This is a genomic window from Sulfitobacter sp. AS92 (genome assembly GCF_038900015.1).
Lineage (GTDB): Bacteria > Pseudomonadota > Alphaproteobacteria > Rhodobacterales > Rhodobacteraceae > Sulfitobacter.
The window spans coordinates 171,499-282,299 of sequence record NZ_JBBMQL010000001.1; the positions used below are offsets into that span (position 1 = coordinate 171,499).

General features: G+C 59.1%; 113 protein-coding genes (2 of these 113 only partly in view). 65 read left to right on the top strand and 48 right to left on the bottom strand.

The window, feature by feature from the left end; translation table 11 throughout:
• On the top strand, positions 1–248 hold the end of the coding sequence (locus WNY61_RS00815) for a formate/nitrite transporter family protein (RefSeq protein ID WP_342849553.1). Its footprint begins 598 nt before the window's first position; only the last 248 of its 846 coding nucleotides appear in the window; the start codon falls outside the window, past its left edge; its stop codon occupies positions 246–248.
• A gap of 48 nt (positions 249–296) precedes the next feature.
• Positions 297–1,226 (top strand): YihY/virulence factor BrkB family protein, encoded by a 930-nt coding sequence (locus WNY61_RS00820; RefSeq protein WP_342849554.1) that lies wholly within the window; start codon positions 297–299, stop codon positions 1,224–1,226.
• Positions 1,227–1,229: 3 nt separating this feature from the next.
• Here the strand turns inward: WNY61_RS00820 and WNY61_RS00825 are convergent, their stop codons facing one another.
• Positions 1,230–1,958, bottom strand: a complete 729-nt coding sequence (locus WNY61_RS00825) for a Crp/Fnr family transcriptional regulator (protein ID WP_342849555.1) — start codon at positions 1,956–1,958, stop codon at positions 1,230–1,232.
• A gap of 89 nt (positions 1,959–2,047) precedes the next feature.
• Here WNY61_RS00825 and WNY61_RS00830 point away from each other — a divergent pair, with 89 nt between their 5' ends.
• Positions 2,048–2,419, top strand: a complete 372-nt coding sequence (locus tag WNY61_RS00830; RefSeq protein WP_342849556.1) for a hypothetical protein — start codon at positions 2,048–2,050, stop codon at positions 2,417–2,419.
• Here the strand turns inward: WNY61_RS00830 and WNY61_RS00835 are convergent.
• The 3 genes from WNY61_RS00835 to WNY61_RS00845 form a co-directional block, all read right to left on the bottom strand.
• Positions 2,370–2,720 (bottom strand): phage holin family protein, encoded by a 351-nt coding sequence (locus WNY61_RS00835; RefSeq protein ID WP_342849557.1) that lies wholly within the window; start codon positions 2,718–2,720, stop codon positions 2,370–2,372. The two genes, WNY61_RS00830 and WNY61_RS00835, sit on opposite strands and share 50 nt — an antisense overlap.
• A 1-nt stretch (position 2,721) precedes the next feature.
• Positions 2,722–3,027, bottom strand: coding sequence for a DUF883 family protein (locus WNY61_RS00840; RefSeq protein WP_040700402.1), 306 nt, complete (start codon positions 3,025–3,027; stop codon positions 2,722–2,724).
• Between the two features lie 105 nt (positions 3,028–3,132).
• The gene (locus tag WNY61_RS00845) at positions 3,133–3,942 is read right to left on the bottom strand and encodes a response regulator (RefSeq protein WP_342849559.1); all 810 of its coding nucleotides are present in this window, start codon (positions 3,940–3,942) and stop codon (positions 3,133–3,135) included.
• 94 nt (positions 3,943–4,036) lie between these two features.
• On the opposite strand from WNY61_RS00845, the gene WNY61_RS00850 reads away from it, so the two are divergent.
• From WNY61_RS00850 to WNY61_RS00865, 4 genes are all read left to right on the top strand, one after another.
• Complete coding sequence (locus tag WNY61_RS00850; RefSeq protein ID WP_007118479.1) at positions 4,037–4,207, top strand: NepR family anti-sigma factor; 171 nt, start codon at positions 4,037–4,039, stop codon at positions 4,205–4,207.
• Positions 4,207–4,764 carry an RNA polymerase sigma factor gene (locus tag WNY61_RS00855; RefSeq protein ID WP_342849560.1) on the top strand — a complete coding sequence of 186 codons (558 nt, stop codon included), beginning with the start codon at positions 4,207–4,209 and terminating at the stop codon, positions 4,762–4,764. The genes WNY61_RS00850 and WNY61_RS00855 overlap by 1 nt, the downstream gene beginning before the upstream one ends.
• A 2-nt stretch (positions 4,765–4,766) precedes the next feature.
• A complete protein-coding gene (locus WNY61_RS00860) occupies positions 4,767–6,491 on the top strand; it encodes a histidine kinase dimerization/phosphoacceptor domain -containing protein (protein WP_342849561.1) in 1,725 nt (574 codons plus the stop codon).
• Between the two features lie 139 nt (positions 6,492–6,630).
• Positions 6,631–6,798: a hypothetical protein gene (locus tag WNY61_RS00865; RefSeq protein WP_342849562.1), complete on the top strand. Its 168-nt coding sequence runs from the start codon at positions 6,631–6,633 to the stop codon at positions 6,796–6,798.
• 65 nt (positions 6,799–6,863) lie between these two features.
• Here the strand turns inward: WNY61_RS00865 and WNY61_RS00870 are convergent, their stop codons facing one another.
• Positions 6,864–7,439, bottom strand: coding sequence for a cupin domain-containing protein (locus WNY61_RS00870; RefSeq protein ID WP_342849563.1), 576 nt, complete (start codon positions 7,437–7,439; stop codon positions 6,864–6,866).
• Between the two features lie 158 nt (positions 7,440–7,597).
• Between WNY61_RS00870 and gabT the strand changes: the two genes are divergently transcribed.
• The 4 genes from gabT (at position 7,598) to WNY61_RS00890 (ending at position 12,405) form a co-directional block, all read left to right on the top strand.
• On the top strand, positions 7,598–8,998 hold the full coding sequence (gene gabT / locus WNY61_RS00875; RefSeq protein ID WP_342849564.1) for a 4-aminobutyrate--2-oxoglutarate transaminase: 1,401 nt from the start codon (positions 7,598–7,600) through the stop codon (positions 8,996–8,998).
• 251 nt (positions 8,999–9,249) lie between these two features.
• Positions 9,250–10,239 (top strand): P1 family peptidase, encoded by a 990-nt coding sequence (locus WNY61_RS00880; RefSeq protein WP_342849565.1) that lies wholly within the window; start codon positions 9,250–9,252, stop codon positions 10,237–10,239.
• Positions 10,232–11,041: an alpha/beta hydrolase gene (locus tag WNY61_RS00885; RefSeq protein ID WP_342849566.1), complete on the top strand. Its 810-nt coding sequence runs from the start codon at positions 10,232–10,234 to the stop codon at positions 11,039–11,041. Before WNY61_RS00880 ends, WNY61_RS00885 begins: the two co-directional genes overlap by 8 nt.
• A complete protein-coding gene (locus WNY61_RS00890) occupies positions 11,038–12,405 on the top strand; it encodes a tetratricopeptide repeat protein (protein ID WP_342849567.1) in 1,368 nt (455 codons plus the stop codon). Before WNY61_RS00885 ends, WNY61_RS00890 begins: the two co-directional genes overlap by 4 nt.
• Positions 12,406–12,408: 3 nt before the next feature.
• Here the strand turns inward: WNY61_RS00890 and maiA are convergent, their stop codons facing one another.
• The 6 genes from maiA to hemC form a co-directional block, all read right to left on the bottom strand.
• On the bottom strand, positions 12,409–13,056 hold the full coding sequence (maiA, locus tag WNY61_RS00895) for a maleylacetoacetate isomerase (RefSeq protein ID WP_342849568.1): 648 nt from the start codon (positions 13,054–13,056) through the stop codon (positions 12,409–12,411).
• Positions 13,053–13,742, bottom strand: coding sequence for a fumarylacetoacetate hydrolase family protein (locus WNY61_RS00900; protein WP_342849569.1), 690 nt, complete (start codon positions 13,740–13,742; stop codon positions 13,053–13,055). Before WNY61_RS00900 ends, maiA begins: the two co-directional genes overlap by 4 nt.
• 98 nt (positions 13,743–13,840) lie before the next feature.
• Positions 13,841–15,550, bottom strand: coding sequence for a hydantoinase B/oxoprolinase family protein (locus tag WNY61_RS00905; RefSeq protein WP_342849571.1), 1,710 nt, complete (start codon positions 15,548–15,550; stop codon positions 13,841–13,843).
• 4 nt (positions 15,551–15,554) lie between these two features.
• Positions 15,555–17,633 (bottom strand): hydantoinase/oxoprolinase family protein, encoded by a 2,079-nt coding sequence (locus tag WNY61_RS00910; RefSeq protein WP_342849572.1) that lies wholly within the window; start codon positions 17,631–17,633, stop codon positions 15,555–15,557.
• A 61-nt stretch (positions 17,634–17,694) separates the two neighbouring features.
• Positions 17,695–18,627 (bottom strand): LysR family transcriptional regulator, encoded by a 933-nt coding sequence (locus WNY61_RS00915; RefSeq protein ID WP_342849573.1) that lies wholly within the window; start codon positions 18,625–18,627, stop codon positions 17,695–17,697.
• Positions 18,624–19,571, bottom strand: a complete 948-nt coding sequence (gene hemC / locus WNY61_RS00920) for a hydroxymethylbilane synthase (RefSeq protein WP_342849574.1) — start codon at positions 19,569–19,571, stop codon at positions 18,624–18,626. The genes WNY61_RS00915 and hemC overlap by 4 nt, the downstream gene beginning before the upstream one ends.
• Positions 19,572–19,655: 84 nt before the next feature.
• Here hemC and hemE point away from each other — a divergent pair, with 84 nt between their 5' ends.
• On the top strand, positions 19,656–20,687 hold the full coding sequence (hemE, locus tag WNY61_RS00925) for a uroporphyrinogen decarboxylase (RefSeq protein ID WP_342849575.1): 1,032 nt from the start codon (positions 19,656–19,658) through the stop codon (positions 20,685–20,687).
• Between the two features lie 271 nt (positions 20,688–20,958).
• On the opposite strand, the gene hemF is transcribed toward hemE, so the two are convergent.
• Together hemF and idi are read right to left on the bottom strand one after the other, a co-directional pair.
• Positions 20,959–21,840, bottom strand: a complete 882-nt coding sequence (gene hemF / locus WNY61_RS00930; protein ID WP_342849576.1) for an oxygen-dependent coproporphyrinogen oxidase — start codon at positions 21,838–21,840, stop codon at positions 20,959–20,961.
• A gap of 18 nt (positions 21,841–21,858) precedes the next feature.
• Positions 21,859–22,389 carry an isopentenyl-diphosphate Delta-isomerase gene (gene idi / locus WNY61_RS00935; RefSeq protein ID WP_342849577.1) on the bottom strand — a complete coding sequence of 177 codons (531 nt, stop codon included), beginning with the start codon at positions 22,387–22,389 and terminating at the stop codon, positions 21,859–21,861.
• 195 nt (positions 22,390–22,584) lie between these two features.
• Between idi and WNY61_RS00940 the strand changes: the two genes are divergently transcribed.
• A complete protein-coding gene (locus WNY61_RS00940; protein ID WP_342849578.1) occupies positions 22,585–23,058 on the top strand; it encodes a c-type cytochrome in 474 nt (157 codons plus the stop codon).
• 62 nt (positions 23,059–23,120) lie between these two features.
• Here WNY61_RS00940 and WNY61_RS00945 read toward each other — a convergent pair whose 3' ends face one another.
• The 7 genes from WNY61_RS00945 to WNY61_RS00975 are packed head-to-tail and all read right to left on the bottom strand — an operon-like array spanning position 23,121 to position 30,792.
• Entirely contained in the window at positions 23,121–24,266 is a 1,146-nt protein-coding gene (locus tag WNY61_RS00945) for an iron-containing alcohol dehydrogenase (RefSeq protein WP_342849580.1), read from the bottom strand.
• 3 nt (positions 24,267–24,269) lie between these two features.
• Entirely contained in the window at positions 24,270–25,643 is a 1,374-nt protein-coding gene (locus WNY61_RS00950) for an aldehyde dehydrogenase family protein (protein ID WP_342849582.1), read from the bottom strand.
• A gap of 2 nt (positions 25,644–25,645) precedes the next feature.
• Complete coding sequence (locus WNY61_RS00955) at positions 25,646–27,010, bottom strand: glutamine synthetase family protein (protein WP_342849583.1); 1,365 nt, start codon at positions 27,008–27,010, stop codon at positions 25,646–25,648.
• Between the two features lie 59 nt (positions 27,011–27,069).
• Positions 27,070–28,107, bottom strand: coding sequence for a TRAP transporter substrate-binding protein (locus tag WNY61_RS00960; protein ID WP_342849584.1), 1,038 nt, complete (start codon positions 28,105–28,107; stop codon positions 27,070–27,072).
• 50 nt (positions 28,108–28,157) lie between these two features.
• Complete coding sequence (locus tag WNY61_RS00965) at positions 28,158–29,483, bottom strand: TRAP transporter large permease subunit (protein WP_067916408.1); 1,326 nt, start codon at positions 29,481–29,483, stop codon at positions 28,158–28,160.
• The gene (locus WNY61_RS00970; protein ID WP_342849585.1) at positions 29,483–30,049 is read right to left on the bottom strand and encodes a TRAP transporter small permease subunit; all 567 of its coding nucleotides are present in this window, start codon (positions 30,047–30,049) and stop codon (positions 29,483–29,485) included. Before WNY61_RS00970 ends, WNY61_RS00965 begins: the two co-directional genes overlap by 1 nt.
• Entirely contained in the window at positions 30,046–30,792 is a 747-nt protein-coding gene (locus WNY61_RS00975) for an N-formylglutamate amidohydrolase (RefSeq protein WP_342849983.1), read from the bottom strand. Before WNY61_RS00975 ends, WNY61_RS00970 begins: the two co-directional genes overlap by 4 nt.
• Positions 30,793–30,932: 140 nt before the next feature.
• Between WNY61_RS00975 and WNY61_RS00980 the strand changes: the two genes are divergently transcribed.
• The 5 genes from WNY61_RS00980 (at position 30,933) to WNY61_RS01000 (ending at position 35,901) form a co-directional block, all read left to right on the top strand.
• Positions 30,933–31,805: a MurR/RpiR family transcriptional regulator gene (locus WNY61_RS00980; protein ID WP_342849586.1), complete on the top strand. Its 873-nt coding sequence runs from the start codon at positions 30,933–30,935 to the stop codon at positions 31,803–31,805.
• A gap of 133 nt (positions 31,806–31,938) precedes the next feature.
• On the top strand, positions 31,939–32,991 hold the full coding sequence (nadA, locus tag WNY61_RS00985) for a quinolinate synthase NadA (RefSeq protein ID WP_342849587.1): 1,053 nt from the start codon (positions 31,939–31,941) through the stop codon (positions 32,989–32,991).
• A gap of 12 nt (positions 32,992–33,003) precedes the next feature.
• Positions 33,004–34,566, top strand: a complete 1,563-nt coding sequence (locus WNY61_RS00990; protein WP_342849588.1) for an L-aspartate oxidase — start codon at positions 33,004–33,006, stop codon at positions 34,564–34,566.
• Entirely contained in the window at positions 34,563–35,408 is an 846-nt protein-coding gene (gene nadC / locus WNY61_RS00995; protein WP_342849589.1) for a carboxylating nicotinate-nucleotide diphosphorylase, read from the top strand. The genes WNY61_RS00990 and nadC overlap by 4 nt, the downstream gene beginning before the upstream one ends.
• Positions 35,409–35,451: 43 nt before the next feature.
• Positions 35,452–35,901: a GNAT family N-acetyltransferase gene (locus WNY61_RS01000; RefSeq protein ID WP_342849590.1), complete on the top strand. Its 450-nt coding sequence runs from the start codon at positions 35,452–35,454 to the stop codon at positions 35,899–35,901.
• Here WNY61_RS01000 and WNY61_RS01005 read toward each other — a convergent pair.
• The 3 genes from WNY61_RS01005 to WNY61_RS01015 form a co-directional block, all read right to left on the bottom strand.
• Positions 35,891–37,396 carry a heme biosynthesis HemY N-terminal domain-containing protein gene (locus tag WNY61_RS01005; RefSeq protein WP_342849591.1) on the bottom strand — a complete coding sequence of 502 codons (1,506 nt, stop codon included), beginning with the start codon at positions 37,394–37,396 and terminating at the stop codon, positions 35,891–35,893. The two genes, WNY61_RS01000 and WNY61_RS01005, sit on opposite strands and share 11 nt — an antisense overlap.
• Before the next feature lie 10 nt (positions 37,397–37,406).
• On the bottom strand, positions 37,407–38,999 hold the full coding sequence (locus WNY61_RS01010) for a hypothetical protein (RefSeq protein ID WP_342849592.1): 1,593 nt from the start codon (positions 38,997–38,999) through the stop codon (positions 37,407–37,409).
• A gap of 71 nt (positions 39,000–39,070) precedes the next feature.
• A complete protein-coding gene (locus tag WNY61_RS01015) occupies positions 39,071–39,769 on the bottom strand; it encodes a uroporphyrinogen-III synthase (protein ID WP_342849593.1) in 699 nt (232 codons plus the stop codon).
• 75 nt (positions 39,770–39,844) lie between these two features.
• Here WNY61_RS01015 and tsaD point away from each other — a divergent pair, with 75 nt between their 5' ends.
• From tsaD to WNY61_RS01035, 4 genes are read left to right on the top strand one after another with little or no spacing between them, the layout of a single operon-like run.
• Complete coding sequence (gene tsaD, locus WNY61_RS01020; protein WP_342849594.1) at positions 39,845–40,948, top strand: tRNA (adenosine(37)-N6)-threonylcarbamoyltransferase complex transferase subunit TsaD; 1,104 nt, start codon at positions 39,845–39,847, stop codon at positions 40,946–40,948.
• The gene (locus tag WNY61_RS01025) at positions 40,945–41,898 is read left to right on the top strand and encodes an NAD(P)H-dependent glycerol-3-phosphate dehydrogenase (protein ID WP_342849595.1); all 954 of its coding nucleotides are present in this window, start codon (positions 40,945–40,947) and stop codon (positions 41,896–41,898) included. The genes tsaD and WNY61_RS01025 overlap by 4 nt, the downstream gene beginning before the upstream one ends.
• A 1-nt stretch (position 41,899) precedes the next feature.
• Positions 41,900–42,172, top strand: a complete 273-nt coding sequence (locus WNY61_RS01030; protein ID WP_342849596.1) for a YciI family protein — start codon at positions 41,900–41,902, stop codon at positions 42,170–42,172.
• Positions 42,172–42,591: an EVE domain-containing protein gene (locus WNY61_RS01035; RefSeq protein ID WP_342849597.1), complete on the top strand. Its 420-nt coding sequence runs from the start codon at positions 42,172–42,174 to the stop codon at positions 42,589–42,591. The genes WNY61_RS01030 and WNY61_RS01035 overlap by 1 nt, the downstream gene beginning before the upstream one ends.
• 260 nt (positions 42,592–42,851) lie before the next feature.
• Here the strand turns inward: WNY61_RS01035 and WNY61_RS01040 are convergent, their stop codons facing one another.
• The 4 genes from WNY61_RS01040 to WNY61_RS01055 all read right to left on the bottom strand — a co-directional run bounded on the left by WNY61_RS01040 (position 42,852) and on the right by WNY61_RS01055 (position 46,254).
• Positions 42,852–43,193 (bottom strand): DUF2853 family protein, encoded by a 342-nt coding sequence (locus WNY61_RS01040; RefSeq protein WP_342849598.1) that lies wholly within the window; start codon positions 43,191–43,193, stop codon positions 42,852–42,854.
• A 175-nt stretch (positions 43,194–43,368) separates the two neighbouring features.
• Positions 43,369–44,268 (bottom strand): PRC-barrel domain-containing protein, encoded by a 900-nt coding sequence (locus WNY61_RS01045; protein WP_342849599.1) that lies wholly within the window; start codon positions 44,266–44,268, stop codon positions 43,369–43,371.
• 206 nt (positions 44,269–44,474) lie between these two features.
• The gene (ahcY, locus tag WNY61_RS01050; protein WP_342849600.1) at positions 44,475–45,866 is read right to left on the bottom strand and encodes an adenosylhomocysteinase; all 1,392 of its coding nucleotides are present in this window, start codon (positions 45,864–45,866) and stop codon (positions 44,475–44,477) included.
• Between the two features lie 85 nt (positions 45,867–45,951).
• A complete protein-coding gene (locus WNY61_RS01055; RefSeq protein WP_342849601.1) occupies positions 45,952–46,254 on the bottom strand; it encodes an S-adenosyl-L-homocysteine hydrolase in 303 nt (100 codons plus the stop codon).
• A 78-nt stretch (positions 46,255–46,332) separates the two neighbouring features.
• On the opposite strand from WNY61_RS01055, the gene WNY61_RS01060 reads away from it, so the two are divergent.
• Positions 46,333–46,929, top strand: coding sequence for an HD family hydrolase (locus tag WNY61_RS01060; protein ID WP_342849602.1), 597 nt, complete (start codon positions 46,333–46,335; stop codon positions 46,927–46,929).
• Positions 46,926–47,405, top strand: a complete 480-nt coding sequence (locus WNY61_RS01065) for a GNAT family N-acetyltransferase (protein WP_342849603.1) — start codon at positions 46,926–46,928, stop codon at positions 47,403–47,405. The genes WNY61_RS01060 and WNY61_RS01065 overlap by 4 nt, the downstream gene beginning before the upstream one ends.
• Here the strand turns inward: WNY61_RS01065 and WNY61_RS01070 are convergent.
• Both WNY61_RS01070 and WNY61_RS01075 read right to left on the bottom strand, forming a co-directional pair.
• Positions 47,402–47,950, bottom strand: coding sequence for an ActR/PrrA/RegA family redox response regulator transcription factor (locus tag WNY61_RS01070; RefSeq protein ID WP_342849604.1), 549 nt, complete (start codon positions 47,948–47,950; stop codon positions 47,402–47,404). The genes WNY61_RS01065 and WNY61_RS01070 overlap by 4 nt on opposite strands.
• 52 nt (positions 47,951–48,002) lie before the next feature.
• On the bottom strand, positions 48,003–48,617 hold the full coding sequence (locus WNY61_RS01075; protein ID WP_342849605.1) for an SCO family protein: 615 nt from the start codon (positions 48,615–48,617) through the stop codon (positions 48,003–48,005).
• 99 nt (positions 48,618–48,716) lie between these two features.
• On the opposite strand from WNY61_RS01075, the gene WNY61_RS01080 reads away from it, so the two are divergent.
• The 8 genes from WNY61_RS01080 (at position 48,717) to trxA (ending at position 60,593) form a co-directional block, all read left to right on the top strand.
• On the top strand, positions 48,717–50,108 hold the full coding sequence (locus WNY61_RS01080) for an ActS/PrrB/RegB family redox-sensitive histidine kinase (protein ID WP_342849606.1): 1,392 nt from the start codon (positions 48,717–48,719) through the stop codon (positions 50,106–50,108).
• Between the two features lie 87 nt (positions 50,109–50,195).
• Positions 50,196–51,722 (top strand): PAS-domain containing protein, encoded by a 1,527-nt coding sequence (locus tag WNY61_RS01085; protein WP_342849607.1) that lies wholly within the window; start codon positions 50,196–50,198, stop codon positions 51,720–51,722.
• A gap of 56 nt (positions 51,723–51,778) precedes the next feature.
• Entirely contained in the window at positions 51,779–52,252 is a 474-nt protein-coding gene (tsaE, locus tag WNY61_RS01090) for a tRNA (adenosine(37)-N6)-threonylcarbamoyltransferase complex ATPase subunit type 1 TsaE (RefSeq protein WP_342849609.1), read from the top strand.
• Positions 52,249–53,253, top strand: a complete 1,005-nt coding sequence (locus WNY61_RS01095; RefSeq protein WP_342849610.1) for a phosphotransferase — start codon at positions 52,249–52,251, stop codon at positions 53,251–53,253. The genes tsaE and WNY61_RS01095 overlap by 4 nt, the downstream gene beginning before the upstream one ends.
• Positions 53,226–53,918, top strand: a complete 693-nt coding sequence (locus WNY61_RS01100; protein WP_342849611.1) for a nucleotidyltransferase family protein — start codon at positions 53,226–53,228, stop codon at positions 53,916–53,918. Before WNY61_RS01095 ends, WNY61_RS01100 begins: the two co-directional genes overlap by 28 nt.
• Positions 53,911–56,868: a double-strand break repair protein AddB gene (addB, locus tag WNY61_RS01105; RefSeq protein WP_342849612.1), complete on the top strand. Its 2,958-nt coding sequence runs from the start codon at positions 53,911–53,913 to the stop codon at positions 56,866–56,868. Before WNY61_RS01100 ends, addB begins: the two co-directional genes overlap by 8 nt.
• Positions 56,865–60,236, top strand: coding sequence for a double-strand break repair helicase AddA (gene addA / locus WNY61_RS01110; protein WP_342849613.1), 3,372 nt, complete (start codon positions 56,865–56,867; stop codon positions 60,234–60,236). Before addB ends, addA begins: the two co-directional genes overlap by 4 nt.
• A 36-nt stretch (positions 60,237–60,272) precedes the next feature.
• Positions 60,273–60,593: a thioredoxin gene (gene trxA, locus WNY61_RS01115; RefSeq protein ID WP_007118424.1), complete on the top strand. Its 321-nt coding sequence runs from the start codon at positions 60,273–60,275 to the stop codon at positions 60,591–60,593.
• Between the two features lie 66 nt (positions 60,594–60,659).
• Here the strand turns inward: trxA and WNY61_RS01120 are convergent, their stop codons facing one another.
• Positions 60,660–61,562, bottom strand: coding sequence for a hypothetical protein (locus WNY61_RS01120; protein ID WP_342849614.1), 903 nt, complete (start codon positions 61,560–61,562; stop codon positions 60,660–60,662).
• Between the two features lie 100 nt (positions 61,563–61,662).
• Here WNY61_RS01120 and hslV point away from each other — a divergent pair, with 100 nt between their 5' ends.
• Genes hslV through WNY61_RS01135 form a run of 3 tightly spaced genes read left to right on the top strand, consistent with a single transcriptional unit; the run spans position 61,663 to position 64,783 of the window.
• On the top strand, positions 61,663–62,223 hold the full coding sequence (gene hslV / locus WNY61_RS01125) for an ATP-dependent protease subunit HslV (protein ID WP_007118421.1): 561 nt from the start codon (positions 61,663–61,665) through the stop codon (positions 62,221–62,223).
• Complete coding sequence (gene hslU, locus WNY61_RS01130; protein ID WP_342849616.1) at positions 62,220–63,527, top strand: ATP-dependent protease ATPase subunit HslU; 1,308 nt, start codon at positions 62,220–62,222, stop codon at positions 63,525–63,527. The genes hslV and hslU overlap by 4 nt, the downstream gene beginning before the upstream one ends.
• A 38-nt stretch (positions 63,528–63,565) precedes the next feature.
• Positions 63,566–64,783, top strand: a complete 1,218-nt coding sequence (locus WNY61_RS01135) for an MFS transporter (protein WP_342849617.1) — start codon at positions 63,566–63,568, stop codon at positions 64,781–64,783.
• Here WNY61_RS01135 and WNY61_RS01140 read toward each other — a convergent pair.
• From WNY61_RS01140 to WNY61_RS01150, 3 genes are read right to left on the bottom strand one after another with little or no spacing between them, the layout of a single operon-like run.
• Complete coding sequence (locus WNY61_RS01140) at positions 64,780–65,364, bottom strand: Smr/MutS family protein (protein WP_342849618.1); 585 nt, start codon at positions 65,362–65,364, stop codon at positions 64,780–64,782. The genes WNY61_RS01135 and WNY61_RS01140 overlap by 4 nt on opposite strands.
• Entirely contained in the window at positions 65,361–66,353 is a 993-nt protein-coding gene (locus tag WNY61_RS01145; RefSeq protein ID WP_342849619.1) for an MltA domain-containing protein, read from the bottom strand. The genes WNY61_RS01140 and WNY61_RS01145 overlap by 4 nt, the downstream gene beginning before the upstream one ends.
• Before the next feature lie 41 nt (positions 66,354–66,394).
• Positions 66,395–67,054 (bottom strand): Tim44/TimA family putative adaptor protein, encoded by a 660-nt coding sequence (locus WNY61_RS01150; protein WP_342849620.1) that lies wholly within the window; start codon positions 67,052–67,054, stop codon positions 66,395–66,397.
• A 103-nt stretch (positions 67,055–67,157) separates the two neighbouring features.
• Here WNY61_RS01150 and WNY61_RS01155 point away from each other — a divergent pair, with 103 nt between their 5' ends.
• Together WNY61_RS01155 and secB are read left to right on the top strand one after the other, a co-directional pair.
• Positions 67,158–67,658, top strand: a complete 501-nt coding sequence (locus WNY61_RS01155) for an FxsA family protein (RefSeq protein ID WP_007118415.1) — start codon at positions 67,158–67,160, stop codon at positions 67,656–67,658.
• A gap of 65 nt (positions 67,659–67,723) precedes the next feature.
• Entirely contained in the window at positions 67,724–68,206 is a 483-nt protein-coding gene (gene secB, locus WNY61_RS01160) for a protein-export chaperone SecB (protein WP_007118414.1), read from the top strand.
• Between the two features lie 3 nt (positions 68,207–68,209).
• Here the strand turns inward: secB and dnaQ are convergent, their stop codons facing one another.
• The 4 genes from dnaQ to WNY61_RS01180 are packed head-to-tail and all read right to left on the bottom strand — an operon-like array spanning position 68,210 to position 70,911.
• Positions 68,210–68,899 carry a DNA polymerase III subunit epsilon gene (gene dnaQ / locus WNY61_RS01165; RefSeq protein ID WP_342849621.1) on the bottom strand — a complete coding sequence of 230 codons (690 nt, stop codon included), beginning with the start codon at positions 68,897–68,899 and terminating at the stop codon, positions 68,210–68,212.
• Positions 68,892–69,485 (bottom strand): dephospho-CoA kinase, encoded by a 594-nt coding sequence (gene coaE / locus WNY61_RS01170; RefSeq protein WP_342849984.1) that lies wholly within the window; start codon positions 69,483–69,485, stop codon positions 68,892–68,894. Before coaE ends, dnaQ begins: the two co-directional genes overlap by 8 nt.
• The gene (locus WNY61_RS01175; protein WP_342849622.1) at positions 69,482–70,315 is read right to left on the bottom strand and encodes a shikimate dehydrogenase; all 834 of its coding nucleotides are present in this window, start codon (positions 70,313–70,315) and stop codon (positions 69,482–69,484) included. Before WNY61_RS01175 ends, coaE begins: the two co-directional genes overlap by 4 nt.
• The gene (locus WNY61_RS01180; RefSeq protein WP_342849623.1) at positions 70,312–70,911 is read right to left on the bottom strand and encodes a nucleoside triphosphate pyrophosphatase; all 600 of its coding nucleotides are present in this window, start codon (positions 70,909–70,911) and stop codon (positions 70,312–70,314) included. The genes WNY61_RS01175 and WNY61_RS01180 overlap by 4 nt, the downstream gene beginning before the upstream one ends.
• A 406-nt stretch (positions 70,912–71,317) precedes the next feature.
• On the opposite strand from WNY61_RS01180, the gene WNY61_RS01185 reads away from it, so the two are divergent.
• The 7 genes from WNY61_RS01185 to WNY61_RS01215 all read left to right on the top strand — a co-directional run bounded on the left by WNY61_RS01185 (position 71,318) and on the right by WNY61_RS01215 (position 78,662).
• A complete protein-coding gene (locus WNY61_RS01185; RefSeq protein WP_342849624.1) occupies positions 71,318–71,767 on the top strand; it encodes a CopD family protein in 450 nt (149 codons plus the stop codon).
• Between the two features lie 124 nt (positions 71,768–71,891).
• Positions 71,892–73,163: a transcription termination factor Rho gene (gene rho, locus WNY61_RS01190; protein ID WP_007118408.1), complete on the top strand. Its 1,272-nt coding sequence runs from the start codon at positions 71,892–71,894 to the stop codon at positions 73,161–73,163.
• A 32-nt stretch (positions 73,164–73,195) separates the two neighbouring features.
• Positions 73,196–74,482: a tRNA uridine-5-carboxymethylaminomethyl(34) synthesis GTPase MnmE gene (mnmE, locus tag WNY61_RS01195; protein WP_342849625.1), complete on the top strand. Its 1,287-nt coding sequence runs from the start codon at positions 73,196–73,198 to the stop codon at positions 74,480–74,482.
• The gene (gene mnmG, locus WNY61_RS01200; protein ID WP_342849626.1) at positions 74,448–76,358 is read left to right on the top strand and encodes a tRNA uridine-5-carboxymethylaminomethyl(34) synthesis enzyme MnmG; all 1,911 of its coding nucleotides are present in this window, start codon (positions 74,448–74,450) and stop codon (positions 76,356–76,358) included. Before mnmE ends, mnmG begins: the two co-directional genes overlap by 35 nt.
• Complete coding sequence (gene rsmG / locus WNY61_RS01205; RefSeq protein ID WP_342849627.1) at positions 76,355–76,960, top strand: 16S rRNA (guanine(527)-N(7))-methyltransferase RsmG; 606 nt, start codon at positions 76,355–76,357, stop codon at positions 76,958–76,960. Before mnmG ends, rsmG begins: the two co-directional genes overlap by 4 nt.
• Positions 76,953–77,750: a ParA family protein gene (locus tag WNY61_RS01210; RefSeq protein ID WP_342849628.1), complete on the top strand. Its 798-nt coding sequence runs from the start codon at positions 76,953–76,955 to the stop codon at positions 77,748–77,750. The genes rsmG and WNY61_RS01210 overlap by 8 nt, the downstream gene beginning before the upstream one ends.
• Before the next feature lie 12 nt (positions 77,751–77,762).
• Positions 77,763–78,662 carry a ParB/RepB/Spo0J family partition protein gene (locus tag WNY61_RS01215; protein ID WP_342849630.1) on the top strand — a complete coding sequence of 300 codons (900 nt, stop codon included), beginning with the start codon at positions 77,763–77,765 and terminating at the stop codon, positions 78,660–78,662.
• Here the strand turns inward: WNY61_RS01215 and hemW are convergent.
• Genes hemW through rph form a run of 3 tightly spaced genes read right to left on the bottom strand, consistent with a single transcriptional unit; the run spans position 78,659 to position 81,127 of the window.
• Positions 78,659–79,813, bottom strand: a complete 1,155-nt coding sequence (gene hemW / locus WNY61_RS01220) for a radical SAM family heme chaperone HemW (protein ID WP_342849631.1) — start codon at positions 79,811–79,813, stop codon at positions 78,659–78,661. The genes WNY61_RS01215 and hemW overlap by 4 nt on opposite strands.
• Positions 79,806–80,417, bottom strand: a complete 612-nt coding sequence (rdgB, locus tag WNY61_RS01225; protein WP_342849632.1) for an RdgB/HAM1 family non-canonical purine NTP pyrophosphatase — start codon at positions 80,415–80,417, stop codon at positions 79,806–79,808. Before rdgB ends, hemW begins: the two co-directional genes overlap by 8 nt.
• Positions 80,414–81,127 (bottom strand): ribonuclease PH, encoded by a 714-nt coding sequence (gene rph, locus WNY61_RS01230; RefSeq protein WP_342849633.1) that lies wholly within the window; start codon positions 81,125–81,127, stop codon positions 80,414–80,416. Before rph ends, rdgB begins: the two co-directional genes overlap by 4 nt.
• Positions 81,128–81,237: 110 nt before the next feature.
• On the opposite strand from rph, the gene hrcA reads away from it, so the two are divergent.
• Positions 81,238–82,302 (top strand): heat-inducible transcriptional repressor HrcA, encoded by a 1,065-nt coding sequence (hrcA, locus tag WNY61_RS01235; protein WP_342849634.1) that lies wholly within the window; start codon positions 81,238–81,240, stop codon positions 82,300–82,302.
• Positions 82,303–82,311: 9 nt separating this feature from the next.
• Positions 82,312–82,875 (top strand): nucleotide exchange factor GrpE, encoded by a 564-nt coding sequence (locus tag WNY61_RS01240; RefSeq protein ID WP_007118398.1) that lies wholly within the window; start codon positions 82,312–82,314, stop codon positions 82,873–82,875.
• A 31-nt stretch (positions 82,876–82,906) separates the two neighbouring features.
• Here WNY61_RS01240 and mutS read toward each other — a convergent pair whose 3' ends face one another.
• Positions 82,907–85,528 (bottom strand): DNA mismatch repair protein MutS, encoded by a 2,622-nt coding sequence (mutS, locus tag WNY61_RS01245; protein WP_342849985.1) that lies wholly within the window; start codon positions 85,526–85,528, stop codon positions 82,907–82,909.
• A 193-nt stretch (positions 85,529–85,721) separates the two neighbouring features.
• Here mutS and WNY61_RS01250 point away from each other — a divergent pair, with 193 nt between their 5' ends.
• Both WNY61_RS01250 and WNY61_RS01255 read left to right on the top strand, forming a co-directional pair.
• Positions 85,722–87,980, top strand: coding sequence for an NADP-dependent malic enzyme (locus tag WNY61_RS01250; protein ID WP_342849635.1), 2,259 nt, complete (start codon positions 85,722–85,724; stop codon positions 87,978–87,980).
• A complete protein-coding gene (locus WNY61_RS01255) occupies positions 87,980–88,855 on the top strand; it encodes a ribokinase (RefSeq protein ID WP_342849636.1) in 876 nt (291 codons plus the stop codon). The genes WNY61_RS01250 and WNY61_RS01255 overlap by 1 nt, the downstream gene beginning before the upstream one ends.
• 16 nt (positions 88,856–88,871) lie before the next feature.
• On the opposite strand, the gene msrA is transcribed toward WNY61_RS01255, so the two are convergent.
• Complete coding sequence (gene msrA / locus WNY61_RS01260) at positions 88,872–89,537, bottom strand: peptide-methionine (S)-S-oxide reductase MsrA (RefSeq protein ID WP_342849637.1); 666 nt, start codon at positions 89,535–89,537, stop codon at positions 88,872–88,874.
• Positions 89,538–89,850: 313 nt separating this feature from the next.
• Here msrA and WNY61_RS01265 point away from each other — a divergent pair, with 313 nt between their 5' ends.
• A complete protein-coding gene (locus WNY61_RS01265; RefSeq protein WP_342849639.1) occupies positions 89,851–90,264 on the top strand; it encodes a hypothetical protein in 414 nt (137 codons plus the stop codon).
• A 147-nt stretch (positions 90,265–90,411) separates the two neighbouring features.
• Here WNY61_RS01265 and WNY61_RS01270 read toward each other — a convergent pair whose 3' ends face one another.
• Positions 90,412–91,638: an argininosuccinate synthase gene (locus tag WNY61_RS01270; protein WP_342849640.1), complete on the bottom strand. Its 1,227-nt coding sequence runs from the start codon at positions 91,636–91,638 to the stop codon at positions 90,412–90,414.
• Positions 91,639–91,763: 125 nt separating this feature from the next.
• Here WNY61_RS01270 and ilvA point away from each other — a divergent pair, with 125 nt between their 5' ends.
• Both ilvA and WNY61_RS01280 read left to right on the top strand, forming a co-directional pair.
• Complete coding sequence (gene ilvA, locus WNY61_RS01275; RefSeq protein ID WP_342849641.1) at positions 91,764–92,996, top strand: threonine ammonia-lyase IlvA; 1,233 nt, start codon at positions 91,764–91,766, stop codon at positions 92,994–92,996.
• 154 nt (positions 92,997–93,150) lie between these two features.
• Positions 93,151–94,419, top strand: coding sequence for a fused response regulator/phosphatase (locus WNY61_RS01280; protein WP_342849642.1), 1,269 nt, complete (start codon positions 93,151–93,153; stop codon positions 94,417–94,419).
• On the opposite strand, the gene WNY61_RS01285 is transcribed toward WNY61_RS01280, so the two are convergent.
• Complete coding sequence (locus WNY61_RS01285) at positions 94,416–94,853, bottom strand: NUDIX hydrolase (protein WP_342849643.1); 438 nt, start codon at positions 94,851–94,853, stop codon at positions 94,416–94,418. The two genes, WNY61_RS01280 and WNY61_RS01285, sit on opposite strands and share 4 nt — an antisense overlap.
• A gap of 76 nt (positions 94,854–94,929) precedes the next feature.
• On the opposite strand from WNY61_RS01285, the gene WNY61_RS01290 reads away from it, so the two are divergent.
• From WNY61_RS01290 to WNY61_RS01320, 7 genes are all read left to right on the top strand, one after another.
• Positions 94,930–95,904 (top strand): Hsp33 family molecular chaperone HslO, encoded by a 975-nt coding sequence (locus WNY61_RS01290; RefSeq protein WP_342849645.1) that lies wholly within the window; start codon positions 94,930–94,932, stop codon positions 95,902–95,904.
• A 1-nt stretch (position 95,905) separates the two neighbouring features.
• A complete protein-coding gene (locus tag WNY61_RS01295; RefSeq protein WP_342849646.1) occupies positions 95,906–96,502 on the top strand; it encodes a CoA pyrophosphatase in 597 nt (198 codons plus the stop codon).
• Positions 96,499–97,659, top strand: a complete 1,161-nt coding sequence (locus WNY61_RS01300) for a CCA tRNA nucleotidyltransferase (RefSeq protein WP_342849647.1) — start codon at positions 96,499–96,501, stop codon at positions 97,657–97,659. Before WNY61_RS01295 ends, WNY61_RS01300 begins: the two co-directional genes overlap by 4 nt.
• Before the next feature lie 165 nt (positions 97,660–97,824).
• Complete coding sequence (locus WNY61_RS01305) at positions 97,825–99,663, top strand: ABC transporter ATP-binding protein (RefSeq protein WP_342849648.1); 1,839 nt, start codon at positions 97,825–97,827, stop codon at positions 99,661–99,663.
• Positions 99,660–101,492: an ABC transporter ATP-binding protein gene (locus WNY61_RS01310; RefSeq protein WP_342849649.1), complete on the top strand. Its 1,833-nt coding sequence runs from the start codon at positions 99,660–99,662 to the stop codon at positions 101,490–101,492. The genes WNY61_RS01305 and WNY61_RS01310 overlap by 4 nt, the downstream gene beginning before the upstream one ends.
• A 37-nt stretch (positions 101,493–101,529) precedes the next feature.
• Entirely contained in the window at positions 101,530–102,753 is a 1,224-nt protein-coding gene (locus WNY61_RS01315) for a class I SAM-dependent RNA methyltransferase (protein WP_342849650.1), read from the top strand.
• 113 nt (positions 102,754–102,866) lie between these two features.
• Positions 102,867–103,364, top strand: a complete 498-nt coding sequence (locus WNY61_RS01320; protein ID WP_342849651.1) for a L,D-transpeptidase family protein — start codon at positions 102,867–102,869, stop codon at positions 103,362–103,364.
• Between the two features lie 67 nt (positions 103,365–103,431).
• On the opposite strand, the gene WNY61_RS01325 is transcribed toward WNY61_RS01320, so the two are convergent.
• On the bottom strand, positions 103,432–103,929 hold the full coding sequence (locus WNY61_RS01325) for a CAP domain-containing protein (RefSeq protein WP_007118381.1): 498 nt from the start codon (positions 103,927–103,929) through the stop codon (positions 103,432–103,434).
• Positions 103,930–104,096: 167 nt separating this feature from the next.
• On the opposite strand from WNY61_RS01325, the gene WNY61_RS01330 reads away from it, so the two are divergent.
• Both WNY61_RS01330 and WNY61_RS01335 read left to right on the top strand, forming a co-directional pair.
• Positions 104,097–104,708 carry a L,D-transpeptidase gene (locus WNY61_RS01330; protein WP_342849652.1) on the top strand — a complete coding sequence of 204 codons (612 nt, stop codon included), beginning with the start codon at positions 104,097–104,099 and terminating at the stop codon, positions 104,706–104,708.
• Between the two features lie 141 nt (positions 104,709–104,849).
• On the top strand, positions 104,850–105,032 hold the full coding sequence (locus tag WNY61_RS01335; RefSeq protein ID WP_040700758.1) for a hypothetical protein: 183 nt from the start codon (positions 104,850–104,852) through the stop codon (positions 105,030–105,032).
• Positions 105,033–105,153: 121 nt separating this feature from the next.
• Here the strand turns inward: WNY61_RS01335 and hemH are convergent, their stop codons facing one another.
• Complete coding sequence (hemH, locus tag WNY61_RS01340) at positions 105,154–106,212, bottom strand: ferrochelatase (protein ID WP_342849653.1); 1,059 nt, start codon at positions 106,210–106,212, stop codon at positions 105,154–105,156.
• A gap of 52 nt (positions 106,213–106,264) precedes the next feature.
• A complete protein-coding gene (locus WNY61_RS01345; protein WP_342849654.1) occupies positions 106,265–107,131 on the bottom strand; it encodes a methyltransferase domain-containing protein in 867 nt (288 codons plus the stop codon).
• Between WNY61_RS01345 and WNY61_RS01350 the strand changes: the two genes are divergently transcribed.
• The 4 genes from WNY61_RS01350 to WNY61_RS01365 are packed head-to-tail and all read left to right on the top strand — an operon-like array spanning position 107,098 to position 109,406.
• The gene (locus WNY61_RS01350) at positions 107,098–107,829 is read left to right on the top strand and encodes a ComF family protein (protein ID WP_342849655.1); all 732 of its coding nucleotides are present in this window, start codon (positions 107,098–107,100) and stop codon (positions 107,827–107,829) included. The genes WNY61_RS01345 and WNY61_RS01350 overlap by 34 nt on opposite strands.
• A gap of 37 nt (positions 107,830–107,866) precedes the next feature.
• Positions 107,867–108,127: a glutaredoxin 3 gene (gene grxC, locus WNY61_RS01355; RefSeq protein WP_342849656.1), complete on the top strand. Its 261-nt coding sequence runs from the start codon at positions 107,867–107,869 to the stop codon at positions 108,125–108,127.
• Positions 108,124–108,954 (top strand): carbon-nitrogen hydrolase family protein, encoded by an 831-nt coding sequence (locus tag WNY61_RS01360; protein WP_342849657.1) that lies wholly within the window; start codon positions 108,124–108,126, stop codon positions 108,952–108,954. The genes grxC and WNY61_RS01360 overlap by 4 nt, the downstream gene beginning before the upstream one ends.
• Positions 108,955–108,965: 11 nt before the next feature.
• Positions 108,966–109,406 carry a MarR family winged helix-turn-helix transcriptional regulator gene (locus WNY61_RS01365; protein ID WP_339637524.1) on the top strand — a complete coding sequence of 147 codons (441 nt, stop codon included), beginning with the start codon at positions 108,966–108,968 and terminating at the stop codon, positions 109,404–109,406.
• Here WNY61_RS01365 and ubiG read toward each other — a convergent pair.
• Complete coding sequence (ubiG, locus tag WNY61_RS01370; protein ID WP_342849659.1) at positions 109,381–110,151, bottom strand: bifunctional 2-polyprenyl-6-hydroxyphenol methylase/3-demethylubiquinol 3-O-methyltransferase UbiG; 771 nt, start codon at positions 110,149–110,151, stop codon at positions 109,381–109,383. The genes WNY61_RS01365 and ubiG overlap by 26 nt on opposite strands.
• 48 nt (positions 110,152–110,199) lie before the next feature.
• On the opposite strand from ubiG, the gene pip reads away from it, so the two are divergent.
• A protein-coding gene (pip, locus tag WNY61_RS01375) for a prolyl aminopeptidase (RefSeq protein WP_342849660.1) crosses the window boundary here: on the top strand, positions 110,200–110,801 show its 5' portion. Its footprint extends 370 nt past the window's final position; 602 of the gene's 972 nt are visible here — the first part of the coding sequence; it begins with the start codon at positions 110,200–110,202; its stop codon lies beyond the right edge, outside the window.

Here is a 110,801-nt window from a genome sequence, read left to right on the forward strand (position 1 = left end):
CCGAGGCAGATGAAGCGGCGTTTTTTCTGATTTTAACATTCACATGGCTTATCGCGGCGGGAGATTTCACACATATCGTCGCAGGTTCTGTTGAGATGGCGACACTGATCTTGCATGGCGGTTTGGGCATCAATCAGGCGATCTTTGGCTTCTTCCTGCCGGTGCTTGTTGGCAACATCATCGGCGGCACGTTGGTCTTTACCCTTGTCGCTTGGGGTCAGGTCCGCGACGATGTGGAGGATACATAACGCAAGTGGGTCCCGGCCAACGCCGGGGTCGGACTAAAAGGAATTGCTTTGGTACTGCGCAGACCTCCGACCCGACCGGCGATCTATTGGGATGCCTTTAAGGCCAGCTTGAAACAAGCGGCGAGCGATAATCTTGCGCTGATCTCGGCCGGGGTGGCGTTTTTCGCTATGTTGTCGCTTTTCCCGGCGTTAGCGGCGCTGATCGCGCTGTTGGGACTGATCTCAGACCCGGTGGTTGTGATAGCCCAGTTGGAAGAGGTACGCGGGCTGCTGCCTGACGATGTCTATGACATCATTAATACTCAGGTAACGGGTTTGGTTACCGCGCGGGCTGATACGCTCGGCTGGGCAGGTATCGTTTCCTTGCTGGTGGCGCTTTGGTCAGCGCGCGCAGGGGTCGGCGCGATGGTGATTGGGCTGAACTCTGTCTACAATGAGCGCAACCGCAACGCGGCCAAACATTACCTTCATGCGCTCCTGTTAACGGTCAGCCTTGTGGCTGTCGGGATCGTAGCGCTGCTGGCTGTGGTGGTCGCACCCATCATCCTTGCTTTTATCCCTCTTGGCCCCTTTGGCAACGCTGTGGCTGATCTGCTGCGTTGGACTGTGGCGACTGTGGTGCTCTTCGCCGGTGTTGGGGTGCTCTACCGCTTTGGGCCGAACCGGCGTGCGGCGCGGCTCCCTTGGCTTAGCAGTGGGGCGATCTTGGCCGTACTGTCTTGGGCTGTAATTTCAATTGGGTTTTCTTATTACGTAGCCAATTTTGGCAACTACAATCAGGTTTATGGTTCAATTGGGGCCGTCATTGCGATGCTGGTTTGGCTTTGGATCAGCAGCTTTTTAATCCTGTTCGGCGCCGCGCTTAACGCGCAGGTTGAGCGGCGTACAAAGCCAGACAGTACCGTCGGACCGGCCAAACCTCGGGGGCGGCGCGGGGCAGAGGCCGCGGACACCTTTATTGAAGTCGAGAATGAATAAAAGTCACAACAGGGGGCGCTTCTGACGGCCCTCTAGGGAGGTCATACCGACCTTCGCCAAGGCGGCCAGGTTGTTAATCTGCAATACCCTGTCGGACCATGATAGCAACTGCCGCTCCTTCAGTGCGCCAAGCGTTTTGTTGGTATGAACCACTGAAAGCCCGAGGGCATCGGCCAGATCGCGTTGAGAGTATGGCAATGGCATTTGATTGTGAGTCACCATGCCCAGCGATTGCCCGCGTTCAAAAATCTTGACCATCGCCCAAGCAATGGCCTGGATCGCGGTGCGCTGACCGATGGTGGCAAGGACTTCGCCCATGAAGTGCTCTTCGATGGCGGCAAGCCATGTGATGTCAAAGGCGCGTTCGGGGTGGGATTTGAAGAAATTCCAAAACTCGCTGCGGTTGAAGACACACAGCCGCATATGGGTGCGGGCCTCAACCGAATGGCCCATTTCCCCCATAATGCCCGCCTGCAAGCCGATGAAATCACCAGGAAAAACAAAACTGATGACCTGACGATTGCCGTTTTCCAACGTCTTGTCACGGATGCCCATACCAGTAAGTGCGGTATAAAGCTGGGGTGCGTTCGATCCCTCCAGTAGGATCGGCGTGCCGGGCTCAACGGTCAGTTCGCCCGACTTGAACTTCTCCATGAAGCTCAGCTCTTCTTTCGACATCGCGATGAACGCATCTTTGCGCTGAAGGGGGCAATAGCGGCATTGAGTCGTCATTAGATAAAATTGCCCTCTTATGTCATAGTTTAATGCGCCAGTATGACGCCGCCCCTACACCGAAGCCTTTGTTCACCGGGGGAAAGACCATGTCGATCGTGATCTACGAACCGGACCTGTTGGTCTGTTCAGACATAAGTGAAACGCTTTCTGCTGCCTTTCCGCAATCGGAAATTAGCGTTTTGGAAGCATTGGATCTCAGCAAGTTGGTGGGAAACATCAACCACACGCTGCTTGCAGTGCTATCGTTGCGGCAAGATCAGCTACATCAGTATTTACCTGAATTGCGTAATCTACAGGTGTGGTTTCCGATCATTTGTATCTTGAACGATACACCCCGTCTGGCAGAGCCTGAACCGGGGCTGCGGTACATCACGCGCCCATTCTCAAGCAACACGCTGTTGCGTGCGGTTAACGCCGCGCTTTCTGACCCGCAGTTATGCCAGCCAGAAATGCCATAACCAGATTTTTAAGCCCGTCATGTTCGGTTGAAACTGGCGCTTCTTGCTGCTGCGGTTGACGCGAGGCGTTGCCGTCTGCGCCAGCCAGTGCAAGCAACAGAAAACCAACGCCGAAATAGGCCGCGCCAAGGATCAGCGCGGCGGTCAAGGTTGTGGTCACGGTGACGAGGTAGAGCCATGCCGCGAGCGTCAGGAACAAAAGTCCGATCAGCAAAAAGATCGCAGCGCCCGCGCTTAGCATGGCGGTACGCGCTGCGCGGCGAATAGTCCCGCGCAGATGTTGCATCACCGAAGAAAGCATCTTAGCGGCGTGCCGTCACGATACCGACGAGAAAACCAATACCCGCCGCAATGCCCAATGCTGTGCCCGGCTGAGCCTGCAAAAATTCTTCGGCCTGCTTTTGGGCTTCCATCGCTTTGGCGCGGCCCGTTTCGGCAAAATCATTGGCCGCGGCGCGGGCGTTGTCACGCATCTCATCCGACTTGGCTTTGCCGTAGTCGCCCAAGGTTTCGGTCAGCGAAGCGATGTCTTTTTTAAGCAGGTCAATCTGCGACGACAGATCATCGATTGTCAGCTCTTTTGCCGCAGCAGTTGTGGTCTTGGCCATGTGGGCCTCCTGAATGTTCATGTGATGTTAGGCAGCGCTGTCGTTAAATGCAAAGAGTTCCCTGCGCATACGGTTGCGCAAGAAACTCTTTCATTCAGACCCAGCTTAAGCGTTGAGCGTTTCTGTGGAGGAAAAGAACATCGCCTGTGACACTGCCGAAACAACCTGATCCACCGAGTAGGGTTTAGAGATCAAGAAGGCAGGCTCTGGCTTGTCGCCAGTCAGCAAACGTTCGGGGAAGGCGGTGATAAAGATCACGGGGCGCATCCCAAGTTCGTTCAACAGGTCGTTCACTGCATCAATGCCGGATGAATTGTCGGCCAGCTGGATGTCCGCAAGGATAAGGTCAGGTACGTCCGCCTTGCCCAGCTTCACGGCCTCATCACGCGTGCGCGCGATGCCGGTGACGCGGTGGCCCATTTCTGCAACGATTGATTCAATATCCATCGCGATGATCGCTTCGTCTTCGATAATCATCACCGAACCCGAGGTGCTGTCGGCCATCTCGCGGTGGGCAATCTGGATCAACTCGTCAGCTTCGTCTTCATCTACACCGATGATTTTCGCGATCTCGCCGTGGGAAAAACCCTCGATCGTGTGCAGCAAAAGCGCTTCACGGCTGTTGTTGGTCAGGCTTGAAAGGTGGCGCTGCGCCTTGGCGCGAGGGCCGCTTTCGCCCTCTTCCACGGGTGCGCCTGCGCTGGCCCAAATTCCGTACAAAACTCTGAAAAGACCCGTCTTTGTATCCACCCCGTCGAGCACCGAGCGATCAACCAAGATGGCCTCCAGCGCCGCTGCGGCGAATGTGTCGCCACTGGTCTGGCTGCCCGTCATCGCCCGCGCGAACCGGCGAAGGTAGGGGATGTTGGCACCCAGTTCATCGCTGATGCTGGTCTTTTGTGTCGCATCGTTCATCTAGTCGAATCCTTTTTTACTTTTCTTGGAACCAAACACCCTGACATTGTGTTTGGTTCCAGTATGCGTACATAATTAATCAAATGAGACGACGATGCCAGAGGTGATGCTAGTGAATTCAGGAAACAAGGACGAGCGCGAGCGCGTCATCGACGACAACCTCAAGCGTGTCTTCGATGAGACGCTCGACGAAGGCATCCCTGACCGTTTCAAGGATCTGCTGCAAAAGCTGAAGCAACAGGATTCAGAAAAAGGAACGTCATAATGAGCCGTCCCGATCCGCGCGACGAGCTGGTAGAGCATCTGCCAGCCATGCGGGCCTTTGCCATTAGCCTCACCCGTAATGGCGCCACGGCAGATGACATGGTTCAGGACACTTTGGTCAAGGCCTGGACGAACATTGAGAAGTTCCAAGTCGGCACAAACATGCGTGCTTGGTTGTTCACGATCCTGCGCAACACCTATTATTCCTCGCGTCGCAAAGCCAAACGCGAAGTATCTGATGTTGACGGCGTGCTAACCGAAGGTTTGGCTGAAAAGCCCGCCCATGATGGCCACATGCAGATGACCGACTTTCGTAAGGCGCTTGCCCTGTTGAAAGATGAACAACGCGAAGCTTTGTTGCTAGTGGGAGCTTCTGGCTTCTCCTACGAAGAAGCGGCGGATATGTGCGGTGTCGCCGTTGGTACAATTAAAAGTCGTACAAATCGGGCCCGCGCGCGTCTTGCAGAACTGCTTGGCCATCATGACAATGAGTCTCTTGAGATGACTGACGACGCGACCATGTCCGTTCTATCTTCCTCTAAAGTTTCTTCCTTCTAAATATGACTTCTGGCTTCTTCAGCGGTGATCTGATGCGTGGGCTGACGATCCGTATTCTGCTGTTTCTGTCACTCGCGCTTTTGCCCATTGGGTTAATCGCGGTTGTGCAGACGCGGCAGATTGCGGATCAAAGCCGTCAAAGCGCGGAATTGTCGCTGATCGCCGTGACTGAACAAGCCTCTGCCGCCGAACGTCGGGTGATCCAAGAAGCCTTCGGTGCCGCAGAGGCATTGACTTCTATCGTGCGCCTTCGCCGCGATGATCCCCAAGAGTGCACGGCGTTCCTTAAAGAATATAAACAAGCCTCTGACATCTATTCGCTCGTCGGTTTCATCGGACTTGATGGGCGTATGACCTGCTCTTCCACTGGGCAGGACCATGATTTTTCCGACGACAAAAATTTTCAATCGCTGCTAAAGGCGCCAGTCCGTCGCGCCATGCCGGTACTGCAGGGGTCGGTTAGCAATCAGGTGGTCACGCTCATCAATGCCCCGGTCTATGAAAACCGCGAGTTGATTGGCTTTATGGCGCTGAGCATTCCAGAAGATGCCATTAACGCAATCCGCGAACCGAAAGGCAAACACAGCAGTGTTGCGATGATGACGATCAATAAAATGGGTCACATCCTCACCACGGAAAACGGGCTTGAGGTGGCGAAAAATGAATATCCCAGCGATGTTGCCCTCTCTTTGTTGACCACCAAGGAACCGAATGTCTTCCTGTCGCACAATTTCAAAGACGAAGAGCGCGCCTATGCGATTGTTCCGATCGTGCCTGATACGGTCTTCGCGTTAAGCGTTTGGCCTATCGACACACCCTTTCTTGATACCGGAGTTTCAACACGGCTAAGTGCACTTTTGCCCATCGTCATGTGGCTGGCCAGCCTCATCGTGGCATTCTGGGCGCTGAATCGACTGGCGATTAACCACATCCGCAAACTCGGTCGGCAAATGCGCCGCTTTGCGTTGAACCGCACCCTGCCGCGCGGAACGCTCGGTCCTTCGGTGCCTACCGAACTGGTTGAAATGGAGTCAGCCTTTGTCGGTATGGCGGAATCGATCCTGCGGGATGAGGCGACGTTGGAAGACAGCCTTCGGCAGAAGAATATCCTGCTAAAAGAGGTTCATCACCGCGTTAAAAACAACCTGCAGCTTATCTCATCGATCATGAACATGCAGATCCGGCAGGCCAAAAGCGAAGACGCACGGTTTGTCCTGCGCCGCCTGCAAGACCGGATCCTCAGCCTCGCCACTGTGCACAAGAACCTTTATCAAAACGACGATCTGGTGCGGGTTAACGCGAGCGAATTGCTGCGCGAAATCGTGGCGCAATTGCTTTCCGTGGGGCTGGCCTCCGGCTCTGGCGTAAAGGTTGATCAGTCCTTTGAAACCATTGAGATCGATGCCGACGACGCCGCTCCTTTGACGCTTCTGGTTTCCGAAGCCCTCACCAATGCGCTTAAATACGTCTCCACAGTTGAACACGGCAAAGGCTTCATTTCGCTTAAACTCATCCACACCGGGCCGGAACAAGCGATGCTTGAGGTGCGCAACACGATCGGCAACCCTGAAGAAGTTAAGTCAGGCACGGGGCTGGGATCGCGGCTGATCCTTGCCTTCACCCGGCAACTTAATGGACAGGTTGAAGTTGAAACCACGGACGGTGTTTACCAAATTCGCGTAAATTTCCCCGTTCCGACAGACAGCAAGATGGTCTACGACTACTGATCCCTCGGAAGGCTGTGCGGAATCTTGCCGGAATCATGGCAAGCGGGTCACAGACTCGTCATGCGTGAAAATTAGTCGGAACCCTTTGAGCTGCGCGCGGTTGAGCATCTGAAACGCAGTGCGAAAAGGGAATACGGAGATGACCACGGAGCTATTTCTCGGCGGTCTGACCATCCTGACCTTAGCCGCGGTCATCATACTTGCCCTTACCACGGGCAGGCGGGAACTTAACTCGGATGATGAGCGCACCCGGCGCGATGAGCGGCAACCGGAGGCCCAAAGGTCAAACTACCGGTCAGACTACTAACCTGACACCCATCGACCGCCCCGAGCAGAATGCTCGGGGCGGTCGATCTTTGTAAGGTGGGTTTTTTAAAAACTCGGCGGCGTGCAGGCGCTAACAATCTCACAAATCTCATCGCCAATGTTGCGAAACCGGTGCGGCAGTCGACTGTCGAATAAATAACCATCCCCGGCGTGCAAAAGGCTCACCGCGCCGTCTACCGTCACCTCAATACTGCCCCGCACCACCACGCCGGCCTCTTCGCCCTCATGGCGCAGAAACTCCGGCCCGGTGTCAGCGCCAGGCTCATAGGTTTCGTGCAGCACCTGTAGCGCGTGATGCGCGGCATTGCCCAATTGACGCAGCGATACGCCCCCCTGATGACTGGGCGAAATCTCAGTCAGCTCCTGTGCGCGGTAGAAGACTTTGGCGCTGTCGTCCTCCTCTAGAATCGAGAAAAACTCCGCCATACTGATGGGAATCGCGTCCAACAGGCTTTTTAGTGACGCCACGGAGGGACTGGTCCGGTTCTTTTCGATCAGCGATATCGTGCCATTAGTAAGCCCGGCCTTGGCGGCAAGCTCACGTTGGGACAACCCATGCTTTTTCCGGATCGCTCTAAGTTTATCGCCGACGTTCAATGACTTGTCCTTTGCGGGCCTCATCGCACTCTGCATGGCTTTGGCGATGGGTCAACTGATGGTCATGGGAATTATCTGATAGAGGCTACGATGGCGATTGACAATTATATTAAACAGAATATGGATTTTTTAAACGACCCATCTCAATGCCCCTCTTACTTTCGCAATAAGGTATCTGTCTCATGTCCAGCACCGTCAAAAAATCGTCTCGGAAGTCCGCCAACAAGGCCAAGACAGCGCCGCAAATGAAGGTTGTCGAAGCAAACCCAGCCACGCAGTCAAATGGTCAGACCAACGCTGATCTCGTCGCACGCCGCGATGCTGCCGTGCCGCGCGGGGTGGCCTCTGCCGCGCCGATCTATGCGAAATACGCGGAGAATGCCGAACTGTGGGATGTGGAAGGCAACCGTTACATCGACTTCGTCGGCGGCATCGGCGTGCTCAACACCGGCCACCGTCACCCCAAGGTCGTCGAAGCGGCCAAGGCCCAAGAAGACCTCTACACCCATACCAGCTTTCAGGTTGTGCCCTACGGCCCCTATGTCGAGCTGGCAGAGAAGCTGAACTCCTTGGCGCCTGGCGACGCGCCGAAAAAGACTCTACTGGTCACCACTGGCGCTGAAGCTGTTGAAAACGCAGTCAAAATCGCCCGCGCCGCGACTGGCCGTTCGGGCATCATCGCCTTCACCGGCGGCTACCATGGCCGGACCCTGCTGACGCTGGGCATGACCGGCAAAGTCTCCCCCTACAAAAAAGACGTGGGCCCCTTCCCGGCGGATGTCTTCCGCGCGCCCTTCCCTTCCGTCCGTGATGGCATCACCGTTCAGGACGCGCTGACCGGGCTGAAGAACCTCTTCCTCACCGATGCACAGCCCGAGCGTGTGGCAGCAATCATCATCGAGCCAGTGCTTGGCGAAGGTGGCTACACCCCCGTGCCGTTTGACATGATGCAAGAACTGCGCGCGATCTGTGACCAGCACGGCATCTTGCTGATCGCGGACGAAGTGCAGGCGGGCTTTGGCCGCACCGGCACGTGGTTCTCTATCGAGCATTCCGGCGTCGTGCCTGACCTGATCACTGTGGCGAAATCCATGGCTGGTGGCTATCCGCTGGCTGGCGTGATTGGCCGCGCCGATTTGATGGACGCGATGATCCCCGGCGGTTTGGGCGGCACCTATGGCGGCAACCCGGTGGCTTGTGCCGCAGCGCTCGCCGCAATCGAGGCGATCGAAGAAGAAGGCCTGCTCGCCCGCTCCACCGCCATGGGCGAAACGCTCAAGGCCCGCTTTGCCGAGATCGGCGCACGCGCCGCGCCCTACCGTTTCTGGGACATCCGTGGTCTTGGTGCCATGGTCGCCGTTGAGTTCGTGACCGACTTCGACAGCGCCAAGCCGGACGCGGATTTCACCAAGCGCGTCATCGCCCACGCCCTGAAGCGCGGCCTGCTGCTTTTGAGCTGTGGCATGCACGGCAACGCAGTGCGCGTCATGGTGCCGCTGACCGCGTCGGATGCGATTGTGGACGAAGGTCTGACAATCTTTGAAGAAGCTGTCGCCGCCGCTGTGGCCGAAGAGCAAAAGTAAAATCAGCCTATAATGGCTGGACAGATCGGGCGCGCGGGGCAACCTGCGCGCCTTTTTTGCGCCGCATACTGAGCCTCCCGCTCTCTGTCGCCAGCGGGTCTTGGCATCGACGTGCGAAGCGCGCAAACTCCGCCTCAAACCAAAGCCGGAGTGACGATGCCCCTAACAAGACCTACGCTCATCAGCATCAGCCCACAGTTGTTTCACGTGAATAGTGCATCACCGCGCCAGCCCCGCAGATGACCGCCCCGATGAAACCCGGCCCCCGCAACCTGATCACCGACGTGGCGGGGATCAAGGTCGGCAATGCACAAGACGCGCGACTGAAATCCGGCAGCACTGTGCTGATCGGCGACGCGCCCTTCACGGCATCCGTTCACGTCATGGGCGGCGCCCCCGGCACGCGCGAGACTGATCTGCTGGCCCCGGACAAGACCGTTGCGGCGGTGGACGCGCTGGTGCTTTCTGGCGGCTCTGCCTACGGGCTGGATGCCTGTTCGGGTGTGGTCGATGCGCTGCGCGCGCGGGGTCGTGGTTTCCGCGTGGGCGATGCGCTGATCCCGCTGGTGCCCGGCGCGATCCTGTTTGATTTACTCAACGGCGGTGACAAGGATTGGGCGCAGAACCCCTACGCCGATCTGGGCCGCAAGGCGTTGGAGGCGGCGGGCAAAGAGTTTGAAATAGGCACTGTCGGCGCGGGCACGGGCGCGCTTAGCGCGATGGTCAAAGGCGGGCTCGGCTCGGCGAGTTTGCAACTGCCCGATGGCAGCATGGTCGGCGCCTTGGTCGGGGCCAACCCGGTCGGCGCGGTCACCACCCCCGGAGACCGCCATTTCCACGCCGCCCCCTTTGAGATCAACGGAGAGTTTGGCGGGCTGGGGCCCGCCCCCTCCGCCGGTCTGGGCCTCACTTTCGAAAGCCGCAAAATGGCCGCCATGTCGGCCCGTGCCAATACCACTATCGCCATCGTCGCCACCGACGCCACCCTGACCAAGGCCGAATGCCAGCGTGTCGCCGTGGCCGCGCATGACGGCATCGCCCGCGCCGTTGTGCCTGCGCATATGCCCAATGACGGCGATTTGGTATTTTCCCTATCGACCGCTGCGCGCCCTGCGGGCGATGTGGCGATGATCGGCCATGCCGCCGCCCTGTGCCTGTCGCGTGCCATTGCCCGCGCGATCTACACCGCCACCCCCGCCGAGGGTGACCTCTTGCCCTGCTGGAGCACCTTGAATGCCTGAACTCGCTTTGCCCGACATCACCCTGCATTATGAGATCGACGGAAGCGGCCCGCCGTTGCTGATGCTGGCGGGGATGCTGAGCGATAGCGCGAGCTGGGGCGCTTTGGCCCCGCTACTGACTGCGCATTTCACCCTCATCCGCCCCGACAACCGCAGCACCGGGCGGACGACGCCCTGGGATGCCGAAACCTCTGTCGCGCAGATGGCCCGTGATGCGCTGGCTTTGATGGATGAGCTGGGACACGCAAAGTTTCACGTTGTCGGCCATTCCATGGGCGGCCTGATGGCGATGGAGCTTTCTGGCCTAGCACCCGACCGCATCCAAGCGATGAGCATCCTCGCCTCCGCCCCGGTCCGTGCGCCGCGCACCATGGCGGTGTTCGACGCGCTGCTCGCCGTCCGCCGCGCGCCGCAAGGGGAGCAGCTTTGGCTGCGCGCGCTCTACCCTTGGATTTTCGCCCCCGGTTTCTTTTCCGATCCGACAAATACTGAGACCGCCCTTGCCGCCGCATTGGCCTATCCCCATGCGCAAAGCGCGGATGCCATGGCCCATCAACTCGAAGCACTGCGCGGCTTTCGCCCCACGGTGCGGCCCTCTGATCTGACCTGCCCGACCCAAGTGCTCCACGGTGCCGAAGACCTGCTGATCCCCCGCGCCGCCGCCGAAGACGCCTTTGCGCAGGTTCCCAATGTGGTGCAGATAACCCTGCCCGACGCGGGCCATTCGATCCATTGGGACGCTGCCCCCGCCGTCGCCCAACATCTGCGCCAATTCCACGACACCGCCGGAGACCCGAGATGACCCAAGACCTATACGGATTGGAAACAACCGCCAGCCGCCCGGAAACCCAGCAGGCGATCGACGATTTCATCCACGGCTTTCTATCCTACCAACCCAAAGCCGCAGGCATTATCGCCGCCGCCGATGCCGACCCAGAAGGCCCCCTGGTTAATGCCTATGCCGCGCTGTTGTGGATGTTTCTTGAACACCCCATCGCCCCGGAAAAAGCGCGTCCTTATTTGGCGCGTGCCAAGGCCGCGCCCGGCGCAAACGCCCGCGAACAGCAGGTCATCCGCGCCGTGGGCCATTGGATCGACGGAGATGTGCCCGCCCTCGTCGCCGCATGTGACGCCATCACCGACCAATGGCCGCGCGATCTGGCGATGCTGAAGCTGGCGCAATACCACCTGTTCAACGCAGGCGATGCTGCTGGCATGCTGCGTATAGCGCTGAAATCTCTCCCCGGGGCCGAAGACATTGCCTATACCCACGGCATGATCGCCTTTGGCTATGAGCAGTGCCACCTGCTCGACCGGGCCGAGGCCGCCGCCCGCCGCGCGATGGAGCTGCGCCATGATGAGCCTTGGGCGCATCACGCGCTGGCCCATGTGATGCTAACGCAAGGCCGCGTGGCGGAAGGCGCACGTTTCATGGAAAGCGTGGCTAAGACGTGGACCGATCTGAACTCGTTCATGCGCAGTCACAACTGGTGGCATCTGGCGCTGTTTTATCTGTCGCAAGGCCGCCATGACGACGTGCGCGCCGCCTATGACCAGCACATCTGGGGGCTGGAGAAGGACTATTCCCAAGATCAGGTCGGCGCGGTGTCTCTACTGGCGCGAATGGAGTTTGCAGGTGTCGACGTAGGCGACCGCTGGGGTGATGTGGCCGACCATGTCGCCGCGCGAGGGCAAGATACGGTCAGCCCCTTCCTGACGCTGCAATACCTCTATGCGCTTTGCCGCACCGACCGGGCCGAGGCGGCTGAGATGCTCACGGCAATCGACACCCGCGCCGCTGACACATCGGTCTATGACCACGCCGCATGGGCCGAAGTGGCCCTGCCCGCCGCGCGCGGCATCGCCGCCCATGCCAAGGGGGATTGGGCCACAGCGATCCGTGAACTGGGCATGGCCCTACCCCGCATGGCAGAATGCGGCGGCAGCCACGCGCAGCGCGATCTGTTCGAGCAAATCCACCTCGACGCGTTGGTGCGCGATGGCCGTGCCTCTGCCGCGCAGCAGGTCTTGGAGATGCGCCGGACCTATGACCCCGATGGCGTGCCGCTGAACCTGATGCTGAGCGAAGTGTATGAAAAGACCGGCCTGCCCGACCTTGCGGCCCAAGCGCGTGCCCGGGCCGAGCGGACGCTGGCCAGCACTTAAGCGCTAGAACGCATCGGGCTGATTGTCAGGCGCGGCGCGCTTTAATGCCGGCACGTCCATGCAATTAGCATATATGCGCTGAATGATCGGGTAAGGGGTCATATCGACCCCAAAACGTGCATTGTTTATCACCTGCGCATAGAGGCAGAGATCAGCTAGACCGACGCAGTCGCCGTGGCAAAAGTCGCCTGTCTCAGGCTCCTGCGCCAGCCGCGTCTCAAGTGCCGCCATGCCCGCGCTGGCCCAATGGGCAAACCACGCAGCCTTTCCCGGGGCATCAACGCCAAACTCGACCTCTAGATGTTGTAGCACCCGCAGATTATTCACCGGATGCACGTCCTGCGCCACGATATAGGCCAGTGAGCGCACCCGCGCCCGGCCCCACGCGTCGGCAGGCAACAGCGGCGGTTCGGGGTGTTCCTCCTCAAGCCATTCAAGGATCGCCAAAGATTGCGACAGCGGCCCCTGCTCTGTCACCAACGTCGGCACCGCCCCCGAAGGGTTCAGCGCCAGATGTTCAGCCTGATGCTGTTCTCCGGCCAGCAAAGAAATCCCCACATAATCATAGCGCAACCCCTTAAGGTTCAGCGCCGCCCGCACCCGGACCGAGGTCGAGGAGCGGAAATAATTATGCAGGGCCAGATCACTCATTCCTGCGGGCCGATGGTCACCTCAAACTCAGCAATGCCATCAACACCGCCGGTAAGCACATCGCCCGGCACCACGGCGCCGACCCCGGCTGGCGTGCCAGTCATGATGATATCGCCCGGTGCCAATGTGACTGCCCGTGACAGGGTCGCGGTATGCTCGCGTACCGACCAGATCATCTGCGCCAGATCCGCCTCTTGTTTCAACTCACCGTTCACCGCCAGCCAGATGCGCCCTGCCTCAACCGACGCCACATCGGCGATGGGCAAAAGCGGCGCGATGGGGGCGGAATTGTCAAACGCCTTGGCCCAATCCCACGGGCGGCCCATCTTCTTGGCTTGGGCCTGAAGGTCACGGCGGGTGAAATCGATCCCTGCCGATGCGCCCCAGATATGATCCATTACATCCGCCTCTTCGATGTTCGCGCCGCCTTTGCCAATTGCGATGACAAGCTCGATCTCAAAGTGGAAATCCTCTGTCAGAGGGGGATAGGGTACGGTGCAGGGCGTATCGCGCGTGGCATCAGCAGGTTTGGTAAAAAAGAACGGCGGGTCGCGCATGTCGTTGCCCATCTCAAGCACATGTGCCTCGTAGTTACGGCCCACGCAGAAAACACGGCGCACCGGAAAACGGTCTTCGCTACCTTGCACGGCAAGGCTGCTTTGCTTGGGGGGGTCAATCACATACATCACTGGTTTCCTCTTGGCATGTTGCCGCCAAGGAACACCCACGCTTTGTAACAGTCAATGACCCCCGCGCGGTTATAACGCCTTGGGGTGCAAGTCTTTCACAAATCGCCCCCGGTGCGGATCACCTCTTGGATTTCTTTGATGTCCTCAGCGCTCAGCCCATAGTCCGCGGCGGCGACCTCGGCAGAGATATAGCCGCGCAGCAGGTCGCGTTTGACCAGTTCCTTGGGCCGCTCAGATGCATCGCCGTAGCCCGCACCACCGGGGAAGGCCATCATCACCTTTCGACCATGCGGCACGAACTGCTTGCCCTTGCCACGCATCGCAGTGCCATCGTCCTGCGCGATGGTCGTAGGCGCGCCGGGCTTGCCCCCTTGCCGCCCGCGCGCCGGGTGATCGACGCGGTCAAACATCGCCTGCATGTCAAACTCATGCCCCTCGCGGGCGCTGACCTCCATATACTGCCCCAGCCCGCCACGCTGACGCCCCGCGCCACCGCTGTCAGGGCGTAATTCCTTGCGCCAGATCACCACCGGGCCGGCATGTTCCGTCGCCTCTACCGGCATGGTCATCACACCCGAAGGGAAGGCCGTGGCGTTCAACCCGTCATGCTGTGGCCGCGCGCCAGAGCCGCCGGAGTTGAAGGTCAGCACCTCGGCCCGGCGAGCGCCTGCTGGTGCTTCGGCATCAGTGCGAGGGCGCAGGCTGACTTGGAAGTTGCACAGGCAGCCCGCGCCTTCGGCTGGCACCATGTTGGGCAGGATTTGATCCAGCGCGGCATAGACCGTATCCGGCACGAAATGTCCGACGATATGGCGCAGCGCGACTGGCGCGGGGTGCAGCGCGTGTACAATGCTGTTTTCAGGCGCGGCGATCTGGAAGGGTGCGAGCGAGGCCGCATTATTGGGTATCTCCGGCGCGATGGCACATTTTAACGCGTAGCAGGCGTAGGCTTTGGTATAGACCAGCGGGCAGTTAATGCCCTTCTTATCAAGACCCGAGGTGCCGGCAAAATCCGACAAGATGCGATCCTCTTCGATGCTGACCGTGACCTTGAGCGTGATCGGCGTGTCGAATCCGTCAATCGTCATCTCGCCACTGGCCTGCTGACGCGGCAGCGCGTTGATCCGCTCCAAGGTGGCACGGCGGGAGTTGTCGAGGATGAAGCTGGCGATCCCCGTGAGATCATCAAGTTTGAATTCCTCCATCATATCCACCAGTCTGCGATGGCCAATCTCGTTACACGTCGTCAGGGCGTAGATGTCGCCAATCAATTGATCCGGTTCGCGCACATTGCCGCGGATGATGCGCACGAGAGTTTCATCCACACGTCCTGCATCGGCGAATTTCATGATTGGCAGGTACAGCCCTTCTTCGTAAACACTCGCCGCATCCGCGCCAAAACCGCGCCCGCCGATGTCAACGATATGCGCAGTACAGGCGAAGAAACCGACCAGCTTTCCGCGGTGAAACGAGGGCGTGACCATAGTGATGTCATGCAGGTGGCCGGTGCCTTCCCACGGATCGTTTGTGATATAGACGTCGCCCTCAAGGATGTTCTGCCGCCCGATGCGTCGGATGAAATGCGCCACGGCATCGGCCATTGCGTTGACATGACCCGGCGTGCCGGTAACGGCCTGCGCCAACATCCGACCTTCGGTGTCATAGACCCCAGCGGACAGGTCACCCGCCTCGCGCACCGAGGTCGAAAACGCCGTGCGCACCAGTGCCTGCGCCTGTTCCTCAACGACCGAGATCAGCCGGTTCCACATGACTTGATAGGCGACGTTTGAATGTGTCTGTGCCATGGGGTTACCCTTTCACGGTGATGTCGATGCAGCCGTCCGGCTGACAAATAGCTTGGCGCGAGGCGGGGATGATGATGGTGGTCTCATCCTCGGTGATTGCAGCTGGGCCTTGGGCGGTCTGGCCGGGGGCCATCTGCCCGCGCAGCACAACGGCGGCGTCGCAGTATTCGGCGAGCGCCGGGTCAAACATCCGGCGTGTTAGAGCCACATCCGCCGCATCGCCGGGCGTCTGTTCGGGGGTCCGGGCCACGGCTTCGGGCGGGGTAGTGGCATTGACGGACCAAACCGTAATCTCGATATCCAACCCCTCTACCGTGCGGCCAAAGAGCTTGCCGTAATCCGCTTCAAACAATGCCTCGAACTGTGCGGCATCGGGGCTAATCGCGTCCTCTTCGCTTAGGATGATTGGGATCTCCCAGCCCTGCCCGCTGTAGCGCATGTAGACTTTGAACTCCGACAGGATCTCCGCCTTGGCATCGCAGTTGCGGACAAAGCCGGTCGCTTCTTCCTGCAATTCTGCCAAAAGCGTCTTGATGCGGGCTGCGTCGAAATCCGACAGTTTCATATAGACCGAACGGTTCGCTTCAAAGCTAAAGGGCGCACGCAAGAAGCCGATGGCAGAGCCGACCCCGGCACCGGGCGGCACCAGCAGGCGCTCCACGCTTAGCTTCTCACACAGCCGCCCGGCGTGCAGCGGGGCCGCACCGCCAAAGGCGATCATCGTGTATTCGCTCAGATCTTCGCCGTTCTCCACCGCATGAACCCGCGCGGCGTTGGCCATGTTTTCGTCTACCACCTCGGCCAAACCAAAGGCGGCAGTGGTCGCGTCCATGTCCAACTCTTTACCGATGACCTCCCGGAGCGCCGCTTCAGAGCCTGCGGTGGCGAGCCGGATCGACCCGCCCGCAAAATTGTCTGGATCGAGCTTGCCCAGCACCAGATCAGCGTCGGTCACGGCGGGTTTTTTACCGCCGCGGCCGTAGCAGGCTGGGCCGGGTTCAGACCCCGCACTTTCCGGGCCAACACGGATTTGACGCATAGCGTCCACATGCGCCAGCGAGCCACCGCCTGCGCCGATTTCGACCATGTCGATCACCGGAATGGAAATGGGCATGCCTGAGCCCTTCTTGAACCGATACGTTCGCGCGACCTCGAACACCCGACTGGTCTTGGGCGTCTGGTGTTTGATCAAGCAAATCTTGGCCGTCGTGCCGCCCATATCAAAGCTCAGCACCTTATCGAGCCCGTAGCGCGCCGCGATATTGGCAGCGAAAACTGCCCCGCCTGCGGGGCCGGATTCCACCAGACGCACCGGGAATTCAGCGGCGCTTTCGATCGAAATGATGCCGCCACCTGAGTGCATCAGGAAGATGTTGCAGCCTACGCCTTCGTCCTGCAAGCGCCCCTCAAGCCGCCCAAGATAGGACTTCATCAGCGGCTTGATATAGGCGTTGGCGACCACGGTGTTGAACCGCTCATACTCGCGCATCTGCGGCGAAACTTCGGCAGAGATCGAAACCATGAGCGCGGGCAGGCGTTCGGCGAGCACCTCGCGGATCATCCGCTCATGCGCATCATTGAGATAGGAGTGGATCAGGCCCACGGCCACACTCTCATAGCCGCCTTCGGCAATGCGGTCGGCCAAGGCCTCGACCTCGGCACGGTCCAGCGGGATCAGCACAGCGCCGGTGGCATCGACACGCTCGTTCACCGTATAGCGCATCTGGCGCGGCAACAGCGGTTCGGGCAAGGTGAGGTTCAGGTCATATTGCTCAAACCGGCTTTCGGTGCGCATTTCGATCACATCGCGGAAACCTTGGGTCGTGATCAGCGCCGTCTTGGCTCCGCGCCGCTCGATCAGAGCATTGGTCGCCAGCGTGGTGCCGTGGATGATCTGGGTGAGATCGGCAGGCGTGACCCCGGCCTTGCCGCAGACCTGATGCATCCCGTCGATGATCGCATTTTCGGGTGCTGAATAGGTCGTCAGGACTTTGGTCGAGAAACTCTCGCCGCCCTTTTCTAATACCACGTCGGTAAAGGTGCCGCCGATGTCTACGCCCAGTCGGATGGTATCTGCCGCCATGTCATTCTCCTGTTTGGCGCAGGATAGGAGGGGGCGCAGCATCGTTGCAAATTATTATAATCTATAGGAGTGAAAGATTTTTTCGATCCTCTGCTTCGAAGGCATCTGCGCAGTCGCGCGCCAGTTCCGCGGCGCGGGTGACATAAGACGCCGTGCGCTCTGCGTGGTATCGCGCGGCCACCTGCAGGGGGCGCGGATGCCACGCGGCAGGCAACATTTGCAGCGCGCCGTCAGCCAGCGCTCCGGCCACCATAACCCGCGGCATCACGGCGACGCCCATCCCGTCCAGCACCATATTCATCGCCGCCGACAGGCTGCTTGAGGGCACCAACCGCGCTTTGGGCGCCGTGCTACCGTCAAAGTGTTGGATCAGATCAAAATGCGCCTGCGTGTGCCGGGCATGGCCTAGCACCGGGTTGCTTACCAGGGCTTCAAAGTCAGGCGAAGGGCCGATTTGCGTGGCCAGTTCCGGGGCTGCGACCCAGACGTAGTCATAGGTTGCCAAGTCCAATTGCCCGTTGGCAGGGGTAGAGAAGGGTGCGGTTTGCAGGGTCAAATCAAGCGCATTGGCGGCAAGTTCCTGATCCAAATCGCGGGACAGATCGACCGTGAGTTCGACCGTGAGGTTAGGATATGCCTCGGCCAATTTACGCAGAAAAGGGCGCAGCCATGTGCCTGCTACCACCTCGGTCACGCCAAGGCGCAAACTGTCTTCTATCAGGTCAGGCCGCGCGGCGATTTCAACCAGCCCTTCGGCCTCGCGCAAGACCTGCCGCGCTTGGATCAGCAGGGCTGTGCCCTTTTCTGTCAGCCGTATCGACCCGGCGTCGCGCTGCATAAGGGTCACGCCCAGCGTTGTCTCCAGCCCCGCAATCCGGGCAGAGATATTCGGCTGGGTGGTATTCAGATGCGCGGCGGCGCGGCGAAAGCTGCCCAGATCAGCGACCCAGATCAGCGCTTCAAGCTGTTTCAGCGTGAAGAGGTTGCCGATCATTCGCGCCAGTCAAAGAAACCCGGACCCGCCTCGGCCAGCAGCTTGCGCGCCATATCCCGGCCCGCTTCGGCGCCATCTGAGATGGTACAGGTAACATCGTCGCCGATGGCGTCTGATCCATCAGGCCGCAGCACTTGGCCGCGCAGCCGCATGTTGGTGCCGTTGAGTTCAGCCAGCCCGGCGATGGGTGTCTCGCAGGAGCCATCCAAGGTGGCGAGGAAAGCGCGTTCGGCGGCCAGTTGTTCGCCAGTCGCGCGGTCATGGATGGCGGCCAGCATGTCGGCGGCGCGGGGATCGTCCAAGCGGCGCTCAATGCCAATCGCACCTTGGGCGATGGCGGGCAGCATATCGTCGGTATCCACAGCGGCCTTGGGCACTTCGTCCATCTTCAGGCGGTTCAGCCCAGCCATGGCGAGGAATGTCGCTTCGGCCACGCCGTCGTCCAGCTTCTTCAATCGGGTCTGCAGATTGCCGCGAAACTCGACCACTTCCAGATCAGGCCGACGCAGTTTGACCTGCGCACGACGGCGCAGGCTGGAGGTGCCGACAACCGCGCCTTCGGGCAGGTCGGCAATAGACTTCAGATGCGGTGAGATAAACGCATCCCGCATGTCTTCGCGCGGCAGGTAAGTGTCGATCAACAGCCCACCGGGTTGCAGCGTCGGCATGTCCTTCATCGAATGCACTGCGATGTCGATGGAGCCGTCGAGCAGCGCGGCCTCGATCTCGCGGGTGAACAGCCCCTTACCGCCAATCTCTTTCAGCGGGCGGTCGATGATCTTGTCGCCAGTGGTCTTGATAACCACAATCGTGAACGCCTCAAACGGCAGATCAAAGGCGGCGGCCAAACGGTCGCGCACCTCATTCGCTTGCGCAAGCGCCAGAAGCGATCCGCGTGTGCCGATGTTAAGGGGCTGAGCCGGGGTGGGGAGCTGATACGTCATGCCGCATCCCTACCCCCGTCGACATGAACTGACAACTGCTGTACCTCGCTTCACAACGGCTTTGCCATATTTAGGAGCGCCAAAATGACCGCGAACAAGACCATCCTGCGCGCCCTTGCGGGCGAAACCCTGCCGACCCCGCCAATCTGGATGATGCGCCAAGCCGGGCGCTACCTGCCGGAGTACCGCGCCACGCGGGCCGAGGCGGGGGATTTCCTGTCGCTCTGCTATAACCCCGAACTGGCCGCCGAGGTGACGTTGCAGCCAATCCGGCGCTATGGGTTTGATGGCTCGATCCTGTTTGCCGACATTCTGCTTGTGCCCCAAGCGCTTGGTGCCGACCTGTGGTTCGTCACAGGCGAAGGGCCGCGGTTGTCGACGATCACGACAAAGGCCGAGATGGAGGCGCTGAAGCCAGCCGATGCGATCCACGACCACCTCGCCCCGATTTACGAGACCGTGCGCATCCTGTCGCGCGAACTGCCTGAAGAGACCACGCTCATCGGTTTTGCAGGTGCGCCTTGGACCGTGGCGACCTACATGATCGCGGGCAAAGGCACGCCGGACCAAGGCCCGGCCCACGCGTTGAAGGACGAAAACCCCGAGGTTTTCGACGCGCTAATGGAGCGGATCACGCTTGCCACAACCGAATACCTCGACATGCAGATCCAAGCCGGGGCCGAGGTGGTGAAGCTCTTCGACAGCTGGGCCGGATCACTGCAAGGCACCGATTTCGATCGTTACTCGACAGAGCCGCTGCGCCAGATCATCAGTGCATTGAAAGCCCGCCACCCGCATGTGCCGATCATCGCGTTTCCGCGTGGCGCGGGCGCACGATTTGCCAATCTCCATGCGGCGACTGGAGCGGACTGCATCGCTATCGACGATGGCGTCAGCGCCGAATGGGTGGCGGAACATGTGCAACCCAATGGCTGTGTGCAGGGCAATTTGAAGTCCTCGCATATGGTGACGGGCGGGGATGCGCTGGTGCAGGAGACGCGCGCAATTGTCGATGCGCTGTCGAAGGGGCCGCATATCTTTAATTTGGGGCATGGCATTACGCCGGATGCAGACCCTGAGAATGTGCAGTTGATGATTGATACGGTGCGCGGGTAAGACCCGGAGGGCCATCGCCTGCCCGCGGGTCGGCGATGCGACACGGATTCATGCCACTTTATGGCTCAACTATGATGTGCGTCCTCAGTGTCCAACCCAGCCTCACTCAATCGCCTACCCGTCCGGGCGGGCAGGCGATTGCCCGGCGCCTGCGGCTTGATTCCGGGCTGGATGGCACCTTCGCCGTTTCTTTGTCGCTCTAACAGAAAAGGGCGGAAGGCTGCCTCTCGATTGTGCAGCGCCTCCTGCCTGCTTGTTGCCCAGCCTCAGTTCACACCCACTTCGCCATTGGCGGCAGGCTCATCAGCACTGCGTCAGGGTCATGCCCCGTTTCCAACCCGAACTTCGTCCCCCGATCATAAACGAGGTTATATTCGGCATAGAGCCCACGGTGGCGCAGTTGCACGTCCTTGTCGTCCATGTCCCAGTCCATCTCGCGCCGCTTATCGACCAGCGGCACATAGGCGGGGAGGAAAGCGCGGCCCACGTCTTGGGTCAGCGCGAAATCCGCCGCCCAATCGCCGCTGTTGCGGTCGTCATAAAAGATGCCGCCCACGCCCCGCGCGCGCTTGCGGTGCGGGATGTAGAAATACTCATCAGCCCAAGCCTTCAACTCATCATATAGTGTTGCACCATGAGGGTCACAGGCACCCTTCATCTCGGCATGGAAATGGGCGGTGTCCTCGTCATACTCAATACAAGGGTTCAAATCCGCCCCGCCCCCGAACCACCACGCATGGGGGGTCCAGAACATGCGGGTGTTCATGTGCACGGCAGGCACATGGGGGTTCTGCATATGCGCGACCAGACTGATCCCCGAGGCCCAAAAACGCGGATCATCAGCCATGCCCGGCAGGCCTTTGCGCGCGGCCATCGCCACCTGTGCGCGTTCGCCCAAGGTGCCGTAGACAGTGGAGATGTTGACGCCCACCTTCTCAAACACGCGCCCGCCGCGCATCACCGACATCTCGCCGCCACCAGCATCCGAGCCATCGGGCGCAGTGCGGGTGGTGTTGCTGACCACGAAACGCCCGGCCTCTTCTTCCCCGACATGACGTGCTTCGATGTCATGAAACCCCTGCACGATGTCATCGCGCAGCTTGCGGAACCAGTCCGCCGCGCGTGTCTTTTGGTCTTGCATGTTGTCGGTCATCTCTGGCCCGCCTTTCTGTTATTCCATCGCCCCGTCGCCGAGGATTAGACCCTCGTGCTCGGCCATGTAGATCCGCAGCCAAGGCGTAAAGTCTTCGGGGTTCTGTGCGAGGTTGGTGTGCAGATCGCTTAGGCTGATCCAGCACGTCGCCATCACCTCATCGCGGTTTTCAGTGATCGACAGGTCTGGAGCCGCATGGGCGAGAAAGACCTCAACCACCTCATGTTCAATGAGCCCCCCACCAACATCAGCGCGGTATTCGACCTGTCCGCGATGCTGAAGGTCCAATCCGGTGATCCCCAGTTCCTCGTCCAACCGCCGCGCGGCGCAGGCTTGGGGCGGCTCATCCCATTGCGGGTGCGTGCAGCAGGTGTTCGCCCAAAGGCCGGGCGTGTGATATTTGCCAAGCGCGCGCTGTTGCAGCAGCAGCTTGCCCTCGGCAATGACAAAGGCTGAGATCGCCTTATGCCGCAATCCGCGCTCGTGCGCGGCAAGTTTTTCGACCGGTTGAAGGGTGCCATCCACCCAAGCGGGGACCATAATCGCCATCAGATGCGGCTCGCCTTTGTGTTCATCTCACCCTCGATCCAGCAGAAATTCACCGGCAGTTATCGGAGGAATCCCCCATAGTCTCAACCGCTAACCGGGCCACGGCGCGTTCATGCTACCTTTTGGCGCAGCGCGAGACCTTTACCCCATCGCCCCGAACGCTAGTTTCGGATCGGAAAGCTGGAGGAACCTAAAATGAATATGCGTATCGCGTCGATCTTCGCCATTTGCCTTGGGGCCACGCCCCTTTGGGCGGAAGGCCATGCCACCGGTGATGCCGAAGCCGGCGAAAAGGTCTTTCGTAAATGTAAAAGCTGCCACATGATTCAAGATGATGAGGGCAACGACATCCAAAAAGGCGGCCGCACCGGGCCGAACCTATACGGGATCTACAACCGCGTGGCCGGGTCGGTCGAAGACTACCGCTATGGTGATTCAATCGTTGAGGCGGGCGAAGCTGGTCTGGCGTGGAATGAGGAAGATTTCACCGGCTATGTCGCCGATCCGAAGAAGTTTTTGGCAGGCTATCTCGACACAAACCGCGCCAAATCCAAGATGTCTTACCGTCTGAAAGACGAAGAAGACGCCAAGAACGTCTGGACCTATCTGGTGTCGGTCGGGCCTGAGGTTACCGAAGCGGATATGGAAAAAGCCGAAGCGACTGAGTAAACTGCCAGTTCACTTAAGGCTAAAGAACGGGGGGCCGATGATCCGGCCCCCCGTTTTGCGTTTTAAAGACAGTCACGCAGCAACTGCGTGACGTTCTCTTCCGTCAGCTCAATCGGATTGCCGCCGCAGCTTGGGTCTTGGAGGGCCGAAGCCACAAGCGCATCGATGTTGGGATCGGTCACGCCGAGAGCCGTCAGTGAACTGGGGATGTTCAACTCCGCGTTCAGCTTGCCCACGAAATCATAGAAGCCATCAAAGCCGCCGACGATATCAAGATAGGCCGCCGCCTTGGTCAGACGGTCCTCAATCGCGGGGCGGTTCATGCGCAGGACCGGCTGCATGACGACCGCGTTGGTGGTGCCGTGGTGCGTGTGATGCACCGCGCCAATCGGGTGGCTGATGGCATGGATCGCGCCCAGACCCTTTTGAAACGCCGTGGCGCCCATGGCAGCGGCGGACATCATATGCCCGCGCGCTTCAAGGTCAGTACCGTCGGCATAGGCGCGCGGCAGATATTCCTTGACCAGACGCATCCCTTCCAGCGCCATGCCTTGGCTCATCGGGTGGTAATGCGGCGAGCAGAAGGCTTCGAGGCAATGGGCGAACGCGTCCATCCCGGTGCCTGCAGTGATCATCGGCGGCATGCCGACGGTCAGCTCTGGGTCGCAGATCACGACGGCGGGCAGCATTTTCGGGTGGAAGATGATCTTCTTCTCATGGGTCTGGGAATTGGTGATGACGCTGGCGCGACCCACTTCCGACCCCGTACCGGCCGTCGTCGGCACGGCCACGATGGGCGCGATACCGTCGGCATCGGCGCGGGTCCACCAGTCACCGATATCCTCAAAATCCCACAGTGGGCGGGTTTGGCCGGACATGAAGGCGATGACCTTACCCAGATCAAGGCCCGAACCGCCGCCGAAGGCAATCACGCCGTCATGGCCGCCGTCGCGGTAGACTTTGATGCCTGCTTCGGCGTTCACTTCAGTCGGGTTCGGGTCAACATCCGAAAACATCGCCCGGCCAAGGCCCGCAGCTTCCATCAGGTCCAGCGTGGCTTGGGTGATTGGCAGATAGGCGAGCCCCTTGTCGGTGACCAGAAGCGGTTTTTTGATGCCAGCGGCGGCGCAGGCCTCGGCGATCTCGGCAATGCGGCTCGCGCCGAAACGGATGGCGGTGGGGTAAGACCAATTGGCAGTCAGGGACATGTCTCAGGCTTTCTTGAGGTGGTAGGATTTGGGGCGTGTCAGCGCGTGATAGCCCAGTTCAGACAGGCCCGCGCCGCGCCCGGTTTGCTTGCAACCGGTCCAGCAAAGCGCCGGGTCAAGGTAATCGGCGCGGTTCATGAAAACGGTGCCGGTTTCCAGACGCTGGCCAATGGCCTCAGCCGCGTCAGCGTCGGCGGTAAAGATCGCGGCGGTCAGGCCGAATTGGCTGTCGTTCATCAGCGCGATGGCTTCTTCGTCGTCCTTCACCGGCATGATGCCGACCACGGGGCCAAAGCTTTCGTCGCGCATCACGCGCATTTCATGGGTCACATTTGTCAGTATCTGCGGCGTTAGATAGGCGCCACCATCATCGGCGGGCATCTTTTCAATATGGGCCTTGGCCCCATCGGCCAGCGCTTCGTCGATCTGGGCGCGGACCTCATTGGCAAACCGGACATTGGCCATCGGGCCGAGCGTGGTCGCCTCTTCCAGCGGGTTGCCAAGATTGAGGTTATTCACCCAAGCCACGGCCTTTTCCACGAAAGCGTCATAGAGGCTTTCGTGTACATAGATCCGCTCGATCCCGCAGCAGCACTGGCCCGCGTTGAACATCGCACCGTCCATCACGCCATCGACGGCGGCATCAAGGTTGGCATCGGCGCGGACATAGGCCGGGTCTTTGCCGCCCAATTCCGTCGCCACACCGGTAAAGGTGCCTGCTGCCGCGCGTTCCATCGCCTGACCGCCGCCGACGGAGCCGGTGAAGTTGATGAAATCGAACTCATTGTCTGCGATGAGCTTTCCGGTGGTGTCATGGTCCAGCACCACGTTCTGAAACACATCTTCGGGCACGCCAGCAGCGCGGTAGGCATCGGCGAGATGCTCGCCGACCAAAATGGTCTGTGAGGCGTGTTTCAAGATCACCGAATTCCCGGCAATGAGCGCAGGCGCGATGGTGTTGTTCGCGGTCATATAGGGGTAGTTCCAGGGTGCTACGACAAAGACCACGCCATGCGGCTCGCGCATGATTTTGCGTGAAAAGGCCGCGCTGTCTTCGATCACCGTCGGCGCGAGCGCCTCGCTGGCGATCTTTGCCATGTGGCTGGTGCGCTCCTGCAAGCCGCCAAACTCACCGCCGTAACGCACCGGGCGGCCCATCTGATGGGCCAGCTCGGTGGTCATCCGGTCGGTCGAATTCTCGATCTCTTTCAACGCGCCCATCACCAGATCGACACGTTCCTGCAGGGGCCGTGCCGCCCATGCCTTTTGCGCGCGGCGGGCGCGGGCAACTGCCTCCAGCGCCGCATCGTTGCTTAGGGTTTCGCGCTCCGCATAGACGGAACCGTCAATCGGAGAGATACATTTTACCGTCGTCATACTCAGGCCCTTTCAAAGCCACGGGCGATTTCCCAATCGGTCACCACCCGGTCATATTCTTCCTGCTCCCATTCCGCCGCGCGTGTGTAATGGGTCACTACATCGTCGCCCAAAACCTCGCGCAAGAACGTCGAGCCGCGCAGGGTCTCGGTTGCTGCCCGCAGGGTCTGGGGGATATCGACGGCTTTGCTTTCACCGTAAGCATCGCCGCGTGTGGGCGGGGCCAGCTCCATCTTGTCTTCGATCCCTTTGATCCCGGCGGCCAGCATGACCGCCTGCGCCAGATAAGGGTTCAAGTCCGATCCGCCAATACGGCATTCGACGCGCACGCCCTTCGTCCCTGCCCCGCACAGGCGGAATCCCGCGGTGCGGTTGTCGACCGACCAAACGGTCTTGGTCGGGGCAAAGGTGCCTTTGGCGAAACGCTTGTAGCTGTTGATATAGGGCGCAAGGAAATAGGTGTATTCCGGCGCATAGGCGATCAGACCGGCCATGTAGTGGCGCATCAGGTCGGACATGCCCAGTTCATCGTTGGAATCGACGAACATCGGCTTGCCGTCTTTCCACAGCGACTGATGCACATGGCTGGAGGAGCCGACCCGGTCCTTGTCCCACTTGGGCAAGAAGCTTGCCGCCTGACCCTGTTGCCACGCGATCTCCTTGACCGCGTGTTTCGCGATTGTGTGGTAGTCAGCGCAGTCGAGAGCCGGGGAATAGCGGATGTTAAGCTCTTCCTGCCCCGCCTCGGCCTCGCCTTTGGAATTCTCAATCGGCAGACCGGCCGCAAAGAGGTGGTTGCGCACAGGGCGCATCACGTTCTCTTCCTTGGTGGTCTGGAAGATGTTGTAATCCTCGTTGTAGCCGCTGAACGGCACGAGGTTGCGGTAGCCATCTTTACGCAGCGCGTCAAAGCTCTGCTCGAAGAGGAAGAACTCCAACTCGGTGGCCATCATCGCGTCAAAGCCCAACTCTTTCAGCCGCGCGATCTGCTTTTTTAGCATGGCGCGGGGGGAATGGGGCACCGGCGCATGGGTGTCGTGATCCAACACATCGCAGAGCACCATCACGGTCCCTTCCAGCCACGGCACCGGGCGGATCGTGTCAAGGTCAGGCTGCATGACATAGTCGCCATAGCCTGCTTCCCATGAGGTAGAGGCAAAGCCTTCGGGCGTGGACATCACAAGGTCCGTCGCCAACAGGTAATTACAGCAATGGGTCTCTTTGTAGGAGGTCTCAACAAAGTTCACGGCGTGGAAACGCTTGCCCATCAGCCGGCCCTGCATGTCCACAAGGCAGGCAAGAACGGTATCCACCGAGCCGTCTTTGACCATTTTCTTCAGCGCATCGAATGTCAGGGTGCCGGGCATGTTCAGTCCACTTCAAGAGGTAAGGCGGGGGCGCAGGCAGCGCGCCCCCGGTTGTCGGTTCAGCCGTTTGTATAGGGCGGACCGGCTTTGTTGATGACGTCGTTATAGTCGCGGAAGATCTGCACGATCTTGGCGTGCACTTCGCCTTCTTCGGCGATCTCTGTCCAGAACTCCTTGGCCGCATCTTCGACCTCGGCCCATTCGTCGGCAGGTACGGTGCTGAGTTTGAGTTTATCACCCTGTGCGCGCAGACGCGCCTCGCCGCCCCAGTACCACTGGTTGCGGTAGGTGTGACCCGCCTCAATGCCTGCCATGACCAACTGCTTGAGGTGATCCGGCAGATCGGCCCACTGCTGCTGGTTCACGAAGAACGACCCGATCCAAGCACCTGAGATGTTGTTGGTCAGGAAGTAGTCGGTCACATCGGCCCAGCCGACGGTGTAGTCTTCGGTGATACCCGACCACGCCATGCCGTCTAGCTCACCTGTTTGCACGGCAACTTCGGCGTCCTCATAGGGGATGTTCACCGGCACCACGCCGAACTTCGACAAGAAGCGGCCCGCGGTGGGGAAGGTATAGAGCTTCAGACCGTCTAGATCGGCGACGGATTTGATCTCTTTGGTGGTGTTGAAGTTACAGGGGTCTTGGCCCGCAGCCGACAGCCATTCAACGCCAACCTTGGCGTATTCTTCTTTCCAGATGTCTGCGAGGCCGTACTGATTGAACAGCACCGGCACGTCGAGGATGTGCTTGGTGGCAAAGGGGAAGTAGCCGCCGAACTGCTGCAGTGGCGTGGGCGAGGCCATGCTATCATCATCGGAATGCACCATGTCGATGGTGCCGCGCTGCATGGCTTGGAACAGCTCGCCGGTGGGCACGATCTGGTCGGCGTAGAACAGTTCGATCTCCATCTCGCCATTGGCGGCGGCGTTGATGTAGTCGACGGCAGGCTTGGTCACCTGCTCACCCAATGCGGCGCCCGCGTAAGTCTGCAGGCGCCACTTGATCGGCGCTTGGGCATGGACAATGGACGGCGCGGCGAGCGCCGCTGGGGCGGCAACGGCGGCCCCCTTTAGAAACTTTCTGCGAGTGGTCATACGTCTCTCCTTTGTTGAAATATCAGGCCGTCTTTGCGCGGCTCTCGTTGTTATTTGTCGTAGATGTAATCAGGCAGCCATGTCGCGATCTGCGGGAAGACCATGACAAGTATCAGCGCCAAGACCATCACCAGCACGAAGGGCGTGATCGAAGCATAGATGTCGCGCAGGGTAATCTCTGGCGGAGCCATGGCGCGCATCAAAAACAGGTTATAGCCAAACGGCGGCGTCATATAGGCGATCTGCGTGGTGATCGTATAAAGGATACCGTACCAGATTAGATCAAAGCCCAGCGCACCGACCAAGGGCACATAGAGCGGGGCCACGATCACCAGCATCGCGGTGTCATCAAGGAAGGTGCCCATGATGATGAAGCTGAGTTGCATCATGATCAGGATCATCCACGGGCTGAGGTTCATCTTCTCGGTAAAGAGGCTCTCAATCGCCTTGACCGCGCCCAGCCCGTCAAAGACCGCGCCAAAGGCGAGGGCTGCGAGAATGATCCACATGAACATGCAGGTGATGCCCAGCGTATTGCGCACCGAGTTCTCGAAAACCTCACGCGTCATCCGGCCCTTCAGCACAGCAGCGAGGAAGGCCGCACCTGCACCAATGGCAGAGCTTTCCACTAGACTGGTCCAGCCGCGTACAAATGGCACCATCATCACGGCAAAGATCACCAGCGGCAGGATGCCCGCACGTAGGAGCCGCAGTTTTTCGGCCCGGGGAATGTCGCGATCTTCGGCCGAGAGGATGGGGCCGAGCTCTGGGTTCATGCGACAGCGGATCACGATATAGGCGATAAACATCGCCGCCATCATGAGCCCCGGGATCACCCCCGCGAGCCACAGTTGCCCCACCGGCTGCCGCGCGATCATCGCATAAAGCACCAACACCACCGAGGGCGGCACAAGGATGCCAAGGCTCGACCCCGCTTGGATCACCCCCGTCACCATCCTTTTGTCGTACCCGCGTTTCAGCAATTCCGGCAGCGCAATGGTCGAGCCAATCGCCATACCCGCCACGCTCAGCCCGTTCATGGCCGAGATCAGCACCATCAAGCCAATCGTCCCAATCGCCAGCCCGCCGCGCACACCGCCCATCCAGACGTGGAACATCTTGTAAAGGTCATCGGCAATGCGGCTCTCGCTCAGCACATAGCCCATGAAAATAAACATCGGCAGGGTCAGCAGCGGATACCATTTCATCAGCTTCATCGCGGCGGCAAAGCCGATGTCATAGCCGCCCTTGTCACCCCAAAGCAGCAGGGCCGAGACCACGGCAATAAAGCCGATAGCGCCAAACACGCGCTGGCCGGTCAGTAGCATCAGCATCATCGACGAGAACATCAATGTCGCGATCATTTCATAAGACATCAAATGGCCTCACCCTTGAGCCGCAGCACGTCTTTCAACAGCTCGGACAGACATTGCAGCAGCATCAAAAAGATACCGACGATCATCACGACCTTGATGGGCCAGAGGTAGGGCCGCCAAGCGGAACTAGATTTCTCCATATGGCCGATCTCTTCAGTGCCGGTGACCAGACCGCTAAAGAAGCTGAAAGGCTCGGTCCCCCAGTATCCCAGCGAATAGGCCGTCGAGCTGATTGCGCCATAGAGCAGCACGCAGAGATAGAAGATCAGGAAGAATACGGTAATGAGGTCAAACCACGCTTTGCGGCGGAGCGACCAATCGCCATAGAGCAGGTCCATCCGCACGTTCGAACCCAGTTGGATCGAATAGGGCCCGCCTAAGATGTAATAGCCCACCATCACAAACTGCGCCATTTCCAGCGTCCAAAGCGACGGGACGAAGAACGCCTTGCTCACGGTGGACCACAAAAGCACCCCCATCAGGACAAAGATGCCATACATCATGATCCGCCCGATCCGTCGGTTCATCGCGTCGATGCCCCGAATGTAGCCCCGCATGAATTTCATGGATTGGCGTCCTTCATCTCGGGCCGGGCCAAGGCGGCGCGGAGCCAGTTGCTGATCATCGCGGCCATTTGCTGCTGCCCGGCCTCGGTTGTGATCAGGTCATTGCGGATTTCCAACATGACATGCGGATGGCCATGCACCAAACAATGTTCTTTCAGTGTATGGGTCACGCCGTCTTGGGGGCCGTAAGGTTCGTTGCGCTCGACGTTAAGGTCGGTGTGATCTGCCGCAACGGCGAGCATTGCATCGGCCAAGCGGGTGTCGCTGTCGTGCAAGATGCCAATCTCCACCGCACGCGGTTTGCCATGGTATATGGGCGTAAAACTATGCACCGTCACGATCACCGGCGCATCGACGCGCTTGATCGTGGCGGCAAGCGTGGCGCGGAACGGCTCGTAGTAGCGCGCCACCCGTTCGGCGCGGGCAGCATCGTCGAGCGCCGAATTGCCGGGGATCGCGAAAATCTCGCTCTGCGCAGGCATCGCGCCGGGGGCTTCTGGCGGGCGGTTGCAGTCGTATACCAACCGCGAGACGCGGCCTGCGACCAGCACGGCATTCAAATCGTCCGACATCTCACGCGCAACACTCAACGCGCCGGGGTCCCATGCGACATGGCTTTCCCGAGCTGCGGCATCGATGCCAAGACCGTCGAAATGGGCAGGAATATCACGGGACGCATGCTCACAGACCAGCACCACTGACGCCTTGGCGCCAGCGTTGATCACCTCAACGGCCTCCTGCATTGCGTTGTTTTTACCCGACACACGATCCTCCTGTGTTGCATCGAACCTCCTGCGGACGGTCGCGTCTGTCAACAAAATTATGTCGGATTTATTACACCCTCCCGCAGTTTGTGCTATTACTCGTCAAAAGAGAGGCGCCCATGGCTGAACCGGCACTGACGATTTCCGACCGCATCCAGCAAGAACTGGACCGTTTGACCCGCGCCGAGCGGCAGTTGGCCCATTCGATTCTCGAAAATTACCCAGCCTCCGGTCTCGGCCCGCTAACGGCGCTGGCGAAAGACGCCAATGTGTCCACGCCCACGGTGGCGCGGATGGTGCAAAAGCTTGGGTTCAAGGGCTACCCCGAGTTCCAGAACGAGCTGCGCGAGGAACTGAAGGCCAAGGCCAAGAACCCCATCGCCAAACATGATACATGGGCCGAAGGCGCGCCCTCGGGCCATGTGCTCAACCGGTTCACCGACGCGGTGATCGACAATATCCGCCACACGTTGGGTCAGATTGAACCGGCCACCTTTGACCGCGCCTGCGCGATGATCGCGGATACCAGGCATCCGCTCTACATAGTCGGCGGACGTATTACACATACGATGGCGGAATATCTGTTCCTGCACGCGCAGATCATCCGGCCGAAAGTGACCCATATCCAATCCACCTCCAACGCATGGCCGCATTACCTGCTGGACGTGGGCGAAGGCGACGTTTTCGTCATCTTCGACGTGCGCCGCTATGAGAACAACACGCTGAAACTGGCGGAAATGGCCCATGCGCGGGGGGCCAAGATCATCCTCTTCACAGACCAATGGCGCTCTCCTGTGCATAGCCTTGCCGATATCTGTTTCTCCAGCCGCATCGTCGCACCCTCGGCATGGGACAGTGCCGCAGCCACGCTGTTGCTTGTGGAAAGCGTCATCTCTTCCATGCAGGACATCAACTGGGCCGATACCAAAGACCGGGCAGAGCGGCTTGAGGAGATGTTTGACCAAACCCGTCTGTTTCGCAAATTCACCTGATCCCCCGTCCTCAGCCCCTTGCCATAAAGGGTATTAGCTTGCCCACCTGCCCCCAGTCGTCTATGGCCAAACCGCCGGGTGTGGTGTCCAGCGCGGTGCCGTGACACGCGCCAAGGCCGGAGGGGGACCGACCATGCGTGATGAAATCTTTTCGCCCAGCGAGCTTGAGCGCCATTATGACCTCGCGCCATCGCCTGCGCTGGCGGCTGAAATGGCCGATATCTACGCCAAGATGGACCGTGTCGTTTCCCCCCCCGATTGGGCCATCCACGCGCCCTATGTCGCCGCGATCAACAAGCTCAAGAAAGAGCGCAACGCGGTCATCCTTGCGCATAACTACATGACACCTGACATCTACCACGGCATTGCCGATTTCGTGGGCGACAGCCTGCAACTGGCGATCAAAGCGACCGAAGTTGAGGCCGATGTGATTGTGCAATGCGGCGTGCATTTCATGGCCGAAACATCGAAAATCCTGAACCCGTCGAAAACCGTGCTGATCCCCGATATGGAAGCGGGCTGCTCGCTTGCCGAAAGCATCACCGCCGAAGGCGTGGCGCAGATGCGCGCGCAGTATCCCGGCGCGCCTGTGGTGACTTACGTGAACACCACAGCCGAGGTGAAAGCCGCGTCGGACATCTGCTGCACCTCTTCTAACGCCGCGCAGATCGTCGCCGCGATGGAGAGCGACACGGTGATCATGACCCCGGACAAATACCTTGCCCAGAACATCGCCAAACTGGTGCCGCAAAAGCGGATAGTCTGGTGGGACGGCGCCTGCATCGTGCACGAACGCTACACCGCGAAAGACATCGCCGACTACCGCGAGTGGAACCCAGACACCCGCATCATCGCGCACCCCGAATGCCCGCCCGATGTGGTGGCCGAGGCAGATTTCTCAGGCTCCACCAGTGGCATCATCGACTATGTTCACCGCGAAAAACCCGCCAAAGCGATGCTGGTCACCGAGTGCTCCATGGCGTCGAACATCGCGGATGAGCTGCCCGAAGTCGATTTCGTCGGCCCCTGCAACATGTGCCCCTACATGAAAAAGATCACGCTGGAGAAAGTGCTCTGGTCGCTGCACACCATGTCTGGCGCGGTTGAAGTTGAGGCTGAGGTGGCCGCTAAGGCGCGCGTGGCGGTGCAGCGGATGATCGACCTCTCCCGCGAACTCGGCCTTTAAGGGCCGCGCCCCGTGCAGGACATCACAACCGGCAGGATCATCATCGTCGGGGCCGGGCTGGGCGCGCTTTATGCCGCGCTCTGTCTTGCGCCGCGTCCGGTTTTGCTGATCTCGCCTGACGCTCTTGGGTCGGGGGCCAGTTCCGCTTGGGCGCAGGGCGGTGTGGCCGCCGCGATGGCGCAGGCCGACAGCCCAGAGGCTCACGCCCTGGATACCATCGCCGCTGGCGCGGGCACGGTAGAGGCGCGCGTCGCCGCGACTGTGACCGAAGAGGCCCGTGCCCATATCCTTGCCCTGACTGACTTTGGCACCGCTTTCGACCGCAGCGCTGATGGGGGCTATGTTATGTCCCGCGAAGCGGCGCATAGTTTTGCCCGTGTCGTGCGGGTGCAGGGCGATCAGGCCGGGGCCGAGATCATGCGCGCTTTAATTGAGCGGGTGCGCAATACACTGTCGATCCAAGTGCTTGAAGGCGTGCTGGCCCGCGGGTTGGACAGCGATGGCACCAAGGTGACCGGAGTTGAGATCGAATTAGCCCGGCCCGAAGGCTCCGCCCCCATCATGCTGCGCGGCGCGGGAGTGTTGCTGGCGGGCGGCGGCTCGGGCGGGCTTTATGCGCTGACGACCAACCCGGCCCGGATCCGGGGGCAAGTGATCGGCATGGCCGCCCGCGCTGGCGCGCTGATCGCCGATGCAGAGTTCGTGCAATTTCACCCCACCGCCATTGACTGCGGCGAAGACCCGGCCCCACTGGCGACCGAAGCACTGCGCGGCGCCGGGGCGCATCTGGTCAACCGGGAGGGCGCGCGGTTCATGGCTGACGTGCACCCGCTCGCCGAACTCGCCCCGCGTGACATCGTGGCCCGCGCGATCTTTGCCCAGACGCAAGCGGGGATGCGCCCGATGCTCGATACCCGCGCAGCCTTGGGCGCAGCGCTGCTGACCGAGTATCCCGCGGTCGCCGCCGCCTGTGCGCGCAACGGCATCGACCCGGTGGCGCAACCGATCCCCGTGGCCGCTGCCGCGCATTACCACATGGGCGGTGTCGCGACCGATGCGCATGGACGGTCCAGCCTTGGCGGACTTTGGGTCTGCGGGGAGGCGTCCTCAACCGGGTTGCATGGCGCGAACCGCTTGGCGTCGAACGGGCTGCTCGAAGCGCTGGTGTTTGCCCGTCGCGCGGCGCAGGACATGCTCGAGGTATGCGCCGAAGGCGACAGCGACGCGGTAGCCCTGCCGAACCTCCCCGCTGGCGAAACACCCGATGAAGCCCTCGTTACCCAGTTGCGCCAGACTATGACGACCCATGTCGGCGTTCTGCGCGATGCGGCGGGGCTGCACCGCGCTCTTGCCACCATCGCCCAGATCGAAGCTGCTCAACCCGACTGCGCGCAATTGCAAAACATGACCGCCACGGCCACGCTGATCGCTGCCGCCGCCCTTGCGCGCCGCGAAAGCCGTGGCGCGCATTGCCGCACCGATTACCCCAATACGCTGGACGAGGCCGCGCGCAGTTTTCTGACACTGGCCGAGGCCACCGCCCTACGCTCTAATCCTGAGGAACTCCCCGCATGACCACCGCCCTGCCCGACCTGATCTTAGAGCCGCTGGTCCGCGCCGCGCTGATGGAAGACCTCGGCACCTATGGCGATCTCACCACGCGCAGCGTGATCCCCGAGGGCACGACTTATGCGGCGCAGCTGCGCGCCCGCGCAGAGGGCGTCGTTTCCGGGATGCAGATCGCACGGCTGGCGTTTCACCTTGTTGATCGAACGCTTAAGGTTCGCACCCTGAAAGAAGACGGGAGCGCTATCGCCAAAGGCGACACGCTTATGGAGATCGAAGGCTCTGCCGCCGCGATCCTTTCCGCTGAACGTGTGGCGCTAAACTTTGCCGGGCGGCTGTCGGGCATCGCCACGCTGACGGCAGCCTGCGTGGCCGAAACCGAGGGCACCGAGGCCCGCATCACCTGCACCCGCAAGACCACGCCGGGGCTGCGGATGGTGGAAAAACAGGCGGTGCTGCACGGCGGCGGCTTCAACCACCGCTTTTCCCTCTCGGATGCGATCCTGATCAAAGACAATCACATCGCCGCCGCCGGGGGCATCCGGCCCGTCTTGCAGGCGGTGAAATCGAACGCCTCGCATATGATCCGGGTCGAGATCGAAGTCGACACGCTGGCGCAGCTCGAAGAGGTCTTGGACGAAGGCGGCGCGGATGCGGTGCTTCTGGATAACATGGACACAAAGACGCTGCTTCAGGCCGTGGAAATGGCCCAGGGGCGCATCGTTCTGGAGGCGTCGGGCAATATGACTCTACCGCGCATTGCCGAGGTCGCGGCGACGGGGGTGAACTATATCTCCATGGGCGCGCTGACACATTCGGCGACAACGCTGGACCTTGGGCTGGATTTCTGAACCAACTGGGGCAAAGATCGCGTAGTAGCGAAGGGAGCCCGCCATGTCCGACCTTACAATCCGAACCGTGAGAGACCATGACCGCGCCGATTGGGAGCGGCTCTATCAAGGGTATGCCGCGTTTTACAAAGTCGAGCAGACGCCAGAAATGCGCGCGCGGGTCTGGTCTTGGCTACATGATCCGCTGACCGAGGTCGAAGGGCTGGTCTGCGAAGACGCGGAAGGCCGTGTGATCGGTCTTACCCATTTTCGCCATTTCGCGCGGCCACTGGCGGCAGCGACGGGCTGTTTCCTCGACGATCTATTTGTCGACCCCGAAGCACGCGGCAGCGGCGCTGCCGACGCGCTGATTGGGGAGGTGAAAAAGATCGCCCAGAAACGCGGCTGGAGCCTCGTGCGCTGGATCACAGCCGAGGATAATTACCGCGGCCGTGGGGTTTACGACAAGCTGGCCACGCGGACCAACTGGGTCACCTACGACATCAAGCTGTAGGGTCCGGCGCCTTTTTCTGGGCGTCAGGATTGGTGGGCTCGTCTGGGTCCGTCACCAACTCGGCCTCTTCGATATCGTCGGTACGCGTTGCGAGCGCCCCCTCAGTTGGCGTCGTTTCAGGCGTGCCGACGATCAGCGGCAGCATCTGCACACCGCTCGGCATGGCGACTTCGGAGAGCGGCGGCGTTTTCCATTCCAATGTGTCAAAGCTCTTGCAGTTCTCGCAGATCGGCTTCCATTCGGCGTGGATATGATGACAATTTTCACAGATCCACTGCGGCCCGCGCGAGACATTGAGCGCGCGTGTCAGCCAGCCTTTGACCACCGTATCAGACGCGCCCTCACCCCGCTCGATCGCAGCCATCAGCGTGACGGAACGCGCCGACGGATCGGTCTCGACCAGATTGCCAAGCGCGCGGCGCGCTTCGGGGAAATCTTCGTTGGCGATGTGCAATTCGGCCAGCAGCATCTTGGTTTCGGGATGGTCGGGCTGCGATTTGGTCAGCGCGCGGAACCGTTTAATCCGTTGCGGCGGGGTCTCGTCCGGTTGAATCTCGGCAAAGGCGGCGGCAAGATCGGGGTGCGGATGCACGCTCCACGCCTTTTGCAGCACTTTTGACGCATAGCGCGGCTTGTCCTGCGCGATATAGCTGCGCGCGGCCATCACGGCGGCGGGCACCAGATCGGGCGACAGGCGGTTGGCTTCGATGGCGGCTTCGCGCGCCTCGATGCTGTTGCCTTCGGCAATGACTTCGCGGGCTTCAGACAGTGCCAGCACCGCATCGCGGCGTTTGTGCACATCACGCGGCAGATGGCCGTTTTTGTATTTGGCTTGCAGCGTCTGGCGCGCACCAGTCCAGTCATGTTTGTCGGCCTGCAGCTTGAGCAGCGTGTCGCCGGTTTCTTCATGCTTTGGCTTCAGCGCAAACGCTTTCTCGGCCAGTTTTAAGGCTGTGTCGGTATCTCCGTCGGCCAGCTTTTGCTTCATGATGCCGCGCACGCCGACAAAACGAGTCTTCTCGTCTTCGACCAACTTGCGATAGGTCCGTTCGGCCTTGCGGCGATCCCCTGCGAGTTCAGCGGCCTGAGCCGTCAGCAGATTGGTCAAAGCCGGGCGCTTGAGGTAGCGGTCTGCCTTGGCGGCCTTGGCCATCGCGACCTGTCCTTCGCCACTGGCCAGCGCCATCAACCCATCCGACAGCGCCTCATACCCCTTCCGCTCGCGGTTGCGGTCAAAATAACGCGACAGGGCAGTCTCATCCCCATTCAGGAAATGCCACGTGGCCGACAACAGCGCGACGATCCTAAGCAGCACCCAGACAGCGAACATCAGCAGCAGCACAGCGATGACTGATTGCAGCGGCCCGAGGGTATATTCAGTGCCTGCGACGGTCAACTGAATGCCGCCTTGGCTTTCCAGCAAGAATCCCGCGCCCCATGCTAAAGCAGCGACAAGCACGACGAAAAGAACGATTTTAATAAGAGACCAAAGCATTTTTCGTTCCTCAGTTGGCCGTCAGGCGTTGGGAGAGTTCATCAGCGGCGGTTTCTGCCGCTTGGCGCGCGCGGGCATCGACAAGCCATTCCGCCATTGCATCCTGCGCCGGTGCGGGCAGCGTGTCGATCTCGGCCAGTGCATCGGTTAAGCGGCCATCGCGCACAGCGGCTTCGGCGCGAGATAGGACAGCATCCGGGTCCGCCCCATCGCGCGGGGCAACCGACCGAGCACCAAGCTGGCGTTTTAAGAAACCGCCAAAACTGCCCTCGCCATCATCCGGCACAGCGGCGCGGGCGGTGGCCAACGCTTGGCGCGCCGCATCGGGATAGCGCGATTGAAGGTTGGCGAGGGTCACAACACCACCCGTAGCAGTGTCGGTGAGCGGTTGGGGAATGTCCTCAACCCCGGCGGCCTGCAATTCGGCCAGCGCAGCCTCATAGGGCCGTCCGGCGCTGATCGCGGTGTTGATCTGGGTCATCGCGGTTTGAGCGCGGGCTGACACGGCTGCTGCGGCTGTGGCCTCTTCGGCGCTTTGTGCGTTATCAAGAAGGCTCTCGACTTCGCTACGCTGTTCAGCGACCGACGCGCGCAGGGCTTCCATCTCGCGTTCAAATGCCGCAATTGCGACTTCGTTTTCGCCCCCGCTTACGGGTTGTTTCTCAACCGTGGTGAGACGACTGTCGAGTTCTGCCAATTGGCTCTGAAGCGCCGAAAATTCTTCACGTGCGGCGGTTAGCTCTCCACGTGCTACGGTTAGGTCTTCACTCAGGGCATCCACTTGCGGCAGGTTCTCTGGCAACGCTGCAGGCTCTTCTGCACGGGCTTCCAGATCAGCAATGCGAGCCTGCTGCGCTTCCATAGCGCTTTGCAATTCAGCGGCGCTTTGCGCGCGTGTGCCCAGAACATCGTATTCTGAGGCCGCGAAACCCAATCCTGCGGCGATCACGCCACCCAAAACCATCGGGAAAAAGACGCTGCGTTTGCGCTCTTTCGGGGCGGGTTCTGGGGCCGGAGTTGGTTTGGCTGTGCTTGTAGCTGTAGTTGATTTCTCAGATTTGCCAGATGTGGGCTTGGACGTGTTAGCGTTGGTGTTCGTAGCCGCGGCAGACGCACGTGACGGCGCAGGGTCAGAAGACGGTTTATCTTTCGGTGGCGTGACGCCCGAACTGGTCTTTGGGTCATCCATCGCAGCCGCTGGTGCTGTTTTCGTGTCTTTGGCGGACGCAGCGTTTGAGTGCGGTTTTACGTCCTTTTCGGGCTTCTTAGGGTCGGGGCTTGTAGCCCCAGCTTTAAGAGGCTCAGCCTTTTCCTCAGATTTTGGTGTCGCGCTTGCTGCGGTCGGCTTCGATGGGTCGGTGTCTGCGGGCTTGAGCGTGGTGCTGTCAGTCTGGCCCAAGTCGGTCTTGCCCACTTCAGGCTTCGCCACTTCGGGTTTGTCGATACCGGGCTTCACATCATTGCCGCTATTGTCGGTGCTTGCGCCAGTCTCAGAAGCGCTCGCCTTCGCTTGTGATGTCGCCTTATCCGCCACAGATGGCGTCTGATCGGCCGTGGTCTTGTCCGCTTCGCTTTTGCTGACCGTCTTTTTGGGTTTCGCCACGCCGTCCGCCTTTCGATTCTGAACCTGTCATTCGCTCGCAGAGACGAGCTTACCCGGCATACCTATGCCCCTCAAGGCAAGGTGGTGCGGCGAAAGAGTTTTTCAACGGTCTTTGCCATAGCGTCGCCAGTCGGTTCTGCCGCGACATCATGCGCGTAGAGCGGCAGGCCTTCAAGCGCCTGAGCTGCGGCATGACTGATCGACACGGCGATAACGCTCTGTGTATGTGCAGCCTCGCGCGCAAAGTGCTGCGCGCTGCGGGGTGAAAAGAGCGGCACAAGAACGGGGTCAGAGCCTTTTAGCAGCGTTTGCGCCTCTGCTGTGAGCGGTAACAGGTGCTGCTCATAGACCGTTGCGACTTCGGTGGTCAGACCCGAAGCGCTTAAAATTCCAGCAACATCGCCGCGGCGATGACGCCCGGCAAGATGCAATAGCGGCCCGATATCGGCCCGACCGGAGAGGGTCGCGATCATCGCTTTGGCATCCAGTCCGGCCATTTGCGCCTGCCAGCCGGCATCAATCGCCGCCTCCGTGGTTTTCGGCCCAACACAATAGGCAGGCATTCCACCTCCCTTAGGCGCATGGGCCACGCCATTTGCCGAAGTGAAGATCACCCCGGCAAAGGCCGCAAGATCAACAAGCGCGCCAGTGGGAACAATCTCGATCAGCGGAGAGATCACAGCCCCTGTCCGCAGCGCGGGCGAGAGACGCTCAAGAAACCGCGCGGCACCGGGCTGGGGGCGGGTCAGAAGCAATCTTGGCTGCGGCATCGCAAGGCTCCGGCATTGTTTGCGCGTGACAGCGGTGTTACCTGCGGTACAGGTGCCTTGCAACGGAAAGCCCCCATGCCCTCTACCCAACCTCAGACCCGCTTGATCCTTGGTTTGGAAAGCAGTTGCGACGATACCGCAGCCGCCGTGGTGCGCATGGATGAGGACGGGCGCGGCACGGTTTTGGCATCGGTTGTGGCAGGCCAAACTGAATTGCATGCCGATTTTGGCGGTGTAGTGCCTGAAATCGCCGCACGTGCCCATGCGGAAAAGCTAGATCATTGTGTTGAGGACGCACTGCACGAGGCGGGGATCACCCTGCCGCAGATTGACGCCATTGCGGTCACTGCTGGACCAGGCCTAATTGGCGGCGTGGTCTCTGGCGTGATGTGCGCCAAGGGACTTTCAGCGGCGACGGGCAAACCGCTTTATGGGGTGAACCATCTGGCCGGCCATGCACTGACGCCACGCCTGACCGATGATGTGCCTTATCCCTATCTCATGCTGTTGGTTTCAGGCGGGCATTGCCAGTTTCTGCTTGTGCGCGGGCCGGATAGTTTTGATCGCCTCGGCGGTACGATTGACGATGCCCCGGGCGAAGCGTTCGACAAGGTAGCGCGGCTGTTGGGTCTGCCCCAGCCCGGCGGGCCGTCGATAGAGAAATGCGCGCACGGGGGCGATCCCAAACGCTTTGCCCTGCCGCGTCCGCTGCTGGATCGTGACGGCTGTGATATGTCCTTTTCAGGTCTGAAAACCGCTGTGTTGCGCGCGCGGGACAAATCTATGGCCGCCAATGGCGGGCTGACGCGGCAAGATCAGGCGGATCTGGCGGCCGGGTTTCAAGCCGCGGTGGTTGATGTGCTCGCCCATAAAACGCGCCGCGCATTTGCAGAGTATCCGGCAGAAGGCGCGCGGGGCCTTTGCGTGGCGGGGGGTGTGGCGGCAAACAAATCCATCCGCGCTGCGTTAGAGACTGTTGCAGCCGAACAAGAGGCACGTTTCGTCGCGCCGCCGCTGGCGCTGTGTACAGATAACGCTGCGATGATCGCCTTTGCTGCTGGAGAGCAGGCCGCTTTACGCAACGCCGATGATCTGACGCTCTCGGCCCGCCCGCGCTGGCCGCTGGATACTGCACGGCCTTCGATGCTGGGCAGCGGCAAGAAGGGGGCCAAGGCATGAGTGTTTCTGTTCTGGGCGCCGGTGCATTCGGCACGGCGCTGGCAATCTCGTTGGCGGGAAAAGGGCCGGTGACGCTCTGGGCGCGCGATGCGGGGGACATGGCCGAACGGCGCGAGAATGTCAAACGTCTGCTGGGTTGCCCGTTTCCCGAAACGCTCAGCGTAACGGATGATCTTGAGGCCGGGACGGAAGCTGAAATTATATTGCTGGCCGTGCCGATGCAAAAATTGCGCAGCGTCTTGGAAGAGCATAAGGATGCGCTTCACGGGAAACATTTGGTTGCTTGCTGCAAAGGCATCGAACTGAGCAGTGGCGTCGGGCCGGTGAGCGTGATCACCCAGACCATCCCCGATGCCACGGCAGCGATCCTTACGGGGCCAAGCTTTGCCGCCGATATTGCGCGGGGTCTGCCCACCGCATTGACCTTGGCCTGCGCGGATGCAGAGGCGGGCAAGAAGCTGCAAGCGGAACTGACCACGGCAAACCTGCGGCTCTATCGCACCACAGATACCATCGGCGCGGAACTGGGCGGGGCGCTGAAAAACGTCGTCGCCATCGCCAGCGGGGCTGCGATTGGGGCGGGGCTGGGCGAGAGCGCACGGGCAGCCCTGATGACACGCGGCTATGCCGAGATGCAGCGCCTTGCCGCGCATCTGAAGGCAGAGCCGACAACGCTGGCCGGGCTTTCAGGCTTTGGCGATCTAACGCTGACATGCACCTCCGAACAATCGCGCAACTACCGGCTGGGCCAATCGCTTGGCCAAGGGACGCCGTTCGACCCGACCACCACCGTCGAAGGAGCGGCCACCGCCCGCGCCGTTGATGCGCTGGCCCGTGACGCTGGGCTCGATATGCCAATCACCCGCGCAGTTGCCGGGTTGCTCGACAACCAGTTAGATGTGGCTGGCGCCATGAAATCACTACTGACCCGCCCCCTAAAGGAAGAATAATATGTTTGTTGCCCTGATCGCCCATGACAAAGCCGACGGTTTGCCGATCCGCCAGGAAAACCGGCCTGACCACCTTGCCTATCTCAAATCCGGCGATGCCGTGGCCCAAGCTGGCCCGCTCTTGAACGCCGAAGGCGGCATGATCGGCTCGCTTATTATTCTGGACGTAGCAGACATGGCAGCAGCCGAGGATTGGGCCGCGAATGACCCCTATGCCAAGGCCGGTCTGTTCCAAAGCGTGACCCTGACCCATTGGAACCGGGTGATCGGCTGATGGCCTATTGGTTGTTCAAATCCGAACCTGCGACGTGGAGCTGGGCCGACCAGAAAGACAAGGGAGACGCGGGCGAGGAATGGGACGGCGTGCGTAACTATCAGGCACGCAACTTCATGCGCGAGATGAAAGTTGGCGATCTCGGGTTCTTCTACCATTCGCAGAAAGACCGGGAGATCGTCGGCATCGTCGAAGTCTGCGCGGAGACGCATCCCGACAGCAGCACCGATGATCCGCGTTGGGAATGTGTGGACATCAAAGCGGTGCGGTCGTTCAGCGTGCCTGTGACGTTGGATACGATCAAAGCCGACCCGAGGCTTCAAGAGATGGTGCTGGTGAAAAACTCCCGTCTGTCGGTGCAACCCGTGACCGAAGCGGAATGGGAACTTATCTGCGCTTTGGGCAAGACAGCGCCCTAAGGGGATGGCTGAAATTAACGATTGGGAAACGAAAAAGGGTTCCGGCACCCCGCCAGAACCCTCCTCACCCCATGTGCTCCCAAAACCACCACACATGTTCTTTAAACTCTTATCAGCGCACGAAGCCGATATAAGAGTGATAGCATAAGCTGCTAGTTTTCTCAACTTTCTACTGTGTCAAAGCCCGTTCAAAAACGAAACGCGCGCTTAACCAAGCGCGCGCCCCAAGAAAGGGTTTGTTAATGTTCCCGACGGCGTGTTCAGCCGTAGACGGACTCTTTGCCGAAGTGTTTGACTAGCATGTAATAGACCACCGCGCGGTACTTGTTCCGCTCGGACCGACCGTAAGTTTCGATCGCCTTTTGAATGCCGCCCATAAGATGTTCATCGTCAGGCAGGCCGAGTTTCTTGATCAGGAAGTTGTCCTTCACAGTGTTCAACTCTGCTGTATCGCTGGAAGACACTGTTTGCGCGTCGGCGTTATAGATCGAGGGACCACAACCGATGGTCACCTTGGTTAGCAGATCCATATCCGGATTCATCCCGCATTTGTTCTTCAGATCTTCGGCGTATTTCGCGATCCATTCGTCACGCTTGCCCATAAAGTTTCTCCCAACAAAAATCTTCGGCCCCTTGCAGGGGTTCCTGAAGGGGGAGCCTAAAGTCATATCACTGTTTTGCAAAAGATTTATTTCGGTGCTGCAAGTTGACCTTAGGTGCGCACGGAAAAGAGGCGCCCACAATGGGGCGCCTCTCTGTTAGGTTATTGCCGGTGGCTTACGACGGGTTGTCGAGACTAACGTCGTCTTCCAGACCTTCAATTGCGCTCTCATCAACTTCCGGCTGGGCTTCCAGCTCGGCTTTGGTCCAAGAGCTTAGCTTCAGGTCGTTTTCAGCAGCCATTGAGATTTCCTCAAGCGGCACGGCGACGGTGTGTTCGCCAAGGCCAAGGAAGCCACCTACGCCGACGACTGCGGCGTAGCCTGTGTCGGTCTTAATCACGTAATCGATGTCACCGATTTTGTCGCCATCCGCTTCAACCACGGTCAGGCCAACCAGATCACCCACAACCATACCAGAGAAGGCATTGCTCATGCCTGTATCGGTGCGTGTGACGTCAGTTTCCATGTCAGCTTCGGTATCGGAAGCGACGTCTTCGGTTAGGTCAGTGTCGTTTTCGCCTTCAATTTCGGCGGTCATTTCACTGTCGACCGTGGCATCGTCGTCGGTTGCGACGTCGGTGTCTGCTTCAACGTCAGCGTCGATGTTGCTGTCGGTCTCGGCGCTGAGGCTCGAGTTGGACTCGGAATCTGCGTTACCGGCCAAATCGGCTTCGGCATCGAGGTTCGTGTCAGTTTCAGTCTCGGCGGTCATATCGCCTTCGACTTCAGTGTCAGCTTCGACGTCGGCCTCTGCGCTGTCGGTGTTGGAGCGCACAGCGTCATCCAAAGATTCGGCGGTTTCGTCTACTGCGTCGCGTGTTGCCTCTGCAGTGTCTTCAGCCTGCTGCTTAAGCGAGGTGCCCAGATCTTCGGCGGAATTGCTTACGCTCTCGCCGGAGACGGTTGCCTCGGCGTTTGCGGCAGCACCGGCATCGGTGTCCGCAGTTTGAGCGAATGCAGTGCCCGCTGTCAGTGCAAGGGCGGCGACGGTGGATTTCAGGAATGTACGTTTCATTTTCGAACTCCTTTTTTAGTGGTCTGGGGGAGAAACACCGCCCAGACCACTATGTTCCGCCCTCAATTTGGTGCGCGCGGATATGTGCTTGAATCCGCCGATAGATCTATATTTGCGTTTATAATTAATACTTTATACGAAAAACGCCGCCCTGCGATCTGCGGGGCGGCGTGAAAACCTTTAAAAAGAAGGGAACCCCTCAGGATTTAGTAGCGGTAATGCTCTGGTTTGAACGGTCCTTCGGGGGTCACACCGATATAAGCGGCCTGCTCGGGGTTGAGTTTCGACAGCTTCACGCCGATCCGATCCAGATGCAGGCGGGCCACTTTTTCGTCCAGATGCTTGGGCAGGATGTAAACGTCATTGCCGTATTTGTCAGTGTTTTCCCACAGTTCGATCTGCGCCAAGACTTGATTGGTAAAGGACGCGGACATCACGAATGACGGGTGACCGGTGGCATTGCCGAGGTTCAGCAGACGGCCCTCAGAGAGCAGGATCAGACGATTGCCATTCGGCATCTCGATCATATCCACCTGTTCTTTGATGTTGGTCCACTTGTGGTTCTTCAGCGCGGCAACTTGGATTTCGTTGTCGAAGTGACCGATGTTGCCAACAATCGCCATGTCCTTCATCTCGCGCATGTGCTCGATGCGGATCACGTCCTTGTTGCCGGTGGTGGTGATGAAGATGTCGGCAGTTGCCACGACATCTTCCAGCAGCACGACTTCAAAACCGTCCATCGCTGCTTGCAACGCGCAGATGGGATCGACTTCGGTGACCTTAACGCGCGCGCCAGCACCGCTCAGCGACGCGGCAGAGCCTTTGCCCACATCGCCATAGCCCATGACGACAGCAACCTTACCGGCCATCATCGTGTCGGTCGCGCGGCGGATACCGTCGACGAGGCTTTCTTTGCAGCCGTATTTGTTATCAAACTTCGACTTGGTTACGGAATCGTTCACATTGATCGCGGGGAAGGGCAGTTGGCCCTGTTTCACCAGATCATAGAGACGGTGGACGCCGGTGGTGGTCTCCTCGGATACACCTTTAATCTGGTCGCGCATCTTGGTGAACCAGCCGGGGCTTTCGGCCATACGCTTTTTGATCTGAGCGAAGATCGCTTCTTCTTCCTCAGACTTCGGCACGGAGATCAGATCGTCTTCGCCATTCTCGACCCGCGCGCCCAAGAGAATATAGAGCGTCGCATCGCCGCCATCGTCGAGGATCAGGTTCGGGCCTTCGGGGAACATGAAGGATTTATCGAGGTAATCCCAATGCTCAACCAGCGACTGGCCTTTGATTGCGAAGACCGGAACGCCTGATTCAGCTATCGCCGCAGCTGCGTGGTCTTGGGTCGAGAAGATGTTACAAGACGCCCAACGCACATCGGCACCAAGCGCGACCAGTGTTTCAATCAAAACGGCTGTCTGGATGGTCATGTGCAACGAGCCGACAATTCGCGAGCCTTTCAGCGGCTTGCTCTCACCGTATTCATCGCGCAGCGCCATCAGGCCCGGCATCTCGGTCTCGGCAATGTCCAGCTCTTTGCGCCCGTAGGCCGCCAGATTGATATCCTTAACAATATAGTCGTGGGCCATGCGGCGCTCCTGTGTAAAGTGTTGGAGGCCGGTTAGCAGCTTCGCTACGAATTCTCAATGTGAATGGGGCCGATGCCCCAGAGTGTCAGTCTAGAAGAGCGGCCAGTTGCTTATTGTCGGAAATGCCAGCCATCCAGTTGTCGCCCTGGGCCATGACGCAAGCATTTCCGTCCGCCATGGATTTCACCAATGTCCATGTCCCCGATTGATCCGACGCCCAAAGCTGGTTGTTGTCCTCGCGCTGACCCGGAACAGGCTCTTCGCCGTACCAATCGATCAACGCCGACTTCATCTCTTTCGCGGGCATGCAGACTTCTTCTGCCTGCGCGGCCCCGGCGAGGGCACCCAACGTAACTGCAAGTATCGTACCGGAAAAAACGGGTTTCATGATCATCTCCTTCGTGGGATGAACAGGGTGTAGAGGGGAATGGTTCCCAAAGTATTACCATGGAAGGATCGCATCGCGATGGCCCAGAAACCGCGCGCGTGGCAAAGGATGCTCTCGGGTCGGCGGTTAGACCTGCTGGATCCGACCCCGGTAGATGTTGAAATTGAGGACATTGCGCATGGGTTGGCCTTTGTTGCGCGCTGGAATGGTCAGACGCGGGGCGACTATGCCTATTCGGTCGCCGAACATTCGCTTCTGGTTGAGACGATCTTTGCCCGGATCGCGCCGCGCGCGCCTGCGAAGTGGCGCTTAGCCGCGCTGCTGCATGATGCGCCGGAGTACGTGATCGGGGACATGATCTCGCCGGTGAAGACTGCTGTTGGGCCGGATTACCGCGCGTTAGATGACCGGCTGACCACCGCCGTTCATCTGCGTTTCGGCCTTCCCGCGAGCCTGCCTGTGCGCGTCAAACAGCAGATTAAGAAGGCGGATCGTGTCAGCGCATGGATGGAGGCCAGCCAGATTGCGGGATTTTCTGAGACCGAAGCGACGCGTTTCTTTGGCCGCCCGGATGCATCGCTGATGGAAGGGCTGAACATCTTGCTGCGCCCGCCCGTCGAGGTGCGAAATGAATTTACCGCACGCCACGAGGCGCTGCTCGGCGAAATGGCGTGATCCACATCCGCCGTGCCGGGGCACTGGATACCCGCGCCTTAGCCGAACTGTTGAACGCGATCATCGCCATGGGCGGCACCACAGCAATGGTCACCCCCGTCACCGCGCGCGAGTTGCGGGGGTGGATGGCAGCGCCAGACAGCGCATGGCACTTGGCCGAGGATGAGCGCGGCGCGCTGAAAGGATTTCAATATATCGAGCCGCACCCCGATCTGCCCAAAGGCGGTGTGGATGTCGCAACCTTTGTGCGCGTGGGGGAAACGGGTTTCGGCATCGGCTCGGCACTGTTTGAACAGACCAAGCAAGCTGCCCGTGACCTGGGCTATGCCCATATTCACGCGATCATCCGTGCCGATAATCTAGGCGGATTGGCCTATTACCAAAGCCGCGGGTTCGAAGATTTTAGACGGCTGCCCAATTGCACACTCGCCGACGGCACCCGCGTCGATAAAATCTGGAAACGGTTCGAGCTTTAGCGCGGCGAGCGTTTTGCCAAGATACGCTGCAAGGTCCGCCGGTGCATGTTCAGGCGACGCGCGGTTTCCGATACATTGCGATCACACAGTTCATAGACACGCTGAATATGCTCCCAACGCACACGATCAGCGCTCATCGGGTTTTCAGGCGGCTCGGGGAGTTCGCCTCCGGTCGCCAAGAGCGCGTTCACGATGTCATTGGCGTCAGCGGGTTTTGAGAGGTAGTCCGTCGCCCCTGATTTCACTGCTGCCACCGCCGTGGCAATCGCCCCATATCCGGTCAGCACGACAACCCGCGTATCGGCGCGTTTGTCGCGGAGCACTTCGACAACATCGAGCCCATTGCCATCCTGAAGACGCAGATCAACCACCGCAAAGGCCGGGGGGCGGGCTGTGGCAATGGCCTTGCCCGCCGCGACAGAGCCTGCGGTTTCCACCTCAAAACCGCGCTTTTCCATCGCCTTGGCCAAACGGCGCAGAAACGGCTCGTCGTCATCGACTAGAAGCAAGCTGCGGTCTGGGCCTAAGTCGGAAATATCCTGCATCAACGTCCCCTCTTCTAGGCTAGTATGGGGCGGCTATGGCCGGGGGTCAATTTTAGCTTTGATCCAGAAAACAGCCGATGCTGTCGGCCATCTGCTCGGGCCGGACCTCGCGGCGGAAAAAGTCGACGACCCCTTTTCCGGGCATGACCAGATAGCTGAAGGTCGTGTGATCGACGAGGTATTCACCATTTTCATCCGCCGGATGCGCCTTGTAGTAGGTGCGGTAGGCTTGGCTGGCCGCTTTGACCTGTTCAGGCGAGCCGGTGAGGCCGACCATGCGAGGGTGCATCACCTCGGCAAAGTCACCGACCACTTCGGGCGTGTCGCGTGCCGGGTCGACGGTGATGAAAACAGGCGTGATGCTTTGGCCGCGCTCTTCGAGGATCTCGGTCGCTGCTGCGTTGCGGTCTACATCCAGCGGGCAGACATCGGGGCAGGAGGTATAACCGAAATAGAGCAAGGCAGGCTCGATGATAACATCGGTATCAGTCACGGTTTCGCCTGCGCCGTTAACCAATTCAAACGGCCCGCCGATATCACCGCCCGCCACTTGGCTCGACCGGCAGGAGGCATAGGCATCGTCGTCGCCGCGCAGCACCATAAATGCCGTGCCGGCCAGAAATACCGCTGCAACCCCAACCGCACCGAATGCAATCATCTGTTTCATGTCAGTCCTCCGCGCCATCGGCCGCTCTTGATCGTATTTCGCGGCAGACCTACGCTAGATCGCAGGTGATGCAAGACGCAATAAAGTGATGGGGCTAAGATGACGCAGGCAAATATTCGGCCCCTCGATGGGCGCACCCGCGCCAGCTGGATCCGGCTGCGCACGATGATCCTGCTGCGCTGGTTCGCCATCGCCGGACAGTTGACAGCTGTGACCGTCGCACAATGGGCGCTTGGGCTGCAACTGGCCTTTGGCCTGTGTTACATGACCATCGGCGTTTCGGTCGTCGGCAACCTTGTCGCCGCGTTCGTCTTCCCGCAGAACAAGCGCCTATCCGAGCGCGAGAACCTTGCGATGGTGTCGTTCGACCTACTGCAACTAACCTTGCTGTTGGGGTTGACCGGAGGGCTGCACAACCCTTTCGCGCTGCTTCTGTTAGCGCCTGTTACGATCTCCGCCACCGCGCTTAGCCTGCGCTCTACGCTGGTCCTTGGGGCCACGGCGATTATCGCCGCGTCGGTTCTGGCGCTTTGGCATCTGCCGCTGGTCACCCAATCGGGCGATGTGCTGCGCCAGCCGGGCATCTTTGTCTTTGGTCATTGGGCCGCGCTGCTGATCGCCATCGTCTTTACCAGCGCCTATTCGCGGCGGGTGACGTCTGAGGTACACTCCATGGCAGACGCGCTGTCGGCCACGCAACTGGTACTGGCGCGCGAACAGAAACTCTCGGACCTCAGCGGCGTTGTTGCCGCCGCCGCGCATGAGTTGGGCACGCCGCTGGCGACCATCAAACTGGCCAGTAGCGAATTGCTTAACGATCTCGAAGACCGCCCGGATCTGGCCGAAGACGCGGCGCTGATCCGCGATCAAGCCGACCGCTGCCGCGATATTCTGCGCGACATGGGGCGCATCGGCAAAGACGATCTGCATATGCAGCGTGCGCCCCTGACTGCCGTGGTAAAAGAGGCTGCTGAGCCGCATTTGGAGCGCGGTAAGACGGTGATGTTCTCTGATAATCCAATGGCCCGAGATCACGCGCGCCCGCCGACAATCCCGCGCAAACCGGAGATCATTCACGGGCTGCGCAATTTGGTGCAGAACGCGGTGGATTTTGCCGAAACTACGGTTTGGATCGAAACCGAATGGTCCGCCGAAGACATCTCCGTGCGGATCATCGACAATGGGCCGGGCTTCCTTCCGCAGCATCTGGGCCGGATCGGTGACCCTTTTCTGCGCCGTCGCAGCGGTACGGCCAGCGAACCCCCGCGGCCAGAATATGAGGGCATGGGGCTGGGGCTATTTATCGCCAAAACCTTCCTTGAGCGCTCCGGCGCGCGGCTGCGGTTCGCCAATGGATCAGACAGCGGTTGGCTACGCGGGTTGCCGCCTGCGGGCAGCGGCGCTGTGGTCGAAGTGGTCTGGCCGCGCCGACTGCTGGACCTCGGCCCCGACGACACGGGGATGGGAGAGAACCAGCGCCTGACCGCTTGAAAGCTGAGTCTGGGCAAATTCATTAATGATCCATTAACCTTTGCCCGACAGAATAAGGCTTCGCATTTGCCGAAAGGGGTTTCCGTCATGGCATTGCCAGACGTTTTCATTGTGCTTTTCGCCGCTTGTTTTACGGCCCTAGCTGCGCTTTGGTGGCTATGCCTTCCCAGTACCCGTGCGGCAAAGGCACCGCCTGACATAGACGATATGAGCCTGCTTTTTGAGGACGGCCACCTGATCCACGGGTCCGACAGCGCGCTCACGCGTTTTGCGCTCGCCCCGGGATATCACCAATGGGAGGATATTCGCGAAGCGCTGCTGTCACGGTTTCCCCAGTTTCCTGTCACCCCCCGCCATGGCACCACCGGCAATCTGACCCTCGCGGCAGAGGATGGGGACAGCCCGCCAGAGCTTCGCATCACATGGCGCGATGCGTTGTGTTGGCTGCATCTGCCTCAAACCCGCGCCGCGGCGGAGCTTACAGAGGAAACTTTCACCAAACTTGCCGCGTTACGCCGCGCCAGTGACAGCAGCCCAAACCCCGCATGGCAGACCGAAGCGGGCGCGCGCATTATTTGGCACAACCGGGCCTATGCCGCACTAAAACAAAAGGTGAAATATGACCCCGAAAGCGGCGGTGCTGCCCTGTTCAGCACGCCGTCGCCCGAACACCCCAATCGCGTCTGTCTACGCAGCAACGAAGGGGAAAAACCCGATTGGTATGCCCTGACCACCACGACAGAGGACCATATCCAAATCTACCACGCCACTTGCATTAATGCCGTGGTCGCCGCCGAAGAAGCGCAGCGCAACTTTGTCCAAACCCTCGCAAAAACCTTTGCGCATCTGTCCATTGGGCTGGCAATATTTGATCGCAATGGGCAGTTGGCGCTGTTTAATCCGGCCTTGGTTGACCTTACCGCGTTGCCTGCCCCCTTTCTCAGCGCCCGGCCCACTATGGTTTCTTTCTTTGATCAGCTGCGCGAAAGCCGCCGCATGCCGGAACCAAAAAACTATAAGAACTGGCGTCAGGAAATAGCCGAGGTGATCGCCGCTGCGACTGATGGGCGCTATCAAGAAACTTGGTCGCTTGAAAACGGTCAGACCTACAGCATTCGGGGCCGTCCGCACCCCGATGGCGCTACCGCCTTTTTGATCGAAGACATCACAGCCGAAGTCACCCTGACCCGCAATTTCCGCGCCGAGCTTGAGCAGAGCCAGAGCTTGCTTGACGCGTTGGAAGATGGTTTCGCCGTCTTTTCCGCCTCTGGCGTGCTGACATTCTGCAATGCGGCCTACCGCGAACACTGGAAACAAGACCCAGACAAAAGCTTTGCCGAAATCACCATTGACGACGCCATTCGGGTCTGGCGTGGGATGTCGGCGGCCAATCCGCTTTGGCCCGATATCGCTGAATTTGTCATGTGCCGGGGGGACCGTGCGGGCTGGAATATGCCCATCTATCCGCATCAAGGCCCGCCACTATCTTGCGAGGTTTCCGCCATCGCTTCGGGCGCAACGCTCATACGCTTCCGCGCGATCCCGGTTGAGGCAGGTCGACAAGACCGTGTCGCCGCCCCTTTGGCAAACGACCGGCGGCAACCCTCCAACTAAGCGATCCCAGACCGCTTTAATCTTGCGGCTGCGCGTCGGCACGCTAAGCATGGGGCATGTCCGATGATACTCTTTCTCTCTTGCTCAGCGGCTCCGATGAGACCGCTCGGCGCGCCCAGCAATTAGCTCTCCGCCTAACGCCCGGAGATGTCCTCCTGCTCAGCGGCGATGTCGGCGCGGGCAAGACGCATTTCGCCCGTGCGTTGATCTCTGAACTCCTAGACTCCCCCGAAGACATCCCCTCGCCCACCTTCACGCTGGTGCAAACCTATGACGGCCAAAGCGGCGCGATTTGGCATGCAGATCTCTACCGGTTGACCTCCACCCATGAGATTGAGGAACTGGGGTTGGTTGATGCGTTCCTCGATGCGATCTGTTTGGTGGAATGGCCGGATCGTTTGGGCCCGTTGGCGCCTGCTGGAGCGTTGCATATCAACCTCACTCCCGGCTCGGAGGAAGACAGCCGCGCGCTGACCGCCAAATGGACCGGAGCCGATTGGGCCGACAAGCTGACTGAGTGGCACGCATGACCGAACGGGCCACCTTGATCGAAACATTTCTGGAACAGGCCGGCTGGTCCAACGCCTCGCGGAAACTGTTAGCGGGTGACGCTTCAAACCGACGTTATGACCGCCTGCGCCGAACGAATGGTGAAACTGCCATATTGATGGACGCCCCGCCGGAGCGTGGTGAAGATGTGCGCCCCTTCCTCCATGTTGCGGAACATCTGACAGCTATCGGTCTTAGCGCCCCCCAGATTTTTCAAGCAGACAGTGACCACGGCCTGCTGCTGATCGAAGACCTTGGCGACGCTCTTTTCGCCCGTTTGATGGCGACCGATCATTCACAGGAAACCCCGCTTTACCGCGCCGCGGTCGACGTACTGGCCCAATTGCATGCCGCCCCGCTGCCAGAGCTGCCGGTCTGCGATGCCAATTGGCTTACCGAAATGGCGGCCCCGGCGTTCGACTTCTACGCACCCGATGAGGGGCAGGCCGCTTTCGCTCAGGCTTTCCATCCCCTCGCCACCACATTGGACGCCGCCCCCAAAGTTGTGATCCTACGCGACTACCACGTCGAAAACCTGATTTGGCTGCCGCAACGCCCGGGCGCTGCGCGCGTTGGCCTGCTCGATTTTCAAGACGCGCTATTGGGCCACCCGGCATATGACCTCGTCTCCATCCTCCAAGACGCCCGCCGCGATGTTCCGCGCGCGGTTGAGGCGCAAATGATCGACTATTACCTTGCCAAAACCGGGCAAGACGACGCCCCTTTTCGCCGCGCCTATGCTCTGCTTGGTGCCCAGCGCAACTTGCGTATCCTTGGTATTTTTGCCCGCCTCTGCCTGCGCGATGGCAAGCCGCAGTATGTCGACCTGATCCCCCGTGTTTGGCAACACTTGCAACACAACTTGCGTCATCCCGCGCTATCCGCTGTGGCTGACAGCATCGCGGGCGTGCTGCCCCATCCTACCCCCGATTTTCTGGAGCATTTGAAAAGCCAATGCGCGACTATCCCGACGCTATTATGATGTTCGCGGCCGGTTTCGGCACGCGCATGAAGCATCTCACCCAGAACCAACCCAAGCCTATGGTGCCGCTGGCCGGTCGACCGCTGGTTGACCACGCGCTGGACCTTGCCCATGCGGTGTCGCCGGCGCGGATCGTGGCAAACCTGCACTATCTGCCCGACCAGCTTAAGGCCCATCTGCAAGCGCAGGGCGTCGAGACCATTCTCGAGACACCCCAGATTCTCGACACCGGCGGCGGGTTGCGCAATGCGCTGCCGCTGCTCGGTGAAGGTCCGGTGTTCACCATGAACAGTGACGCAATCTGGGCTGGACCGAACCCGCTGAAGATGCTGCATGCCGCGTGGAATCCTAGGCAGATGGACGCGCTTTTGATGACTGTCCCGCTAGAAAACACCCTTGGCCATAGCGGTAAGGGCGACTTCACCTTGAGCGCAGATGGCCAACTTCAACGGGGGCCGGGGCAGGTTTACGGCGGGGTGCAGATCATTAAAACCGATCTTCTGGCTGAGATCGAGGCCGATGTATTCTCGCTTAACCTGTTATGGGACATGATGCTGCGCCGCGAAACGGTGTTTGGCCTGCCCTATACTGGACGCTGGTGCGATGTGGGTCACCCCGGCGGCATCGCGCTCGCCGAAGGCCTGTTGGCAGGTACGCATGTTTGAGCCGCAAGATACTCCCCGCATCTTTGGTCTCGCCCCCGGTGTCGACTTTCCGCGCGGGTTGGTGCGCGGACTTTGTGACCGGCTGGAAAATGGCCCGCCGGAGGCGATGGCCCGCGTTGAGCTTATCGTGAACACCAACCGCATGGCGCGCCGACTGCGCCATGATTTTGATGCAGGTCCGGCAGGTTTCTTGCCACGGATCCGGCTGATTACCGACCTCGACGCGTTGGCGCCCGGCGTTGCATTGCCAGCGCCGACACCGCCCTTGCAACGGCGGCTGGAACTGATTCAACTTGTCTCGCGCCTACTGGATGCCGCGCCGGATCTCGCCCCGCGCGCGTCGCTTTACGCGCTGTCCGACAGTCTTGCCGGGTTGATTGACGAAATGCAGGGCGAAGGCGTTTCGCCTGAAACCGTGGCCGGGCTAGATGTGGGTCACCTCTCGGCCCATTGGGAGCGCGCGCAGCGGTTTTTGGCCATTGCGCATGACTATCTCGGCCAGACCACCACCCGCCCTGACGCCGAGGCGCGGCGGCGACAATTGGTCGCCCGGATCATCGTCCGCTGGCAAGACGATCCGCCGCAGCATCCCGTGATCCTTGCAGGCTCCACCGGGTCGCGCGGCACGACTGCCTTGCTGATGGAGGCCGTGGCCCGCCTGCCCCAAGGCGCGATCATCCTGCCCGGTTTTGATTTCGAGATGCCCACCGCCGTCTGGAATGAGTTGGATCAGGCGCTTTTGGCTGAGGATCATCCGCAGTACCGTTTCCGCAAACTGATGAATATGCTCGGTGTCTCGCGGGGAGCGATTGAACCGTGGTGCGACATGCCCGCCGTTTCGATGGCACGAAACACGCTGCTTTCGCTCTCGCTTCGTCCTGCGCCGGTGACACATGCATGGTTGAGCGAAGGACCAAAATTGGATGACCTTCACGGCGCAACGGCTGACATCACTCTAATCGAAGCGCCCACGCCCCGTGTTGAAGCACTGGCCATCGCGCTGCGTCTGCGTCAAGCCGCAGAAGATGGCGTGAAGGCCGCGCTGATCACACCCGACCGGATGCTCACTCGACAGGTTACGGCCGCGCTGGATCGGTGGAATATCCTTCCCGATGACAGCGCCGGGATGCCGCTGCAACTGTCCCCTCCGGGGCGGTTTCTGCGTCATGTGGCAGCGCTTTTTCTGCGTAAACTTGATGCCGAAGCGCTGCTGACCCTGCTGAAACACCCGCTAACCCACAGCGGCGCGGGGCGAAACTTTCACCAGCTTTACACCCAGCGACTAGAAGCCGAGATCCGCCGCCATGGGCTGCCCTATCCAGATGCCGAAGGCCTGACCGAGATCGCTGAACGCGCTGCAAAACGAATGGAAGACCCCAGCGGTTTCCGCAATTGGATCGCTTGGGTGGGAGAGACATTCCCCGGCCATGATGCCCCCGGCGAGCGGCCCCTGCCCGATTGCGTCGCCGCCCATTTGGCGCTGGCCGATAGGATCGCCGCCGGTCAAGCCGCCGACCCCGATCATCTGCTTTGGCACCATGGCGCGGGCATCGCCGCGCAGGGAGTTATGGAAAACCTCACCGAACATGCGGTGCACGGCGGCGCGATGAATGCCGCAGATTACGCCGATCTGTTAGGCGCGCTGCTGTCTCAAGAAGAGGTGCGCGAGGCCGACACCCCGCATCCCGACATCATGATCTGGGGCACGATGGAGGCGCGGGTTCAGGGCGCCGATCTGGTCATCCTCGGCGGCCTTAACGAAGGCACATGGCCCGAAGCACCGCCGCCCGATCCCTGGCTGAACCGCCAAATGCGCGAGAAAGCAGGGCTGCTGCTGCCCGAACGGCGCGTCGGCCTTTCCGCACATGACTACCAACAGGCCATCGCCAGCGCAGAGGTTTGGATCACCCGCGCGATCCGCTCGGATGAGGCCGAAATGGTGCCGTCACGTTGGCTGAACCGGCTAGGCAACCTGCTAGGCGGTTTGGGGGAAACCGGTGGGCCAGAAGCATGGAAGGCAATGCAGCAACGCGGCAGCTATTGGCTGGATCAAGTGCGCGCCTTGGAAGCGGTGGAGCGAACGGCCCCCGCGCCACGCCCCTCGCCCCGGCCCCCACGGGCGGCGCGGCCCCGCAAGCTGTCGGTGACCGAGATCAAGACCCTGATCCGCGACCCCTATGCGGTTTACGCCAAACACAGCCTAAAACTGCGCGCGATCAACCCGCTGGTGCAATCGCCCGACGCGCCCGTGCGCGGCATCGTGCTGCACCGCATTATGGAGGATTTCGTAAAGCTGGTGGCCCGAGATCCGGCACGGCTGACCCGCGAGACCCTGCTCGAAGTTGCCGCTCAGGTGTTGGAAGAAGAAGCCCCTTGGCCCGCCGCCCGCGCCATGTGGCTGGCCCGGATCGACCGGATCGCCGATTGGTTCATTTCCCGCGAACGCACCCGCGCCGAATTCTCCAGCCCCGTCGCTTTCGAGCAAGGCGCGCGTGGCAGCCATACTTTCGCGGACCTCGGTTTTACTCTCAGCGGATTTGCTGACCGGATCGACCAGACCGATGATGGCGATGTGCTGATCTATGATTACAAGACCGGCACGCCGCCGGGCAAAAAGGAACAGCGCCTTTTCGACAAGCAACTGCTGATCGAAGCGGCGATGGTCGAACGCGGCGGCTTCCCCGAGGTGGGGGTGGCACATGTCGCCCATGCGGCCTTCATCGGCTTGGGCTCTAAACCCGTCGAAGTGCCCGCACCGTTGGACGAGGAAAACCCCCAAGAGGTGCTTGCCGGTCTGCATGCACTGCTATCGCGCTACCTAGACGAAGGCCAAGGGTTCACTGCCCGCCGCATGGTGCAAAGCGATGCTTTTGCTGGGAATTATGACCAATTGGCCCGCTTTGGCGAATGGGATGGCACCACTGCCGCCAAACCGGAGGATCTGGAATGATGCGCGATTTTGACGACGCCACCCGCGCCCAGATCGAGGCCGCCCGGCCCGATGCCTCCACGTGGCTGACCGCGAATGCGGGCTCGGGCAAGACCCGCGTGTTGACCGACCGCGTGGCGCGGCTGTTGCTCGATGATGTCGAGCCGCAACACATCCTTTGCCTGACCTATACCAAGGCCGCCGCCTCGGAGATGCAAAACCGTCTGTTCAAACGTTTGGGCGAATGGGCGATGCTGAAAGACGAGGCACTGCGCAGTGCGCTCGCCGATCTTGGTGTGCAAGGGGAGCTGACGCCTGAGCAATTGCGCAACGCCCGCACCCTATTCGCCCGCGCGATTGAGACGCCGGGCGGGCTAAAAATCCAAACAATCCACTCCTTCTGCGCCGCCCTATTGCGTCGCTTTCCGCTGGAAGCACAGGTCAGCCCGCAGTTCACCGAGATCGAAGACCGCGCCGCCGATCTGCTGCGCGCCGAGATTGTTGACGAAATGGCCGAGGGCGAAGATGCGCCTCTGGTGGCTGATATAGCGCGGCATTACACCGGCGAAGATTTCGCCAGCCTCACCCGAAGCATCGTCGGCCAACGTGACGCCTTTACTGAGCCGTGTTCATGGTCCGAGATCCTCGCGCTTTTCGCACAGCCCGACGACCTGACCGAGGACAAGATTGCCGGTTCGGTCTTCCTCGGCAGCGAGACGACGATGATGGCTGAGATCATTCCTCATCTGCTGGCTAAGGGTGGGAACGATGGCAAAGCAGGCGCGGCCTTGCAGGAGATCGAGCGCTACGATCTCTCAGCTCTGCCACAGTTGGAGAACATCCTGCTAACCGGCAGCGGCGCCAAAGCGCCCTTCACCGCCAAGATCGGCAGTTTCCCGACGAAACCGACCCAAAAGGTCATCGCGGAGCAAATGCCGCAACTTGAACAGCTGATGCAGCGTGTCGAAGACGCCCGCGAAGCACGTCTGGCGCTGAAGGCCGCGCGAAAGTCCTATGTGCTGCACCGTTTTGCTTTCCGCTTCCTTGCCCGCTATGCGGATGAAAAACAAAAACGCGGCTGGCTTGATTTCGACGATCTGATCCTCAAAGCCCGCGCACTGCTGACCGACAAGGCCGTGGCCGCATGGGTGCTTTTCCGGATCGACGGTGGCATTGATCACATTCTGGTGGACGAGGCGCAGGACACCTCGCCGCGGCAGTGGGACGTGATCGAACGGCTGACGGATGAGTTCTACTCCGGCGCAGGCGCGCGCAATGAGGTGGATCGCACGTTGTTCGTCGTGGGCGACAAGAAACAGTCGATCTATTCGTTCCAAGGGGCGGACCCGGAAGAGTTGGACCGCAAAGGTGCCACCTTTGAACAGAAAATCGGCGAAGCGGGGCAGTTCTTTCAGCGCCGCAGCCTTGCCTATTCTTTCCGCTCTTCCTCGGCGATCCTGCAGGCGGTCGACGGTGTATTCGACCCGGAGGTCCAGACCGGGTTCACAAATGACGGGCATTTGGCATTCAAGGATCGTCTGCCCGGCCGCGTAGACCTATGGCCATTTATCGAAAAAGCCGGTCCTGATGAGGGAGGCGACTGGACAGACCCCGTCGACCGGCGCAGCGCGCGGCATCACACGGTGCAACTGGCTGAGCGCATCGCGCGGCGCATCAAGGAACTGACGACTGAGAAACATTACCTCCCCGACGACAGCAAGGGCGGATTGGCGCGGCGGCGCATCCAACCGGGAGATTTTCTGATCCTCGTGCAACGCCGCTCGGCCCTGTTTTCTGAGATTATTCGCGCTTGTAAGGCGGCGGAACTGCCCATCGCCGGGGCGGATCGGCTTAAGGTTGGGGCCGAGCTCGCGGTGCGCGATCTGGCTGCGATCTTGTCGTTCTTGGCGACGCCGGATGACGATCTTTCGCTTGCAACCGCGCTGAAATCGCCGCTTTTTGGCTGGTCAGAGCAAGAGCTTTTCACGCTCGCCCATTACCGGAAAGAAGATCACCTCTGGCAGGCCTTGCGCAACCAGACCGAGGCCCATGCCGCCACGCTCCCGGTTCTGCGCGACCTGCGTGCGCAGGTGGACTACCTGCGCCCCTATGACCTGATTGAGCGGATCCTCACCCGTCACGACGGCCGCCGTAAACTGCTGGCGCGCTTGGGGCCAGAGGCGGAAGACGGCATCAATGCGATGCTGAGCCAAGCGCTCGCCTATGAGCGCGGCGCTGTGCCCAGCTTGACCGGTTTCTTGCAATGGATGCAGACCGATGATCTGGAAATTAAACGCCAGATCGACAGCGCGTCGAACCAGATCCGGGTGATGACGGTGCATGGCGCCAAGGGTCTCGAAGCGCCCATCGTCATCCTGCCCGACACCGGGCGACGCGATGTGACGATCAAAGATGAGATTATTACCGTTGCTGGCACACCTGTGTGGAAAGCCTCGGCCGATGACACGCCGCAACCGATGCGCGCACGACTGGACGAGATGAAAGAGGCTGCGCTGCAAGAACGGCTTCGGCTGTTTTACGTGGCCATGACGCGGGCCGAGAAATGGCTGATCGTGGCGGCTGCGGGGGAATTGTCTAAGGATGAATCCTCTTGGTATCAGATCACCGCTGCCGCACTGGCCCGATTGCAAGCCGAGCCATTAGGAGACGACGGCACGCTGCGCTATCAGCAGGGCGATTGGGATGCACTCGACATCGTGGAGACACCCGAGGAAATCGTCACAGCGCCCCAGTTAGACCCTAATTTTGCGCGTCCTGCCCCCGCACCAAGTGGTGAAGACAAGACCCTATCGCCCTCTGATCTTGGCGGTGCGAAGGCGCTGGCCGGTGAAGCGGGTTTCGATATGGATACAGCGCTAAGCTACGGCACTTTGGTGCATGAATTGCTCGAACATCTGCCGCTAATGGATGCGGAAGCGCGGGAGATTTTCCTTAGCAGTTTGGCCCGTAGTCATTCGGTTGAGATGATCGGCCGCGCGCAGGCAGAAGCAGAAGCCGTGTTACGCACCCCTGCCCTCGCCCCGCTTTTCGCCGACACGACGCTCGCTGAAGTGCCTGTCACCGGCAGCTTGGGCGCACAGCGTCTGCATGGTACGATCGACCGGTTGGTGATCGCCGAAGATCATATCCTCGCGGTGGATTTTAAAACCAACCGCGTGGTTCCCAATGCACCTGATGCCTGCCCGGACGGTCTGCTGCGCCAGATGGGCGCATATGCGCATATGCTGCGGCAGATCTACCCGCAGTGGCGAATTGAAACGGCAATTCTATGGACTGCGAAACCAGCGCTTATGGTGCTGCCCAACGAAATCGTGACAAATGCGATGCGAGCCCTGCCATATCTTGACGCCAGTGCCCCGCGTTCATAGGTTCAGGCCTTAACCCATTCCTGTCAGGAGAGCATCATGGCAACCGTCGCAGTCACCGACGACACTTTCGACGCCGAAGTTAAAAATTCGGACATTCCGGTTCTGGTCGATTTCTGGGCCGAATGGTGCGGCCCGTGCAAACAGATCGGCCCTTCGCTGGAAGAGCTTTCGGATGAAATGAACGGTCGCGTGAAGATCGTTAAAGTCAACGTCGACGAAAACCCGAACTCGCCCGCTCAGGTCGGCGTGCGTGGTATTCCGGCGCTGTTCATCTTTAAGGACGGTCAGGTCGTATCGAACCTTGCTGGCGCACGCCCCAAGGCGGCCCTGCAAAGCTGGATCGAAGAATCCATTTAATTTCAGTAAGTTACTGAATTTGAGTTACGAAAACGGGCGCCTTTCGGGGCGCCCTTTTCATTGAGATCAGACTGGCCAACCAAAGCGCCTTAGCCGCGCGGCAATCTTCTCCTCGGCCTCCGCTCGACCTGCGTTGATGCAGTTGTCCTGCCAGAACCACCACAGATAGGCTGCGAAATCCGGCTCTGCCCGTTCGGCTGCGTCGAAACATTGGCTGAGATCTGCCAGATCTGCCCTGACTCCAATATGGTGAAAGTCGATCTGGCCAAAGAAAAGGGCAGGTTTGCCAAAAAAATATCCGGAAAATGCGACCGCTGAGTTTTGGGTCACGACAAAGGCACAGTTCTGGAGGTGGCGCTCCATCTGGCCCATGGTCAGGGTCAAACGGGGGTGCTGCGCCGCGAGACGTTCAAGCGCGGTAAGCTCCTCTGCGCTATAAACCTCCTTTGGATGCAGCGCAGCCACAATGAGGCAGGTGGACTGGGCAAGTGTATGCTCCAGCATCTCTATGGGGCTGCAAGATTGGAAGGATCGCCGCTGCAACAGGCGGCCCTGCAAGGTAACATAGATTGGCCCATCTCTGCGCGTTTGCTCTGGTGCACTGCCAAACAGGCGCTTCTGCCAGAAACGGTAGAAACGCTGCGCTTCAATGGGGTCAATAAGCGCGGGATCGAACTCGCCTAAAGCGACATCCCACAACCAACGTTCAGGCCGCGCCTCAATCTGCCAGAACGGGTAGTGATAGCAACGGCGAAAAATCAAACCACGCGTGGTTGGGGCAGGGGCCATGTGGCTGAGCGTTAGCGCATCCGGGGCACGGACGGGCCCGCCAATATCGCGATATGTGACCCTAAACTGCGCATTTTCGAGTACACGCGCAACTTTACCGATGAAGTTATGCGCGCCGGACTCTGCGCTCTTCCGCAGCGGGGGTTCAAGATAGATATCAACTTCGGCGCGATCCTGCATGAGGCAGAGGCTAGCCCGCCGCGCAACCGCCCACAAGCGGCGCCGCCCTTGTCCTGCCCTGCCACGGGGGCCATATAGACGCCAAGCGACAGGAGGCCCCATGGCACAGAACGACGATTTCCCCGGTTGGCACGGGACCACGATTATTGGCGTCAAAAAAGGCGGCGAAGTGGTGATTGCCGGTGACGGACAGGTCAGCCTTGGCCAGACCGTGATCAAAGGCACAGCCCGCAAGGTGCGAAAACTCAGCCCCGGCGGCTATGACGTGGTGGCGGGGTTTGCTGGCTCTACCGCTGATGCTTTCACGCTGCTGGAACGGTTGGAGGCCAAGCTGGAGGCGACACCGGGGCAACTGGCCCGTGCGAGTGTTGAGCTGGCGAAGGACTGGCGCACCGATAAATACCTGCAAAAGCTGGAAGCGATGCTGATCGTGACCGATGGCAAAGACTTGCTGGTGATCACCGGCGCAGGCGATGTGCTGGAGCCGGAGCACGAAGTCGCCGCCATCGGGTCGGGCGGGAACTATGCCCTCGCTGCGGCGCGCGCTATGATGGACAGCGACCGTGACGCCGAAACCATCGCCCGCGATGCGATGGCGATTGCCGCCGACATCTGCGTCTACACCAACGGCAAACTGACCGTGGAGAAAATCACCGCATGACCGACCTAACCCCCCGCGAGATCGTATCCGAGCTTGATCGTTACATCATCGGCCAGAACGACGCCAAACGCGCTGTTGCTGTGGCGCTGCGCAACCGTTGGCGGCGCAAGCAGTTGGCGGATGATCTTCGCGACGAAGTGTACCCTAAGAACATCCTAATGATTGGCCCCACCGGCGTTGGTAAGACTGAGATCAGCCGCCGTCTGGCCAAGCTGGCCCGTGCGCCGTTTATTAAAATCGAAGCCACTAAGTTCACCGAGGTCGGCTATGTTGGCCGTGATGTGGAGCAAATCATCCGCGATTTGCTAGACAGTTCCATCGTCATGACTCGCGAGTTTATGCGTGAAGACGTCAAGACCAAAGCCGAGCAGGCCGCTGAGGAGCGCGTGATCGACGCCATCGCCGGAACCGATGCCCGTGACGGAACCCGCGAGATGTTCCGCAAAAAACTGCGCAGCGGCGAGTTGGATGACACAATGATCGAGCTTGAGGTCGCCGACAACTCTAGCCCCTTTCCGATGATGGACATTCCCGGCCAACCCGGCGGCGGCGCGGGGATGATGAACCTCGGCGATTTATTCGGCAAAGCCATAGGCGGGCGTACCACTAAGAAGCGTCTCGCCGTTGCTGACAGCTATGAAGTGCTGCTGGGCGAAGAGGCTGATAAACTGCTCGATGATGAAGCCGTGAACCGCGCCGCGATTGAGGCGGTTGAGCAGAACGGCATCGTCTTTTTGGACGAGATCGACAAGGTCTGCGCCCGGTCTGATGCGCGTGGTGGCGATGTTTCACGTGAAGGCGTGCAGCGCGACCTACTGCCGCTGATCGAAGGCACCGTTGTTTCCACGAAATATGGGGCGGTCAAAACCGACCACATCCTCTTCATCGCCTCAGGTGCCTTTCATATCGCCAAACCCTCGGATTTGCTGCCCGAACTGCAGGGCCGCTTGCCGATCCGCGTTGAGTTACGGGCGCTGACCGAAGGCGATTTCGTCCGCATCCTGACCGAAACCGACAATGCTTTGACGCGTCAGTACACCGCGCTGTTGCGCACCGAAGAACTGACCGTGACCTTCACCGAAGAGGGCATCGCGGCGCTGGCCAAGATCGCGGCGGATGTGAACACTTCGGTCGAGAATATCGGAGCGCGACGGCTCTATACCGTCATGGAACGGGTGTTTGAGGAAGTTTCTTTCGATGCGCCGGATCGCTCGGGGCAGGAGATCACCGTCGACGCGGATTTTGTTGAGAAGAACTTGGGCGAATTGACCCGCTCTACTGATCTCAGCCGCTACGTTCTTTAGGGCTTTTCTTTCCTCCATGCCCCGGCGATGAAAGGGGCATGGAGTACCTCTCATTTCTGCGGCGTAACTGGCTGTTTCTGTTGGCCGGTTTCCTGCTCACCTTCACCTCGTCCTATGGACAGACTTATTTCATCTCGCTCTTTGCGGGGGTGATTAAGGGCGACTTTGGCCTGAGTGATGGCCAATGGGGTGGCATCTATACCATCGGCACGACGCTTTCGGCGATTACCATGGTTTGGGCCGGGGTGTTGACGGATCGGTTCCGCGTGCGGGCGCTGGCGTTTGGCGTGATGGTGGCGCTGGCCGGGGCATGTTTGGCGATGGCGGCGGTGCCGAATTGGGTCGCGCTGATTTTTGTCATCTATGCCCTGCGGCTAACCGGGCAGGGGATGATGTCCCAGCTTGGACAAGTCGCCATGGTGCGCTGGTTCGAGGCCTCCCGCGGCAAGGCGCTGTCGTTGTCTTCGATGGGCTTTGCTGCGGGACAGGCGTTTTTGCCGGTGATCTTTGTGGCGCTTTTCGCCAGCTTCCATTGGCGCAGTCTGTGGGTGCTGGCCGCCGTGCTGGTTTTGCTGACGATCCCGGTGATCCAGATGCTGCTCAGGCAGGAACGCACACCGCAAAGCATGGCGGATCATGCGCAGCGCGCCGGGATGCAGGGGCGGCATTGGACGCGGGGTGAGATGCTTCGCTCGGGTCTATTCTGGATGATGATCCCCTTTGCCATCGGCCCCTCGGCATGGGGCACGGCACTGTTCTTTCAGCAGGTGCACCTCACCGAGGTGAAAGGCTGGGAACTGGTCGAATTCGTGGCGCTTATGCCGATCTACACGCTCTCGGCGGTGGCCTGCACCTTTCTTTCGGGCTGGGCGATCGACCGGTTCGGGGTCAGCCGTGTGGTTCCGGTGATGATGTTGCCCTTCGCGCTGTCATTCGTCGTGCTGGCCTATGCCGATACCCTATGGATGGCGGGAATCGGCTTGATGATTTTCGGCGTGGGGCAGGGGATGCAATCAACCGCCCCCGCGGCCTTCTGGGCGGAATATTACGGCACGCGGCATGTCGGGTCGATTAAAGCAGTGGCGGCAGCGCTGATGGTCTTTGGTTCAGCCATCGGACCGGGCGTAACAGGGCTGTTCATCGACCTTGGCGTGGATTTCCCGGAGCAGATGTTGCCGATTGCGCTCTACTATCTCTTGGCTGCGGGATTGGCTGCATGGGCGATCCGGCGCTACAAACCTTGGCTGCGCGCCTAACGATTTCGCCTGAGATAAACGTAATAGGCACCGCCGCCGCCATGACTTACGTGTGCCTGCGCGATCTGGAGCACCAGCGCGCTGAGCGGCGGCATCGACAGCCATTGTGGCACTTGATGGCGCAGCACACCGTCGCGTACGGGGATCGGGCCGCCTTCGTCACGGCGTTTGCCCTTGCCGGTGATGACCAACACCAGCCGTTTGCCACGGGCATGGGCGTCCATGATAAACCCATTCAGCGCGGGATGGGCGCGGTCGAGCGTCATGCCGTGCAGGTCAATCCGGCCTTCGGGGCGCAGTTTGCCGCGCTTCAGCTTGCCGAAAGCTTTGTGATCCATCTGGACCGGCGCGGTTTTCATCTGCTCACTTAATGTAGGGCGCAGATCATTGCTGCGCTTTTTCACGCTCGGCTGAGGCTTGTTTCCTTGCAGCGTGATCTTAGCCCGGCGGATCTGCGGCGGGGCGGGGGCAGGCGCGTCGATTTCGGGCGTGAAGAGCTTGTTCAACTCCAGCTTCTCGGTCCGCTCGGTCACCCTGCGCCACAGCGCGAGGTCGTCGTCATTCAGCCGCCGGCGCTTCATATCGCGCTCTCGGGCAGGAAGGCATAGGCGCGTTGGATCGGCATGAGCACCATCATCCGGCCCGGATCACGCAAGCGCCCGGCGGCGCGGCCTGCCTTGTCGCCGGTGCCGAAGAACACATCGGCCCGTTGCGTACCTTTGATGGCCGAACCAGTGTCTTGCGCCACCATCAATCGACGCATCGGTTTCTTGCCGTCTTTTTCCAACCAGACGGGCGCGCCCAACGGCACATAGGCCGGGTCCACCGCAACGCTGCGCAGCGTGGTGATGGAACGGTTCATCGCCCCCAGTGGCCCCTTGTCAGCGGGCACGCGGCTGACTTCACGGAAAAACACATATGACGGGTTGTGATACAGCAATTCGCGGCCATCCTCGGGGTTGCGGCGCACCCAATTCTTGATCACATCGGCGCTGACCTGATGCGCCTCATAGACACCGCGCCGCACCAATTCGACCCCGACCGACCGGTAATCATGCCCATTGGCACCGCGATAGCCCACGCGCAGATAGCTACCATCGGGCAGGCGAATGCGGCCAGAGCCTTGAATTTGAAGGAAGAACAGTTCGACCGGGTCATCGACCCAAGCAATCTCTAGCCCGCGGTCGCGCATCACTTCGCCATCTAGGATCTCGCGCCGGGTCAGCCACGGGCGAATCTCCTCGGCCTCAGGGGGCATGGCGTAGATTGGGTATTGGAAACGCGCGGAGGGGTAGAGATCGCCATCAAGCTCAGGCTCAAAATAGCCGGTAAAGAGCGCGTCTTGACCGTCTTCCATTAGGACAGGACGAAAGAATAGTTCGAAAAATTGGCGGGGGTCCGGCCCATCTTTGGCCAATTTGCACAGCGCGCGCCAGTCGACATCTTTCATATCCCCGCAGGTGCTGGTGAACACCTCGAACGCGGCGGCGTGGTCATCCTCGGCCCAGCCGTCAAGCTGGTCGAAATCCATGACCGTATAATGCACTTCCGCTGCGGCCGGTGTAATCATTGATACACCGCCCAACAGCGCACAGGCGCAAAGGGCACGCGCTACCCGTCTGTGGAAACCAGCAGCCAATTCGGATCATCCGAGCCCATGACACGGGCAAAGACCCATGTATCTTTTTGGCGTTTGATTTCGTTGATGCTGCCTTCGACGATCTCCCCTTCACGGTTGCGCACCGCCGAGGTCAATTCGCCGACAAAGCGGATGGTAAGTTCGGCTTCTTTCGTGGCTTCGTCCATTCTGGCGTCGATCAGTTCCAACTCACGCACACCGATGAAATTAGCCTCAATCGTCAGACCTTGGTCTTCGCGGGCGGCCACACCATCGACAAAGCTTTCATAGACATCCTCGGCCAAGAAGGGCTGGATTTCAGCCAGATCGCCGCGCTCATAGCCCATGACGATCATCTCATAAGCACCGCGTGCGCCTTGCAAGAAATCGTTCACGCCGAAAGACGGCTCAACGCGCTTCATCTCGGCAAGCGCTTTGCCCGAAGTGCTGTCTTCGGCAACGTGATCGGTAATATCGAGATCCGGGCCGCCTTCGATCACCTCGAACGACGGGCCACTGCGTGCGGCGGGCGTTTGATCGCTGACGGGAGGCTTTTCAAAGCCCTCGCGCGTGCCGAGCACATTTTTCAGGCGCAGGATCAGGAATACGGCGATACCGGCAAGCACCAGAAGCTGTATCAGGGGAGAATTCATCGAAACCTCATTCAGGGTGGCATGGAAACATGCAAGTTAAGCTCTTATGTAGGTGTTCGACCGGGGCAAGTCCACTCTGCCCCCAGCGAAAGGACCCTGCCGCATGTGGCTATTGATCGCATTTATCGCCGTGCCTCTGATCGAGATCACGCTTTTCATTCAAGTTGGCGGGGCCATCGGCCTTGGCTGGACCCTTGCCGTTGTGGTGCTAACGGCCATTCTGGGCACGTGGTTGGTGCGCTCTCAGGGGGCGATTGCCATGGGTCAGCTGCGCAGTTCTTTCTCTGATCTGCGCGATCCAACAGAGCCTTTGGTGCACGGTGCGATGATCCTTTTTTCCGGCGCACTTTTGCTGACGCCCGGGTTTTTCACAGACGCGGTTGGCTTTGCTTTCCTGATTCCACGCTTTCGGGCGGCGGCCTATCGCGCCATTCGTGACCGTGTGAACATCCAAAGTTTTGGCACGCCCGGCGGCGGTATGGGCCCGCGTCCCGGCCCTCAAGGCGGGCGTGATCCGCGTGGCGACGTAATTGACGGTGATTTTCACGAGATTCCCGAACAGCCGCGCCAGACCAAGGGGCCATCCGGCTGGACAAAGGATTGAGCGGCCCGTGCTGACCTGCTAAGCCCGGCTGGATTTAAAAAATTAACCACAACAGGACACAGACCATGGCAGAAAACGAAACACCGCAACCCACACAGCCGCAGATGCGCGTGCTGGGCCAATTCATCCGCGACATGTCCTTTGAGAACATCATGGCGCAAAAGGGCGCGCCCGCCGATGTGCAGCCTGACGTGCAGGTTCAGGTGAACCTCGACGCAAAAAAGCGCGCCGGGGACAGCCAGTATGAAACGGCGATCAAGCTGAACATCACCTCCAAGGCGAAAGACGGCGACGCGACGCTTTTTGTGCTGGAAATCGACTATGTCGGTATTTTTCAGGTCGAGAACGTGCCCGAAGAGCAGATGCACCCCTATCTGCTGATCGAATGCCCGCGCATGATCTTCCCGTTCCTGCGCCGCATCGTCAGCGACGTGACCCGTGATGGTGGTTTCCCGCCGCTGAACCTTGAGAACATCGACTTCCTGTCGCTGTACCGCAACGAAGTTGCGCGCCGGCAGGCAGAAAACCCGCCTAAAGCCGACGCCTAAGCGTTAGCCCAGCTGTTTCCACAGCACGTCGTCGCCCAGCTTGCCGATGAATTCGGCATGGGCGGCGGCTTCGGCCTCTGTCAGACGTGAGGGCAGGGGATTGGGCCGCGGTTTCGGGGTCCAGCGCGAGTCTGGCTGACCGGCTTGTTGCTCAGGCGCAGACGACAACGCAAAGTCGGGCTGCCGCCCGCCGATCAACTCCAAATAGACTTCGGCCAGAATTTCACTGTCGAGCAGGGCGCCGTGCAGGGTGCGCGACGTATTGTCGATGCCGAAGCGCCGGCAGAGCGCGTCGAGAGACGCGGGTGAGCCGGGGAAGCGCTTGCGCGCGATCTCCAACGTATCAAGCGCTTGCTCCCATGGGATTTGCGGCAGGCCCATCCAGCGCAATTCGGCATTCAGGAATTTAATGTCGAAGGCCGCGTTGTGAATGATCAGCTTTGACGTGCCGATAAAATCAAGGAACGACTTCCCGATTTGGGCAAACTTGGGTTTGTCGCGCAGGAAATCGTCGCCAAGCCCGTGTACCTGAAACGCCTCTTCCGGCATTCCGCGTTCGGGATTAATATATTGGTGATAGGTCTCGCCCGTGGCCATGTGGTTCATCAGCTCAACCGCACCGATTTCGACGATACGGTCGCCGCTTTCGGGGTCAAAGCCGGTGGTTTCGGTATCGAGCACGATTTCACGCATGACGTAGCTTTTCCTTAATGTCGCGGACCACCTCCCGGACCTGCGCACGGGCATGGTCGGGCGTGTCGGTGACTATCACATAGTCTGACCGGGCGCACTTCTCTTTGGCGGGCATTTGCTTGGCGCGGATGGCGTCGAATTGGGCTTCGGTCATGGTGCCGCGGGCAAGGACGCGGTCGCGCTGAACGTCGTCGGGGATTGTCACGCAGACCACCGCGTCCATCGCGGCGTCGCCGCCTGTTTCAAAGAGCAGCGGGATGTCGAGCACGGCGATGTCGCTCGTGGCTTTGGCAAGAAACGCGGCGCGGTCCTGTGCCACCAGAGGATGAACAATCGCTTCGATCCGGGTCAGGGCGGTGGGATCGGCGGCGATGATCTCTTTCAACGCGGCACGGGAAACGGCCCCGGCTTCTATCGCCGTCGAAAAAGCTGCCCGCATCGGTGCCACAGCCGCGCCACCGGCGGCATAGAGCCGGTGCACCGCCGCGTCGGCGTCCCAGACGGCGCAGCCTTCCTCAGTAAACATCTTTGCCGTGGTCGATTTGCCCATGCCAATCGACCCAGTCAGCCCAAGGTGGAACATCAGCGCAGCGCCGCCGTTCGGGTGGCGCGGTCAACCTCTGGCCGCTTGCCAAACCAGCGCTCAAACGCAGGAACCGCTTGGTGCAGCAGCATGCCAAGGCCATCGACGGTGACACAGCCCATTTCCTCTGCCGTTTCCAGAAGATGCGTCCGTAGTGGCGCATAAACGAGATCTGTCACCACGGTGCCGGGGCGCAGACCATCAAGCGGTACACGCAACGCGCCCTTGCCGATCATCCCGAGCGAGGTGGTGTTCACCACCAAATTCGCACGATCCAGCATGTCACCCGCCTGCACCCAATCAACAACCTTTATCCGGTTGCCAAAGTCCCGCTGCAGCTGTTCCGCCCGGACACGGGTGCGGTTTGACAGGCAGATCTCGGGCACGCCTGCGTCGATCAGCGATGAAATCACCGCCCGCGCGGCCCCCCCAGCACCTAGCACCGCCGCTGGTCCGGCTTTAGGATTCCAATCCGGCGCGCCGGCTTTCAGATTTTCGATAAACCCGTAGCCATCGGTGTTATCGGCATGGATTTTTCCGTCTGCGCGAAAGATCAGCGTGTTGGCTGCCCCGATCAGCGTAGCGCGGTCGCTGATGAGATCCGCGATCTCCATCACTGCTTCTTTATGCGGAATGGTCAGGTTTACCCCGACGAAACCCATCTTGGGCAGCGTTCTCAGCGCCTCTTTCAAGTCGCCCGGTGCCACATCAAGCGGGACATAGTGCCCCGCGATGCCATAGGTCTCTAGCCAATGGCGGTGCAACTGTGGAGATTTGGAATGGGCGATGGGCGATCCGATCACACCGGCAAGGGGGATTTTGGCCAGGCTCATGTTTCGAGGTCTCCGCGCAGCGTCAGATAGTTCAACAACTCAAGAAATGGCATACCGAGGACGTGAAAGTAATCCCCCTCAATTTGACTGAACAGCCGCACACCTTCTTCTTCTAGTTTATAGCAGCCCACGGCGTGACGAATGCTCTCCCAATTCCGCTCAACGTAATCGGCAATATAAGCGTCGCTTGTTTCGCGCATCCGCAGCCGCACTTGGCCAACATGCCGCCAGAGCGGTTCACCATCTTCATAAAGCACGGCGGCAGAGAGCAGCGAATGCCGATCCCCGCGCAGCTGATGCAATTGGGCGATGGCCTCTTCCTGGTTAGCCGGTTTGTGCAACATCTCTCCGCGATGCTCCAAGACCTGATCGCAGCCCAGCACCAAAGCGCCAGAGTGCTTTTCACTCACCTTACGGGCCTTCATCTCGGCCAATGTGTCGGCAATATCGCGGGGCTTGGCGTCTTCGCCCCGCAGGGCGGCGGTTATCATCTCTTCATCTATGCGCGCGGGGATCACCTCATGCGGGATTGCGGCCTGCCGCAAGAGCTGTGCCCGGATCTCCGAGCCGGAGGCGAGGATGATTTTTTGCGGCATGTGGATAACCCTGTGATGAACTGGCGCAAATCTTGAGGATTTGTTCTGCGAGATAAACGTTGACAGCACAAGCCCGCAGATCTCGCCCCGAGTCGCGGTTTTTGTCGCCGATTCCCACCCCGAGGGATATGGATAAACCGCTTGTGCGTATAACCACTCTACTTCACTGGTTATCCCCGTATCGATACATTTTGTCCCCCGGAAAATACGCTGGCAAGATATTGAGAAGTTTCAATATTCGAGAATCAGATCGGTTTTTTCCACAGGGGGTCGTGAAGTTTACTCACCTGTTGATAACCGGCAGTATAAATCATTAATCCACAGGAATCCGGTTCCCTACAATCAACTACATCTTTTCTCTTTTCTTAATTATTAAGAAAGAAGCACGCACACCGGAGCCTTTCTCATGTTTGACCTTCTCAGCTTTGCCTATCCGTGGATCAAAGCGCTCCATATCGTGTCCGTCATCAGTTGGATGGCCGCGCTGTTCTATCTGCCGCGTCTCTTTGTACATCATGTCGAACGGGCGGGTTCCGAGGGGCAAATGCACGCGACATTCTCGATGATGGAATACAAGCTCGCTGAGTTCATCATGCGGCCCGCGATGATGGCCACATGGGTCTTTGGCCTCGCCCTCGTTCTAACGCCCGGAATCGTGGACTGGACGATGATCTGGCCTTGGACCAAGGGGGCGAGCGTGATCGCCATGACGGTTTTCCATGTTTGGTTAAAAAAACAGGTAAAATCCATTGAGCAGGGCGAGAGCACCGTCACAGGCCGTCAGTTCAGGCTATTAAACGAAGTCCCAACTCTGTTGATGATCGTGATCGTCTTCTCTGTCGTCGTGAAATTCTGAAGCAATTGACTCAAGCGGCCCTGTTGCCTATATCTGCGCCACTGTCCCGTCCGGGGCGATTTCTGCCTGCCACATTCAAATAATCGACCAGCCCGCATTCTGCTGCGGCTGAACAGGATGCTTCATGACAACCGAAACGCTGAACCTCGCTGATCTCAAGGCGCAGACGCCGAAAAACCTGCTCGCCATGGCCGAAGAGCTGGAGATCGAAAACGCATCGACCATGCGCAAAGGCGAAATGATGTTCCAAATTCTCCGCGAACGCGCGGATGACGGTTGGGAGATCTCAGGCGACGGCGTGCTCGAAGTGTTGCAGGACGGATTCGGTTTCCTCCGCTCGCCCGAAGCGAACTACCTGCCGGGCCCCGATGACATCTATGTCTCGCCCGACATGATCCGCAAATGGTCGCTGCGCACCGGGGACACCATCGAAGGGCTGATCAAGGCGCCTGACGACACGGAGCGCTATTTTGCGCTGACCGAGGTGACCAAGATCAACTTTGAAGCGCCTGAGAAGGCCCGCCACAAAGTCGCCTTCGAAAACTTGACGCCGCTATACCCTGATGAGCGTCTGACGATGGAGGTCGACGACCCCACGATCAAGGACCGCTCCGCCCGGATTATCGACCTTGTGTCGCCTATTGGCAAAGGCCAGCGTTCCCTAATCGTTGCTCCGCCGCGTACGGGTAAAACCGTGCTATTGCAGAACATCGCCAATAGCATCGAGAAAAACCACCCTGAGTGCTATCTAATCGTCTTGCTGATCGACGAACGCCCCGAAGAAGTCACGGACATGCAGCGCTCGGTAAAGGGAGAGGTTGTCTCTTCTACCTTCGACGAGCCAGCAACCCGCCACGTGGCCGTGTCTGAGATGGTGATTGAGAAAGCTAAGCGCCTGGTTGAGCATAAGCGTGACGTAGTCATCCTGCTCGATTCGATCACCCGATTGGGCCGTGCGTTCAACACCGTGGTGCCGTCCTCCGGTAAGGTTTTGACCGGTGGTGTCGATGCCAATGCCCTTCAGCGCCCCAAGCGTTTCTTTGGTGCGGCGCGGAATATCGAAGAGGGCGGTTCGTTGACCATTATCGCGACTGCCTTAATCGACACCGGCAGCCGGATGGACGAGGTGATCTTTGAAGAGTTCAAAGGGACCGGTAACTCCGAGATCGTGCTCGACCGCAAGATTGCGGACAAGCGCGTCTTCCCTGCGATCGACATTCTTAAATCCGGCACACGAAAAGAGGATCTGCTCATCGATAAGATCGACTTGCAGAAAACCTTTGTTTTGCGCCGTATTCTCAACCCGATGGGCACCACAGATGCCATCGAGTTCCTGCTCGGAAAACTGAAACAAACCAAGTCAAACTCTGACTTCTTTGACTCCATGAACACCTGAGTTATTTAACAATAACAATAGGTTAGTGACATATGGATACGATCTTCGCCCAAGCGTCTGCGCCGGGTCGAGCCGGAGTTGCGGTAATCCGCATCTCTGGCCCGCAGGCTTTTGCGATCGCGCAGAAGATTTCTGGCAAACGACTTGAAGGCCGGACGAGCGTTCTGCGCAATCTGCAGGACTCTGCGGGTGAGGTGATTGATCAGGCCCTTGTATTGAGCTTTCCCGGGCCGAATTCATTCACCGGCGAAGATGTGATAGAGTTCCAACTGCACGGGTCTATCGCTGTGGTCCGGGCAATGCTTTCGACCCTTAGCGAATTTCCTGATACGCGAATCGCCGAGGCAGGCGAATTCACGCGACGGGCGTTGGAAAACGAAAAGCTCGACCTCGCACAGGTCGAAGGTCTCGCAGATCTAATTGAAGCGGAAACAGAAGCCCAGCGAAAGCAGGCCGTGCGAGTTTTGTCAGGGCATCTTGGTGCGCGCGTTGAAGACTGGCGGAAAGATTTGATTAGGGCGGCAGCGCTGCTTGAGGCGACGATTGATTTCGCAGATGAAGAAGTTCCGATTGATGTTACCCCAGAGGTAAATGATCTGCTGACGAAGGTCGGTGCTGAACTAAAAGCTGAAATTCGAGGTACGCATGTAGCGGAACGTGTTCGAAGCGGTTTCGAGGTAGCAATCATTGGTCCGCCAAATGCCGGTAAATCTACGCTCTTGAATGCGCTCGCCGGGAGAGATGCGGCGATCACCTCTGAAGTGGCAGGAACGACCCGGGATGTAATTGAGGTTCGAATGGACCTGGGCGGTTTGCCCGTAACGCTTCTTGATACAGCTGGGTTAAGGGATAGCGAAGATCAAATCGAGGCAATAGGGATTGAACGCGCTATCGAACGGTCAAGGCTGGCGGATCTGAGGGTCTTTCTCGCCTCACCGGGCGAATCTCTCATGGTTTCGCCGGAAGCTGAGGACATCGTATTAGTACCGAAAGCGGATCTCGTTTCCAACAGTGAAAACGGGGTATCCGGAAAAACCGGGCAGGGGGTCTCTGACCTTATCGCCCGTATCCAAACAACCCTGTCAAAGCGGAGCTCTGGCATCGGGTTGGCAACGCATGAGCGGCATCGTGTCGCTTTGGAGCAAGCCGTATCGTGTTTGGGTGAGGTAGATGCTATCCTAACGCGCGGGCCGGATTTTTACGATTTGGCGGCCGAAGAACTTCGATTCGCCATACGTGCGCTAGAATCTCTGGTCGGGCGGATTGACGTTGAGAATTTGTTGGATGAAATTTTCACCAGCTTTTGCGTTGGTAAATGATGGAGTGTTTCACGTGAAACATTATGATGTGATCGTGATCGGCGGAGGCCATGCGGGGGCGGAGGCCGCGCATGCATCAGCACGTATGGGCGCTCAGACTGCCCTTGTCACGATGAGCCGCGATGGCATTGGAGTTATGTCGTGCAATCCCGCTATTGGCGGTCTGGGTAAAGGGCACCTAGTCAGAGAAATAGATGCGATGGACGGGGTAATGGGCCGCGTTGCTGACAAGGCCGGAATTCAATTCCGGTTACTTAACCGCCGCAAAGGCCCGGCGGTTCAGGGTCCGCGTGCACAGGCCGATAGAAAAATCTACCGTAATGAAATGCTCCGAGAGACTGAAGGGCAGGAGTACCTACAGATCGTCGAAGGTGAAGTGGTCGATTTTTTAATGGATGGCCCGACCGTTTCGGGTGTCTTACTGGCCGATGGCACCTCCCTCAATGCGACCTCGGTAGTTTTGACCACAGGCACTTTCCTGCGCGGCGTTATTCATATCGGTGATGAATCGCACCAGGGCGGCAGAATGGGAGATAGAGCGTCGGTGAAACTGGCCGAACGTATCGATTCCTTCGGCCTTCCGATGGGCCGCTTGAAAACTGGTACACCACCGCGTTTGGATGGTCGTACGATCAACTGGGATATTTTAGAACAACAGCCGGGCGATGACGCGCCAGTGCTGTTCTCATTCTTGTCTGACGAAATCTCGGCCCCGCAGGTCGCCTGTGGGATTACCCATACGAATGAGGCAACTCATAAGATCATCCGAGAAAACCTTGGTCGTTCCGCGATGTACGGAGGTCATATTGACGGAGTGGGGCCGCGGTACTGCCCGTCGATTGAAGATAAAGTCGTGCGTTTTGCAGATAAGGAATCCCATCAGGTGTTCTTGGAACCTGAGGGTGCTGATGATCATACGATATATCCAAACGGCATTTCGACATCCCTTCCTGCGGATGTTCAAGAGGCCTATGTTCGTAGCATGGTTGGATTAGAAAATGCGGTGATACTTCAGCCGGGCTATGCAATCGAGTATGACTATATCGATCCGCGAGCGCTTTCCTCAACGTTGGGGGTTCGTACTGTAGAGGGGCTGTACCTAGGTGGGCAAATCAACGGTACCACTGGCTATGAAGAAGCAGCTGCGCAGGGTCTGGTTGCTGGATTAAACGCGGCTCTTTCTGCCCAGGGGAAGGAGCCGGTCATCTTTAGCCGTTCGGATAGCTATATCGGCGTGATGATCGACGATCTGACGACGCGGGGCGTAACTGAGCCTTATCGCATGTTTACATCGCGGGCCGAATTCCGATTGTCGCTTAGAGCGGATAACGCTGACCAGCGGTTGACTCCATTGGCGATTGAACTGGGCTGTGTGTCAGGTGAGCGTATTGAGGCGTTCGAATGTAAGCTCAACGCTCTAACCTTAGTCAAGGAACGTCTTTCATCTGAGCTGTACACACCGAAGGAACTTCAAGCTGCCGGACTGAGCGTCAATCAAGATGGCTCAAGACGCACCGGGTTTCAAGTTTTGGCCTTTCCAGACATTAGCTTCGAAGACCTCATCCCGCTTAACCCGAACCTGACAGATACGCCAACCGAAGTGCGGCGGCAAATTGAACGGGATGCTCTATACGCTACCTATATCGAGCGTCAGAAAAAGGAAATTGATCTATTGAAGAAGGACGAGGGCCTGCGGATACCTGGCGATTTTGACTTTGCTTCCCTTGCTGGACTTTCAAATGAGCTTAAGACCAAGATCTTGGCGGCGCGGCCCGAAACCATGGCCCAGGCCGCTCGTATCGATGGGATGACTCCGGCTGCGCTTACTTTGATACTTGCGCGGGTAAAACGGGGCGTGGGGAAGAAATCCGCATGAGCGAGTTTGACGTAAAAAATGTTTCACGTGAAACATTGCAGAAGTTAGTGGCGTTCGCAGAACTGGTTCGAAAATGGAATCCAAAGATCAATTTGGTTTCCAAGTCGAGCCTTGATGACCTTTGGGACCGCCATATTCTAGATTCAGTCCAAGTTTTCCGCCTTGCCGAAGAAGGAGACAACTGGGTTGATATCGGGAGTGGGGGCGGATTTCCGGGGATCGTTATTGCTATACTCAATCAAGAAGAGCAAAGGTTCCGCGTTAGATTGGTCGAAAGTGATCAGCGGAAATGCGCATTTTTACGGACTGCTATCAGGGAACTAGGGCTGACTGCGACCGTAGATAACGAGCGGATTGAAAACGCTCAAAATCTTGATGCAGATGTTCTCTCCGCACGGGCGCTAAGCGATCTGAGCCAACTTCTTATCTATGCTGAAATGCACCTTAAACCCAGCGGCGTTGCAATCTTTCCGAAAGGCCAGAACTGGCAACAGGAGGTTGAAGAAGCTCAACGCTTATGGTCTTACCGATTTAAAGCGATTGAAAGCAAGACGAATTCTGCGGCGGCAGTCTTGATGATCAAGGATATCACTCGTGCCTGACCTATCTCGTCCAGCGGGACCAAAAATTATCGCAGTTGCAAACCAAAAGGGTGGGGTGGGTAAAACCACAACGACGATTAATCTAGCGGCAGCATTGGCTGAAACAGGGAAGCGCATACTTGTTGTTGATCTTGATCCGCAGGGGAACGCTTCAACCGGTCTTGGGATCGAAGTCGAAGATCGTGAGTTCACCACATACGAACTCTTGCTTGACGATATTGAACCTCAACAAGTCATTCAGAAAACAGAGACAGAAGGTCTGATGATTATTCCGGCAACGGTTGATCTTAGTTCGGCTGATATCGAGCTTTTCTCTAACGAGAAGCGGAGCTTTCTTTTGCATGACGCATTGCGCCAAACGCAGATGGATGCATTCGAACTGGATTATATCCTTATCGATTGCCCACCTTCTCTTAATCTTTTGACTGTTAATGCGATGATCGCTGCGCATTCTGTGCTGGTGCCCTTACAAAGTGAGTTTTTCGCGCTTGAGGGGCTTTCTCAGCTGATGTTGACAATTCGGGAAGTGCGTCAAAGCGGGAACAAAGACTTGCGGATCGAGGGGGTGCTGCTGACGATGTATGACAAGCGCAATAACCTTTCTCAACAAGTCGAAAATGACGCGCGTGCAAACTTGGGCGAGCTGGTGTTCCAAACCGTCATTCCGCGGAACGTTCGGGTGAGCGAAGCGCCCAGCTTTGCCATGCCGGTGATAAGTTACGATCCAACCTCTAAAGGAGCTGTAGCTTACCGAGATTTGGCGGCTGAGCTAACAAGAAACAATGGTTAATAAGGTGGCAGTATGGCGGACAAACAAGAGCGTAAACGGGGTCTTGGCCGGGGGCTTTCGGCGCTGATGGCTGACGTAGCAGAGACAGAAAGCGTCGCCGCTAAGGGAGCTGGTGCGGCGGAGCAGTTCGTTCCGATTGAGCGGATCAAACCGAACCCTGATCAGCCGCGCAAACGCTTTGAACAGGAAAACCTCGACGACCTGGCGGCTTCGATCCGCGAAAAGGGCGTTATCCAGCCGTTGATTGTGCGGGCGATCAGCGATGGTAACTTTGAGATTGTGGCCGGTGAACGCCGCTGGCGTGCGTCACAGATCGCTAAGATTCATAGCCTTCCGGTCATTGTGCGCGAATTCACTGATGTCGAAGTACTCGAAGTTGCGATCATCGAGAACATACAGCGTGCCGACCTTAACTCTGTCGAAGAGGCGGCGGGTTACCGTCAGTTGATGGACAAGTTCGGTCATACGCAGGAAAAAATGGCAGAAGCTTTGGGTAAAAGCCGGAGCCATATTGCGAACCTGCTTCGTCTGCTGAACCTGCCTGAACCTGTGCAGGAGATGGTGCGTCAGAGTGAGCTTAGCGCTGGCCACGCACGTGCGTTGATTCCAGCAAAGGATCCGATGAAGCTTGCACAGCAAGTCATCAAGGGCGGCCTTTCTGTGCGTGCCACAGAGGCGCTGGTAAAAAAAGACCACGCCGGTGAGCGCGATAATATGGTAAATAATGCACGCCTCTCGCAGCGCAAAGAGAAGGATGCGGATACTCAGGCGCTTGAAGGAGACCTGTCAGCTAACCTGGGATTGAAGGTTGAATTGGATCACAAGCCCGGCCAAGAAGCAGGTAAGGTGACACTGCATTACACCTCGCTTGATCAGTTAGATGAGATTTGTCGCTTGTTAGGTGGGTCTTAAGGAAGAAGCGTTTCGATCACGGCGTTCAATACGATAACGCCTTGATCTGAAACGATTAAACGATTTCCATGCCGTTCTGCCATACCAATATCTTGTAGATGAGCCACGGCATTTTCGTCAATCGGATGCCCGGAGATGGCAGCATAACGCGCAAGGTCGACACCTTCTTTTAGGCGCAGACCCATCAAGAGAAACTCCGTCGCCTGTTCGCCTCGGCTGATGGCAACACGGGGTTTCTCTGCTTCGCTCTTCGCCACGCCATCAAGCCAGCGTTGTGGATTACTGTAGGCCACGGTGGCTAGCTTTTGACCGTTAAGTGTTAACCGCCCATGTGCGCCGGGACCGATCCCAATGTAATCACCATAGCGCCAATAAATCAGATTATGTCGGGATTGCGCGCCATCACGGGCGTGGTTAGAGACCTCGTAAGCCGGCATGCCCATTTCACTGCAGATGTCTTGGGTCATCGTGAACATGTCTGCACCCAGATCTTCGTCTGGCAATCCACGCAACCTACCGCGGGCATAACGATCACCGAATGCGGTTCCCTGTTCGATCGTAAGTTGGTAGAGAGAAATATGATCGATCGCGAGGGACAGAGCCTGTTTTAATTCAGCTTCCCACTGAGCGGCGGTCTGATCCTGTCGCCCATAGATAAGATCAAAACTGACGCGCTCAAAGGTGTTGCGCGCGATATCAAAGGCAGTCATCGCCTCTTCGGCGGAATGTAGACGGCCAAGGCGTTTGAGATCTGCGTCGTTCAGAGCCTGGATTCCCATAGAGACACGGGAAACCCCTGCCTGCCGATAGGCAGCGAAGCGGCCAGCCTCGACAGAACCGGGGTTGGCTTCGAGCGTGATTTCTAGGTCATTGGCGGTGGGCCAGTGCCGGCGGATAGCGGCGATGATATCTGCGACCACGTCAGGGTCCATCAAGCTGGGCGTACCCCCACCGAAAAAGACGGCGTTGAGGATACGACCTGGCGTTTCGTCTGCAGCACGTTGCAATTCAGCGAGATATGCTTCGCGCCATGCGGACTGGTCTATTTGACGGCTGACGTGGCTATTGAAGTCGCAGTAGGGGCACTTTGCCTCGCAAAATGGCCAATGGATATAGAGACCAAAGCCGCCTTGTTGCCAATCTTCACCCAAAACAGCCTGCAATCAATTTGGCAAATGCATCGGCGCGGTGGCTGATGCTGTTTTTCTGCGCTGCGTCCATTTCAGCAAAGGTGACTTCGTGGCCGTCCGGTTGAAACATGGGATCGTAGCCGTGCCCTTGTTCTCCGCGCATGGGCCAGACCAAAGTGCCGTTAACCTTGCCCACAAAGACTTCGTCATGGCCGTCGGGCCATGCCAGAACCAGCGTCGCGCAGAAACGGGCGCGGCGGGGGTGGGGGGCGTTCTTCTCTTCTAGCAGATCGCGTGTCTTGGTCATGGCCATAACAAAGTCTCGGCCATTCTCGGTTTCGGCCCAATCGGCGGTGTAGACACCGGGTGCGTTGTCCAACGCCTCGACTTCGATACCTGAATCGTCGGCCAGCGCGGGCATTCCGGTGGCTTTGGCCGCTGCGTGAGCTTTGATACGCGCATTGCCGACAAAGGTGGTTTCAGTCTCTTCTGGCTCGGGCAGGTTCATCTCAGCCGCGCCAACGACGGACACCCCATGGGGAGCAAACAGTTGGCTCATTTCCGCCAGCTTGCCCGCGTTATGCGTGGCGATCAGGATCCGGCTTTCGGCGAACTTACGAGTCATGCGGTGACCGATTTTTGGATTGCGGCCAGCTCTCCGGCGCCTTTTTCGGCCAAGTCCATCAGTTGGTTCATCTGGTCGCGGGTGTAGGTAGAGCCTTCGGCGCTCATCTGGACCTCAATCAACTTGCCTGAACCGGTCATGATGAAGTTACCATCGACGCCGGCTTCGGAATCCTCGGGGTAATCGAGGTCCAACAGTGGCTGGCCCGCGTAAATGCCACAGCTTACCGCGGCGACTGGGTCAACCAGCGGATCAGAAACGACATCACCCGCTTTCATCAGCTTGTTCACTGCCAAACGCAGCGCAATCCAACCACCGGTGATCGAAGCGCAGCGGGTGCCGCCGTCAGCTTGAAGCACGTCACAGTCAACGGTGATCTGACGCTCACCAAGGGCAGAGCGGTCAACGCCAGCGCGCAGGGCGCGGCCAATCAGGCGCTGGATCTCAACCGTGCGACCCCCCTGCTTGCCCGAAGCGGCTTCACGGCGCATCCGCGTGTTGGTGGCGCGGGGCAGCATGCCGTATTCCGCCGTGACCCAACCCAGACCCGAGCCTTTGATAAACGGCGGTACGCGGTCTTCGATTGTTGCGGTGCACAATACATGCGTGTCGCCCATCTTAATCAGGGCCGACCCCTCGGCGTGTTTGGTGAAACCTGTCTCGATCGAGACGGCGCGCATTTCATCGAGTTTCCGGCCAGAGGGACGCATGACATATCCTTTTTAATGTTGCCCGGGGATACCGCCCCACAAGGCTTTGATGCAACCCCGATTGACGTTTGCCCGGCTTGTACCTTTATTAGAGATGAGAGCGAGCATAGATGAAAAACACGCCTGAACTGCTGAAAGACATGAATGACCGATCCCGCGAAGTGTTTCGCCGGGTGGTCGAAGGATATCTGGAAAACGGTGATCCGGTGGGATCTCGCACGCTGACGCGGGACTTTAGTGAGAAGGTTTCAGCGGCGACGATCCGAAACGTGATGCAGGATCTTGAGTATATGGGCCTGTTGGACAGCCCACACGTCTCGGCCGGGCGTATTCCGACGCAGATGGGCCTGCGGATGTTTGTCGATAGCATGATCGAAATCGGCGACCCTACCGAGCTGGACCGCGAGAAGATCGACGCGACGTTGGGAAATAATTCCTCCGATGTCGGTGGGTTGCTGGACCGTATCGGTTCGGCCTTGTCTGGTGTGACGCATGGTGCGTCCTTGGTTTTGACGCCAAAGCACGAAGCGCCGATCAAGCACATTGAGTTTGTCTCCCTATCGCCGGATCGGGCGCTGGTGGTGTTGGTCTTTTCGGATGGACATGTGGAGAACCGGCTGTTCACCCCGCCGCCGGGGCAAACTCCAAGCTCAATGCGCGAGGCAGCGAATTTCCTGAACGCCTTTGTCGAGGGCAAGACGATCAGCGAATTGCAACGCAGCATCAAACGAGAGATTGCCAAGCGCCGTCAGGAAATCGACGTGCTGGCGCAGCAGCTTGTTGAAAGTGGGGCCGTGCTTTGGGATGCGGAAGGGGAGCATTCCGAGCGGCTGATCGTGCGCGGGCGGTCGAATCTTCTGGGCGGAGAGGGTGAGGCGGAGGATCTGGACCGCATCCGGAGCTTGTTTGACGACCTAGAGCGCAAGCGGGACATCGCCGAATTCCTCGAACTTGCCGAAGATGGCGAGGGTGTGCGCATTTTTATCGGCTCAGAAAACAAACTTTTCTCACTTTCGGGTTCCTCTCTGGTGGTTTCCCCTTATATGAACGCTGATCGTAAGGTGATCGGGGCCGTGGGTGTCATTGGCCCGACACGCTTAAATTATGGACGTATCGTGCCGATTGTGAATTACACGGCACAACTGGTGGGGAAGCTGATTTCCGACCGGAACTAGAGGTGGAACATGGCAGAGCCTAAGGAAAACGACTTTCTGGACGAGATCGACAGCGCCGAAGCTGAAGAATACGCCGAAGACATGGCCGAGATCGACGAAGAAGCCCTCGCGGTAGAAGAGTTGCGCGCCGAGCGCGACCAATATCGTGACCGTTTCATGCGCGCACTGGCCGATGCGGAAAATGCGCGCAAGCGGTCTGACAAGGACCGTCGTGAAGCCGAAAACTATGGTGGCTCCAAGCTCGCCCGTGACATGCTGCCGGTCTACGACAACATGAAACGCGCGCTTGAAACCACGACGGACGAACAGCGCGAAGCGTTGGGTCCGTTGTTGGAGGGTATCCAGCTGACAATGCGTGAGCTGCTGAGCGTTTTCAAAAAGCACGGCATCGAAGTGATCGCACCTGAAGTGGGTGACAAATTCGACCCTAAGCACCACGAAGCGATGTTTGAGGCCCCCGTGCCCGGCACCGTTGCGGGTGAGATCATTCAGGTCGCCGCAGAGGGTTTCATGCTGCACGACCGACTGCTGCGCCCCGCGCAGGTTGGTGTGTCTTCAACCCCGGCAAGCTGACACTCATTCAGTTAGGTTTTGGAAGAGGCGGTCAGGAATTGGCCGCCTCTTTTAGTTTGTAGATCAGTTCAAGCGCTTCGCGGGGGGAGAGTTCATCGGGAATGATCTCTTTCAGCTTTTCCTCAACGGCGGAGGATTTGGCCACTTTGGCCTGTGGGGCAGGGCTGACCGCAAAGAGCGGTAGGTCGTCAATCAGCGTTTTCTGGGTGGCGCCGCCTTCGCGCTCGCCCTTCTCCAACGCTTCGAGCACCACGCGAGCCCGCGCAATCACCGGCGCCGGCAGGCCTGCCAATTGCGCGACCTGTACGCCGTAAGACCGATCTGCGGCCCCCTTGCGGACCTCGTGCAAAAAGACGACTTCGCCCTCCCATTCCTTAACCGCCACGGTGGCATTATCGACCCCCGGCAGCTTGCCCGCCAGCGCCGTCATTTCGTGGTAGTGCGTGGCAAAGAGTGCGCGGGCGCGGTTCACGTCGTGCAGATGCTCCAACGTGGCCCAAGCGATCGAAAGGCCGTCATAGGTGGCCGTGCCGCGGCCGATCTCATCTAAAATGACCAGCGCCCGGTCGTCCGCTTGGTTCAGGATCGCGGCGGTTTCGACCATTTCGACCATGAAGGTCGAGCGGCCCCGCGCCAGATCATCCGACGCGCCGACACGGCTGAAAAGCTGGCTCACGATGCCGATATGTGCCGACGTCGCGGGTACGAAGCTGCCCATCTGTGCCATCAACGCAATCAGCGCGTTTTGGCGGAGGAAGGTCGATTTACCCGCCATGTTCGGACCGGTCAGCAGCCAGATGTTGGCGGCGTCACCCTCAGCCCCCAGATTGCAGTCATTTGCGATAAAGGGCTCGCCCGATTTCTGCGCCAGTGCGCGCTCGACGACAGGATGCCGCCCGCCTTCAATCTCAAACGCGCGGGACATATCAACGCGGGGCCGTGTCCAGTTTTCACTGCGGGCGAGGTCAGCCAGCGCGGAGGCCAGATCGATTTCGGCCAGCCCGGAAGACGCTTGGCCAATCTCGGCGGCTTGGTCCAAGATCGCGCTGCGCAGACGTTCATAGAGCTGTTTTTCAATCTCCTGCGCATGGTTGCCAGCGTTGAGGATTTTCGTCTCCAACTCTGACAGTTCGACCGTGGTAAAACGCACTTGATTGGCGGTTGTTTGACGGTGGATGAATGTCTCTGAGAGCGGGGCAGAAAGCATTTTTTCCGCGTGGGTGGCGGTACATTCGATGAAATAACCTAGCACATTGTTGTGCTTAATCTTTAGCGATGAAATTCCCGTATCAGAGACAAATTGCTGCTGCATGCCAGCGATGACCCCACGCCCTTCGTCGCGAAGTTCTCGGGCGGCATCAAGGTCTTCGTCGTAGCCAGGCGCTATGAAACCCCCATCACGGACCATCAGGGGCGGCTCTGCCACCAGGGCCTGATCTAGCAGGTCAATCATATCGCCATGGCCTTGCAGCCCGTCGGCGGCGCCGCGCAACAGATCTGGCAGTTCGTGCTGGGTTAGAGACTGATGCAGTGCTTCGGCCTCAATCAACCCATTGCGGATTGCAGCGAGGTCGCGTGGGCCGCCCCGATCTAGCGAAAGCCGTGACAGCGCGCGGTCAAGGTCTGGGACATTGCGCAGACGCTCACGGATATCCTGCGCCACGCGAGGGGTGTCAAAAGCAAAGCTGATCGCATCGGCGCGGGCGTTAACCACCTCGACCACCCGCGAGGGGCTTGAGATCCGCCGCTCCAACAGACGTGCGCCGCCAGCGGTTGCAGTGTTGTCCATGATCGACAGCAGTGATCCGGTGCGGCCACCGTTGAGGGAGTGGGTCAGTTCCAGATTGCGCCGTGTCGCCGCGTCGATTTGAACCGTGCGCGCTTCGGCCTCTTTCTGTGGCGGGCGCAGCAATGGCAGATTGCCGCGTTGCGTGATCGTGAGGTATTCTATTACCGCGCCCATCGCCGAGACCTCGGCGCGGGTGAAGGTGCCAAATGCTTCAAGTGTGGCGATATCAAACAGGTCGCAAATTCGTTTTTCGGCACTGGTGCTGTCAAACGCCGACCGCGCCAGCCCAGTCAGCGCAATGCCGAAATCTGAGACAACTTCGTGCAGTTCGTTCTCTTTTGCCTCAGATACGATCAGTTCCGATGGCGAAAGGCGTGCCAGTTCCGGCCCCAGTCGGACCTGCGCTAGGGGCATCACGTGAAACGCTCCGGTAGAGATATCGACCCACGCCATCGCGCAAGCATCACGCACTTCGGCAAAGGCGGCGAGGTAGTTGTGCCGCCGCGCTTCCAGCAAGGACTCTTCGGTCAGCGTGCCGGGGGTGACCAGACGGACGACATCCCGCTTCACCACCGATTTATGGCCGCGTTTCTTGGCTTCCGCCGGGCTTTCCATCTGTTCGCAGACGGCCACCCGAAACCCCTTGCGGATCAATGTCAGCAGATAGCCTTCGGCGGCATGGACCGGCACACCGCACATGGCAATGTCTTTGCCCTGATGCTTGCCGCGTTTGGTCAGCGCGATATCCAGCGCTTCGGCCGCAGCGACGGCATCGTCAAAGAACATCTCGTAAAAGTCGCCCATGCGGTAGAACAGCAGCGCATCCGCGTGGTCCGCTTTAAGCTCGAGATATTGCGCCATCATTGGCGTTACTTTTTCTGTCTGCACGGCTGCCCCCTGTTGCAGCGCGGACCCTACAAAACCCCCCGCCTCAGCGAAAGGGGGGTACAGCGCGTTGGGCGGTCTTTGTCATGCGATTTGCCCTGACGTAGGGCATGCGTTGTGCTGAACTCTGATCGTGGCTAAGAAGATTCTAAAGCAGAAAAAGGGTTATGTCGTGACGAGAAAGAACCGTATCACCTCTGAAGAGGCACTTGCCTTTCACCTTGAACCGACGCCCGGCAAGTTCGAGATCTCGGCCACGGTGCCGATGACCACGCAGCGTGACCTTAGCCTTGCCTATTCCCCCGGTGTCGCCGTGCCCTGTGAGGCGATCGCCGCGAACCCCGAAACAGCCTATGACTATACAAACAAAGGCAATCTTGTCGCCGTGATCTCTAACGGGACGGCGGTTCTGGGGTTGGGGAACTTGGGCGCTCTGGCCTCCAAACCGGTAATGGAAGGCAAGGCGGTGCTGTTCAAACGCTTCGCCGATGTGAACTCAATCGACATCGAACTGGACACCGAAGATACCGAAGCCTTTATCAATGCCTGCAAGCTGATGGGGCCAACTTTTGGCGGCATCAACCTAGAGGATATCAAAGCGCCCGAATGCTTCATCATTGAGCAGCGGCTCAAAGAAGAGATGGATATCCCCGTCTTCCATGACGACCAGCATGGCACGGCGGTGATCTGTGCCGCCGGGCTGATCAACGCGCTGCACCTGTCGGGCAAAAAGATCGAAGATGTGCGCATTGTGTTGAATGGTGCGGGTGCTGCGGGAATTGCCTGTTTGGAGCTGCTCAAATCGATGGGCGCACGGCATGACAATTGCATCATGTGCGACACCAAGGGCGTGATCTACCAAGGCCGTACCGAAGGCATGAACCAGTGGAAATCGGCCCACGCCGCCAATACTGAGCTGCGCAGCCTTGAAGAAGCGATGAAGGGGGCAGATGTCTTCTTGGGGGTGTCGGCCAAGGGTGCGGTGACCCCAGATATGGTTGCTTCAATGGCCGACAATCCGGTGATCTTTGCCATGGCAAACCCCGACCCAGAGATTACGCCCGAAGAAGCCCATGAGGTGAGGATGGATGCCATCGTTGCAACTGGGCGCTCTGATTACCCCAATCAGGTGAACAACGTGCTGGGCTTTCCCTACCTCTTCCGTGGGGCGCTGGATATTCACGCACGCGCCATCAACGACGAGATGAAGATCGCCTGCGCGCACGCCTTGGCGCAATTGGCGCGCGAAGATGTCCCGGATGAGGTGGCGCTGGCCTATGGCAAAACGCTCACGTTCGGGCGCGACTATATCATCCCCACACCATTCGATCCGCGTTTGATCCACCGCATTCCGCCTGCCGTGGCTAAGGCGGGGATGGACACGGGCGCGGCGCGGCGTCCGATCATCGATATGGATGCCTATGAACTGGGTCTGAAGTCGCGCATGGACCCGACCGCAAGTATTCTGCGCGGTATCAACGCGCGGGCACGGGCAAACCAAGCGCGGATGATTTTTGCCGAAGGGGACGACCCGAAGGTGCTCCGTGCGGCGGTCATGTACCAGCGCGCCGGGCTGGGCAAGGCGCTGGTGGTGGGCCGCGAAGACGATGTGCGTGCCAAACTGGAAGCCAGCGGCATGGAAGACGCGGTGCGCGAGTTGGAAGTGGTGAACGCCGCCAATACCCAGCATTTAGAAACGTACAAAGATTTCCTCTATGGCCGTTTGCAGCGCAAGGGATTCGACCGCAAAGACATCCACCGCCTCGCCTCGCGTGATCGGCACGTTTATGCGGCGCTGATGCTGGCGCATGGGCACGGCGATGGTCTGGTGACTGGGGCCACGCGCAAATCAGCGCATGTCTTGGAGCGGTTGAATCATGTCTTTGAGGCCAACGCCGAAGCCGGAGCAGCGGGCATTACAGCGCTGCTGCACAAGGGGCGGATCGTGTTTATCGCCGATACGCTGGTGCATGAGTGGCCGGACGAGAATGATCTGGCCAATATCGCCGAAAGCGGTGCCCGCGTGGCACGGCATCTGGGGCTAGAGCCGCGCGTGGCTTTTGTGAGTTTCTCGACCTTTGGGTATCCAGTATCTGAACGGGCCGAGAAGATGCACCTGGCGCCTGAAGTGCTTGATCGGCGTGGCGTAGACTTTGAATACGAAGGCGAGATGACCGTCGATGTGGCGCTGAACGCTGCAAGCCAAGCCAATTATCCGTTCTCACGTTTGACGGGCCCCGCGAATATTCTTGTGGTGCCAGCGCGGCACTCGGCCAGCATCTCGGTCAAGTTGATGCAGGAAATGGCGGGGGCGACGGTGATTGGACCAATTCTGACGGGCCTCGATAAGTCGATCCAAATTTGCTCTTCAACATCAACGGCGAATGACATCCTCAACATGGCCATCCTCGCAGCCTGTAAGGTGGGCTAATGATTTGGAATCTCGGCTCTATTAACGCGGATAACTTCTATCTGCTGCCCCATCTGCCGGGGCCGGGAGAGACCATTTCGGCCCGGGATTTCCGGCAAGGGCTGGGCGGCAAGGGGGCCAATATGTCGGTCGCAGCCGCGCGGGCAGGGACGCGGATTATGCATGTTGGCGCGCTTGGTGCTGATGGCGGTTGGGCGCTGGAACGCCTTTTGGAATACGGGGTCGAGACGGCGCATATCACCTTGATGGAGGGCGTGACCGGCCACGCCAATATTTCCGTCGATCTCGAGGGGGAGAACAACATCGTCATCTTCCCTGGCACCAACCACGAGATCACCGAAGAGATGATTGGCGCGGCACTCAGCGAAGCATCCTCTGGAGATTGGCTGATGATGCAAAATGAAACCAATGGCCAACGTTTCGCGGCACAAACAGCCAAAACCTTGGGCCTAAAACTTGCCTATGCGGCTGCCCCTTTTGATGCCGAGGCAGTAAAGGCGATCATTGAACAGATTGATTTACTGGTGTTGAACGAGGTTGAAGCGGCGCAGCTTCGGGCCGCAACCGGGGGCGAACTGCGGCAACTGCCCATCGACGACATCATCGTAACGCTGGGCGCGGGGGGCTGTGAATGGGTCTCTAACAAGGCGCATCGGGTTGAAAGCTACCCGGCCTACAAAGTCGATGCGGTGGATACTACAGGCGCGGGGGACACCTTTACCGGCTATCTTGTTGCAGGTCTGGACCGGGGGATGACGATGCCGAAAGCAATTGATCTGGCAATGAAGGCCGGAGCATTAATGGTCACGCGCCATGGAACTGCAGATGTGATCCCCGACCTTAAAGAGATCAGGGACCACGATTTTCGTCGCTAAGCCACGGGCACAGTGCTTATTTCGCGAAAGGCGCAGCGCTGCCCCAAAGCTGTTTCACCCGTGCGTCACGGCCACAGCCATTGCGGTAACGCTTGTAGGCCACTGATTTTTGAACGCCGACGCCGACGCTGCTGAACGCCAAACGTTCGCTGCTTTTGTAGTAGTCTTGGTGATAATTTTCGGCTGGATAGAAGGTCGCATTTCCGAGAACCGGCGTCACGATTTTGGTGCCAAGAGCGGCCTGCGCCTCGGCTTTTGCTTGTTCTGCCGCGCTCTTTTGCGCAGGGCTGCCGGCGAAAATCGCGGTGCGATAGCTTTCTCCGCGGTCGCAGAATTGGCCGCCAGCATCCGTGGGGTCGATCGAGCGGAAAAAGAGATTAAGCAGTGTATCGCGGCTGACCACTGCAGGGTCGAATTGGATTTGCACGGCCTCATAGTGCCCCGTGTTGCTGCCTGTGACTTGTTTGTACGTTGGGTTCTTGGTGCGACCACCCGCAAAACCTGACACGGCTTCTTTCACACCTTTGACGGATTCAAAATCCGCCTCGACACACCAAAAGCAGCCGCCGGCAACGGTCAGCACTTCGGTTTCCGCCGCATCCGCGGGACGGTTCTGTGCCACAAATCCCAGCGTGATCGCGAGGGTAAGTATGGCGGGTTTGAACATTGATTTTCGGAACATGTCTGTCTTCCTCTGCCTTAGGGTTGCCGCTGGATAGAAGCTAACACAAGGGCGGGATGGGGAAAGTCACGCTGTGGTGAAGGTAGTTTACCGGTTAGCCTATTAGTCCATCCTCTGAGCTATTTTCGCACTATCTTAGCTATCTCACTGGGGTACTACCCGGGAATAACCGTGCGAATTTAATAACTTCCGATGGCGATACCCCGGATAAGAGTGGCTGAATGTGAAACGTCTCTAAAATCTTATAGGATATTGAAACTTATCCCCGGGCCCTTTCGTGACTCCGTCACATTTCAAACGGAGGGAAAACCAAATGAAAAAGATTGCAAGCACTGTAGCCGCACTTTCCATGATTGCTGGTGGCGCTTGGGCTGACACTCATGCCATGGCGATGGTCGAAGCATCGGGTCAAGATATGTCTAATGGCGTCGTTAGCGCCGATAAAGTTATGGCTGGCGAGAACGGTTGGTTGGTTGTGCACCGCACGGACGCCGACATGAAGCCCGGCCCGGTTGTCGGCTATGCGCCCTTGCGCGCTGGCGAAAACACCGACGTTGCCGCGATCCTGCAAGAGGAAGTGGCATCTGGCGATATGCTGATGCTGATGGTGCATTCTGAAGATGGCGGCATGAAAACTGGTGTGTTTGAATACACACTGGGTGCCACCGAAGATGGCCCCATTAAGCCGAATGGCGAGTTGGTGATGACGGTCGTCACTGCCGATTAATCCGGCTGGTTTAGATGTGAAAAGGCCCGGGCGGGAACGTCCGGGCCTTTTTTGTTTGGGGTGGTTGGGGCGAGCCGCCGGGGGCGCTGCCCCCGGACCCCCGCGGGTATTTAAGAAAGGATGAAGGGGAAAGGGGCCTTCCGTGCTTCAGCCTTTGAGACGTTTGTCGCGGGCCGCGAGCAGTTTAAGACGCAGGGCGTTCAATTGGATGAAGCCTGCGGCGTCTTTTTGGTCGTAGGCGCCGGCGTCGTCCTCGAAGGTCACATGGGCCTCGGAATAGAGGCTGTGATCAGACCAGCGGCCTACGGTACGGACGTGGCCTTTGTAGAGTTTGAGGCGCACGGTGCCGGTGACATGCGTTTGGCTTGCATCGATTGCGGCTTGCAGCATGATGCGTTCGGGGCTGTACCAGAAACCGTTGTAGATCAGTTCTGCGTATTTCGGCATCAACTCGTCTTTGAGATGCATGGCGCCGCGGTCGAGGGTGATGGATTCAATGCCGCGGTGGGCTTCGAGCAGCAGTGTGCCGCCCGGGGTCTCGTAGATGCCGCGTGATTTCATGCCGACGAAACGACCTTCGACGAGGTCGAGACGACCGCAACCGTGTTTGCCGCCGAGTTCGTTGAGCTTGGTCAGGATGGTGGCCGGGGACATGGCCTCGCCATTGATGCTGACGGCGTCGCCGCGCTCGAAGCCGATTTCAACATATTCGGGCGTGTCGGGCGCCTCTTCCGGGCTGACTGTGCGCTGGTAGACGTAGTCGGGTGCGTCGACGGCGGGATCTTCGAGGACTTTGCCTTCGGAGGAAGTGTGCAGCAGGTTGGCATCAACCGAAAAGGGCGCTTCGCCGCGTTTGTCCTTGGCGATCGGGATTTGGTTTTCTTCTGCGAAGGCCAGCAGTTTGGTGCGGCTCGACAAATCCCATTCGCGCCAAGGGGCGATAACCTTGATGTCGGGGTTGAGTGCATAGGCGGCCAGCTCAAAGCGGACTTGGTCGTTGCCTTTGCCGGTGGCGCCGTGGGCGACCGCGTCGGCGCCGGTTTCCTCGGCGATTTCCACGAGGCGTTTGGAGATCAGTGGGCGGGCGATGGAGGTGCCCAGTAGGTAGAGACCTTCATAAACCGCGTTGGCGCGGAACATCGGGAAGACGAAATCGCGAACGAATTCTTCGCGAACGTCTTCGATGTAGATGTTCTCGGGGGCGATGCCCATCATCTCGGCTTTTTTACGGGCTGGCTCCAGCTCTTCGCCTTGGCCGAGGTCGGCGGTGAAGGTCACCACCTCGCAATCATATTCGGTTTGCAGCCATTTCAGGATGATCGAGGTATCGAGGCCGCCGGAATAGGCAAGCACGACTTTCTTGGGCGCGGACATGACGGTGGTTCCTTTCAAGTTCGCCCTGCGAGGTAGCGGTTTTCGTGGGTGTGGGCAAGATTGAAGCCTGCGTTGACCCGCGCCGCTTGCGCGCCTATCGACGGGAGACAGCAAGGAGAGCACAGATGGCGGATGAATTTGCATCGAAAGCGCAGGCGGCGGCAGAGGCGCTTCGGGTTTTGTTTCCGGCCACGCCGCTGTTGCGCAACGAGCATCTGTCGGAACGCTTCGATGCGGATATCTGGCTGAAGCGCGAGGATTTAAGCCCGGTCCGCTCTTACAAGTTGCGTGGGGCGTTCAATGCGATGCGAAAAGTGATTCCTGAGCAGGGAGTTTTTGTTTGCGCCTCAGCGGGGAACCATGCGCAGGGGGTGGCCTTTGCTTGCAGTCATTTCGGAGTGCGCGGGGTGGTCTTTATGCCGGTGACGACGCCCCAGCAGAAGGTGCAAAAGACACGTATCTTTGGCGGGGACAACGTCGAGATCCGGCTGGTGGGGGATTATTTTGACGCCACACTGGCCGCGGCGCAGAGTTTCTGCCGGGCTGAGGGTGCACATTTTCTGTCACCCTTTGATGATGAGGATGTGATCGAAGGGCAGGCGTCGGTCGCGGTAGAGATCGCTGAGCAGTTGGGTAAGGTGCCGGATCGGGTGATTTTGCCAGTAGGGGGCGGGGGATTGTCCTCGGGAGTGGTTAGCTATTTTGGCGACGCCTGTGACTATACCTTTGTTGAGCCTGCTGGCGCACCGAGCTTTGCGCGGGCATTGGAGGCCGGTGCACCAGTTGATGTCTCTCCGATTGATAATTTTGTTGATGGGGCGGCGGTTGCCAAGATAGGTGCACGCACCTTTGCGCGCTTGCGGGGGGTGAACCCCGCCGATGTGGTGCATCTCCCGGAAGACCGAATCTGCGTAACGATCAATGAAATGCTGAACGTCGAAGGGATCGTATTGGAACCTGCGGGCGCGCTTTCGATAGACGCGCTGAGTGAGGTGGCGGATCAGATTGTGGGCAAGACGGTGGTCTGTGTGGCATCGGGCGGCAATTTTGATTTTGAGCGCTTGCCAGAGGTTAAAGAGCGGGCGCAGCGCTATTCTGGGGTAAAAAAGTATTTCATTCTACGGCTTCCGCAACGGCCCGGGGCGCTGAAGGAATTCTTGATGCTGCTTGGGCCTGAGGATGACATTTGCCGATTTGAGTATCTTAAAAAATCAGCGCGCAATTTTGGATCGGTTCTGATTGGGATCGAGACCCGTCAGCCCGAGAATTTCAGACCCTTCTTAGAGCAGTTGGACCAGTCAGGGTTTACCTACACGGACATCACGAACGACGAAACGCTGGCGCAATTTGTTCTTTAAACTGGAAAGGCGTTCCGGTGCCTTGTGAATATTTCTTTGGACCTCCTTTCCGGTAACTTGCCTTAGGAAGCTTAACAGACGCTTACTTCTAGCGATTCATCGCCTGTTAAGACGCCATGGGTTAGACCATGGGCGCCTGTCAGGATTATGTCGCATGAAATTGGATATTCTCAGCCTATCCCCGGCGATGGCGACCCCTGCGGTGACACCATTGGTTCTTGTGGTTGATGACAATGACATTCAACTGAATCTCTTGTCGTCTTCGCTGGGGCGTTGGGGGTATGAGGTGATCACGGCCACCTCCGGCGTTGCGGCATTGGCGCTTTGCGCTGACCGTTTGCCTGATCTCGTCCTGTGCAGTTGGATCATGCCGGGGATGTCCGCGCTGGATTTCTGCCGCGCGTTTCGAGAGCTTTCAGAGGATCAGTACGGCTATTTCATTTTGCTCATGACGGAACAAGAGAGGGGAGAAGTGGCCCGTGCGCTAAATGCTGGCGCTGATGATTTCTTGATATGTCCTGTCAGTGATCTGGAACTGCGCGCCCGGATCATGGTGGGTGAGCGTATCCTTGCCATGCAGCGGGAATTGACCCAAAAAAACCGGCTGATTACTGAGACATTGGGTGTGTTGCAAAAGGTGCAGGGCCTGATCGACAAGGATCTACTCGAAGCCAAGAAGTTACAGCAATCCCTGCTGCGCGAACGCTACCGAGCGATGCCGGGCGGGACCCTTTCGATGATGCTGCGTTCTGCTGGTCATGTTGGGGGTGACCTGGTGGGTTATTTTCCCGTGCGGCCGGGGGTGGTCGGGCTTTTCGGATTAGATGTTTCGGGCCATGGCATTAGTTCGGCCCTGATGACGGCGCGGCTTGCAGGGTATCTTTCGGCTACGACACCAGATCAAAATCTAGCGCTCACTCTGCTGCCCGATGGCAGCTATGCGGCCCGCCCGCCGGGAGAGGTCATTGAAGAACTTAATGACCTCGTCCTTAATGAGATGGATACGGAGCATTATTTTACGCTGATGCTGGCAATTGCCGACCTTACGACGGGAGAGGTAACTGTTGCTCAGGCTGGGCATCCGCATCCGGCCTTGTTGCGCAGCGATGGTATGGTGGAGCAGGCCGGTGCGGGCGGCTTTCCTGTCGGGTTGCTCGCAGGGGTAAGATTTGAGCAATACAAGCTCCAGCTTGCTCCGGGGGATCGGTTGTTGATCCTATCTGATGGCGTGACGGAATGCCCTGATCCGGGGGGAGAGATGTTGGGCGAAGATGGGCTGGCGCGCATGTTAGGTGAGTTGCGGCGGTTTAGCGGCCCAGCTTTGTTAAGCGCGTTGGTCTGGAAGCTTTCGGAGTTCGCAGGCAGGCGCGATTTTCCCGATGATGTTTCAGGGATACTGCTTGAGTACCTTGGCGATAGCTAGCGGAGGTGACGTTGCAGAAACAGCCGGTCACCCTCATTCGCGAGGGTCGCCAGCGCTTCGCTCGCTGATAGCACCAATGTGGCGTGATGCGGCTCGGTCGGTTCGGCGATCTGGCGTACGGGGTGGGCGACATAGATATGGCAGATTTTCTGCGCCCAAAGGTCGTAATCCTTCATATAGGTGAAGCGGCGGAACGCACCCAACCGACGTGGCTGGGCGATGCGCCAACCGGTTTCTTCCAGCACTTCGCGGTGGAGTGCTTGAAGCGGGGATTCACCGGCCTCAATGCCGCCACCGGGCAGCTGCACTTCGGTTTGATCGCCCATCTCAAGCGTCATTAAGAAGCGGCTTTGCAGCGGCAGAATGGCGTAGACACCGGGGCGTGGTGTATACGTTCGACCGGGCTGTGGTGCGTGGCCTGTACGTCGGATCATTTGTTGCCCCTTTTTCCATGGGTTGCTGCGCCTATATAGACGCGGTATGCCAAGCGGCCCCCGGTAAGGAAACCCAATGACCCAAGGAACTAAAATCGCGTGGGACGATACCGTTCTGCCCTTCCAGCTTGATAATGTCGACATGCGCGGCCGTGTGGCGCGGCTTGATGGCGTGTTGGAAGGCATTCTAAAGCAGCACGACTACCCGCCGCAGGTTGAAGCCTTGGTGGCCGAGATGGCCTTGCTCACCGCATTGATCGGTCAAACGATCAAGCTGCGATGGAAACTGTCGCTGCAGGTGCAGTCCAAAGGTGCCGTTCGGATGATTGCGACCGATTACTATGGCCCCACAAAGGAAGGCGAACCTGCGCGCATTCGCGCTTATGCCAGCTATGACGCAGACCGGTTGACCGATGATGCGCCCTTTGAACAGATTGGCGAAGGTTATTTCGCAATTATGATCGATCAGGGCCAAGGCATGACCCCCTATCAGGGCATCACGCCGCTGGCCGGTGGGTCATTGGCATCCTGTGCTGAGGCGTATTTCGCCCAGTCCGAGCAGCTGCCGACCCGCTTCTCGCTGAGCTTTGGCAAATCGTCGGGGCCGGGTGAGCCAGAGCACTGGCGCGCTGGGGGGATCATGTTGCAGCACATGCCTAAAGCCTCGCCGTTGGCTGCATCGGGCGAGGGGACTGGTGACGTTCTTAAGGCGGATGACCTGGTTGAGGGTGATGAGGCCGAGAACTGGAACCGTGTGAATATTCTGCTCGGCACAGTTGAGGATTTGGAGCTGATCGGCCCCAGCGTGCCACCGACCGACCTGCTGTTGCGATTGTTTCACGAGGAACAACCGCGGGTCTATGACGCCCAACCGGTGCGTTTTGGTTGTACCTGTTCAGAAGATCGCGTGCGCCAAAGTCTGTCGATATACTCGGCGCGCGACATCGAAAAGATGACAACCGATGATGGCCGAGTGACCGCCGATTGCCAGTTCTGTGGTGCGCACTATGACCTTGATCCGGCCACGGTCGGTTTCGACGCTAAGGCATAAAGTGAGCGACCGGTTCCAGTCTTTCCGCGAAGCGCTTGCGCAGACAGGGGTGGAATCCTCTGACTTTGATTTGAACCCAGAGGTCACTTTGCCCGAAGGCCGCAGCTTGCGACCCGCGGGTGTGCTGGCGCCGGTGATCGATACAGGGGGCCGGCTGGAACTGATCCTGACCAAACGCTCTTCGGCGTTAAAACATCACCCCGGACAGATTGCCTTTCCGGGGGGCAAGCAAGACGGCGGCGACGCGGATGTGATCGCCGCTGCCCTGCGCGAAGCGCGCGAAGAGATCGGTCTGCCGAGCGAGATCGTGGATGTGCTCGGCGTGCTGCCGGCGCATGAAACGGTAACCGGCTTCAGTGTCACCCCGGTAATCGGCTATGTGTCCCAGGACTTTAGGGTGGCTCCCGAACCGGAAGAAGTCGAAGAGGTGTTTCGCGTGCCGCTTGACCATGTGCTGAACCCCAGCAACTACATCGTCCATTCCCGGCGTTGGCGCGGCCAGCGCCGGTATTATTACGCTGTTCCCTACGGTCCCTATTACATCTGGGGCGCGACCGCGCGTATGTTGCGGGCATGGGCGACACGCATGAACAAATGATTCCAGCCGACACGCGATGGTTACATGATGAAGACGCGCAGCAGGTTTGCCGCGTCGTGCAGGATGGGGGATATCGCATCTATTTTGTCGGCGGCTGCGTGCGCGATGCGCTTCTGGGTCTGCCGGACAGCGATGTCGATCTCTCCACAGACGCCCCCCCTGAAACGGTGATGGCGCTGGCCAAGGCTGCCGGGGTCAAGGCCGTTCCGACGGGGATTGATCATGGCACGGTGACGCTTGTCGCGGGAGGGAAACCGTTTGAGATCACCACTTTTCGCCGTGATGTTGAGACTGATGGCCGCCGGGCTCTCGTTGCCTTCTCAACCGATATTGCAGAAGACGCGCGGCGCCGTGATTTCACAATGAACGCGCTTTACGCCACGCCGGACGGACAAGTGCTTGACCCGCTGGGAGGGCTGCCCGACCTTCATGCGCGGAGGTTGCGCTTTATCGAGAATGCAGAGCAGCGTATTCGCGAAGATTATCTGCGTACCCTGCGCTATTTTCGTTTCATGGCCTGGTATGGCAACCCGCAAGTGGGGCCAGAGCCTGATGCACTCGATGCAATTGCGTCGAATTTGGGCGGGTTAGAGACACTTTCGGCAGAACGTGTGGGGCAGGAATTTAGAAAGCTGCTGCGCGCGTCTGATCCTGCCCCGGCGTTGGCGTTGATGCGCCAGACCGGAGTTTTGCCTGTGTTGATGCCGGGCAGCGATGACCGGTGGATATCTATTCTGGTTCATTTTGAGCATGCACTGGGTCTTACCCCAGACTGGCTGGTCCGTCTGGCTGCACTGGGCGGCGAAGGGCTGACTGACCGTTTGCGACTGAGCAAGGTTGAGGCGAAGCGGCTCGCGTTGCTGCAGGAACATGGATTCGCGGGGCCACCACTCTCAGAGCTTGCGTATCGGCATGGGGCTGAAGTGGCACAAGCCGCGGCGTTGTTGCGGGGGTGTATGGCAGAGCAGATGCCCGAAAGTACAGTGTTAGAGACGATCAGTCACGCGGCACAAGCGCGGTTTCCCGTATCAGCCAAAGATTTGATGCCGAAATTTAACGGTCCGGAATTGGGGCGTGAGCTTGCCCGGTTAGAGCAACTTTGGATCGCGTCTGGTTTCACCCTGTCTCGTGCAGAATTGCTGAGCGGATCCAGCTAGATCGACATTTCGGTAATTTTCAGCTATTTAGGCTGCACGTCATGGGGATGTGCGAAATGTACCGCGGGATCTGGTTCAGCTAAGCTAACTTAACCACCACCCAATTGCGGCTATGCCACCAGGCGCGGTCGGTCATTTTGCTTGTCTATATTTCAAGGTCTCCCCATGTTCCGTTTTTTTGAAAACCTCGTTGATCCCTATGTTTCGTATAGTGAAAAGGATCATCCCCCGCAGGGGCTTTGGACCTTTTTATGGGACTACGCGCAGCCCTTCAAAAAGGTCTTTGTCCTTGCCGGGATGATGGCGATCTTCGTGGCTGCGATCGAAATCGGTCTGATCTACTACATGGGGCGCGTTGTCGATCTGCTGGGAAGTGACCCTGCGCAGATGTGGGAAACCTACGGAACTGAATTGTTCCTCGTCGCGCTTGCTGTGCTATTTGTACGACCTTTGATGCAGGCGTTTGACGTCATGCTGCTCAACAATGCGATCCTGCCGAACTTTGGGACGCTGATCCGCTGGCGGGCGCATCGGCATGTGTTGCGTCAGTCTGTCGGCTGGTTTGAAAATGATTTCGCCGGACGTATCGCCAACCGCATCATGCAAACACCTCCCGCAGCGGGAGAGGTTGTGTTTCAAGCATTCGACGCGATCTCCTACTCGCTTGCCTATATGATTGGCGCGGCGATCTTGCTTTCGACATCGGATATCCGTTTGTTAGTGCCGCTCTTGGGGTGGTTCTTTCTCTATGGTGCCTTGGTGGCGTGGACGATCAAGCGGGTCGGCCCGGCGTCCAAAGCGGCGTCGGATGCGCGTTCGCAAGTGACCGGGCGGGTGGTGGATGCCTATACGAACATCCACTCGGTCAAGATGTTCGCGCATCATGATCTGGAAGTGGATTTCGCTGGTGAGGCTATTGAGGAAGCCCGGCGCACCTTTCAGGGCGAGATGCGGATTTTCACCATCATGGACGTGGTGCTGACCTTCCTGAACGGTATGTTAATCGTCGGCGTAGTCGGCTGGGCGCTGGCGCTTTGGATGGGCGGCGAGGCGAGCGTTGGTGTCGTGGCCGCTGCCGCCGCATTGGCGCTGCGGCTTAACTCAATGACCGGTTGGATCATGTGGGCGCTGTCGAGTTTCTTCCGCGAATTGGGTGTTGTGGCCGAAGGGATGGAAACCATCGCCCAGCCCCTTGCCCTAACCGACAGACGCGAGGCAAAGCCACTAAACCTGACCGAAGGCCGGATTGAGATGGCAGGGCTGAGCCACCAATACGGGCGTGAAAGCGGCGGTGTTCAGGGTGTCGATATCACCGTGCAGCCGGGCGAGAAGGTTGGCCTTGTTGGCCGCTCTGGCGCGGGCAAGTCGACCCTCGTGAAGCTGATACTGCGGTTCTATGACGCCGAAGCAGGCGAAATCCGGATCGATGGCCAAGACATCGCGCAGGTCCGGCAAGACAGTCTGCGGCGGCATATTGGTGTGGTGCAGCAAGACTCCTCCCTGTTGCACCGCTCGGTGCGGGAGAACATCCTCTATGGCCGTCCCGACGCCAGCGAGACTGAGATGATCGCGGCAGCCAAACAGGCTCAGGCACATGAGTTCATCCTTGATCTGACCGACCCCGAAGGCCGTTCGGGGTATGACGCGCGGGTGGGCGAAAGGGGTGTGAAGCTCTCCGGCGGGCAGCGGCAACGAATTACGCTAGCGCGGGTGATCCTGAAGGACGCACCGATCTTGTTGTTGGATGAGGCAACCAGCGCGCTCGACAGTGAGGTGGAGGCGGTCATTCAAGAAACGCTCTATGGCATGATGGCCGGCAAGACGGTCATCGCCATCGCTCATCGGCTTTCGACCATTGCTGAGATGGACCGAATTCTGGTTCTGGATCAGGGCCGTATCGTCGAAGAAGGCACCCATGACGCGCTTTTGCACAAAGCTGGGCTATATGCAGCGTTCTGGCACCGTCAGTCTGGCGGGTTTCTGGCATTGGATGAAAAGACTTGAGCATTTCAGACTGGATCAACCCTTTTCACCCCGCCGATGGCCCGCCGCCGCAAACGCTTGGCGCTTTCATGCGCTGGTGCCTGGCGGGCGCTTGGCCGGTGCTGTGGCTCGCTGCACTTTTCTCTGCCGCAGCGGGCGCGATGGAGGCGGGCACTGCGTGGATATTAGGCAGGGTCATCGACGCCACGGTCAGCGCGGGACCAGAACGGTTTTTTGAGGGCAGCAGCCTTGTACTGGTGCTGGGCGCAGTGGCGTTTTTCCTTGTAGCCCGACCGGTGCTTTTTGGTCTGTCCGCGGCGTCGAATGCGATCATGGTGCAACCCAATGTGAACCCGTTGGTGCTGTCGCGTCTGCACCGTTGGACGCTGGGGCAAAACGTTAATTTCTTTGATGATGATTTTGCGGGGCGCATCGCGCAAAAGCAGATGCAAGCGGCGCGCGCGGTGACGGATGTGGCCGCCGAAGTGATCAACGTGGTGGCCTTTGCGCTGGCATCGCTTGTGGGGTCGGTGGCGTTGCTCTTGGCAATCGACTGGCGTGTAGCAGTTGGCTTTTCTGTTTGGTTGGTGATGTATTTCGCCCTGATCAACTGGTTTTTGCCGCGCGTGCGCAAGCGGGCGGCGGGACGGGCCGGGGCGCGGGCGATGGTTTCGGGACAGGTGGTCGATACGATCACCAACATTAAAACGGTAAAACTATTCGCCCATGCCGACCACGAAGACCGCGCCGCACTAAGCGCGATGAAGAGTTTCCGCAGCCGCGCGTTAGAGTTTGGCTATCTGGCCGCCGGTTTCCGTGTGGCGCTGATGAGCCTTGCCGGGCTTTTGCCTGTGCTGCTGATGGGCGGGACAATCCTGCTCTGGCAGCGCGGCATGGCAAGCGAGGGGGATATCGTTGCGTCCGGCGCTATCGCGATCCGCATCGCGCAGATGACCGGCTGGGTCTCGTTCACGCTGATGGCAATCTATTCCAACATTGGTGAGGTCGAGGACGGGATGCGCACCCTGACGCCGCGCGTACGGCTGGATGACGAGCCGGATGCGCAGGAGCTGGTGGTGCACGCAGGGGAGATTGAGCTGCGCGATCTCGGCTTTGCCTATGGGCGGCAAAAGGGCGGAATTGAACGGATCTCGCTAACCATCAAACCGGGTGAGAAACTGGGGATCGTTGGTGCTTCTGGCGCAGGCAAATCGACCCTCGTGGCACTGCTTTTGCGGCTCTATGAACCGGAACAGGGCAACATTATCATTGATGGAATGGATACATCCGAAGTCACGCAAGAGAGCCTGCGGCGCAATATCGGCATGGTCACGCAAGAGACGGCGATGTTCAACCGCTCGGCGCGGGACAACATCCTTTATGGGCGGCCAGACGCGACAGAGGCCGAGGTTATTGCGGCAGCCAAGCGCGCCGAAGCGCATGAGTTCATTCAAGACCTTGAGGACCATAAGGGCCGCTGTGGCTATGACGCGCATCTGGGGGAGCGGGGCGTGAAGCTTTCGGGCGGCCAGCGGCAGCGCATCGCCTTGGCGCGCGCCATCCTCAAGGACGCGCCTATTCTGGTGCTGGATGAGGCGACGAGCGCGCTTGATAGCGAGGTTGTGGCCGCGATCCAGCAGACCCTAGACCGGGTAATGGAGGGCAAAACCGTGCTCGCCATCGCGCACCGACTGTCGACCCTGACAGTGATGGACCGGATCATAGTGTTGGACGCGGGGCGCATTGCAGAGATTGGCAGCCACGCTGAACTGCTTGAACAAAACGGGCTCTATGCGCGCTATTGGCACCGGCAATCGGGCGGTTTTCTGGACGTGAAGGCAGCGGAATAGGCTTTCGCTGTGGCCATAGCCGCGCTATGGGCAGGCTATGACAGAACATAAAATCTTGCGTTTGGGCCACCACGGCGACGGCATTGCCGAGGGTCCGATCTTTGCCCCCATGACCCTGCCGGGGGAAACCGTCAGCGGTGAGGTCGAAGGCCAACAGCTGCGCGACGTTCGTATTATCACGCCGTCTGAGCAGCGCGTGGCGCCGCCGTGCCGTCATTTCAAATCTTGCGGCGGTTGCCAGCTGCAGCATGCGTCGGATGATTTCGTGGCCGCGTGGAAGGTTGATGTCGTGCGCAATGCGCTGTCGGCCCATGGGTTAGAGGCTGAATTTCGCCCCATCCAAACCTCCCCTGCGCAGTCCCGCCGCCGGGCCACCTTTGCCGCGCGCCGCACGAAAAAGGGCGCGATGGCCGGGTTCCATGGCCGCGCTTCTGACGTGTTGATCGAAGTGCCGGGGTGCCAGTTGGTCGATCCTGCATTGCTTCCAGGTTTGAAAGTGGCCGAGGAGCTGGCCCTGATCGGCACCAGCCGGAAGGCCGAACTGGCCGTGACGGTGACGCTTTCCGACGAAGGGCTCGACGTGTCGGTAACCAAGGGAAAACCCCTTGATGGGCCGCTCCGGCAGCAATTGGCACAAACTTGCGAGGCGCTGGCGTTGGCGCGGTTAACGTGGGACGGCGAAGTGATCGCCATGCGCGCGCCACCGGCGCAGACCTTTGGAACAGCGCCGGTCACACCGCCGCCGGGCGCTTTCCTTCAGGCCACACGTCACGGTGAAGCGGCGTTGCTTTCTGCGGTGACGGAGGCTGTGGGAGAGGCGGATTTTGTGGTGGACCTATTTGCTGGTTGCGGCACCTTTTCCCTGCCTTTGGCGCAAAAGGCGCGGGTTCATGCGGTCGAAGGCGATGCCGAGATGATTGCGGCGCTGGAAGGTGGCTGGCGTCGGGCGAAAGGTGCCAAACCTCTGACGACTGAGACGCGCGATCTGTTTCGCCGTCCGCTCTTGCCGGACGAACTGGCCAAGGTCGATGCTGTGGTACTCGATCCCCCCCGCGCTGGCGCCGAGGCGCAGGTCGCCGAGATCATCCGCGCGCAGTTGCCGCGTTTGGCCTATGTATCTTGCAGCCCGGTCAGCTTCGCCCGGGATGTGCAGAAATTGGTCGCGTCGGGCTATCGGCTCGACTGGGTTCAAGTCGTGGATCAGTTCCGCTGGTCTTCGCATGTGGAACTTGCAGCCTGCCTAACCGCGCCGGAAAGTTAAGCGATTGTGTCGTATTTCCAGTGTCTCATCACCTCTTTTTGAATGAAATATGTCCCTCAATATGCTACCGCAGGTAAAAAGGCCGGAATGGCCGGGGCATTGAGGGCACAGTGATGAAACGCAGGACGATGATACTTGGCGGCACTGCTATGGTGGCGCTTGGCGCGTGCAGCAGCAGTAAATTTAAACGCTACAATGGGCCAGAAGTGACCTATGTGGTTGTGAACAAAAGCCAACGTCGCATGATGCTGTTGCATCATAACCGCGTGTTAGAAGATTACCCGATTAAGTTGGGCTTCGCTCCGGTGGGCCATAAAACGGTCGAAGGCGACGGGCGCACGCCCGAGGGGCTGTATCGAATCGACCGTCGCAATCCGAACAGCCGCTTCCATCTTTCCGTTGGTATCGATTACCCGAACCAGCTCGATGCCGAATACGCGCGCTCAATGGGCAAAAGCCCCGGCGGTGATATCTTTATCCACGGGCAAAAAGACCCGCGGCAAAAAGAAAAGAACGATTGGACATGGGGCTGTATCGCGGTCACCAACAAAGAGATCGAAGATGTCTATGCGATGGTGCGCGATGGCACACCGATCCTGATTACGCCCTAGTAATCAGATAGGCAGAAACGAAACCGGCCCCCGCAGGGGCCGGAAGTACTGCTAAATCAGTGCAAGATCAGTTGCCGACAACCAGTGTCCACCAGATCTTGCCGCCGTTTTCCTGATACCAAGAGAAACCCATCTGACGGCCATCGGGTGCCATCAAGATGCGGCGCGTGTCGGGTTGTTCCATCCATGCGGCAAGGGTTTCCAGCTCAGTCTCATAAGTTTCCGAGATGACTTCACCAACCAGACCGCCGGTATAGCCCACGCGCTGGATGCGATCGATTGGCGAAGACCCGTCAGATCCAAAGTGCCAAGGGCGGTTTTGCACCGACATATCGCGCGCATGGGTGGCGGCGGCCGCGTTCAGCTTTGCATCAAGCGCCAGCGGCGTGACGCCAGCCGAGCTGCGCAGCGCATTCACCGAGTCGAGCATGCGGAATTGAATTGTCCCGGTGTCCGAGTTGCTGATGCGGTAAGAACCGCCGGCTTTGCCACCGGTGGTGCTGGCAGGGACACAGGCAGATAGCGCAACCGTCAGCGCCAGCAGGATAGACAGGATACGGATCATGAAAGCGCTCCACGCAATGAAATTTTTTCTGCCTTACATCGGGGGGCGTTGCAGTTCAAACGCACATAGGCGTGAGTCTGCCATCGTACTGCGGTTTCAATTGAAACTGCGTCTTTCAGGCCATATATGTGGCATTAATTAGCATAATTTCAGTTTGGAGACGTTCCATGTCCGCTCACCGTTTTTCGATTAAGAGCCGCCGTGGCTTCCTCGCTGGCAGCGCTGCGATGCTTGCCACACCAGCGCTGGCGCAAAGCACCTCTACTTTCAACTCCGACTCGACCACAGAAGCAGAGCGCGACTTGACTGATGCGGTCAAACGCAACGTCTCAAGTTTCCGCATGCTGGACTGGCGCCCCTACTTCAGCAACACGCGCAACGGCGCGGTGCTGGTCGATATCGACAGCCGCGCGGTACATTACTGGTCCGAAGATCAAAGCGTCTACAAGCTCTACCCCTCGTCAGTGCCTCTGACCGAAGACCTGACCCGCCGTGGACGTACCAGCATTATCAAAAAGGTCGAGGGGCCAAGCTGGCGTCCGACACCTTCGATGCTCAAGCGCAATCCAGAGTGGCCGCCCTATGTTGGCCCCGGCCCAGATAACCCTCTGGGCACCCATGCACTCTACCTCAGCTGGACCTATTACCGTATCCACGGTACCCACGACACAAGAAAAATTGGTCGTAAGTCTTCCAATGGTTGCATTGGGCTCTATAACGAACATATCGCCGAACTTTTTGCCTTCACGAAGGTCGGTACTCAAGTGTTGCTTATTTGACGACATCCCCCTGATTCCTCATTGCAAGACCTGATTCCGGGTTTGCAAACTTTTGCCGATACTGTTTAGAACGGTAACACGAGGTAAGTCTTGGGCGCGTGTATGTACATGATACTGCACGCCTATTCTGGAGGTTATGTTATGAAGAAACTCGTTCTCGCCGCTGCTCTGTCCGCTGCTGCATCGACTGCTTTTGCTGGTTCGCTGGCCGAGCCAATCGTCGAAGCACCGGTTATCGTGGAAGAAACAACAGGTTCGTCCGCGGGCATCCTGGTTCCCCTGATCCTGTTGGCACTGGTTGCCGCAGCTGTTGCTTCCGACTAATCGGAACTGACGATCAAACGGAAAAGGCGGTGCAGTGCACCGCCTTTTTTGTTTTCTCCGTACGGTTTTGAAAGAGGGGCCGCTTTGAAAAAGGGGCCGCCGCAGCGACCCCAAAACTGATTTAGACCCAGCCAGCCAGATTCTCTCCGATGATCGTGGTCAGCGCGTCGATATGCGCATCATCATCGTTAAGGCAGGGGATATAGGTGAAATCCTCTCCGCCGGCCTCTTCAAAGCTTTCTTTAATCTCTTCGTTGATCTCTTCCAGCGTTTCGATGCAATCGGATGAGAAGGCAGGTGCACAGACGGCGATGCTCTTGTTGCCAGCTTTGGCCTGACGGGCGACCTCTTGAACCGTGTAGGGTTGCAGCCATTCCTCAGGGCCAAATTGAGATTGGAAAGTCGTCATGATCTCACTGTCGGCCCAGCCCAACCGCTCCTTCAGCAGGCGCGTCGTTTTCTGACATTGGCAGTGGTAGGGATCACCCTCCATCAAATAGCGCTGCGGCAGGCCGTGGTAGGAACAGACCAACAAGTCGGGCTTTTTGTCCTTCGCGGCATAGGCGCGCTCGACCGACTGCGCCAGCGCATCGATATAGTCAGGCCGGTCGAAGTAAGGGGCAACGGTGCGTGCGGCGGGTTGCCATTTCTCTTTCGCCAAAGCTGCAAAGAATGCGTCATTCGCCGTGGCCGTCGTGGCCCCTGCGTATTGCGGATAAAGTGGGAAAAATAGGATCTTCTGGCATCCTGCCGCGACCATCGCTTCGACCTTGGACAGGGTCGATGGATTGCCGTAGCGCATGGCATAATCCACCATCACATCCGCCCCATAGCGCGCCTGCAGCGCCGCTTTGATCTTTGCGGTCTGTGCTTTGGTGATCGTCGCCAAGGGGCTTTCGTTCTCGGCCTCATTCCAGATGGATTTATAGGCCGCACCGCTGGTGAAGGGGCGCTTGGTCAGGATCACCGTTTGCAGCAGGGGCTGCCATTTCCACGGGCTGTAATCGATCACCCGGCGGTCCGAAAGGAATTCGCTCAGATAGCGGCGCATCGACCAATAGTCATAGCCATCAGGCGTGCCGAGGTTGGCAAGTAGAACGCCGACCTTGGGCCGTTTAACTTTCGGGTGATCGGCAGGGCCGTGTTCTGGCTGGGCGGTCTCGGGCTGGGTGGCCTGCATGGGGGTTCCTCGCACATGGGTCCGCGCAGAGATAGCCGCTCTGAAGTTTTGGTCAATCAGGGAGAGGCTCTTCGCGACTATTCAGCGCATCCGCAAGCCGTTGTTGTGCGGAGCCGGGGCGGAGCGGTTTTTGCTGACTTTCGTCCGGTGCCCAACCGGCAAGAAAGATCATGTCGAAGGTCGCAGTGATCCGGCCGGAGGGGGCTGTGAAATGCGCGGCATAAAGTTCCGTAGCCCGTTGCAGCACCGCGCGGCGGGTTGGGCGGCGCAGGCGCGCTTCTAGCGCATTGCCTTCGCCCATCTCGCGCAGGTCGCGCATTAGCGCCCATGCGTCGCTATATTCTACGGTCAACGGCTGGCTGTCGGCCACCGGCAGTGCCATCCCGGCCCGTTGCAGCAGTGCACCCAAATCGCGCAACTCGCCCATCGGCGCGATCCGCGGTGACAGGCCGCCGGTCACTTCGGCCTCGGCTTGGCCCAAACAGGCGCGTAATTCATTCAAGGTTTGCCCGCCCAGTGCCACGGCTTGCAACAGCCCGTCCGGGCGCAGCGCACGACGGCATTGGATCAGCTGACCAATCGGATCATTGGCCCAGTGCAGCCCCATGGCGTGGATCACCAGATCATGGGACTGTGGTTCCAACGCCAGCACCTCGGCTTCAGGGATCAACGTCGCGCCGGGAAAAAGCGCGGACCAGACCTGTGGGAAGGCGGTCACAATGGCCGGAGCGGTAAACGCCTTTTTAACCAGTCCCACGCGATCCTGAACTTCTTCCGCAGCTGCTTGCTGCAGGAACATGCCCCGCTCTGTCGCGCGGGCGCGACGATGGGCAAGGGCCGTAGGGTCGATCAGGGGGGGCTGTGCTGTCATGAGGAACACATAGAATGCCGTCACGGGGACTTCAAACAGCGGTGTCATTAATTTATCCGCCGCGCTGTCTGGGGTGTGGCGGTTTGGTCGATGCGGATTTCGGGCTGTGCGGCACCTGTTGGCGCGATACGGGTTTTATCGGCGGCACGGTGTGCGATGCTTGCGGGGTGCCACTGCCGGGCGGTGGTGATCTTGCTTCACCGCATTGTGATGCCTGTCTTGCCACGCCGCGCCCCTGGGCGCAGGGGCGCGCGGCGCTGATTTACCGGGATATGGGGCGCAGACTGGTGCTGGCCCTGAAGCACGGCGACCGTCAGGAGATTGCCCGTCCCGCTGCACGCTGGTTGGCGCAGGCAGCGCAGGACATTTTGCCCGAAGAGGCGCTAATCGCACCGGTGCCCTTGCATTGGCTAAGATTGCTCAAACGGCGCTACAACCAATCGGCGCTGCTGGCCAAAGCTTTAGCGAGGCAAACTGGCCATAGCTGGTGCCCCGACCTGTTGCAGCGCACCCGGCACACGCCGTCGCTGGATGGGTTGAGCCGGGCGGAACGGTTCGACGTGCTGCAGGAGGCGATCTGCGTCCATCCGCGACGGCGGCACCGTATCATGAGGCGACCGGTGATTCTGGTGGATGATGTCTTAACCTCCGGGGCCACGCTGACAGCCTGTACAGACGCCTGTATCGCAGCCGGTTCTGGCCCCGTTTTTGTGCTGGCACTGGCGCGCGTGGCCAAAGAGACCTAGATCACTGTGCAACGTTAACTGTTCAAAGGGTGATCCTATGCAACCTGTCGAAATCTATACGTCGCCGCTCTGCGGCTTTTGCCATTCCGCCAAACGTCTGCTGACCCAAAAGGGCGCGGCCTTTGATGAGGTCGATGTTCTGTCAGAGCCAGAGCGCAAGAAAGAGATGATTCAACGCGCTGGCGGCGCCCGCACCGTGCCGCAGATTTTCATCGGTGACGTGCATGTGGGCGGCTGTGATGAGCTTTATGCGTTGGACCGTGCAGGCAAGCTCGACGCGCTTTTGCAAGACAAATGAAAACCGCGCTGCTGCAACTCAATTCCTCGGACGATCCCACCGCCAATCTGACCGACACGCGCGCCCTGCTGCGCGAGGCAGTGGCGGGCGGGGCGGAGTTTGTTCTGACGCCCGAGGTGACGAATTGCGTCAGCACCAGCCGCAGCCACCAGCAGGCCGTGCTGGCCTATGAGGAAGACGACGCCACCCTTGCCGCCCTGCGCGAAGAGGCGGCGAAGGCGGGCATCTGGCTGCTGATCGGCTCGCTCGCGCTTAAGACACGCGGCGGCGACGGACGTTTTGCCAACCGGTCTTTCCTGATCTCTCCGCAGGGAGAGATCGCGGCGCGCTACGACAAGATACACATGTTCGATGTGGATATCAGCGCGACCGAGACCTACCGCGAGTCCGCAGGTTATCGGCCCGGCGACAAGGCCGTGGTGGCGGAGACACCCTTTGGCAAAATCGGCATGTCAGTCTGCTACGACATGCGCTTTCCCGCGCTTTATCAAGCGCTTGCCGAGGCGGGGGCGCGTATCCTCACGATGCCTGCGGCCTTCTCCCCGGTGACGGGGGCCGCGCATTGGCACAGCCTGCTGCGCGCCCGTGCGATCGAAAACGGCTGCTATGTGCTGGCCCCGGCACAGACCGGCACCCATGCCAGCGCCGACCATAAGACCCGCGACACCTATGGGCATTCGCTGGTGGTGGCCCCGTGGGGCGAGGTCGTGCTGGACGCGGGCACGGCTCCCGGCGTTTATTTTTGTGACTTGGACATGGAAGAGTGCGACAAGGCCCGTGCCAAGGTGCCCAGCCTTGCCAACCGCCGCCCCTTTGCCGCGCCCTGACCGGACCCGAGATGACCGACGATAAAAACACACTTGCGATCATGCTGTTCGGCGAATTGCTGGCCGCCGATCAATCGGTGCGCAGTCGGCTCACACGGGTTTTGCCGCGCGGGATGGAGATTTCGCATTTTTCGGTGCTGAACTCCCTGTCGTGGCACGGCGGGGAGCGCTCACCCGCGCAGCTGGCTGAGACCTTCAACGTCACACGGGGCGCGATGACCAACACGCTGAGCAAGCTGGAATGGGCGGGCTACGTTCATATCCGCCCCGATTGGGATGATGCGCGGCGCAAGATGGTTGCGATCAGCCCCGCTGGGCGGCAGGCGCGGGATGCGGCGGTGAATGCGATCACGCCGATGATCTCCAACGTGGTGGATGACATCGGCGAAGAGCAGGTCCGCGCGACCCTGCCAATCCTGCGCGCCCTTAGGCGTCAGTTGAACCAGGATTAAGGCCCGGATTAAGGCTGGCGGTCACGTAGTTGACGCTCAGATCCCGATCCGACAGACGCCAAGACCACGCGACGGGATTAAAGACAAACCCCTTGCTGTCCACCGGTTCCAACCCGGCGCGGTTCAGCAGGTCATAAAGCTCATCCGGCGTGATGAACTTGTTCCAATCATGTGTGCCCTTGGGCAGCCAACGCATCACATGTTCCGCCCCGACAATTGCCATCATGAAAGACTTCGGATTGCGGTTCAGGGTCGAGCAGATGTGCAGCCCGCCCGGTTTCAACAAGCGGCGGCAGGCGATCAGATAGTCGATGGGGGAGGCGACATGTTCGACGACCTCCATGTTGAGCACCACGTCGAATTTCTCACCCGCTTCAGCCATCGCCTCGGCTGTGGTGTGGCGGTAATCAATCTCTAATCCTGATTGCTGCGCATGAACCTGCGCCACGGGGATATTGCCCGCCGCCGCATCCGCGCCCACAATATCGGCCCCAAGACGCGCCATGGGTTCCGACAGCAGCCCGCCGCCGCAGCCGATGTCGAGGATACGCAGACCTTCAAAGGGGGCAGACACCGTCAAATCACGGTCAAATTCACCGGCGATTTGGCTGGTGATATAATCCAACCGGCAGGGGTTCAGCATGTGCAGCGGTTTGAACTTACCGTTCAAATCCCACCATTCGGCGGCCATCGCCTCAAATTTGGCGATCTCGGCGGGGTCGATGGTTGATTGATCCGCTTGCATTCTGATCTCCCTGTGCTCTTTTGGGTTCAATGACTATATAGGGCGGCAATGGACAAGTATCCCGACCAAAAACGCAGCACGCCAAATCTTTATCCGCCGGTTGAGCCTTTCGACCAGCGGATGTTGTCTGTCGGGCAGGGGCACCAGGTCTATGTCGAGCAATGCGGCAACCCGGATGGTATTCCGGTTGTGGTGCTGCATGGCGGGCCGGGCGGTGGCTGTAGCCCATCGATGCGGCGGTATTTTGACCCATCGGTTTACCGCATCGTGCTGTTTGACCAGCGCGGCTGTGGACGCTCGCGGCCTCATGCCTCGGTCGAGGACAATACGACGTGGCATCTGGTCGCTGATATTGAGCTGATTCGCACCGCGCTGGGCATCGATAAATGGATGGTTTTTGGCGGTTCTTGGGGGGCGACGCTGGCACTGATCTATGCCCAAGCGCACCCCGAAGCGGTCCGCCATCTGATCCTACGCGGCGTGTTCCTGATGACGCAGGCCGAGCTTGATTGGTTCTATGGCGGCGGGGCCGGGCGATTCTGGCCCGAACTTTGGGCGCGGTTCGTGAACCTGATCCCCGAAGACGAGCGCGACGATCTGATAGCGGCCTATCACCGGCGGCTGTTCTCAGGCGATCTGGGGGTCGAACA

Excerpts from the sequence above, each read along its gene's own strand:
- WNY61_RS00950 (WP_342849582.1), bottom strand. The coding sequence starts at position 25,643 with ATGACGACGGTAAAATGTATCTCTCCGATTGACGGTTCCGTCTATGCG.
- ilvA (WP_342849641.1), top strand. The coding sequence starts at position 91,764 with ATGGCGGATGAATTTGCATCGAAAGCGCAGGCGGCGGCAGAGGCGCTT.
- WNY61_RS01265 (WP_342849639.1), top strand. The coding sequence starts at position 89,851 with ATGAAAAAGATTGCAAGCACTGTAGCCGCACTTTCCATGATTGCTGGT.
- WNY61_RS00970 (WP_342849585.1), bottom strand. The coding sequence starts at position 30,049 with ATGAAATTCATGCGGGGCTACATTCGGGGCATCGACGCGATGAACCGA.
- WNY61_RS00840 (WP_040700402.1), bottom strand. The coding sequence starts at position 3,027 with ATGGCCAAGACCACAACTGCTGCGGCAAAAGAGCTGACAATCGATGAT.
- WNY61_RS00885 (WP_342849566.1), top strand. The coding sequence starts at position 10,232 with ATGCCTGAACTCGCTTTGCCCGACATCACCCTGCATTATGAGATCGAC.
- msrA (WP_342849637.1), bottom strand. The coding sequence starts at position 89,537 with ATGTTCCGAAAATCAATGTTCAAACCCGCCATACTTACCCTCGCGATC.
- WNY61_RS01095 (WP_342849610.1), top strand. The coding sequence starts at position 52,249 with ATGACCGAACGGGCCACCTTGATCGAAACATTTCTGGAACAGGCCGGC.
- WNY61_RS00870 (WP_342849563.1), bottom strand. The coding sequence starts at position 7,439 with ATGAGGCCCGCAAAGGACAAGTCATTGAACGTCGGCGATAAACTTAGA.
- WNY61_RS00960 (WP_342849584.1), bottom strand. The coding sequence starts at position 28,107 with ATGACCACTCGCAGAAAGTTTCTAAAGGGGGCCGCCGTTGCCGCCCCA.
- WNY61_RS01335 (WP_040700758.1), top strand. The coding sequence starts at position 104,850 with ATGAAGAAACTCGTTCTCGCCGCTGCTCTGTCCGCTGCTGCATCGACT.
- WNY61_RS01285 (WP_342849643.1), bottom strand. The coding sequence starts at position 94,853 with ATGATCCGACGTACAGGCCACGCACCACAGCCCGGTCGAACGTATACA.
- WNY61_RS01150 (WP_342849620.1), bottom strand. The coding sequence starts at position 67,054 with ATGAATTCTCCCCTGATACAGCTTCTGGTGCTTGCCGGTATCGCCGTA.
- WNY61_RS01365 (WP_339637524.1), top strand. The coding sequence starts at position 108,966 with ATGACCGACGATAAAAACACACTTGCGATCATGCTGTTCGGCGAATTG.
- rsmG (WP_342849627.1), top strand. The coding sequence starts at position 76,355 with ATGAGCGAGTTTGACGTAAAAAATGTTTCACGTGAAACATTGCAGAAG.
- tsaE (WP_342849609.1), top strand. The coding sequence starts at position 51,779 with ATGTCCGATGATACTCTTTCTCTCTTGCTCAGCGGCTCCGATGAGACC.
- WNY61_RS01100 (WP_342849611.1), top strand. The coding sequence starts at position 53,226 with ATGCGCGACTATCCCGACGCTATTATGATGTTCGCGGCCGGTTTCGGC.
- WNY61_RS01025 (WP_342849595.1), top strand. The coding sequence starts at position 40,945 with ATGAGTGTTTCTGTTCTGGGCGCCGGTGCATTCGGCACGGCGCTGGCA.
- hemF (WP_342849576.1), bottom strand. The coding sequence starts at position 21,840 with ATGACCGACAACATGCAAGACCAAAAGACACGCGCGGCGGACTGGTTC.
- ahcY (WP_342849600.1), bottom strand. The coding sequence starts at position 45,866 with ATGGCCCACGACTATATTGTTAAGGATATCAATCTGGCGGCCTACGGG.
- WNY61_RS01000 (WP_342849590.1), top strand. The coding sequence starts at position 35,452 with ATGTCCGACCTTACAATCCGAACCGTGAGAGACCATGACCGCGCCGAT.
- WNY61_RS01055 (WP_342849601.1), bottom strand. The coding sequence starts at position 46,254 with ATGAAACCCGTTTTTTCCGGTACGATACTTGCAGTTACGTTGGGTGCC.
- WNY61_RS01320 (WP_342849651.1), top strand. The coding sequence starts at position 102,867 with ATGAAACGCAGGACGATGATACTTGGCGGCACTGCTATGGTGGCGCTT.
- WNY61_RS01280 (WP_342849642.1), top strand. The coding sequence starts at position 93,151 with ATGAAATTGGATATTCTCAGCCTATCCCCGGCGATGGCGACCCCTGCG.
- WNY61_RS01305 (WP_342849648.1), top strand. The coding sequence starts at position 97,825 with ATGTTCCGTTTTTTTGAAAACCTCGTTGATCCCTATGTTTCGTATAGT.
- WNY61_RS00975 (WP_342849983.1), bottom strand. The coding sequence starts at position 30,792 with ATGCAGGAGGCCGTTGAGGTGATCAACGCTGGCGCCAAGGCGTCAGTG.
- WNY61_RS01155 (WP_007118415.1), top strand. The coding sequence starts at position 67,158 with ATGTGGCTATTGATCGCATTTATCGCCGTGCCTCTGATCGAGATCACG.
- WNY61_RS01345 (WP_342849654.1), bottom strand. The coding sequence starts at position 107,131 with ATGACACCGCTGTTTGAAGTCCCCGTGACGGCATTCTATGTGTTCCTC.
- hemH (WP_342849653.1), bottom strand. The coding sequence starts at position 106,212 with ATGCAGGCCACCCAGCCCGAGACCGCCCAGCCAGAACACGGCCCTGCC.
- WNY61_RS01145 (WP_342849619.1), bottom strand. The coding sequence starts at position 66,353 with ATGATTACACCGGCCGCAGCGGAAGTGCATTATACGGTCATGGATTTC.
- WNY61_RS01015 (WP_342849593.1), bottom strand. The coding sequence starts at position 39,769 with ATGCCGCAGCCAAGATTGCTTCTGACCCGCCCCCAGCCCGGTGCCGCG.
- WNY61_RS00830 (WP_342849556.1), top strand. The coding sequence starts at position 2,048 with ATGTCGATCGTGATCTACGAACCGGACCTGTTGGTCTGTTCAGACATA.
- secB (WP_007118414.1), top strand. The coding sequence starts at position 67,724 with ATGGCAGAAAACGAAACACCGCAACCCACACAGCCGCAGATGCGCGTG.
- WNY61_RS00905 (WP_342849571.1), bottom strand. The coding sequence starts at position 15,550 with ATGGCACAGACACATTCAAACGTCGCCTATCAAGTCATGTGGAACCGG.
- WNY61_RS01040 (WP_342849598.1), bottom strand. The coding sequence starts at position 43,193 with ATGGGCAAGCGTGACGAATGGATCGCGAAATACGCCGAAGATCTGAAG.
- WNY61_RS00940 (WP_342849578.1), top strand. The coding sequence starts at position 22,585 with ATGAATATGCGTATCGCGTCGATCTTCGCCATTTGCCTTGGGGCCACG.
- WNY61_RS00880 (WP_342849565.1), top strand. The coding sequence starts at position 9,250 with ATGAAACCCGGCCCCCGCAACCTGATCACCGACGTGGCGGGGATCAAG.
- mnmE (WP_342849625.1), top strand. The coding sequence starts at position 73,196 with ATGGATACGATCTTCGCCCAAGCGTCTGCGCCGGGTCGAGCCGGAGTT.
- hemE (WP_342849575.1), top strand. The coding sequence starts at position 19,656 with ATGACCGCGAACAAGACCATCCTGCGCGCCCTTGCGGGCGAAACCCTG.
- WNY61_RS01350 (WP_342849655.1), top strand. The coding sequence starts at position 107,098 with ATGCCGTCACGGGGACTTCAAACAGCGGTGTCATTAATTTATCCGCCG.
- WNY61_RS01360 (WP_342849657.1), top strand. The coding sequence starts at position 108,124 with ATGAAAACCGCGCTGCTGCAACTCAATTCCTCGGACGATCCCACCGCC.
- rho (WP_007118408.1), top strand. The coding sequence starts at position 71,892 with ATGACAACCGAAACGCTGAACCTCGCTGATCTCAAGGCGCAGACGCCG.
- tsaD (WP_342849594.1), top strand. The coding sequence starts at position 39,845 with ATGCCCTCTACCCAACCTCAGACCCGCTTGATCCTTGGTTTGGAAAGC.
- WNY61_RS00965 (WP_067916408.1), bottom strand. The coding sequence starts at position 29,483 with ATGTCTTATGAAATGATCGCGACATTGATGTTCTCGTCGATGATGCTG.
- WNY61_RS00945 (WP_342849580.1), bottom strand. The coding sequence starts at position 24,266 with ATGTCCCTGACTGCCAATTGGTCTTACCCCACCGCCATCCGTTTCGGC.
- WNY61_RS01180 (WP_342849623.1), bottom strand. The coding sequence starts at position 70,911 with ATGCCGCAAAAAATCATCCTCGCCTCCGGCTCGGAGATCCGGGCACAG.
- WNY61_RS01330 (WP_342849652.1), top strand. The coding sequence starts at position 104,097 with ATGTCCGCTCACCGTTTTTCGATTAAGAGCCGCCGTGGCTTCCTCGCT.
- WNY61_RS00860 (WP_342849561.1), top strand. The coding sequence starts at position 4,767 with ATGACTTCTGGCTTCTTCAGCGGTGATCTGATGCGTGGGCTGACGATC.
- WNY61_RS00980 (WP_342849586.1), top strand. The coding sequence starts at position 30,933 with ATGGCTGAACCGGCACTGACGATTTCCGACCGCATCCAGCAAGAACTG.
- WNY61_RS00890 (WP_342849567.1), top strand. The coding sequence starts at position 11,038 with ATGACCCAAGACCTATACGGATTGGAAACAACCGCCAGCCGCCCGGAA.
- grxC (WP_342849656.1), top strand. The coding sequence starts at position 107,867 with ATGCAACCTGTCGAAATCTATACGTCGCCGCTCTGCGGCTTTTGCCAT.
- WNY61_RS00850 (WP_007118479.1), top strand. The coding sequence starts at position 4,037 with ATGCCAGAGGTGATGCTAGTGAATTCAGGAAACAAGGACGAGCGCGAG.
- WNY61_RS01175 (WP_342849622.1), bottom strand. The coding sequence starts at position 70,315 with ATGAGCCTGGCCAAAATCCCCCTTGCCGGTGTGATCGGATCGCCCATC.
- addB (WP_342849612.1), top strand. The coding sequence starts at position 53,911 with ATGTTTGAGCCGCAAGATACTCCCCGCATCTTTGGTCTCGCCCCCGGT.
- idi (WP_342849577.1), bottom strand. The coding sequence starts at position 22,389 with ATGGCGATTATGGTCCCCGCTTGGGTGGATGGCACCCTTCAACCGGTC.
- WNY61_RS01315 (WP_342849650.1), top strand. The coding sequence starts at position 101,530 with ATGACAGAACATAAAATCTTGCGTTTGGGCCACCACGGCGACGGCATT.
- WNY61_RS01135 (WP_342849617.1), top strand. The coding sequence starts at position 63,566 with ATGGAGTACCTCTCATTTCTGCGGCGTAACTGGCTGTTTCTGTTGGCC.
- rph (WP_342849633.1), bottom strand. The coding sequence starts at position 81,127 with ATGCGTCCCTCTGGCCGGAAACTCGATGAAATGCGCGCCGTCTCGATC.
- WNY61_RS00900 (WP_342849569.1), bottom strand. The coding sequence starts at position 13,742 with ATGTATGTGATTGACCCCCCCAAGCAAAGCAGCCTTGCCGTGCAAGGT.
- WNY61_RS00955 (WP_342849583.1), bottom strand. The coding sequence starts at position 27,010 with ATGCCCGGCACCCTGACATTCGATGCGCTGAAGAAAATGGTCAAAGAC.
- nadA (WP_342849587.1), top strand. The coding sequence starts at position 31,939 with ATGCGTGATGAAATCTTTTCGCCCAGCGAGCTTGAGCGCCATTATGAC.
- WNY61_RS01030 (WP_342849596.1), top strand. The coding sequence starts at position 41,900 with ATGTTTGTTGCCCTGATCGCCCATGACAAAGCCGACGGTTTGCCGATC.
- WNY61_RS01185 (WP_342849624.1), top strand. The coding sequence starts at position 71,318 with ATGTTTGACCTTCTCAGCTTTGCCTATCCGTGGATCAAAGCGCTCCAT.
- addA (WP_342849613.1), top strand. The coding sequence starts at position 56,865 with ATGATGCGCGATTTTGACGACGCCACCCGCGCCCAGATCGAGGCCGCC.
- WNY61_RS01075 (WP_342849605.1), bottom strand. The coding sequence starts at position 48,617 with ATGAAACAGATGATTGCATTCGGTGCGGTTGGGGTTGCAGCGGTATTT.
- WNY61_RS01255 (WP_342849636.1), top strand. The coding sequence starts at position 87,980 with ATGATTTGGAATCTCGGCTCTATTAACGCGGATAACTTCTATCTGCTG.
- hslU (WP_342849616.1), top strand. The coding sequence starts at position 62,220 with ATGACCGACCTAACCCCCCGCGAGATCGTATCCGAGCTTGATCGTTAC.
- WNY61_RS01035 (WP_342849597.1), top strand. The coding sequence starts at position 42,172 with ATGGCCTATTGGTTGTTCAAATCCGAACCTGCGACGTGGAGCTGGGCC.
- nadC (WP_342849589.1), top strand. The coding sequence starts at position 34,563 with ATGACCACCGCCCTGCCCGACCTGATCTTAGAGCCGCTGGTCCGCGCC.
- WNY61_RS00865 (WP_342849562.1), top strand. The coding sequence starts at position 6,631 with ATGACCACGGAGCTATTTCTCGGCGGTCTGACCATCCTGACCTTAGCC.
- WNY61_RS00845 (WP_342849559.1), bottom strand. The coding sequence starts at position 3,942 with ATGAACGATGCGACACAAAAGACCAGCATCAGCGATGAACTGGGTGCC.
- hrcA (WP_342849634.1), top strand. The coding sequence starts at position 81,238 with ATGAAAAACACGCCTGAACTGCTGAAAGACATGAATGACCGATCCCGC.
- WNY61_RS01300 (WP_342849647.1), top strand. The coding sequence starts at position 96,499 with ATGATTCCAGCCGACACGCGATGGTTACATGATGAAGACGCGCAGCAG.
- WNY61_RS00835 (WP_342849557.1), bottom strand. The coding sequence starts at position 2,720 with ATGCTTTCTTCGGTGATGCAACATCTGCGCGGGACTATTCGCCGCGCA.
- WNY61_RS01070 (WP_342849604.1), bottom strand. The coding sequence starts at position 47,950 with ATGCAGGATATTTCCGACTTAGGCCCAGACCGCAGCTTGCTTCTAGTC.
- WNY61_RS00910 (WP_342849572.1), bottom strand. The coding sequence starts at position 17,633 with ATGGCGGCAGATACCATCCGACTGGGCGTAGACATCGGCGGCACCTTT.
- mutS (WP_342849985.1), bottom strand. The coding sequence starts at position 85,528 with ATGATGGCGCAATATCTCGAGCTTAAAGCGGACCACGCGGATGCGCTG.
- rdgB (WP_342849632.1), bottom strand. The coding sequence starts at position 80,417 with ATGACTCGTAAGTTCGCCGAAAGCCGGATCCTGATCGCCACGCATAAC.
- gabT (WP_342849564.1), top strand. The coding sequence starts at position 7,598 with ATGTCCAGCACCGTCAAAAAATCGTCTCGGAAGTCCGCCAACAAGGCC.
- WNY61_RS01215 (WP_342849630.1), top strand. The coding sequence starts at position 77,763 with ATGGCGGACAAACAAGAGCGTAAACGGGGTCTTGGCCGGGGGCTTTCG.
- maiA (WP_342849568.1), bottom strand. The coding sequence starts at position 13,056 with ATGAGTGATCTGGCCCTGCATAATTATTTCCGCTCCTCGACCTCGGTC.
- WNY61_RS01140 (WP_342849618.1), bottom strand. The coding sequence starts at position 65,364 with ATGAAGCGCCGGCGGCTGAATGACGACGACCTCGCGCTGTGGCGCAGG.
- WNY61_RS01005 (WP_342849591.1), bottom strand. The coding sequence starts at position 37,396 with ATGCTTTGGTCTCTTATTAAAATCGTTCTTTTCGTCGTGCTTGTCGCT.
- WNY61_RS01085 (WP_342849607.1), top strand. The coding sequence starts at position 50,196 with ATGGCATTGCCAGACGTTTTCATTGTGCTTTTCGCCGCTTGTTTTACG.
- WNY61_RS00825 (WP_342849555.1), bottom strand. The coding sequence starts at position 1,958 with ATGACGACTCAATGCCGCTATTGCCCCCTTCAGCGCAAAGATGCGTTC.
- WNY61_RS01290 (WP_342849645.1), top strand. The coding sequence starts at position 94,930 with ATGACCCAAGGAACTAAAATCGCGTGGGACGATACCGTTCTGCCCTTC.
- WNY61_RS01240 (WP_007118398.1), top strand. The coding sequence starts at position 82,312 with ATGGCAGAGCCTAAGGAAAACGACTTTCTGGACGAGATCGACAGCGCC.
- mnmG (WP_342849626.1), top strand. The coding sequence starts at position 74,448 with ATGAAATTTTCACCAGCTTTTGCGTTGGTAAATGATGGAGTGTTTCAC.
- hslV (WP_007118421.1), top strand. The coding sequence starts at position 61,663 with ATGGCACAGAACGACGATTTCCCCGGTTGGCACGGGACCACGATTATT.
- WNY61_RS01045 (WP_342849599.1), bottom strand. The coding sequence starts at position 44,268 with ATGAAACGTACATTCCTGAAATCCACCGTCGCCGCCCTTGCACTGACA.
- WNY61_RS01120 (WP_342849614.1), bottom strand. The coding sequence starts at position 61,562 with ATGCAGGATCGCGCCGAAGTTGATATCTATCTTGAACCCCCGCTGCGG.
- WNY61_RS00855 (WP_342849560.1), top strand. The coding sequence starts at position 4,207 with ATGAGCCGTCCCGATCCGCGCGACGAGCTGGTAGAGCATCTGCCAGCC.
- WNY61_RS01270 (WP_342849640.1), bottom strand. The coding sequence starts at position 91,638 with ATGTCCGCGCCCAAGAAAGTCGTGCTTGCCTATTCCGGCGGCCTCGAT.
- ubiG (WP_342849659.1), bottom strand. The coding sequence starts at position 110,151 with ATGCAAGCGGATCAATCAACCATCGACCCCGCCGAGATCGCCAAATTT.
- hemC (WP_342849574.1), bottom strand. The coding sequence starts at position 19,571 with ATGACGTATCAGCTCCCCACCCCGGCTCAGCCCCTTAACATCGGCACA.
- dnaQ (WP_342849621.1), bottom strand. The coding sequence starts at position 68,899 with ATGCGTGAAATCGTGCTCGATACCGAAACCACCGGCTTTGACCCCGAA.
- WNY61_RS01060 (WP_342849602.1), top strand. The coding sequence starts at position 46,333 with ATGGCCCAGAAACCGCGCGCGTGGCAAAGGATGCTCTCGGGTCGGCGG.
- trxA (WP_007118424.1), top strand. The coding sequence starts at position 60,273 with ATGGCAACCGTCGCAGTCACCGACGACACTTTCGACGCCGAAGTTAAA.
- WNY61_RS01325 (WP_007118381.1), bottom strand. The coding sequence starts at position 103,929 with ATGATCCGTATCCTGTCTATCCTGCTGGCGCTGACGGTTGCGCTATCT.
- WNY61_RS00915 (WP_342849573.1), bottom strand. The coding sequence starts at position 18,627 with ATGATCGGCAACCTCTTCACGCTGAAACAGCTTGAAGCGCTGATCTGG.
- WNY61_RS01080 (WP_342849606.1), top strand. The coding sequence starts at position 48,717 with ATGACGCAGGCAAATATTCGGCCCCTCGATGGGCGCACCCGCGCCAGC.